General features: G+C 62.3%; 111 protein-coding genes, 1 tRNA gene and 5 pseudogenes (2 of these 117 only partly in view). 59 read left to right on the top strand and 58 right to left on the bottom strand.

Features of this window, described 5'->3' with window-relative positions; all coding sequences use genetic code 11:
* The 4 genes from gatB to JG739_RS18925 all read right to left on the bottom strand — a co-directional run.
* On the bottom strand, nt 1-868 hold the 5' portion of the coding sequence (gene gatB / locus JG739_RS18940; protein ID WP_202362910.1) for an Asp-tRNA(Asn)/Glu-tRNA(Gln) amidotransferase subunit GatB. 632 nt of this gene lie to the left of the window's left edge; the window shows 868 of its 1500 coding nt (coding positions 1-868); the start codon lies at nt 866-868; its stop codon lies off the left edge, out of view.
* A 205-nt stretch (nt 869-1073) separates the two neighbouring features.
* Nucleotides 1074-2288 (bottom strand): integrase core domain-containing protein, encoded by a 1215-nt coding sequence (locus JG739_RS18935; RefSeq protein WP_202362542.1) that lies wholly within the window; start codon nt 2286-2288, stop codon nt 1074-1076.
* 236 nt (nt 2289-2524) lie between these two features.
* On the bottom strand, nt 2525-2956 hold the full coding sequence (locus JG739_RS18930; RefSeq protein WP_202362909.1) for a CBS domain-containing protein: 432 nt from the start codon (nt 2954-2956) through the stop codon (nt 2525-2527).
* A gap of 101 nt (nt 2957-3057) precedes the next feature.
* Nucleotides 3058-3816, bottom strand: a complete 759-nt coding sequence (locus tag JG739_RS18925; RefSeq protein WP_202362908.1) for a rhomboid family intramembrane serine protease — start codon at nt 3814-3816, stop codon at nt 3058-3060.
* A 420-nt stretch (nt 3817-4236) separates the two neighbouring features.
* On the opposite strand from JG739_RS18925, the gene JG739_RS18920 reads away from it, so the two are divergent.
* From JG739_RS18920 to JG739_RS18895, 7 genes are all read left to right on the top strand, one after another.
* Nucleotides 4237-4875 (top strand): PAS domain-containing protein, encoded by a 639-nt coding sequence (locus tag JG739_RS18920; RefSeq protein WP_202362907.1) that lies wholly within the window; start codon nt 4237-4239, stop codon nt 4873-4875.
* A gap of 117 nt (nt 4876-4992) precedes the next feature.
* Nucleotides 4993-5610: a PilZ domain-containing protein gene (locus JG739_RS18915; RefSeq protein ID WP_202362906.1), complete on the top strand. Its 618-nt coding sequence runs from the start codon at nt 4993-4995 to the stop codon at nt 5608-5610.
* 264 nt (nt 5611-5874) lie between these two features.
* Complete coding sequence (locus JG739_RS18910) at nt 5875-6483, top strand: transglutaminase-like cysteine peptidase (RefSeq protein WP_202362905.1); 609 nt, start codon at nt 5875-5877, stop codon at nt 6481-6483.
* A gap of 433 nt (nt 6484-6916) precedes the next feature.
* Nucleotides 6917-8047 carry an adenylate/guanylate cyclase domain-containing protein gene (locus JG739_RS35400; RefSeq protein WP_244749480.1) on the top strand — a complete coding sequence of 377 codons (1131 nt, stop codon included), beginning with the start codon at nt 6917-6919 and terminating at the stop codon, nt 8045-8047.
* Nucleotides 8044-10323 carry a hypothetical protein gene (locus JG739_RS18905; protein WP_244749479.1) on the top strand — a complete coding sequence of 760 codons (2280 nt, stop codon included), beginning with the start codon at nt 8044-8046 and terminating at the stop codon, nt 10321-10323. Before JG739_RS35400 ends, JG739_RS18905 begins: the two co-directional genes overlap by 4 nt.
* Before the next feature lie 107 nt (nt 10324-10430).
* Nucleotides 10431-10907, top strand: a complete 477-nt coding sequence (locus JG739_RS18900) for a nuclear transport factor 2 family protein (RefSeq protein ID WP_202362904.1) — start codon at nt 10431-10433, stop codon at nt 10905-10907.
* A gap of 606 nt (nt 10908-11513) precedes the next feature.
* A complete protein-coding gene (locus JG739_RS18895; protein ID WP_202362903.1) occupies nt 11514-13397 on the top strand; it encodes an adenylate/guanylate cyclase domain-containing protein in 1884 nt (627 codons plus the stop codon).
* A 292-nt stretch (nt 13398-13689) separates the two neighbouring features.
* Here the strand turns inward: JG739_RS18895 and JG739_RS18890 are convergent, their stop codons facing one another.
* Nucleotides 13690-15300 (bottom strand): BTAD domain-containing putative transcriptional regulator, encoded by a 1611-nt coding sequence (locus tag JG739_RS18890; protein WP_342216462.1) that lies wholly within the window; start codon nt 15298-15300, stop codon nt 13690-13692.
* The gene (locus JG739_RS35395) at nt 15261-15707 is read right to left on the bottom strand and encodes an AfsR/SARP family transcriptional regulator (RefSeq protein WP_244749478.1); all 447 of its coding nucleotides are present in this window, start codon (nt 15705-15707) and stop codon (nt 15261-15263) included. Before JG739_RS35395 ends, JG739_RS18890 begins: the two co-directional genes overlap by 40 nt.
* A 173-nt stretch (nt 15708-15880) precedes the next feature.
* Between JG739_RS35395 and JG739_RS18885 the strand changes: the two genes are divergently transcribed.
* On the top strand, nt 15881-16120 hold the full coding sequence (locus JG739_RS18885) for a hypothetical protein (RefSeq protein WP_202362902.1): 240 nt from the start codon (nt 15881-15883) through the stop codon (nt 16118-16120).
* Between the two features lie 100 nt (nt 16121-16220).
* On the opposite strand, the gene JG739_RS18880 is transcribed toward JG739_RS18885, so the two are convergent.
* Nucleotides 16221-16748, bottom strand: a complete 528-nt coding sequence (locus tag JG739_RS18880; protein ID WP_202362901.1) for a gamma carbonic anhydrase family protein — start codon at nt 16746-16748, stop codon at nt 16221-16223.
* A gap of 269 nt (nt 16749-17017) precedes the next feature.
* Between JG739_RS18880 and JG739_RS18875 the strand changes: the two genes are divergently transcribed.
* Nucleotides 17018-17749: a hypothetical protein gene (locus tag JG739_RS18875; protein ID WP_202362900.1), complete on the top strand. Its 732-nt coding sequence runs from the start codon at nt 17018-17020 to the stop codon at nt 17747-17749.
* Between the two features lie 173 nt (nt 17750-17922).
* On the opposite strand, the gene JG739_RS18870 is transcribed toward JG739_RS18875, so the two are convergent.
* Nucleotides 17923-18126: a DUF3126 family protein gene (locus JG739_RS18870; RefSeq protein ID WP_013531334.1), complete on the bottom strand. Its 204-nt coding sequence runs from the start codon at nt 18124-18126 to the stop codon at nt 17923-17925.
* Nucleotides 18127-18320: 194 nt separating this feature from the next.
* Entirely contained in the window at nt 18321-19169 is an 849-nt protein-coding gene (cysE, locus tag JG739_RS18865; protein WP_202362899.1) for a serine O-acetyltransferase, read from the bottom strand.
* 155 nt (nt 19170-19324) lie between these two features.
* On the opposite strand from cysE, the gene JG739_RS18860 reads away from it, so the two are divergent.
* Complete coding sequence (locus JG739_RS18860; RefSeq protein WP_202362898.1) at nt 19325-19924, top strand: HD domain-containing protein; 600 nt, start codon at nt 19325-19327, stop codon at nt 19922-19924.
* 93 nt (nt 19925-20017) lie between these two features.
* Here the strand turns inward: JG739_RS18860 and JG739_RS18855 are convergent, their stop codons facing one another.
* The 3 genes from JG739_RS18855 to JG739_RS18845 are packed head-to-tail and all read right to left on the bottom strand — an operon-like array spanning nt 20018 to nt 21939.
* Entirely contained in the window at nt 20018-20785 is a 768-nt protein-coding gene (locus JG739_RS18855; RefSeq protein ID WP_202362897.1) for an alpha/beta fold hydrolase, read from the bottom strand.
* Nucleotides 20786-20805: 20 nt separating this feature from the next.
* On the bottom strand, nt 20806-21318 hold the full coding sequence (locus JG739_RS18850; protein ID WP_202362896.1) for a DUF192 domain-containing protein: 513 nt from the start codon (nt 21316-21318) through the stop codon (nt 20806-20808).
* A gap of 24 nt (nt 21319-21342) precedes the next feature.
* Nucleotides 21343-21939 (bottom strand): cold-shock protein, encoded by a 597-nt coding sequence (locus tag JG739_RS18845; protein WP_274609391.1) that lies wholly within the window; start codon nt 21937-21939, stop codon nt 21343-21345.
* A gap of 218 nt (nt 21940-22157) precedes the next feature.
* Between JG739_RS18845 and gloA the strand changes: the two genes are divergently transcribed.
* Nucleotides 22158-22598 carry a lactoylglutathione lyase gene (gene gloA, locus JG739_RS18840; RefSeq protein ID WP_202362894.1) on the top strand — a complete coding sequence of 147 codons (441 nt, stop codon included), beginning with the start codon at nt 22158-22160 and terminating at the stop codon, nt 22596-22598.
* A 28-nt stretch (nt 22599-22626) separates the two neighbouring features.
* On the top strand, nt 22627-22920 hold the full coding sequence (locus JG739_RS18835; protein ID WP_202362893.1) for a DUF2218 domain-containing protein: 294 nt from the start codon (nt 22627-22629) through the stop codon (nt 22918-22920).
* A gap of 4 nt (nt 22921-22924) precedes the next feature.
* On the opposite strand, the gene JG739_RS18830 is transcribed toward JG739_RS18835, so the two are convergent.
* Both JG739_RS18830 and ilvA read right to left on the bottom strand, forming a co-directional pair.
* Entirely contained in the window at nt 22925-23491 is a 567-nt protein-coding gene (locus JG739_RS18830; protein WP_202362892.1) for a DUF1697 domain-containing protein, read from the bottom strand.
* Nucleotides 23488-24744, bottom strand: a complete 1257-nt coding sequence (ilvA, locus tag JG739_RS18825) for a threonine ammonia-lyase IlvA (RefSeq protein ID WP_202362891.1) — start codon at nt 24742-24744, stop codon at nt 23488-23490. The genes JG739_RS18830 and ilvA overlap by 4 nt, the downstream gene beginning before the upstream one ends.
* 217 nt (nt 24745-24961) lie before the next feature.
* Here ilvA and JG739_RS18820 point away from each other — a divergent pair, with 217 nt between their 5' ends.
* Together JG739_RS18820 and JG739_RS18815 are read left to right on the top strand one after the other, a co-directional pair.
* Entirely contained in the window at nt 24962-26029 is a 1068-nt protein-coding gene (locus JG739_RS18820) for an alpha/beta hydrolase (protein ID WP_202362890.1), read from the top strand.
* Between the two features lies 1 nt (nt 26030).
* On the top strand, nt 26031-27191 hold the full coding sequence (locus JG739_RS18815) for an alpha/beta hydrolase (RefSeq protein WP_202362889.1): 1161 nt from the start codon (nt 26031-26033) through the stop codon (nt 27189-27191).
* A gap of 28 nt (nt 27192-27219) precedes the next feature.
* Here JG739_RS18815 and ade read toward each other — a convergent pair whose 3' ends face one another.
* Nucleotides 27220-29031 (bottom strand): adenine deaminase, encoded by a 1812-nt coding sequence (ade, locus tag JG739_RS18810; protein ID WP_202362888.1) that lies wholly within the window; start codon nt 29029-29031, stop codon nt 27220-27222.
* A 277-nt stretch (nt 29032-29308) separates the two neighbouring features.
* Here ade and JG739_RS18805 point away from each other — a divergent pair, with 277 nt between their 5' ends.
* Nucleotides 29309-30472 carry an IS4 family transposase gene (locus JG739_RS18805; RefSeq protein WP_199202850.1) on the top strand — a complete coding sequence of 388 codons (1164 nt, stop codon included), beginning with the start codon at nt 29309-29311 and terminating at the stop codon, nt 30470-30472.
* Between the two features lie 363 nt (nt 30473-30835).
* On the opposite strand, the gene JG739_RS18800 is transcribed toward JG739_RS18805, so the two are convergent.
* Nucleotides 30836-31015, bottom strand: a complete 180-nt coding sequence (locus JG739_RS18800; protein WP_202362887.1) for a hypothetical protein — start codon at nt 31013-31015, stop codon at nt 30836-30838.
* An 820-nt stretch (nt 31016-31835) separates the two neighbouring features.
* Here JG739_RS18800 and JG739_RS18795 point away from each other — a divergent pair.
* Nucleotides 31836-31921: transfer RNA gene (locus tag JG739_RS18795), tRNA-Leu, on the top strand.
* Nucleotides 31922-31966: 45 nt separating this feature from the next.
* Here the strand turns inward: JG739_RS18795 and JG739_RS18790 are convergent.
* Nucleotides 31967-32545 (bottom strand): NUDIX domain-containing protein, encoded by a 579-nt coding sequence (locus JG739_RS18790; RefSeq protein ID WP_202362886.1) that lies wholly within the window; start codon nt 32543-32545, stop codon nt 31967-31969.
* A 409-nt stretch (nt 32546-32954) separates the two neighbouring features.
* On the opposite strand from JG739_RS18790, the gene JG739_RS18785 reads away from it, so the two are divergent.
* The 12 genes from JG739_RS18785 (at nt 32955) to JG739_RS18730 (ending at nt 47315) form a co-directional block, all read left to right on the top strand.
* Complete coding sequence (locus JG739_RS18785; protein ID WP_202362885.1) at nt 32955-34058, top strand: NADH:flavin oxidoreductase/NADH oxidase; 1104 nt, start codon at nt 32955-32957, stop codon at nt 34056-34058.
* 102 nt (nt 34059-34160) lie between these two features.
* Nucleotides 34161-34454, top strand: a complete 294-nt coding sequence (locus tag JG739_RS18780; protein ID WP_202367523.1) for a DUF982 domain-containing protein — start codon at nt 34161-34163, stop codon at nt 34452-34454.
* A gap of 31 nt (nt 34455-34485) precedes the next feature.
* Complete coding sequence (locus JG739_RS18775) at nt 34486-34725, top strand: DUF2188 domain-containing protein (protein WP_077371423.1); 240 nt, start codon at nt 34486-34488, stop codon at nt 34723-34725.
* Between the two features lie 293 nt (nt 34726-35018).
* Entirely contained in the window at nt 35019-36107 is a 1089-nt protein-coding gene (locus JG739_RS18770) for an ABC transporter ATP-binding protein (protein ID WP_202362884.1), read from the top strand.
* Nucleotides 36108-36146: 39 nt separating this feature from the next.
* Complete coding sequence (locus JG739_RS18765) at nt 36147-37472, top strand: ABC transporter substrate-binding protein (protein ID WP_202362883.1); 1326 nt, start codon at nt 36147-36149, stop codon at nt 37470-37472.
* A 205-nt stretch (nt 37473-37677) separates the two neighbouring features.
* The gene (locus JG739_RS18760; RefSeq protein ID WP_370463494.1) at nt 37678-38529 is read left to right on the top strand and encodes a carbohydrate ABC transporter permease; all 852 of its coding nucleotides are present in this window, start codon (nt 37678-37680) and stop codon (nt 38527-38529) included.
* A gap of 81 nt (nt 38530-38610) precedes the next feature.
* Nucleotides 38611-39456, top strand: coding sequence for a carbohydrate ABC transporter permease (locus JG739_RS18755; protein ID WP_128182347.1), 846 nt, complete (start codon nt 38611-38613; stop codon nt 39454-39456).
* Nucleotides 39457-39781: 325 nt separating this feature from the next.
* A complete protein-coding gene (locus tag JG739_RS18750; RefSeq protein ID WP_202362881.1) occupies nt 39782-40525 on the top strand; it encodes a competence/damage-inducible protein A in 744 nt (247 codons plus the stop codon).
* A gap of 77 nt (nt 40526-40602) precedes the next feature.
* Nucleotides 40603-41436, top strand: coding sequence for a universal stress protein (locus JG739_RS18745; RefSeq protein WP_202362880.1), 834 nt, complete (start codon nt 40603-40605; stop codon nt 41434-41436).
* Between the two features lie 159 nt (nt 41437-41595).
* Nucleotides 41596-42096 (top strand): xanthine phosphoribosyltransferase, encoded by a 501-nt coding sequence (gene gpt, locus JG739_RS18740; RefSeq protein WP_023798205.1) that lies wholly within the window; start codon nt 41596-41598, stop codon nt 42094-42096.
* Between the two features lie 249 nt (nt 42097-42345).
* Nucleotides 42346-42834, top strand: a complete 489-nt coding sequence (locus JG739_RS18735) for an NUDIX hydrolase (protein ID WP_202362879.1) — start codon at nt 42346-42348, stop codon at nt 42832-42834.
* A gap of 698 nt (nt 42835-43532) precedes the next feature.
* A complete protein-coding gene (locus tag JG739_RS18730; RefSeq protein ID WP_202362878.1) occupies nt 43533-47315 on the top strand; it encodes a vitamin B12-dependent ribonucleotide reductase in 3783 nt (1260 codons plus the stop codon).
* Between the two features lie 86 nt (nt 47316-47401).
* Here JG739_RS18730 and JG739_RS18725 read toward each other — a convergent pair whose 3' ends face one another.
* Nucleotides 47402-47983 carry a hypothetical protein gene (locus JG739_RS18725; protein WP_202362877.1) on the bottom strand — a complete coding sequence of 194 codons (582 nt, stop codon included), beginning with the start codon at nt 47981-47983 and terminating at the stop codon, nt 47402-47404.
* 332 nt (nt 47984-48315) lie between these two features.
* Between JG739_RS18725 and JG739_RS18720 the strand changes: the two genes are divergently transcribed.
* Together JG739_RS18720 and pssA are read left to right on the top strand one after the other, a co-directional pair.
* Entirely contained in the window at nt 48316-50040 is a 1725-nt protein-coding gene (locus JG739_RS18720) for a sulfatase-like hydrolase/transferase (protein WP_202362876.1), read from the top strand.
* 32 nt (nt 50041-50072) lie between these two features.
* Nucleotides 50073-50894: a CDP-diacylglycerol--serine O-phosphatidyltransferase gene (gene pssA / locus JG739_RS18715; RefSeq protein ID WP_202362875.1), complete on the top strand. Its 822-nt coding sequence runs from the start codon at nt 50073-50075 to the stop codon at nt 50892-50894.
* Between the two features lie 334 nt (nt 50895-51228).
* Here the strand turns inward: pssA and JG739_RS18710 are convergent, their stop codons facing one another.
* The 7 genes and pseudogenes from JG739_RS18710 to JG739_RS18680 all read right to left on the bottom strand — a co-directional run bounded on the left by JG739_RS18710 (nt 51229) and on the right by JG739_RS18680 (nt 57816).
* Entirely contained in the window at nt 51229-53427 is a 2199-nt protein-coding gene (locus JG739_RS18710; protein ID WP_202362874.1) for an esterase-like activity of phytase family protein, read from the bottom strand.
* 151 nt (nt 53428-53578) lie between these two features.
* The gene (locus tag JG739_RS18705; RefSeq protein ID WP_202362873.1) at nt 53579-54595 is read right to left on the bottom strand and encodes a glycoside hydrolase family 25 protein; all 1017 of its coding nucleotides are present in this window, start codon (nt 54593-54595) and stop codon (nt 53579-53581) included.
* A gap of 219 nt (nt 54596-54814) precedes the next feature.
* Nucleotides 54815-55063: a hypothetical protein gene (locus tag JG739_RS18700; protein WP_202362872.1), complete on the bottom strand. Its 249-nt coding sequence runs from the start codon at nt 55061-55063 to the stop codon at nt 54815-54817.
* Between the two features lie 293 nt (nt 55064-55356).
* Nucleotides 55357-55755, bottom strand: coding sequence for a GFA family protein (locus JG739_RS18695; protein ID WP_202362871.1), 399 nt, complete (start codon nt 55753-55755; stop codon nt 55357-55359).
* A gap of 209 nt (nt 55756-55964) precedes the next feature.
* Nucleotides 55965-56917 (bottom strand): annotated as a pseudogene (locus JG739_RS18690) (alpha/beta fold hydrolase).
* Between the two features lie 26 nt (nt 56918-56943).
* Nucleotides 56944-57429 (bottom strand): SRPBCC family protein, encoded by a 486-nt coding sequence (locus JG739_RS18685; RefSeq protein WP_202362870.1) that lies wholly within the window; start codon nt 57427-57429, stop codon nt 56944-56946.
* 138 nt (nt 57430-57567) lie between these two features.
* Nucleotides 57568-57816, bottom strand: coding sequence for a ParB N-terminal domain-containing protein (locus JG739_RS18680; RefSeq protein WP_202362869.1), 249 nt, complete (start codon nt 57814-57816; stop codon nt 57568-57570).
* Nucleotides 57817-57972: 156 nt separating this feature from the next.
* Here JG739_RS18680 and JG739_RS18675 point away from each other — a divergent pair, with 156 nt between their 5' ends.
* The 5 genes and pseudogenes from JG739_RS18675 to JG739_RS18655 all read left to right on the top strand — a co-directional run bounded on the left by JG739_RS18675 (nt 57973) and on the right by JG739_RS18655 (nt 63668).
* Complete coding sequence (locus JG739_RS18675) at nt 57973-59613, top strand: N,N-dimethylformamidase beta subunit family domain-containing protein (protein ID WP_202367522.1); 1641 nt, start codon at nt 57973-57975, stop codon at nt 59611-59613.
* A 1-nt stretch (nt 59614) separates the two neighbouring features.
* Nucleotides 59615-60993: pseudogene (locus tag JG739_RS18670) on the top strand (aminotransferase family protein).
* A 3-nt stretch (nt 60994-60996) separates the two neighbouring features.
* Nucleotides 60997-61926, top strand: a pseudogene (locus tag JG739_RS18665) (3-keto-5-aminohexanoate cleavage protein).
* Between the two features lie 198 nt (nt 61927-62124).
* Nucleotides 62125-62628 carry a GNAT family N-acetyltransferase gene (locus tag JG739_RS18660; protein ID WP_202362868.1) on the top strand — a complete coding sequence of 168 codons (504 nt, stop codon included), beginning with the start codon at nt 62125-62127 and terminating at the stop codon, nt 62626-62628.
* Between the two features lie 8 nt (nt 62629-62636).
* Nucleotides 62637-63668 (top strand): histone deacetylase family protein, encoded by a 1032-nt coding sequence (locus tag JG739_RS18655; RefSeq protein WP_202362867.1) that lies wholly within the window; start codon nt 62637-62639, stop codon nt 63666-63668.
* A 66-nt stretch (nt 63669-63734) separates the two neighbouring features.
* On the opposite strand, the pseudogene JG739_RS18650 reads toward JG739_RS18655, so the two are convergent.
* A pseudogene (locus tag JG739_RS18650) lies at nt 63735-63870 on the bottom strand (cysteine desulfurase-like protein); the annotation flags it as partial.
* A gap of 60 nt (nt 63871-63930) precedes the next feature.
* On the bottom strand, nt 63931-64998 hold the full coding sequence (locus JG739_RS18645) for an aldo/keto reductase (RefSeq protein WP_202362866.1): 1068 nt from the start codon (nt 64996-64998) through the stop codon (nt 63931-63933).
* 245 nt (nt 64999-65243) lie between these two features.
* On the opposite strand from JG739_RS18645, the gene JG739_RS18640 reads away from it, so the two are divergent.
* A complete protein-coding gene (locus JG739_RS18640; RefSeq protein ID WP_023798224.1) occupies nt 65244-65408 on the top strand; it encodes a hypothetical protein in 165 nt (54 codons plus the stop codon).
* Nucleotides 65409-65452: 44 nt separating this feature from the next.
* On the opposite strand, the gene JG739_RS18635 is transcribed toward JG739_RS18640, so the two are convergent.
* Nucleotides 65453-65959: a DUF1993 domain-containing protein gene (locus JG739_RS18635; protein WP_202362865.1), complete on the bottom strand. Its 507-nt coding sequence runs from the start codon at nt 65957-65959 to the stop codon at nt 65453-65455.
* A gap of 121 nt (nt 65960-66080) precedes the next feature.
* Here JG739_RS18635 and JG739_RS18630 point away from each other — a divergent pair.
* Nucleotides 66081-67129: pseudogene (locus JG739_RS18630) on the top strand (DUF1176 domain-containing protein).
* Here JG739_RS18630 and JG739_RS18625 read toward each other — a convergent pair.
* From JG739_RS18625 to JG739_RS18595, 7 genes are read right to left on the bottom strand one after another with little or no spacing between them, the layout of a single operon-like run.
* A complete protein-coding gene (locus JG739_RS18625; protein WP_244749477.1) occupies nt 67126-68064 on the bottom strand; it encodes an alpha/beta hydrolase in 939 nt (312 codons plus the stop codon). The pseudogene JG739_RS18630 and the gene JG739_RS18625 overlap by 4 nt on opposite strands.
* Before the next feature lie 33 nt (nt 68065-68097).
* Nucleotides 68098-69720 (bottom strand): NTP transferase domain-containing protein, encoded by a 1623-nt coding sequence (locus JG739_RS18620; RefSeq protein ID WP_202362864.1) that lies wholly within the window; start codon nt 69718-69720, stop codon nt 68098-68100.
* A complete protein-coding gene (locus JG739_RS18615; protein ID WP_202362863.1) occupies nt 69717-70421 on the bottom strand; it encodes an XdhC family protein in 705 nt (234 codons plus the stop codon). Before JG739_RS18615 ends, JG739_RS18620 begins: the two co-directional genes overlap by 4 nt.
* A gap of 9 nt (nt 70422-70430) precedes the next feature.
* The gene (locus JG739_RS18610; RefSeq protein ID WP_202362862.1) at nt 70431-70769 is read right to left on the bottom strand and encodes an XdhC family protein; all 339 of its coding nucleotides are present in this window, start codon (nt 70767-70769) and stop codon (nt 70431-70433) included.
* A gap of 27 nt (nt 70770-70796) precedes the next feature.
* On the bottom strand, nt 70797-72047 hold the full coding sequence (locus tag JG739_RS18605) for a vWA domain-containing protein (protein WP_202362861.1): 1251 nt from the start codon (nt 72045-72047) through the stop codon (nt 70797-70799).
* Nucleotides 72048-72050: 3 nt separating this feature from the next.
* Nucleotides 72051-72980 (bottom strand): AAA family ATPase, encoded by a 930-nt coding sequence (locus JG739_RS18600; RefSeq protein ID WP_202362860.1) that lies wholly within the window; start codon nt 72978-72980, stop codon nt 72051-72053.
* Between the two features lie 33 nt (nt 72981-73013).
* On the bottom strand, nt 73014-73508 hold the full coding sequence (locus JG739_RS18595) for a flavin reductase (protein WP_202362859.1): 495 nt from the start codon (nt 73506-73508) through the stop codon (nt 73014-73016).
* A 190-nt stretch (nt 73509-73698) separates the two neighbouring features.
* Here JG739_RS18595 and JG739_RS18590 point away from each other — a divergent pair, with 190 nt between their 5' ends.
* Nucleotides 73699-74784, top strand: a complete 1086-nt coding sequence (locus JG739_RS18590; protein WP_202362858.1) for a branched-chain amino acid ABC transporter substrate-binding protein — start codon at nt 73699-73701, stop codon at nt 74782-74784.
* Complete coding sequence (locus tag JG739_RS18585; protein WP_202367520.1) at nt 74784-75785, top strand: P1 family peptidase; 1002 nt, start codon at nt 74784-74786, stop codon at nt 75783-75785. Before JG739_RS18590 ends, JG739_RS18585 begins: the two co-directional genes overlap by 1 nt.
* Before the next feature lie 23 nt (nt 75786-75808).
* Here the strand turns inward: JG739_RS18585 and JG739_RS18580 are convergent, their stop codons facing one another.
* Nucleotides 75809-76063 (bottom strand): DUF2171 domain-containing protein, encoded by a 255-nt coding sequence (locus JG739_RS18580; RefSeq protein ID WP_202362857.1) that lies wholly within the window; start codon nt 76061-76063, stop codon nt 75809-75811.
* A gap of 142 nt (nt 76064-76205) precedes the next feature.
* Here JG739_RS18580 and JG739_RS18575 point away from each other — a divergent pair, with 142 nt between their 5' ends.
* From JG739_RS18575 to purB, 3 genes are read left to right on the top strand one after another with little or no spacing between them, the layout of a single operon-like run.
* Nucleotides 76206-76931: a DUF2259 domain-containing protein gene (locus JG739_RS18575; protein ID WP_202362856.1), complete on the top strand. Its 726-nt coding sequence runs from the start codon at nt 76206-76208 to the stop codon at nt 76929-76931.
* Nucleotides 76928-77446, top strand: a complete 519-nt coding sequence (locus tag JG739_RS18570) for a hypothetical protein (protein ID WP_202362855.1) — start codon at nt 76928-76930, stop codon at nt 77444-77446. The genes JG739_RS18575 and JG739_RS18570 overlap by 4 nt, the downstream gene beginning before the upstream one ends.
* Before the next feature lie 59 nt (nt 77447-77505).
* Entirely contained in the window at nt 77506-78813 is a 1308-nt protein-coding gene (purB, locus tag JG739_RS18565; protein WP_202362854.1) for an adenylosuccinate lyase, read from the top strand.
* A gap of 133 nt (nt 78814-78946) precedes the next feature.
* Here the strand turns inward: purB and JG739_RS18560 are convergent, their stop codons facing one another.
* The gene (locus JG739_RS18560) at nt 78947-79759 is read right to left on the bottom strand and encodes a VOC family protein (protein WP_202362853.1); all 813 of its coding nucleotides are present in this window, start codon (nt 79757-79759) and stop codon (nt 78947-78949) included.
* Nucleotides 79760-80063: 304 nt separating this feature from the next.
* Between JG739_RS18560 and JG739_RS18555 the strand changes: the two genes are divergently transcribed.
* Nucleotides 80064-80612 carry an RBBP9/YdeN family alpha/beta hydrolase gene (locus JG739_RS18555; RefSeq protein WP_202362852.1) on the top strand — a complete coding sequence of 183 codons (549 nt, stop codon included), beginning with the start codon at nt 80064-80066 and terminating at the stop codon, nt 80610-80612.
* Here JG739_RS18555 and JG739_RS18550 read toward each other — a convergent pair.
* Both JG739_RS18550 and JG739_RS18545 read right to left on the bottom strand, forming a co-directional pair.
* Nucleotides 80609-81382 carry an HpcH/HpaI aldolase family protein gene (locus tag JG739_RS18550; RefSeq protein ID WP_202362851.1) on the bottom strand — a complete coding sequence of 258 codons (774 nt, stop codon included), beginning with the start codon at nt 81380-81382 and terminating at the stop codon, nt 80609-80611. The genes JG739_RS18555 and JG739_RS18550 overlap by 4 nt on opposite strands.
* A gap of 221 nt (nt 81383-81603) precedes the next feature.
* The gene (locus JG739_RS18545) at nt 81604-81924 is read right to left on the bottom strand and encodes a DUF1476 domain-containing protein (RefSeq protein WP_091591813.1); all 321 of its coding nucleotides are present in this window, start codon (nt 81922-81924) and stop codon (nt 81604-81606) included.
* A gap of 277 nt (nt 81925-82201) precedes the next feature.
* Here JG739_RS18545 and purC point away from each other — a divergent pair, with 277 nt between their 5' ends.
* Genes purC through JG739_RS18520 form a run of 5 tightly spaced genes read left to right on the top strand, consistent with a single transcriptional unit; the run spans nt 82202 to nt 84679 of the window.
* Complete coding sequence (gene purC, locus JG739_RS18540; RefSeq protein WP_023798245.1) at nt 82202-82996, top strand: phosphoribosylaminoimidazolesuccinocarboxamide synthase; 795 nt, start codon at nt 82202-82204, stop codon at nt 82994-82996.
* Nucleotides 82997-83037: 41 nt separating this feature from the next.
* Entirely contained in the window at nt 83038-83280 is a 243-nt protein-coding gene (gene purS / locus JG739_RS18535; RefSeq protein ID WP_202362850.1) for a phosphoribosylformylglycinamidine synthase subunit PurS, read from the top strand.
* A gap of 18 nt (nt 83281-83298) precedes the next feature.
* The gene (locus JG739_RS18530) at nt 83299-83553 is read left to right on the top strand and encodes a hypothetical protein (RefSeq protein ID WP_128182176.1); all 255 of its coding nucleotides are present in this window, start codon (nt 83299-83301) and stop codon (nt 83551-83553) included.
* Nucleotides 83550-84218, top strand: coding sequence for a phosphoribosylformylglycinamidine synthase subunit PurQ (gene purQ, locus JG739_RS18525; protein ID WP_023798248.1), 669 nt, complete (start codon nt 83550-83552; stop codon nt 84216-84218). Before JG739_RS18530 ends, purQ begins: the two co-directional genes overlap by 4 nt.
* A 44-nt stretch (nt 84219-84262) precedes the next feature.
* A complete protein-coding gene (locus JG739_RS18520) occupies nt 84263-84679 on the top strand; it encodes a hypothetical protein (protein ID WP_202362849.1) in 417 nt (138 codons plus the stop codon).
* Between the two features lie 35 nt (nt 84680-84714).
* On the opposite strand, the gene JG739_RS18515 is transcribed toward JG739_RS18520, so the two are convergent.
* Nucleotides 84715-84906, bottom strand: a complete 192-nt coding sequence (locus JG739_RS18515) for a DUF1127 domain-containing protein (RefSeq protein ID WP_370463492.1) — start codon at nt 84904-84906, stop codon at nt 84715-84717.
* Nucleotides 84907-85037: 131 nt separating this feature from the next.
* Here JG739_RS18515 and JG739_RS18510 point away from each other — a divergent pair, with 131 nt between their 5' ends.
* From JG739_RS18510 to JG739_RS18490, 5 genes are all read left to right on the top strand, one after another.
* Nucleotides 85038-86450, top strand: coding sequence for an aminotransferase-like domain-containing protein (locus tag JG739_RS18510; RefSeq protein ID WP_202362847.1), 1413 nt, complete (start codon nt 85038-85040; stop codon nt 86448-86450).
* A 142-nt stretch (nt 86451-86592) separates the two neighbouring features.
* Complete coding sequence (gene purL / locus JG739_RS18505) at nt 86593-88833, top strand: phosphoribosylformylglycinamidine synthase subunit PurL (protein ID WP_202362846.1); 2241 nt, start codon at nt 86593-86595, stop codon at nt 88831-88833.
* 86 nt (nt 88834-88919) lie between these two features.
* Nucleotides 88920-89153 carry a BolA/IbaG family iron-sulfur metabolism protein gene (locus JG739_RS18500; protein WP_077371549.1) on the top strand — a complete coding sequence of 78 codons (234 nt, stop codon included), beginning with the start codon at nt 88920-88922 and terminating at the stop codon, nt 89151-89153.
* 142 nt (nt 89154-89295) lie between these two features.
* Nucleotides 89296-89631 (top strand): Grx4 family monothiol glutaredoxin, encoded by a 336-nt coding sequence (grxD, locus tag JG739_RS18495; RefSeq protein ID WP_127852175.1) that lies wholly within the window; start codon nt 89296-89298, stop codon nt 89629-89631.
* Nucleotides 89632-89734: 103 nt separating this feature from the next.
* Nucleotides 89735-90979 (top strand): multidrug effflux MFS transporter, encoded by a 1245-nt coding sequence (locus JG739_RS18490; RefSeq protein WP_370463493.1) that lies wholly within the window; start codon nt 89735-89737, stop codon nt 90977-90979.
* Between the two features lie 20 nt (nt 90980-90999).
* Here the strand turns inward: JG739_RS18490 and JG739_RS18485 are convergent, their stop codons facing one another.
* From JG739_RS18485 to ttcA, 4 genes are all read right to left on the bottom strand, one after another.
* Complete coding sequence (locus JG739_RS18485; protein WP_202362845.1) at nt 91000-91395, bottom strand: hypothetical protein; 396 nt, start codon at nt 91393-91395, stop codon at nt 91000-91002.
* 87 nt (nt 91396-91482) lie between these two features.
* Nucleotides 91483-92661, bottom strand: coding sequence for a pyridoxamine--pyruvate transaminase (gene ppaT / locus JG739_RS18480; RefSeq protein WP_202362844.1), 1179 nt, complete (start codon nt 92659-92661; stop codon nt 91483-91485).
* A gap of 130 nt (nt 92662-92791) precedes the next feature.
* On the bottom strand, nt 92792-93619 hold the full coding sequence (locus tag JG739_RS18470; protein WP_202362843.1) for an inositol monophosphatase family protein: 828 nt from the start codon (nt 93617-93619) through the stop codon (nt 92792-92794).
* Complete coding sequence (ttcA, locus tag JG739_RS18465) at nt 93609-94496, bottom strand: tRNA 2-thiocytidine(32) synthetase TtcA (protein WP_202362842.1); 888 nt, start codon at nt 94494-94496, stop codon at nt 93609-93611. The genes JG739_RS18470 and ttcA overlap by 11 nt, the downstream gene beginning before the upstream one ends.
* Nucleotides 94497-94697: 201 nt before the next feature.
* On the opposite strand from ttcA, the gene JG739_RS18460 reads away from it, so the two are divergent.
* On the top strand, nt 94698-95000 hold the full coding sequence (locus JG739_RS18460) for a BrnT family toxin (protein ID WP_202362841.1): 303 nt from the start codon (nt 94698-94700) through the stop codon (nt 94998-95000).
* Entirely contained in the window at nt 94984-95256 is a 273-nt protein-coding gene (locus JG739_RS18455; protein ID WP_202362840.1) for a BrnA antitoxin family protein, read from the top strand. The genes JG739_RS18460 and JG739_RS18455 overlap by 17 nt, the downstream gene beginning before the upstream one ends.
* A gap of 154 nt (nt 95257-95410) precedes the next feature.
* Here the strand turns inward: JG739_RS18455 and rpsD are convergent, their stop codons facing one another.
* From rpsD to JG739_RS18435, 4 genes are all read right to left on the bottom strand, one after another.
* Nucleotides 95411-96028, bottom strand: a complete 618-nt coding sequence (rpsD, locus tag JG739_RS18450; RefSeq protein ID WP_127317332.1) for a 30S ribosomal protein S4 — start codon at nt 96026-96028, stop codon at nt 95411-95413.
* A gap of 349 nt (nt 96029-96377) precedes the next feature.
* On the bottom strand, nt 96378-96566 hold the full coding sequence (locus JG739_RS18445; protein ID WP_023717374.1) for a DUF3008 family protein: 189 nt from the start codon (nt 96564-96566) through the stop codon (nt 96378-96380).
* A 62-nt stretch (nt 96567-96628) separates the two neighbouring features.
* Entirely contained in the window at nt 96629-97441 is an 813-nt protein-coding gene (murI, locus tag JG739_RS18440; protein WP_202362839.1) for a glutamate racemase, read from the bottom strand.
* Between the two features lie 237 nt (nt 97442-97678).
* Entirely contained in the window at nt 97679-98530 is an 852-nt protein-coding gene (locus JG739_RS18435; RefSeq protein ID WP_202362838.1) for an RNA methyltransferase, read from the bottom strand.
* 217 nt (nt 98531-98747) lie between these two features.
* Here JG739_RS18435 and JG739_RS18430 point away from each other — a divergent pair, with 217 nt between their 5' ends.
* Nucleotides 98748-99959, top strand: coding sequence for an NADP-dependent isocitrate dehydrogenase (locus JG739_RS18430; protein WP_202362837.1), 1212 nt, complete (start codon nt 98748-98750; stop codon nt 99957-99959).
* Nucleotides 99960-99972: 13 nt separating this feature from the next.
* Complete coding sequence (locus JG739_RS18425) at nt 99973-100599, top strand: glutathione S-transferase family protein (protein ID WP_202362836.1); 627 nt, start codon at nt 99973-99975, stop codon at nt 100597-100599.
* 227 nt (nt 100600-100826) lie between these two features.
* Here JG739_RS18425 and alaS read toward each other — a convergent pair whose 3' ends face one another.
* Nucleotides 100827-103493: an alanine--tRNA ligase gene (alaS, locus tag JG739_RS18420; RefSeq protein ID WP_202362835.1), complete on the bottom strand. Its 2667-nt coding sequence runs from the start codon at nt 103491-103493 to the stop codon at nt 100827-100829.
* A 252-nt stretch (nt 103494-103745) separates the two neighbouring features.
* Nucleotides 103746-104843 (bottom strand): recombinase RecA, encoded by a 1098-nt coding sequence (recA, locus tag JG739_RS18415; protein ID WP_023798282.1) that lies wholly within the window; start codon nt 104841-104843, stop codon nt 103746-103748.
* A 274-nt stretch (nt 104844-105117) separates the two neighbouring features.
* Here recA and JG739_RS18410 point away from each other — a divergent pair, with 274 nt between their 5' ends.
* Nucleotides 105118-106056 carry a PfkB family carbohydrate kinase gene (locus tag JG739_RS18410; protein WP_202362834.1) on the top strand — a complete coding sequence of 313 codons (939 nt, stop codon included), beginning with the start codon at nt 105118-105120 and terminating at the stop codon, nt 106054-106056.
* Between the two features lie 19 nt (nt 106057-106075).
* On the opposite strand, the gene JG739_RS18405 is transcribed toward JG739_RS18410, so the two are convergent.
* Nucleotides 106076-106399 carry a TfoX/Sxy family protein gene (locus JG739_RS18405; protein ID WP_202362833.1) on the bottom strand — a complete coding sequence of 108 codons (324 nt, stop codon included), beginning with the start codon at nt 106397-106399 and terminating at the stop codon, nt 106076-106078.
* Between the two features lie 90 nt (nt 106400-106489).
* Here JG739_RS18405 and JG739_RS18400 point away from each other — a divergent pair, with 90 nt between their 5' ends.
* Entirely contained in the window at nt 106490-106987 is a 498-nt protein-coding gene (locus JG739_RS18400) for a GFA family protein (RefSeq protein ID WP_202362832.1), read from the top strand.
* Nucleotides 106988-107120: 133 nt separating this feature from the next.
* Here the strand turns inward: JG739_RS18400 and sufA are convergent, their stop codons facing one another.
* From sufA to sufB, 7 genes are all read right to left on the bottom strand, one after another.
* Nucleotides 107121-107501: a Fe-S cluster assembly scaffold SufA gene (gene sufA / locus JG739_RS18395; RefSeq protein WP_006206001.1), complete on the bottom strand. Its 381-nt coding sequence runs from the start codon at nt 107499-107501 to the stop codon at nt 107121-107123.
* Nucleotides 107502-107587: 86 nt separating this feature from the next.
* Complete coding sequence (locus tag JG739_RS18390) at nt 107588-108088, bottom strand: DMP19 family protein (RefSeq protein WP_202362831.1); 501 nt, start codon at nt 108086-108088, stop codon at nt 107588-107590.
* Nucleotides 108089-108106: 18 nt separating this feature from the next.
* Nucleotides 108107-108499 carry an SUF system Fe-S cluster assembly protein gene (locus JG739_RS18385; RefSeq protein ID WP_202362830.1) on the bottom strand — a complete coding sequence of 131 codons (393 nt, stop codon included), beginning with the start codon at nt 108497-108499 and terminating at the stop codon, nt 108107-108109.
* Between the two features lie 5 nt (nt 108500-108504).
* Complete coding sequence (locus tag JG739_RS18380; RefSeq protein WP_202362829.1) at nt 108505-109746, bottom strand: cysteine desulfurase; 1242 nt, start codon at nt 109744-109746, stop codon at nt 108505-108507.
* A gap of 181 nt (nt 109747-109927) precedes the next feature.
* Nucleotides 109928-111196, bottom strand: a complete 1269-nt coding sequence (sufD, locus tag JG739_RS18375; protein ID WP_202362828.1) for a Fe-S cluster assembly protein SufD — start codon at nt 111194-111196, stop codon at nt 109928-109930.
* 43 nt (nt 111197-111239) lie between these two features.
* Nucleotides 111240-111995 carry a Fe-S cluster assembly ATPase SufC gene (gene sufC, locus JG739_RS18370; protein ID WP_202362827.1) on the bottom strand — a complete coding sequence of 252 codons (756 nt, stop codon included), beginning with the start codon at nt 111993-111995 and terminating at the stop codon, nt 111240-111242.
* Nucleotides 111996-112026: 31 nt separating this feature from the next.
* A protein-coding gene (sufB, locus tag JG739_RS18365) for a Fe-S cluster assembly protein SufB (protein WP_202362826.1) crosses the window boundary here: on the bottom strand, nt 112027-112912 show its 3' portion. It continues 632 nt past the right edge of the window; the window shows 886 of its 1518 coding nt (coding positions 633-1518); its start codon lies off the right edge, out of view; the stop codon is at nt 112027-112029.

The following is a 112912-nucleotide window of genomic DNA, read 5'->3' as shown; positions in this document are numbered from 1 at the left end:
CTTCTTCCTTGGAACGCATCGAGCGCGTCTCGCCCTTGTTGGGATCGAACAGCCGCGTTTCCTGGTCGATCTTGCCGCCGTCCTCGATGATGGCGATCTGGCGGCGCGCCTCGTAGTCGATGGCCTGGCCGATGAAGCGGATCGAGTTGACGTTCTTGATCTCGCAACGCGTGCCGAATTCGCCGCCGGGCCGGCGCACCGAGACGTTGACGTCGGCGCGCAACGAGCCTTCGTCCATATTGCCGTCGCAAGTGCCGAGATAGCGCACGATGGTGCGCAGCTTGGTGACATAGGCCTTGGCCTCGTCGGCGGAGCGCATGTCGGGCTTGGAGACGATCTCCATCAGCGCCACACCGGAGCGGTTGAGGTCGACGTAAGACATGGTTGCATGCTGGTCGTGCATCGACTTGCCGGCATCCTGCTCCAGATGCAGGCGCTCGATGCCGACCTCGATGTCCTCGAACTCGCCCTGCCGGTCGGGGCCGACGGAGACGATCACCTTGCCCTCACCGACAATCGGCTGCTTGAACTGCGAGATCTGATAGCCCTGCGGCAGATCGGGATAAAAATAGTTTTTCCGGTCGAAGACCGATTTGTGGTTGATCTCGGCCTTCAGCCCGAGGCCGGTGCGGATCGCCTGCTTGACGCATTCCTCGTTGATGACCGGCAGCATGCCCGGCATCGCCGCATCGACAAGGCTGACATTGGCGTTTGGCGGCGCACCGAAAGCCGTCGAGGCGCCGGAGAACAGTTTTGCTTGCGAAGTCACCTGCGCATGAACCTCGAGGCCGATGATGATCTCCCAGTCGCCGGTGGCGCCCGATATCAGGCGTTTGGCGTCGGGCGTGCGGGTGTCGATGAGGGTCATGGTGGCCTGCGCGTTATCGGTGACGGAATTCACGTGAATTCGACGTTTAAAGTGAAGTCATCCGCTAATGCAAACCGCAAAAGGAGACAAGCGTGAAGCCGCCGACTGGTAGGGGCAACGGCTACCGGAAACGTTTGCGCTGCCCCTCACCTGCCTGCCGGTGTCCAGCCGATAGATAGGTAACAGTTTGAACCGGATACATAGGTTACAGTTTTCCCCCCTTCTCCTGCGCAGTGGTGTCCGCCGCAGCGCCGGCTGGTCGGGGTTGCAAGGCGCTGCGGCGGACCAGGCGCATTCGCTTGAGATCGATGTGGCCGAGCGGGTGGGCGTAGAAGCGTAAGGCCCATTCGCCGGTTTCGGTTTCTTCGACGGCGACCGGCTCGCCGGCAAGCGAGGCCGAGACATAGATCTCGCCGCCCTGCCACTTGATCGCGCCATTGTTGCGCACGCGCCTGACTGCGGCCTCGGCCGGATAGTCGGGCTCGGGCACGTTGGCCGGCATTTGCCGCTCGCTACCGCGGTAGTATTCGGCCGGCGTGTCCATGCCGAGCGCCTCATGCGGACGCTCCTCATTGTACTCGCGACGGAAGGCGTCGAAAGCCTGGCTCTGCGCCTGTCTGTCGATCTCAGGCGCCTTGGCCAGCGGCAACATGGTCAGGTGAAAGCGCTCGTGGCAGCCGTTCTGCTGAGGCTTGCCGGGCGCGATCCGCTCCAGCGCGATGCCGAGCTTGATGAAGCGCACCGCAAGCGGCGTCAGCCCGGTGACGCCGGCCGACGCGAAGGGTGAACCATTGTCGCTTCTGAACCGATCCGGCAGACCATGCTCCTCAAACAGCCGTTCGAACACCGGCCAGGCCTCCTCATCTGCCGTCGAACCCGTCGCTTCGAGCGCCAACAGGTAGCGGCTCCACGCATCCAGCACTGTCAACGGTTCGCAGCGCCACCCGTCACGGGTCCGGAACCAGCCCTTGTGGTCGCCCGTCCACACCGCATTCGGCCTTTGCGCATCTGGCCAGGGGCCGTTGCCCACAGCTCTCCAGCGCCCCCGCCGCCGGCCGACAAGGCCGTGGCGCTTCAGAATCTCGCCGGCCGTCGAGATCGCCGGCCACGGGTGCGACGGCGCCTCACGCTTGAGCCGCCCGATGATCTTCTTGGGCCCCCATGCCGGATGCGCCTCCTTCAGCGCAACGATCCGCTCAACCAGATCGGCAGCGGTCGCGCGGCCGTGATTGAGCGGCGCTCGCGGCAGATCATGCAAACCTTCCGGGCCGAACTCCCGGTAACGACCAAGCCACTTGTAGCCGATCTTGCGCGATATCCCGTACCGCTCGCAAACAGCCGTCATCGTCTCCTCTCCCGAAAGGCAATCCACTATAAACCTCAACCGCTCGTCCATGATGTCAGTCTCTCGCCAAACCATCGCCGGTACCTCCCGGCGGACAAGAAAACTGTCACCTATGCAATCGGTCTACTCTGTTACCTATCTATCCGGTTCGGACACCGGCATCCTCTCCCCGTATAGTGACGGGGAGAGGGGCGCTGTCATCGACGCCATCACCAACGTTGCAGACTGCACGCACAGATTGCGGCCGTGAGATAAGTGCCGGGCAGAGCGATGAGGGGCGGCGCCGACTTCGACAAAACTTGCTGGCGATCTCACGCCGTCGCGATATAGGCCCTGATCTCCGCGGCCTCGCGCTCGACATCCTCGATGCGCCGCTTGACCACGTCGCCGATCGACACGATGCCGTCGAGCAGGCCGTCCTTTTCCACGGGCAAATGGCGGAAACGGCCACTGGTCATGATCTCCATGACCTCGTTGACGGTGTGGTTCTCATTGCAGATCTTTACCTTGGGCGTCATCGCCGAACGCACTGCGATATCCAATGCGGCGGCCCCTGCCCTGGCGAGGACCCGCACGACGTCGCGCTCGGAAAGAATGCCGACGATCTTGTGATCGCCATTGGTGATGACCAGCGCACCGATCCTGTGCTCGGCCAGTATGCGAATGGCCTCGCTCAGTTTTTCGTTCGGCCCGAGCGTCAACACGTCGTGGCCCTTCTGCTCGAGAATTGCCTTAACAGTCATGGCGTCCTCCTCAGTTTTACTTGCCGGTTCCTGCCCTGACCGGCTTGCTTAGTACTAAACATCGTGCGCCGCGATCGATTGCTTTTCAAGTGCGGCGAGGCTCAAGCCCTGAACTCATCCGCCTGCTGCCGCCGATCGAAAGCCCGCAGGCCGAAGAAACCGGCGAAGAAACCGCCAATATGGGCCTCCCAGGCGATCTGGCTGTCGATGCCGGGCGCGAAGGCAACGAGGCCGGTGGCGAGATTGATCACCATCCAGATGGCAAGAAAAGTCACAACGCCGCGCGAGCGGAACACCGCCGCCATCGGCAGCGGCGGGCCGGCGAAGGCGGCTTTGCCGGTCGAGCGATCGGTGCGGAAGCCGAAGCGGGCGGCGGCCCCCATCATGCCGGAAATCGCGCCCGATGCGCCGACCAGCGGCGTCTGGCCGAGCGGATGCACGGCCCAGAACAGCACCACCGCCGCCAGCCCCGTCGCCGCGAAGAACAGGCTGAAACGAAGCGCGCCGAAGCGGTTCGCCAGCGGTGAGCCGAAAGCCGCCAGCCACACCATGTTGACGGCAAGATGAGCAAAGCCGCCGTGCAGGAAGGCATAGGTGAAGGGGCTCGAAAACGCGTAGAAATCGAGGTCGAAGCGACCGGAATAGCGGATCGGAATGAAGGCGGTCCGGATCAGCAGGGAAAAATCCTGGTCGTCGGTGAGCCAGTATAATCGGATCAGGTGAACGACGACGCAGATGCCGACCAGCGCCAGCACGACGGGCGGCATGTTGAATACCGGCTCGCGGCGCGGCTCCGGCTCGCGGCCGACAGGTCCGCCCTCGCCCTGTTCGATTTCCGAGGGGCTTGCTGGTTCGCTCATATGGCTCGCACTCAGTCGCGGGATTCGACTTCGCGAGCATGTAGATCACGGTCACCCGATTCACAAAGGGCGAATTGCCCCACGCAAATCAAAATGGCGCGAATCAAAATTGGCGCGAATCAAAAAGAAGCCGTCCAAGGCTGCCCTTGAACGGCTGGTCGAGCCCCCGTGCTCCCCCAAACTCTTGACTGAAATACTGCCGATCGCTGCGAAACGACCGCTTCTGGAGTGGTTTTATCGTGCCACCGGCTTGGGTGGAGCGCAACGTAAACCACTTGTTAACCTTAACGACCCCGACCCGTGAACAAGTGTTAACGATGCTGGCACGCATCCTGCTCCGCAACGCATGTAGGTCCTCGGAGGGCGCCCTTCTGTTCACCGATGGGACATCAGACGACAGATTGCGCGGAGCAGCATAGCATGAACCAGAACGGATCGATCACGCTGTTCCATTATTGGAACCGGCTGCGTGACGGGCGCCCTGCCCCGAAGCGTTCGGAAGTCGAGCCGGCCGATATCAAGTCGCTGCTGGCCGACACATTCATCCTGGAAAAGGATACGCGCGGCGAAGCGGTATTCCGGCTCGCCGGCACAAGGCTTTGCGCAGTCTATGGCCGTGAACTCAAGGGGTTTTCCTTTCGCTCGCTGTGGCGCGAGAAGGACCAGCGGCTTATCTCGAAACTGATCCAAGGCGTCTTCGATCAGAAATCCGTCGTGCTCATCACCTATGAAGGTTTCAGCCGCACCGACCGTTCCAGCAAGTTCGAGCTGCTCGCCCTGCCGCTCGACGGCGGTGTCGACAATCCGCGCTGCCTCGGCGTGATAAGCGCTGCTGAAAAACCGTTCTGGCTGGGCGCGGATCCGATCGACGACGCCCTGATCGATTCGATCCGTCTCGTCGATCCGGAGAACGAACCGATACTCCTCAAGAACCGGCCGGCCATCGACGTTCCCTCGCTTGTCCCGTCGGAACTCGATCCGTCGCAGACGATTTCGGCGCTCGGCCCGGCGCGCCGCATCCGTCATCTGGTCGTATTCGACGGCGGGCGCGGGGAATAATCCAAAATCCTAAAGTAGCGGTCTCAGGCTTTCCCCTTTGTTAACCCGCTTGGCTGTAGCTTTCCGACGAAGTTCTTCGCATCAACGCGCGGAATGCCAAACGGGGTGTAGGCAGTCATGAGGTCAGCGGCGGTCGACACCGCGCCGTCCCACGCTGAAAGGCGCAACTTTCAGCGCGTCCGCGTGAAGATCTATGGACGCTTCATGCTGGAGGATCGCACCGAACATCCTTGCCAGGTGGTCGACATGTCGCCGGGCAATGTAGCGCTTCGCACCGAACGCATCGGCATGCCGGGCGAGAAAGTCATCGCCTACATCGATCACATCGGCCGCATCGAAGGCGTCGTCACCCGCATCTTGCAGGACGGCTTCGCGATGACCGTCATCGCGTCCGAACGCAAGAAGGACAAGCTTGCAGCGCAATTGACCTGGCTTGCCAACAAGCACGAGCTCGATCTGCCGGAGGACCGCCGCCACGAACGCGTGGCGCCGCGCAATCCGACCAGCGTGCTTCAGCTCGGCGACGGGCGCCAGTACCAGTGCCGCATCATCGACCTGTCGCTTTCGGGCGCCGCGGTCGAGATCGACGTCAAGCCGGCAATCGGCATCCAGGTCATGCTGGGCACCATGCGCGGCCAGGTGGTGCGCCATTTCGAGGACGGCATCGCCATCGAGTTCGCGGTCATCCAGAGGCCAGAAACGCTCGATTCCGAATTCAACGCATCCGGCACCTGACAAACAACAAACATTCCCGCAATCGACCGGCCTATTTTGGCCGGTTTTTTTTGGTGCGCCGGTCAACGCGGCCTGCCAGCGATGCCGCGCCAAGGCGCCGCGCCGCGCCGATGTGATCCCGGCGCAAACGCCTCAACAATTTTATACTGAAGTGACTCAAATTTTAGGTTTATTCTATGGGCGTTTTACTTAATGTCTACTTTGAGCCTTTGCGTCGAATAAATCCAATCGTGTCATTGTCTCCTCAAACGGGGAGACTGGACGATGAAGAAGACGAGGGGCAAGCTGTTGCTCTTGGCAATGGCGACGCAGCTTACCGCCTGGGGAACAGCGTATGCAGCGGGACCTGCCTTCATGCACACCGGCAGCCGCACCACACAGCCGGTCGGCCATTACGAGTTCTGCCAGAAGATTCCGCAGGAATGCAGTCAGCGGACGCCGAAGCAGGCGCCAATCGAACTGACCCGCAAGCTGTGGGCCAAGATCGTGAGCATCAACAATTCGGTCAACAGCAGGATCGCGCCGCGCACCGATATGGAACTGTGGGGCAAGGAAGAGGTCTGGTCCTATTCCAACAGCGAATTCGGCGACTGCGAGGATTATGCGCTGGAAAAGCGCCGCGCGTTGATGAACATCGGCGTTCCGGCCGGCGACCTGCTGATGACGGTTGCGCGCCAGCCGAACGGGGACGGCCACGCGGTGCTGACCGTGCGCACCAGCCTCGGAGAGTTCATCCTCGACAATCTCGAAACCAGGGTGCTGTCCTGGACCAACACCGACTATACCTACCTGAAGCGCCAATCGAGCCAGAATTCGGGCGCCTGGGTGACGATCAACGACGGCCGCTCCGGCGCGGTTGCCAGCGTCCGCTAAGGACGCGACGCAAAAACCCGGTCGAGCCCCACCTCCCCGTCCCCAACGACCGGGTTTTAGGAGCCGGCCCCGTCCCCGGGCCGGCTCCACTTTTTTCAAGCGGTAGGTGGTGACAATCGCGTTGAGAATGGCGGGAGACGAGCCCCGAAGCTGAAGCTCGTTCGCGCTCGGCCGAATTCACGCCCATGACCCTTTCCGACCTTGGCGCGGGTGTGGTTTAAGGACAGCTGTGGGGATTTGCCGTTCGTTCCAGCGATCTGAAATTCGGCAGGGTTCAAAAGACCAGACGGTTGATCTCCTACCTCGCTAACACGCCAGCCGCCGGAAGCAGTCAGCCACAACTTCCATGACGTTGTAGAGGATCCCCGTTTGTGTGAGTCTGCCGGACTGTTAGCGAAGGAGCCCTCCGGCGTCTCCACCGCGGAAGTGGGACATGGACATTGAGGAGTGGCTGCGCAGCTTAGGGCTGCAGCAATACGGCACGGCCTTTCGTGAGAACAACGTCGAGGCCGAAGTGCTCCTGCGGCTGACGGCCGAGGATCTCAAGGACATCGGCGTCAGTTCGGTAGGGCACCGCCGGAAGCTTCTGGAGGCTATCGCCGAGCTGCGGGAAAGTTCCTCTGCAATCTTAGCTGAAGGTGGCAAAGCGTTGACTCAAGTCGCCGAACTTGCGTCGGCACCGGCGTCCCCAACTGGTGCCGAGCGGCGGCAGCTGACCGTGATGTTCGCCGATCTGGTCGGCTCCACCGCGATTTCGGCTCGGGTCGATCCCGAGGAGATGAGTGAGATCATCCGAGGGTACCAGAATTGTTGCGCGGGCGAGATTACCCGCTTCGAGGGACACATTGCGAAATTCATGGGCGATGGTGTGCTGGCATATTTCGGCTGGCCACGGGCGCATGAAGATGATGCCGAGCGCGCGGTGCGCGCAGGCTTGGCGGTTGCCAGTTCGGTGGCGCAACTGCGGGCGCCGGAAGGCAAGCCGCTTGCGTGCCGGGTGGGGATCGCGACGGGTCTCGTGGTGGTCGGTGAGCTTGTCGGCGACAAGGAGGCGCGCGAGCGGGCGGTGGTCGGCGAGACGCCGACCTTGGCCTCGCGACTGCAGGACTTGGCCAGGCCGGGCAGCGTAGTTGTCGCCGAGAGCACACGACATCTGCTGGGCGATCTGTTCGAGTTGGAGGATCTGGGACCACAGGTTCTGAAGGGCTTCGAGACGGCCTTGAAAGCCTTTTCTGTCAGAGGCGAGGGCCGGGCCGAAAGCCGCTTCGAGGCATTCCACACCGGCGCGCTGACGAAGCTCATTGGCCGCGAGCAGGAGCTGGCTCTGCTTCTGGAACGCTGGTCGCGGGCGGAGGACGGTGAAGGACAGGTGATCCTCCTCTCCGGGGAGCCGGGGATTGGCAAGTCGCGCATTGTGCGCGCCCTGCGCGAGCACTTGGCCAATGAATCGTACATCCCGCTCAGCAATTACTGCTCGCCGTACCACACCAACAGTGCGCTTTATCCGGTGGTCGGACTTTTGGAGCGGGCGGCGCAGTTCGACCGTGATGACACGCCGAGATGAAGCTCGACAAACTTGAAACTCTGCTCGCTCGGGGCGGCGAGCAGGACCGGGAGGCGGCGCAAGTATTGGCCGCTTTGCTTGCGATCCCAACTGAAACACGCTACCCGCCAATCGATCTGCCGCCACAGCGCATCAAGCAACGCACGCTGGAAATCTTGGTCGAGCAGCTCGCCGGCCTCGCCAAGCAGAAGCCTGTGCTGGCCGTATACGAGGATGTGCATTGGATCGATCCTTCGACACTAGAGCTGCTGGGCCTGGTAATTGAGCGGGTCCAGCGTCTGCCGGCACTGGTTCTGATCACCTTCCGGCCGGAATTCAGCCCACCCTGGACCAGCCATGCCCATGTGACCCAGCTCTCGCTTTCTCGTCTCACGCGACGGCACGGCGCAGCCGTGGCTCTCCGCGTCACCGGCGGCAAGGCGCTACCGCGTGAGGTTCTGGACCAGATCATGGCGCGAACTGACGGGGTTCCGCTATTCGTTGAGGAGCTGACCAAGACAGTCCTGGAGTCAGGCCTCTTGCGGGAGGTCGGCAATCATTTCGAGTTGACCGGAACTCTCCCGCCGCTGGCAATCCCGGCTACGCTGCACGACTCGCTCATGGCTCGCCTCGACCACCTGGCGCCGGTCAAGGAAGTGGCGCAGATCGGGGCTGTAATCGGCCGCGAATTCTCGCACGATCTGCTGGCCGCCGTGGCGCCGCACGACGAAGGCAAACTGCAGGACGCTTTGGCCCAGCTCTGCAGGTCCGAGCTGATCTATTGCCGAGGTGCGCCGCCGGAAGCGACCTACAGCTTCAAGCATGCGCTCGTGCAGGATGCGGCGTATTCCAGCCTTCTTAAAACTCGGCGGCAGCAGATGCACGCGCGCATCGCCGCGGCTCTCGAAGAGCGTGTGGCAGCGGGTTCCGAGGCTTTGCCGGAGATCATTGCCCATCACTGCACCGAGGCAGGCCTTATCGACCGGGCAGTCAGCTACTGGTGGCAAGCCGCGCAATCGGCGATCCAGCGCTCTGCAATTTTGGAGTCGATCGCGCACCTGGAAAATGGGCTAAGACTTGTCCGCACGCTACCTGACAGTCAGGAGCGCGTCCGCCTGGAGCTGGATATGCAGGTGGCGTTGGGCACCGCCTTTATGGCGGCCAAAGGTTGGTCGTCGCCGGCCACCGCAGCGGCGTTCGCGCGAGCCGAAGAGTTGTGCGAGCGAGTGGACGACATCACTCTGCGCAGCGTGGCCGATTACGGCCGGTATCTCGTCTATCTCCTGCGTGGCCAACTCGATGCTGCGCTGGCAACGACGACATCGATGCTGCGCAGGGCCGAATGCGACTGCGATCAGGCCACAATCATGATCGCACACCGGTGCGTCGGCATCACGTCGGTGCACCGGGGAGATTTTGAGGCCGGACGCAAGCATATGGAGGCGTCGTTGGCGCTGTACGATCCGAACGAGCACGCCGCGCTTGCCTATCGATTCGCTTATGATCCCCGTATCGCAAACCTTTGCTATATCGCCCACGCGCTGCTCCACCTCGGTTATCCCGATCAAGCATTCGAGAAATACACCGAGCTGTTACAGGCCATAAGACACCACCGGCACAGCCCATCCGCGGCGTTCGGCCTGTTTCAATCGGCCCTGTTTTGCACTTATTCGAGAGATCTCGGCGGGTATAAGCGCGACAGCAACTTTGGCGCGGATGAGGCCATTGTCGATGAACTGATCTCGATCAGTACGGAGCACGGTTTCTCACTTTGGCGTACGGCAGGGGTCATTCTCAAGGGTTGGGTTCTGACCCAGGCGGGTGAGTCGGATAGCGGTCTTGCTCAAATGCGCGACGGCATAGTCGAATGGCGTGGGCACGACGCGAAGCTTTTTGTGCCACGCTGGCTGCTCATGCTCGCCAGCGCCCTCAGCAGGCTTGGCAACCCACGCGCCGCACTCGACAGGATCGAGGAAGGGCTCGCATTGATCACCGAGACCAACGAGCGGTGGAACAAGACTGAGTTGCACCTCCGCAAGGGCGAACTGCTCCTGGACTTGAAGGCCGACGAGAAGGCCGAGGCTTCTTTCCTGCACGCGCTTACCGTGGCCCAAGATCAACGCGCCAAGCTTTGGGAGCTGCGAGCCGCCACATCTCTTGCCCGACTCTGGGTCCAGGGAAACCAGCGGCAAAGGGCCCACGACCTTCTCGCACCGGTTTGCGGCTGGTTCACAGAGGGCTTCGCGACGCCGGACATCAAGGAAGCGAGGACGTTCCTCGATCTTGTAGAATCCTGATCTGCCGTTTTGGACAATCTGGCGCAGTCAACAACCTCAGGGAGGAGATGATGACGTTCCATTCACTCAGGACACGGGAAAAATTGCACCTAGCTCGGATTTCGGCGGTGCTGATCGCAATCATCTTGTCTGCCTTCGCGGTCGGTGCGGCGGAAGCGGCAAATGCAGCGGAAGCGGCAAAGAAATTCTTCGACGCTTACCGTGATCGGAAAGTAGACGCCATGACCACTCTTTTTACCGAGAATGCCACGTTCGTCTACGTGCCTTTCGGTGACGCTGGTTCCGGCAATGTCCTCAAGGATGGCGTGCCGGTCTGGCGGACGCTGATCGATGCTTTCCCTAACCTGCGCAACGAGGTTAGCACAATCTGGGAGGACAAGAGCGGTGACGTTGCCTTCGTGGATGTTCACATCGGCGGAAAGCAGACTAAGGACGCGTTTGGTATCACGAACAAAGGCAAGGAGTATTGGTTGCGCCATCTGTTCATTCTGGAAACAAACGAGGAAGGCCGGATCATCAAGATCACGAGCTTTTGGGATAACGCTACTTGGTACACTCAGCTCGGCAAGACCAGCTTAGAGTGATCGCGAGTCGCGCTCTGTTGCGCTCGAATGAGCCATATAACGACCCCGGCCGAAAACGGCGCGGCTGCCAGCGTCCGCTAAGGACGCGACGCAAAAACCCGGTCGAGCCCCACCTCCCCGTCCCCAACGACCGGGTTTTAGGAGCCGGCCCCGTCCCCGGGCCGGCTCCACCTTTTCAAGCGGCACTGGGGGTTCTGGTGATGACAAATCCTACTTGCGCGTTGGGAATGGCGGGAGACGAGCCCCGAAGCGGAAGCTCGTTCGCGCTCGGCCGAATTCACGCCCATGACCCAAGTCGGCCATTCCGGGAGGCAAACTCGAATGTCTCGAAACTTGCGGAAATGGACTTAGGCTAAGGCTAGGCCATGCGCCGCTTTGCCACCCAAGGATCCGTGGGGCTGCGTTCGACGACGGTCCTCACACTGCAAACGACTTGCGGGAGGCAGACGAACAATCGGGCTACATGGGCATTCCACACCGAGGGACTGCTTGCGGCGTTCAGTAGAAGTGTTGGATGAAACGCGGGTTCCCCTGAAGCGCTGGTGAGGTCGGTCGTTTCATTTAAGTGCGACCAGTCCTATAATCCGGTGAGGTTAGGCCGAACCAATGGACCGCAAGCTTTCCGCCATTCTTGCTGCTGATGTCGTGGGCTATTCCGCGCTGATGGAACGCGACGAGGCTGGCACATTCGAGCGCCTTCGTGCGGGACGCAAGGAACTGTTTGAGCCGGAGATTGCCCGCCATCACAGCCAGATTTTCAAGCTTATGGGCGACGGGATGCTAGCCGAATTTGGCAGCGTGGTGGACGCCGTGGAATGCGCCGTCTCGCTGCAGCGCGGGCTGGCGGAACGGAACGCCGCCGTTCCCGAGGACCAGCGGATCCGGGTCAGGATCGGGATCAATCTCGGCGAGGTGATCGTCGAGGGCGAGGACCGATATGGCGAGGGCGTCAATGTCGCGGCCAGGCTTCAGCAGCTGGCAGACCCGGGAGGCATCTGTGTCTCGGCAAAGGTCGCCAGGGAGGTTGAGAAGAAGCTGGCTTTCGGCTTCGAGCCGCTGGGCGAGCAGAAGGTGAAGAATATCGCCGAACCGGTGCAGGCCTTCCGCGTCATCCTTGAGGGACGAGCCCCACGCCAACCGGCGCGGTCATCGCCTCCGCGCTGGGTTTGGGCAGCCGTGCCAGTCCTTATTCTGGTTTTAGCCGGGACGGTCTGGCAATTCTGGCCGACTACGACAGTAAGCGGCAAACCGTCGGTAGCGGTGCTGCCGTTCGACAACTATGGCGGCGACGAGGCGACCGGACGCCTCGCCGATGGCCTCACTGAGGACATAATCACCGATCTGGCGGGGTTCCCTGAATTCCAGGTGATCGCCCGTAACTCGACTGAACAGTACCGGGACAAACCAGCCGTGCCGATTGAGGTGGGTAAGGTGCTTGGCGCAGGATTTGTGGTCGAGGGTTCCATCCAGCGTCAGTCTGACCGCGTAAGAATTACGGCGCAGCTCATCGACGCCAAAACGGGCAAACATCTTTGGTCGCAGCGCTGGGACCGGCCGGACGAGGACTTGTTCGCAATCCAGACTGAGATTTCCGAGCAGATTTCGAACCGCCTCGGCGGCGGCGCAGGTTTGGTCCAGGAGGCCGGCCGCATCGCCGCCCACCGAAAGCCACCCGAGAATCTCAACGCCTACGAACTTTATCTGCTCGGCACCGAAAAACTCGAGCAAGTCAATCAGGCGGATGTCGAGGAGGCCGTCAGGCTGCTCACCCGCGCAGTCGAATTGGACCCTGGCCTTGCCCGCGCCTGGGTCGAACTTAGCCATTCACACGGGATCCTCTCCAACTTCGGCGTCGAACCCGAAAAGAACCGAGCCTCGTCCGTCGAGGCAGCCGAGCGCGCCGTTCGGCTCGATCCGAGCGATGCCGAGGCACATGCCGTCTACGCGAGCACTTTGGGTGACAAAGGAGAATTTGAACGCGCCAAGGCGGAGTTTGACACGGCCCTACGCCTTGCGCCCGGCCAGTTTGAGATACTGACTTTTTATGTCGGATGGGCGTCAACCTTCGGCGAGTCCGAGCGCGGCGCGCAATTGGTCGACAAAGCGGTTGGTCTCAACCCGAGCTACCCGATGTGGAGCGCTAGGATCTTCACATACGCCTACTTCATGGCCGGCCGGTATGAGAATGCCCTGCAGATGCTGGACCGCGTTACGCCCGAGAACTATGGAAAAGGGCACTGGGTGATGCGTTCTGGCGCGCTTGCGGCTCTTGGCCGAACTGAAGAGGCGAAGGTCTCAGTGAAGGACGCACTCAGGCGGTTTCCCAATTTGACCGTCGAGGGATTTGTCAATCAGCCCGGATTCAATGAAGCAGAGCGCCAGCGGTTGATCGAAACCATGCGGCTCGCCGGCCTTCCTGATTGCGCTAAGGCGGAAGAGCTCGCGAAGATAAAGAAGCCGCTGCGCCTGCCGGAGTGTGCTTCGCCGTAATCGCGTTAAATCGCGACCACGGATGACAAACGTCTCGAAGGGTCCGAGACGCGACCTTCGTTTCACTGACCGCGAAAGCCCAGATGTGGCGCTAGCTTCACATGCCGGTAGTCAGCTCAGACGGCAAGAATCCACCCGATTGAGACGTAGAGCGCGGCGTCGCGGTGTAGTCCAAGCCGATGCGCCAGCCGGCTCGGCCGCGCCATTCCCGACTGGCGTTAAGTGACACCGAACAACGCGATCTAGTGCCGAAGCCGACATACGCCTGCCTTCGCTTCACGCTGACACCGCGTTAGTCCGGCAGGCCCGCCTTGCGAAGGCCTTCGATATATCTGCTGCGATCGTCCGGTCGATAAAACGGCGGCAGCACCTCGGCGAGGTTCGAAAGCCGCAGCAATGGATCAAACGCGCATAACCGGGCCATCATTTGCTGCGCTTCCAAGAGCCGCCCCGCCAGCGCATGACCTGCGGCCGCAACACGCATGGCGCTTGCGTAGTTCGGCTGGGACCGCAACGAGCTTTCTGCCCATTCGACAGCGTCATCGTAGCGGCCAGCGCAGAAGTGAGCGAGCCCCGTACAGAACTGCCAGGCGAACAGACGCGGATCCAGCGGGCTCAGGCGCATGGCGCCCGCAGCGTGTTCGACGGCCCTGTCCGGCTCACCAAAGGAGGCTCTTACCCAGCTGCTTAGGCCCCAGGCAGCCGCTAAATTCCGGTTGAGAACGAGCGCGCGATCGATGCAGACCGCACTGTTCTTGAGTTCGCCTCCTACGTAACCAAGGACGTATCCACCATGGGAAAGCGCAATCGCGTCGTCCCTGCCGAGTTCGACCGCTCGCCTGGCCAAGCGGACGGCTTCTGCGACCTCTCCCGCGCGATCGATCATCCAGCCATTGCTCTTTCGAGTGGCGTAGCATCGCGCAGCCCGCGCGTAGGCTGCGGCAAACTCCGGGTCACGGGCGATCGCTGCCATGAACAGTCGCAAGGCTTCGTCGATAGCCGCCTGATCGTTGACCGTCCGGTCAAAAACGGCGAGCCCGCGGAGATAGTAGTCGTACGCGTCGAGGCTTTCCGTCGGCTTGCGCTTGGCACGCTCGATCTCAGCCTCCTCCACCTTCGGCGTGATTGCGCCGACGATGCTCGAGGCGACCTGATCCTGCAGATCGAACACTTCGGCGAGGGTTCCGTCAAAACGATCGGCCCACAGATACGCCCCCGTCGAGGTGTCGATGAGCTGCCCGGTGATGCGCAGGCGGTCTCCCGCCCGGCGCACACTTCCCTCGACCACATAGCGCACGCCCAGTTCACGCCCGACCTGCTTTATGTCTATCGAGCGTCCCTTGTAGGTAAAACTCGAATTCCGTGCGACTACGAACAGGTGACGAAAATGAGCCAGGGCGGTGACGATGTCTTCCACCATACCGTCGGCAAAATATTCCTGCTCGACATCACCGCCTAGATTCTGAAACGGCAGCACCGCAATTGACGGCTGGTCGTCGTGTCTCGTTGGGACCAGCACCTGCGCCGACGCCGCGACACCAGAGCTTGGCCCGGGCCCCCGATCTCCAGTTCGTTGGCGGGACTGCAGGGAAGCCGCCAGCGAGCTTGTCTGCGCCTCCGGCTCCGCATCCAACTGCTTTTTCAGGGCATTCCGACAGAGCTCGAATTGGCGCAAGGCGGCGTTTTCGTGACCGCGATGAGCGTGGATCCGGATCAGCGCCCGATGGGCGGCCTCCGCCGTAGGATCTGAGGCAAGCAGTCTCTCTGCCAGCCCTTCGCAAGCCGTCTCTTCCGTTGAACCGGGCATCGGCAGCGCGAGGCTCAGCCGATCGACCAACTGCAGCGCCTTGCGCTGATATTTGTTCAGATAGGGTCCAAACCACTCATCCAGTTCCTCAGGAATGGCTTCCCCTGCAAGTACGCCGCCGCGATAAAGGTCTGCGGCGACGGCGAGATCGGCCGCTCCGCCCTGCTCCAGTTTCCGGTCTTCCGGTCGAAGATCGAAATGTCCGCTTCATCCGGACCGGCAATCAGTGCGACGGCTTCCTGATCCCCATCGATATAGACGGTGGCATCCTTGCCGGCCGGGAACGAGCGTCTGATATCGACCAGCGCTTGCCGCAAGCTATTGCGCGCCTGGCCATTGCTTCGTCCCGGCCAAAAGGCTTCGGAAAGCAACTCGCGACGATGGCCGCGGCGGCCTGCCAGCACCAGGGCAGCAAAAAGCAGCGAAGTCTTGCGCGTGGCGAAGCGGATGGGCCGGCGCTCCGGGGAGGTAATCTCAAGGCCTCCCAGCAACCTGATGCGCACAGATCCGTCTCCAGGCTTTGACTGCCGCAGCAGAATAGCATTCCGGCAAATGGATTTAACACCGATTTAACGGCAGCTCGTCGGGCTTATCGGTTTTTTTCACGCACAGCCGAACAGCCCGAAAACAGCCGCATGGCACGCTCTCATCCGCAAATCTCGATGGGAGACTAAAAATGGCTGACACGCAAACTCGCGCCGCCCGCACCTCGAAAAGACATTTGTTTGGACCTAGCCTGAAGGGCCTGGAAATGATGATTGCCACCTTCAGGGGGTGGCGGCGCACCGTCGCAAGACGCGGGGCACTGGCCGATTTGACAGCCGATCAGCTGAACGACATCGGTCATCCGGAGGCTGATCGACCCGTGCTCAACATCAAGGCAGGTCTGATCACGAATTTGATGTCGATGCGGTAAATTCGGCGCGCCAGCTGGGCCATGTATCAGCTACCGAACTACGTCATCGGTTTTGCTCGGTGGGACCCCCTTCTGGTCTTCCAATCCTGGATTTTCACCACTACGCCTTCGTCAGCCCGGCCCTGAAGCGTTTGCCGTTGGCGACGTAGTGCGCGGCCGAAGCGCGCAGGCTTGCCACCGCGGCATCGTCCAGTTCCCGCACCAAACGGGCGGGCGAGCCGATGATCAGCGAATTGTCGGGAAATTCCTTGCCTTCGGTGACCAGGGCGCCGGCGCCGACCAGCGAGTTCCTGCCGATCTTCGCGCCGTTCAGCACGATGGCGCCCATGCCGATCAGGCTGTTGTCGCCGATCGTGCAGCCATGCAGCAGGGCGCGATGGCCGATCGTGCAGCCTTGCCCGATGGTCAGGGGAAAACCGACATCGGTATGCATGATCGTGTGTTCCTGCACATTGGTATCCGCACCGATGACGATCGGCTCTTCGTCGCCGCGGATGACGACGCCGAACCAGAAGCCCGCGTTGCGGCCGATCTGTATGTCGCCGATCAGGGTAGCGTCGGGCGCGATCCAGTTGCTGTCGGCGTCCTCGAAACCGGGGGCTTTTCCGTCGATCGCATAGAGCGGCATTTTTCTCCTCCGAATCGTCTCAGGCTGAAAGATCGGTCGACCCTAGGAGAGTGCCTGCCAGGGATGCAATGTCGATCAGCACGACGCGAAGATCGTCGCGGTGCAAGCCCAACCATAAAAGCAAGAAGTGCGTGCTCGACAGGACCCATCTTTACCCTCCATTTACCATGAAATCGCACAGTCGTGTTTCGACAGGCGTGCCGCAAGAGCCGTGCCGCGCTACATGCGCCGCCTGGGCTTGGAACAGGCGGCCGAAATTGGGGATCGCGATGAAGCAGGCAGCCACCGCCAACGGTCCGCAACTCACCGTCGTCGATTCCAGGCTGATGAAGCGGGTGTTCTACGTGTTCGCGGCGCTGGCAGTGCTTTCGATGACGATCAGCCTTGGCGGCAAATGGTTGGGCCGCTCGATCGCCATGGCCGGATATACCGACGACACGACAATCCACGAGGTGGTGATCGGCAACAACGTCATCGCCGTGCCGGCCAATGTCATCCGCTTCGACCAGGCGCGGCGCGACGGCATCGCCTCGCGCCTCGACCTCTATCTGCGTTATCCCGAAATGGACGGCTACAGCGAGGCCGCCCGCGACGATTTCAACCACACTGGACCCAGCAAAAGCATCATCTTTCTGTCGTTCGAACGACAGGTCATGTCGCGTGACATGAGCGGCCGCTTCGCGCCGATCTACAGCGCCCTGATCGTCGAGCCCGGCATGCCCGGCCCGGGCGGCACGACGCTTTACGGCTTCAGTGAAAAATCAGGCTATTTCAATGAAGTGCTGGCGGTCGGCAATCGCCGGGGCAAGGACCCGTTCGTGGCCCGCTGCCTGAGCGGCCCGAGTGCCGCTCAATCGCTGGCGCCCTGCGAACGCGACATTGTGGTGGGCGACAATCTCAGCCTCACCTACCGCTTTCCCATGGAATTTCTGAGCGGCTGGCAGGCGCTCGACGCAGCCATCACCGCCAAGGCTGCGCGTATGCAGAAGGCCGGACATTAGGATGGTGGTGAAGCGCCGCAGCAGCGCATAGGTGCGCAACGTCGGCGGGACAGCACCCCCCTCTGTCCTGCCGGGCATCTCCCCCTCAAGGGGGGAGATTGGCTATTCGTTCTTCTTTCGCCAATCGCCAACGTTGAAGAAGAGGGTGCGGCCGGCACCGATCGCCTCCCGGCTCAGGCCAGGTCGATGTCGAGGATCGCCATCGAGAAATTATAGTCGCCGTCGTCCTCGTCCTTGAAGACGATGCCGAGGAATTCGTCGCCGACATAGACCTCGGCCGAATCGTCCTTGCGCGGCCGCGCCTTCACTTCAAGCTTGGGGTTCTGGAAGACGCGCTTGAAATAGGCGTCCAGCTTTCTGATTTCGTCCGGCTTCAAAAGTCTTCTCCGATTGTCGGTCTTGCTCGTTTGAGCGCGCTTCTGGCACGTCGACAATGGCGATGTAAAGGCAAGCCGGCGAGAGAACCAAGGCAATCGCTTGAGGTTTGCGCTGCCCCTCTTTGCCCTGCCGGGCATTTCTTCCCGTTTAGTGACGGGGAGAAAGACGCCTTTGCAAAGCCCTGCCCGAGCGTTCAGATATCGAAGCTGACGACGTGGTCCATCGATTGCGACGGCAAAAGCTGGTCCATCTGCCGCGAGGGCCGGTCGCAGCCGGTTTCGCCGACGACGCGGGCCGGCACGCCGGCAACCGTCTTGTTGTGTGGCACCGGCGACAGCACCACCGAGCCTGCCGCGATCTTGGAGCAATGGCCGACTTCGATGTTGCCGAGGATCTTTGCACCGGCCCCAATCAGCACGCCGTAGCGGATTTTTGGATGGCGGTCGCCGCCGGCCTTGCCGGTGCCGCCCAGCGTCACGCCGTGCAGGATCGACACGTCGTCCTCGATCACCGCCGTCTGGCCGACGACGAGGCCGGTGGCATGGTCGAGGAAGATGCCCTTGCCGATGCGGGCGGCCGGGTTGATGTCGGTCTGGAACACCGAGGACGACCGACTCTGCAGATAGAGCGCGAAATCCTGGCGGCCCTGGTTCCACAGCCAATGCGCCAGCCGGTGCGTCTGGATGGCGTGAAAGCCCTTGAAATAGAGCACCGGCATGATGAAGCGATCGCAGGCCGGATCGCGGTCGTAATAGGCCTGAATGTCGACACGCACCGTCGACGCCCAGTCCTCGTCGTTGGCTGCCATCGCCTTGAATGTCTGGCGGATGAGATCGGAACCGATATCCTGATGGGCGAGCCGCTCGGCCAGCCGATGGATGACCGCCTCCTCCAGGCTTTCCTGGTTGAGGATGGTCGAATAGAGGAATGCCGCCAGCAGCGGGTCGCGGTTGACCGCCTCCATCGCTTCGTCGCGGATCGAGCGCCAGATCGGATCGATCGGCTTCACCATGGTCGGGCGGGTAATCGTAACGCTGTTCATCAATGGTCTCCGGCCATCTGGTGTCTCCGGCTTGGCACCAAAACCGCTGCGCATTTTTGCGCGACATGCTCTATAAGCCAGATCATAGCACGGTTGAACTCAATTTTCCTTAGTGCTTTGTCAAATGGATTGGGTTCACGGACATTCAAGCGGCGATGGAAAACCAAGCCTTGATCGACGGGCCGCTGAAGAATGAGCTTTCCACGCTCTATGCGGCCGAAGGCCGCCACTATCACAGCCTTGCCCACATCGAGGCGATGCTGGCGCTGGCCGGCCACTATCGGGCATCGTTGCACGACCCCGAGGCGGTCGAGGCGGCGATCTGGTTCCACGACGCCATTTATGACAGCCGGGCCAAGGACAACGAGGCCAGGAGTGCCGCCCTTGCCGAAAAAAAGCTAGCCGGCCGCACCGATGCGCAACGCCTTGGCCGCATCACGGCGATGATATCAGCCACCGCCACGCATGAGTTGCCGCAGTTTGGCGACGAGAATGCCGCCCGCGACGCAGCGCTGTTCCTCGACATGGACCTGGCGATCCTGGGGGCGCCGCCCGATGCGTTCGATGCCTATGAACAAGCGGTTCGCCGCGAATATGGCTGGGTGCAGGAACCGATGTGGCGTGCCGGCCGCAGTGCCGTTCTGAAAAATTTCCTCGCCCGCCCGCATATCTTCCACACCGAGGAGTTCCGGCAGCGGTTTGAAGCTCGGGCTCGGCAAAACATGGCGCGTTCGCTCGAAGCGCTTGAGGCATGAGGTGCAGAACCTTTGATGCCGGCGGGACAGCGCCCCCCTCTGTCCTGCCGGACAGAGGGGGGCGCGACGGATCGCTACAGATCGGCTCTACACTCACAGCGGATTTTCGGCATAGAACTCCAGCACCCGCTGCTTAAAGGTCTTGTCGCCGACGGCCAGCATGTGGTCGCGGCCCTCGATGTGGAAAGCCCTGGCGTTCGGCATCAAGGCGGCCAGTTCGTCGGGCGAACCGCCGATATCGTCCTTGGTGCCGACGGCGATCAATGTCGGCTGGGCAATGCGCGCGATGTCGGCCTCGGCCAGCAATTCCCGTGAAGTGGCAATGCAGGCGGCCAGCGCCCGACGGTCGCTGCGGGTCTGGTCGGCGAAGGCGCGAAACGAGCGGCCACGCGGATGGCTGGTGCTATCTGGATCGTCGGCCAGAAGGGCGGCGGCGATCGGATCCCAGTCGCCGACGCCGTCGACCATGCCGACGCCGAGACCGCCGAAGACCAGCGTCGCCACCTTGTCCGGGTCGGAAAGCGCCAGGAAGGCGGAAATCCGCGCGCCCATCGAATAGCCCATGACATGGGCGCGTTCGATGCCGAGATGGTTCAGCAGCGCTGCCCCGTCGGAGGCCATTCTGGCCGGCGTATAATCGGCCTCCCGATAGCTCTTCGACGAGGCGCCGTGGCCGCGATTATCGAAGGCGATGGCGCGGTAGCCGGCATCGTTCAGCGCCTTGAACCAGCCGGGCGACACCCAGTTGACGTAATGGGTCGAGGCAAAGCCATGGATCATGAGCACCGGATCGCCCTGCCCCGATGCCGGCTGGCGGTCGAGGAAGGCAAGGTCAAAACCGTGATGGGAGAAGAACTGCATCTGCGATGGATCCTGCGCGTTCAATCGTGCGCAGTGCCGATTGCCGGGTGACGCAACAGGTCGCCGTCCTCGATGCCGCTCCTGGCGGCCGTGCCCGCCTTGAGCTCGAGCACGAAGCGAACCGGCTCGCCGGGCGAGATCATCGCCTCGGATTGCGGCTCGCCTTGCTTGATCGCCCGGATCCTGCCGTCCTGACCGGCAAAGATCAGGTCGAGCGGCATCGGCGTGTTCTTCATCCAGAAGCTGACATCGCGAGGCTCCTCGAACACGAACAGCATGCCATGATCGTCGGCCATCTCCTGGCGAAACATCAGGCCGGCCTCGCGCTCGGCGGAGGTGTCGGCGATTTCGATCGAAAAGGAGCGTTCGCCGCCTTTCGTCACCGCAACCAGCGGCTGCGGGTCGACGGCAAGGATCATCGCCCGGCCGTCTGCCGAAGCCGGTCGCTGCGAATGGAAGAAAGCGCCTGTGGCGACGACAAAGGCGATCGCGGCGCAGACTACGCCGGTTGTCAGCCAGTTCCTGTGAGTCATTCAGAATCCTCGGCCGAAATCGTCCTAGTGCGAGACCGGCAAGGTACCCATATCAGGGTGAATTTCGGCAGCCATAAGGCCTTTGTCGCCGCGCCCGAAGCGGACCAGCACGACCTGCCCCGGCCTGAGCTCGGTAATACCGTAACGGCGCAGCGTCTCCATGTGGACGAAAATGTCCTCGGTGCCCTCGCCCCGGGTCAGGAAACCGAACCCCTTGGTACGGTTGAACCATTTCACCAACGCTCGTTCGAGGCCGCTTTCCGGCGTCACCGAGACGTGGGTGCGCTGCTCCTGCATCTCCGCCGGATGGGTCGCCGTGGTGAGATCCATGGAGAGGACACGGAACGCCTGCAATCCGCGCTCACCCTGCTTGACCAGGCAGACGACGCGCGCACCTTCCAAGGCGGTCTGGAAACCGTCTTTTCGAAGACATGTCACATGGAGAAGAATATCGCCGGAAGAGCCGTCATCGGGAAGAATGAAACCGTAACCCTTGGCCACGTCGAACCATTTGATAGCGCCCGCAACCTCGACGAGATCGGCCGTGTCGCCGCTCTCGTCCCTTCGCAAGGCGTCGTGACCGGTTCCGTCCCGCCCCATGAAAGAGGCTTTTTCCCCCATAAGAACGCCCCCCTTTTTCCAAGAATACCGCAACTGATTCTTGACGTTAGATTAACACTTCCGATTCCGGTGTGTGCAAGACCTGAGCTGCGTTTTTTCACGGTTCATTGCAGGAATACCGGATTTGTTGTTTGCCGGCAGGAGCGGCTATCGGGAATTGCCCTTTGGCCGGGTCGCCACTATGTTCCGCCGCAACGCAACATTTCGAGGAAAATCACATGCGCTACCTCCATACCATGGTCCGTGTCGCCGACATCGATGCCTCGCTCGATTTCTACTGCAACAAGCTTGGCCTCAAGGAAGTGCGCCGCCACGAAAACGAACAGGGGCGCTACACACTGATCTTCCTCGCCGCGAACGAAGACGAGCAAAGCGCCATCACCGACAAGGCGCCGCTGATCGAGCTCACCTACAATTGGGATCCGGAAGACTACAAGGGCGGCCGCAATTTTGGCCACCTCGCCTACGAGGTCGACGACATCTACGCCACCTGCCGGCAGCTGATGGACAAGGGCGTCACCATCAACCGGCCGCCGCGCGACGGCAACATGGCCTTTGTCAAATCGCCGGACGGCATCTCGATCGAGCTTTTGCAGAAAGGCCCGGCCCAGGCCAAGGCCGAGCCCTGGGCGTCGATGCCCAATACCGGAAGCTGGTAACCCAGCCACATTGGGGAAGAATCCATTCATGCCGATCAGCCATGCCGATGTCGTCACTGAACATGCGAGCCGCTATCTGCAACAGCTCTGCAAGCACTGGGCGCACAAGTTTCCCGTCGCGTTCGATTCTAACCACGGCACGATCGATCTCTCACTGGGCCGCACGGTTCTCGATGCCGACCCGGCAGCGCTGCATATCACGGTGACCGCTGACGAAGCCGGCTCGCTGGAGCGCCTGGAGACGGTCGTCGCCGACCACATCAAACGCTTCGCTTTCCGCGAAGAGCTGACCTTCGATTGGAAAAAGGCTTCGGCAGCGTAGGCGACTACGCTCCGCCATTCCGGCTGGCCATCTCGAGCAGCATCAGCACCGTGCGCCAGTTGCGCGCGGTGCCGGGCACTTTCAGCGTGCGCGGGATTAGGTTGGCAAATACCGATTTGCCGAGGCCTTCCGGTGCGTGCAGGTAAAGCACGTCGCCCCTGATCTCGAACCGTTCGGGACCGGTGCATTTTTCGGCCAGCCGCGCGACCTCGTCGGCGGTCGGCGGGCGCTCCAGCACATAGGCGTGGAGCTTGGTCGGCTCGCCGGCGACTTTCGGATAGGGATTTTCCGCCACCAGCCGCTCGAACCAGCCGAGATCGCGCACCATGATGCGCGAAAAAAATCCCCATTTCTTCTCGAATTCCGCTTCCAGCTGTTTGGCCAGCGTGGCCGCTTCGCCCTTTGCCGAACGGAACACGACGTTACCGCTCTGCACATAGCTGGCGACGTCGCCGAAGCCGAGCTCCTCGAAGAACGACCGCAAGTCCGCCATCTTGACGATGCGGTTGCCGCCGACATTGATGCCGGAAAACAACGCAACGAATTGCTTCGCCTGGGCTCGGGCGCTCATATGATGAACCCGGCCAGCGTCTCGTTGTCGGTGATGTCCTGGTATTGGACGCCCTCGGCCTCGAAATTGGCGTTGAGCAGCTCGAAATTGCGGCGGTCCTTGGTTTCGATGCCGATCAGCACCGAACCGAAATTGCGCGCCGATTTCTTCAGATATTCGAAGCGGGCAATGTCGTCGTCGGGACCGAGCAATTCGAGGAAGTCGCGCAGCGCGCCCGGCCGCTGTGGAAAGCGGATGATGAAGTACTTCTTCAGCCCCTCGAAACGCAGCGCCCTTTCCTTGACGTCCGGCAGCCGCTCGAAGTCGAAATTGCCGCCCGAAACCACCGCGACGATGGTCTTGCCCCTGATTTCCTTCTTCGAAAAATCCTTGAGCGCGTCGATCGCCAGCGCGCCGGCCGGCTCCAGCACCACGCCTTCGACATTCAGCATTTCGATCATCGTCGCGCAAAGCCGGTTTTCCGGGATCAGCCGCACCGCCTCGGTGGCAAACGCCCTGAGGTGCCGCAGCGGCTCGCGGCCGATCTCGGCCACCGCCGCGCCATCGACGAAATTGTCGACCCTGGCGAGCTTGATGCGCTTGCCGCTGGCAAGGCTCTCGCTCAGGCTTGGCGCGCCGGCCGGCTCGCAGAAGACGAAGCGCGTGTCGCGGCGCTGGTCGGCGAAATAATGCGTCACACCCGCCGCCAGACCGCCGCCGCCGACCGGCAGCATGATGATGTCGGGCATGCGCGCGCCTGGCATCTGGCCTGATATCTCGTAAGCGACGGTCGCCTGCCCCTCGATGATGTCCTTGTGGTCGAACGGCGGCACCATGTGCGCGCCGGCGCTTTCGGTGAATTCGGAGGCGGCGCGGTAGCAGTCGTCGAAAAAGTCGCCGACCAGCCTGATCTCGACGAATTCGCCGCCGAACAGCCGCGTCTTGTCGATCTTTTGCTGCGGTGTCGTCACCGGCATGAACACCACGCCTGCCTTGCCGAAATGACGGCAGACGAAGGCAAATCCCTGCGCATGGTTGCCGGCGGAAGCGCAGACGAACAGCTCGGCGTCGTTGCCGGCGTCGAGTGCCTTGCGGAAAAAATTGAAGGCGCCCCTGATCTTGTAGGAGCGCACCGGCGACAGGTCCTCGCGCTTCAGCAGCACGCGCGCTCCGGTTTTTTTCGACAGATAGTCGTTTTCCTGCAGCGGCGTTTCCGGGAAGATCTGGCGGATCGCGGCAGCGGCGACAGCGACGCGGGAAGAGAAACTGGTCATCGGAAAAATTACCCCGGATCGTCTGTGATGTTCGCGAAGCTAGCACACGCCGTATGTGATTGATCAGGGCAATCGTTTTGGCTTTCGCGCAACAGTGCGATGACTGTCGCAAGCCGATGAGCGCATTTCGGCAGGAAACGACTTACTTCTGCCGCACTTCGGCTGTCCGGGAGGGTTCGCGGAGGTTGGGCCTTTCGGCCGGAGTGGAATTCTAGAATTGAAGAAGATTTGTATCCTTGCCCTTGCCTTGCTCGTTGCCGGCTGTGGCGGCCGGCAGACCGAGGAACTGCTCGGCAGCGCCATGGTGTCGGCGCCGGTGACCGAAATCGCCGGCAACCACAGCATCTTCATCGCCACGACGCGCAAGCGCTCCGACGATCCCAGCAAGGTTTTCGACCGTGAGCGCTCGGCCACGCTGAACTATGCCCGCGTCAACGTCACCGTGCCGGGAACCCACGAAGCCGGTCGGATCGAGCGGCGCTCGCGCGGCCGGTCGAACGACCCGACCAAATATTTCATGGCCTCCGACGTCGTCGGCTACGACACCGCGCCGAAATTCTCCAGCGCGCTCAGCGCCGACATCGCCGCGCGCGGCGGCCGCGTCATGGTCTTCGTCCATGGCTACAACACCGGCTTCGACGCCGCCGTCTACCGCGTCACCCAGATCGCCCATGATTCCGGCTACCCGGGCACGCCGGTGCTGTTTTCCTGGGCGTCGGGCGCCAAGACCAGGGACTATGTCTACGACAGGGAAAGCGCCAGCGCCGCCCGCGACCAGCTGGAAGTGACGCTGAGAATGCTCGCGCAGACCGGCGCGCGACGCATCGACATCGTCGCTCACTCGCTGGGAACCTGGGTCACCATGGAAGCGCTGCGCCAGCTCGCCATCAACGGCGACCGCGATCTCGGCGGCAAGCTCGGCGACGTCGTGCTGGCCTCGCCCGACATCGATGTCGACGTGTTCAAGAGCCAGATGCGCCGCTACGGCAAGCCGAACAAGCCCTTCATCCTGCTTTTGTCCGACGACGACCGGGCGCTGCGGCTCTCCGGCCTGATCGCCGGCTCGCGGCCGCGCGTCGGCGACTACAAGGACGCCGCCGACCTCGCCGACTATGGCGTGAGCGTCGTCGATCTCTCCAGCGTCAAGGGATCCGATCGCTTCAACCACACCAAATTTGCCGACAACCCCGAGCTGGTGAAGATGATCGGCCAGCGGCTGCGCGAGGATGACGGATTTGCCAGCGACCGCGAGGTGACCGACCGCATCAGCCTGCTCGGGCAGTGAGGTGCGTTCGAAGATTTTTCTCGTCGTAGCGTTTGGGCTCGCCGTGACCGGCTGCGCCGGCCGCAAGACACACGACCTTCTCAACACGACGACCGTGACGGTGCCTGCCTCCGACGTCGCTGCCACGCATGAGATCTTCGTCGCCACCACCCGAAAAAAGGCGACGAAGGACCCGCGGCAGGTGTTCGACGGCGACCGTTCACCGACCACCAGTTTTGCCAGTGTCGAGGTCACCGTCCCGAAAATCCATCAGGTCGGCGCCATCGAGCGGGTCAGGGGCTCCGCCAACAGCAATCCGGCGAAGGATTTCACCGCAATTGAGGTCGAATTCTACGAAGGCGCCCCGCAATTCGCCAAGGCGGTCGGCGCCGACATCGCCATGCGCGGCGACCGCGCGCTGGTTTTCGTGCACGGCTTCAACAACGGTTTCGACGACGGCATCTACCGACTGACGCAGATCGCGCACGACACCAAATACTCCGGCACGCCGGTGCTGTTCTCATGGGCGTCGAGCGGCAAGACCACCGGCTATATCTACGACAAGGAAAGCGCCAACGCGGCGCGCGACGATCTCGAAGAGACGTTGCGCATGCTGGCCAAGACCAGGGCCAAGAGCATCGACATCATCGCCCATTCGATGGGCACCTGGGTGACGATGGAGGCGCTGCGCCAGCTTGCCATCACCGGCGACCGTGATCTCAGCGGCAAGCTCGGCTATGTCATCCTGGCCTCGCCCGACATCGATGTCGACGTGTTCAAGAAGCAGATGATCCGTTACGGCAAGCCCGACAAGCCTTTCGCCATCCTGCTTTCGGGCGACGATCGCGCCCTCAGGCTGTCCTCGCTGATCTCGGGCGACAAGCCGCGCGTCGGCGACTATGGCGATGCGGCTGACCTCGCCAGCTATGGCGTGTCGGTGGTCGACCTGAGCAAGACCAAAGGCGGCGACCGCCTGAACCACGCCAAATTCGCCGACAACCCGTTCCTGGTGCAACTGCTCGGCGACCGGCTGCGCGCTCCGGCCGGCCTGGCATCAGACGAGCTCGATCCGGCGCAGCCGATCGACAATCTCGGCCAGGGCATCGGCAAGGCGGTCGGCTCCGTCGCCGAGATCGTCATCACCACACCGTTCAAGGTGCTGACCATCGCCACTGGCGGATGAGCGACTTGGGCTCGCGCCTTGGTCGACGTCAGACGAACAAATCAACCTTCTGGAACGTCGTCACGTCGATCAGGCCGACATCGGAAATCCTCAGTTCCGGGATGACGACCAGCGCCAGCAGCGAGTGCTGCATGTAGGCGTTGTTGAGCGAACAGCCCATCTGGCGCATCGCCTCGGTCAGCTTGTCGGCCTTGGCCGCGACGATTTCGGCGCGCTCGTCCGACATCAGACCGGCGATCGGCATTTCGACCAGCGCCAGTTCCTTGCCCCTGGAGAACAGCACGACGCCACCGCCGACCTCGCCCAGTCGGTTCACCGCCAAGGCCATGTCCTGCTTGCTGGTACCGACAACGATGATGTGGTGCGCATCATGCGCCACGCTGGAGGCCATCGCGCAGTCGGCCATATAGCCGAAGCCGGTGACGAAGGCGTTGGTGACGCCGCCCGTGCCGCGGTGGCGCTCGACCAGCGCGATCTGGCAGACGTCATTGCGACGGTCCATGGCGACCAGCCCGTCCTCCACTGGAAGGTCGGCCTCGAGCGCCCGCGTCGGCGCCTGGTTCTCAATCACGCCGATGACCCGCACCCGCACTTCGTTGGCGCCGACAGGCGCCACGATGTCGAAATCCCCCGCTTTTAGCTTCTTGCCGAGCTTCACGGTGTTCTTCGCCGACTTCGGATAGTCATAGGCCGCAATGTCGATGTCGAGCTTGCCGCCCCTGGCCAGCCTGACGCCGCGGCCATAGACCTCGTCGATGGTCATTTCGGCCAGATCGGAGACGATCAGCAGGTCGGCGAGCCGCCCCGGCGCGATCGACCCCAGTTCGCGCTCCAGCCTGAAATGCTGGGCGGTGTTGAGCGTCGCCATCTGGATCGCGGTCACCGGCTTCAACCCCTGGCTGATGGCGTGGCGGACCACCCGGTCCATATGGCCTTCATGGACGAGCGTGCCGGAATGGCTGTCGTCGGTGCACAGGATGAAGTTGCGCGGATCGAGCCCGCTCTCCGTCACCGCCTTGATCTGCGAGGCAACGTCGTACCAGGCCGAGCCCAGCCTGAGCATCGCTTTCATGCCTTGGCGGACGCGGGCGATGGCATCCTCGGCGCGGGTGCCTTCGTGGTCGTCCTCGGGGCCGCCGGCGACGTAGCCGTGGAACGGCAGGCCGATATCGCGCGAGGCATAATGGCCGCCGACGGTCTTGCCCGCCCTCACCGTCGCGGCGATCTCGCCGGCCATCACCGGATCGTTGGCAGCCACACCCGGAAAATTCATCACCTCGCCAAGTCCAACGATGTTTTCCCAGGTCATCGCTTCGGTGACATCGGCGACGTTCAGCTCGGCGCCGGCATGTTCCAACCCCGGTGCCGAAGGCACGCAGGACGGCATCTGCACAAGCACGTTGATCGGCATGGCGACGGCCTCGTCATGCATCAGTCGCACACCCGGCAGGCCGAGCACATTGGCGATCTCGTGCGGATCGATGAACATCGAGGTGGTGCCATGCGGGATGACCGCGCGACAAAACTCCGTCACCGTCACCATGCCGCTCTCGACATGCATGTGCGCGTCGCAAAGGCCCGGCACCAGATAGCGGCCGCCGGCGTCGACCACCTTGGTGCCCTGGCCGATGGCGTGACCGGCATTCGGTCCGCAATAGGCGAAACGGCCGCCGGCAATGGCAATGTCGGTGCCGGCGATGATCTCGCCGGAATGAACGTTGACCCAGCGCCCGTTGCGGATGACGAGATCGGCGGGCCTCCTGCCCATGGCGACGTCGACCAGATGCGTCGCCGCCTCGGCCCAGGATTTTGGTTTCGTCGCACGCGCGGTCTTCGCCATGAGGAGGACTCCTGTTTTCCCGACTGTGCCAAGCCGCGCGGATTTTGACCAGCGGGGAACTTGTGGGTCGTGTGCGGCTACGTCGTGTGCGGCTACTCGCCTCTTGTTTGCCGGACTTTCGGGAGTAGGCCCGTCGGCGGAGCTGCGATCTCCCCCCTTGCGGCAGGGCTGTCCGGGGAAAGTTTTGAGTGAATCGAAATGCCACATGTGCATGCCCCGTAAAACGGGGTTTGTCCGTCTTTTCTCTGGTTGTCGAGACTCAGAAAAGGAACGGGGCATGCGCTTTGCACCTAGCATCTTCGGGCAGCTTCTTGAACCCATCGATCGGCGTCAATTCCAAGCAATTGTGGATCGCCACGACGGGGATGCGTACGACAAATCGTTCAGAAGCTGGGATCATCTGGTGGCGCTGATCTATGCCCAGTTCTGCGGCAGCAGCAGCTTGCGTGGCCTGGAAGCCGGCTGGAACGCCAACAGCCAGCATCATTATCACCTGGGCAGCGGTCCGTTGATGCGTTCGACCTTGTCGGATGCCAACAGACGGCGTCCGGTCGCCATCTTTGCCGAGGCGTTCGGTCTGGTGGCGAACCTGCTCGACAGGCAAATGCGGCGCGAGGGCGAAGCAATGCTGCGGCTGATCGACTCGACCCCCATTCCGCTCGGCAAACTGTGCGATTGGGCCAAGTCGAACGGGCGCATTCGCGGCATGAAGGTGCATGTCGTCTATGACCCGAAGACCGACTGTCCGCGCGTCCTCGACATCACCGACGCCAACGTCAACGACGCCCAGGTCGGTCGCCAGATCACGATCGAAGCTGGAGCGACCTACGTGTTCGACAAGGGCTACTGCCATTATGGCTGGTGGACGGCGATCGCCGAAGCCGGATCGATCTTCGTGACGCGGCCCAAATCCAACATGAGGCTGGCGCTGCTGCGTGATCGCCCTATAGCCGAGCCGCAGGGCGACGGCTTCCTGGTTGTGGAAGACAGTGAGGTAAGCTTGGTCAGCAAGGCTGCTTGCAAGCTGCCGATGCGGCTGCGTCGCCTGCGCGTTCAGCGCGAAACGGGCGACACCATCACGCTTTTGACCAACGATCTGGAGCGCTCTGCCGTCGAGATTGGACGGCTTTACAAAGGCCGCTGGCACATCGAGCTTCTGTTCCGATGGATCAAGCAGCACCTCAAGATCCGCAAGTTCCTCGGCAACAACGGCAATGCAATCCGCCTGCAACTCTTTGCCGCAATGATCGCCTTTGCGCTGCTGCGCATTGTCGCGCGCACCCGCCGCGTCACTATTCCTATCTTGAGGTTCACAGAACTGGTCGCTCAATACTTGTTCGGGCGGCGGAAACTGCACACCATCGATAAGCCGCCACCGGTCAATCCAAGCCGACCAAGGGACCGAGCCTCTCCCAATCAGATGGCCTTCATTTATGAATAACTTTCCCCGGACAGCCCTGCCCTTGCGGGGGAGATGCCCGGCAAGGCAGAGGGGGTGCTGTCGTGGGTGCTGTCCCTCCGACCTGTCAACCAAATTACAGCCACGCCTTAGGCTGTTTCCGGTTGAATGGCTGAAGTCGAAGTTGGCGATCCTTCCCACCCCCTCTGTCCTGCCCCTCTTTGCCAAAACTTGGCATCTCCCCCGCAAGGGTCCCGCAAGGGGGGAGATCGGACGTCGCTTTGGCTTTCGCCAACTATCAGTGCTGGAACGCAGACGATAAGGCGCGGGCCTAAACCAGCTCACCACTCGTTAGCGAATCTTCTTTGAATTGACGTTCGGGAGTTTCGATCGGGGAAGTTGCGGTCAAGTATCATCCCGCTGTTCCCTGTCGCGGCAGTTGAGAAGCTCGACCAGATCGTCGGCCTCCTCGATTGGCATGTCGATCAACGGGACGCCGACCTCGACAACCGGCAGCCCCGTGAACACATCGATGATATCCCACGTGCCTTCAGGTGTCTTCTCAATGTCGTAGCGTTGAGTCATGGGGAAGGAGAGATTAGCGAGTGCAGGAGAAGATTAGCGCGTTTTCTCGGTTATCGCTGGTTTGGGCTCCGGGAATGCGGAAACGGTTCCCGCCCGGCCTGATCAAGCGCCTCAAGTAGTGGGACAAGGGTGCCGGGCAGTCGTGGGTCGACGGCAAGATTCAGCACGTCGTGCAGGTGCCGGCGATAATCTTCGGAACGGATCAATTGCCGTATGGCTTTGGCAACAGACTTCCCTTGTCCTGTGTCACACTCTGTCATGTCCGGGGTTCCAGTAGCTTCCGTCCGAAACTCAGCCGTTGCGAAATGGTTCCGACGATCCTGGTTGAATCTCAGCGGATGACCGGCCCGCGGTGGCGAGGGGATTCATTCCGTTACCTCAGCCGAAGAATGCAGCGGCTCAGAATAAAAGCGCTCCATAGCGATCCTTCGCGCCCCCCTCTGTCCTGCCGGACATCTCCCCCACTCGGGGGGAGATTGGCCTTCATCACTGATTTCGCCAACCACCAACCTGGCAAAAAATGACGATGTCCGCGAAGCTGCCGATCTCCCCCCCTCGTGGGGGAGATGCCGATTCTTGGCAAAGAGGCAGGACAGAGGGGGGCGCTGTCCCTCGGCGATCAAAGGTTCTGCACCGCAGCAGCGGTAACAGCATGGGTCCTAAGGTCTGCGCCCCGTCGCTTCGCTCCTTGCTCCGCGCTGGGATGACGAAGTGGAGGGGTGTTTGCAGCAGCGACAAGGGCGTGCTTGCAGTGTCAGATTTTTCGATTGACAGAACGTGGCTTGACGGCCTTTGGCTGGCGGCTGAAAAGGGCTGGCCTGCGGACGTGGCGGAATTGGTAGACGCAAGGGACTTAAAATCCCTCGATCTCTGATCGTACGGGTTCGATTCCCGTCGTCCGCACCAGCAACACCGGCGCCACCCCAGCGGGGCGTCCAGCCTCCGGTACGGTCACTTTCCGATCGGGTTCAGCTTCAGATGCTGGATCAGGATGATGGTCTTGGCGTCGATGATGCGGCCGTCGTAGATGCCGGCCAGCGCCTCGTCGAGCGGCATCTCCAGGACCTCTATGTCTTCGCCTTCGTCCGCCGCGCCGCCGCCGTCGGAGATGCGGTCGGTCGGTGAATAGCGGGCGACGAAGAACCAAAGCCGCTCGGTCACGCTGCCGGGGCTCATATAGGGCGAAAACAGCCGTTCGACGTCCTTCAGCCTATAGCCGAGTTCCTCTTCGGCCTCCTTGCGGATGCAGGTTTCGGGATCGTGTTCGTCGAGCAGGCCGGCGCAGGCCTCGATGAGCGGCTCGCGGTGGCCGGTGACGTAGGCCGGGTAGCGGAACTGCCGCACCAGCAGAACCGTCGAGCGCTCCGGATCGTAAGGCAGGATAACCGCGCCGTCGCCGCGATCATAGGTCTGGCGGACCTGCGTCTCCCACTGCCCGTCGCGCCGGCGATAATCGAGGACGGTCTTTTTCAGGACGGCCCAGTCGTCGGAAAGGACTTCCTCCGATCGGATGCGAATGCGGTCTTCCATGGTGAACTCCGTGTTGCCGGCGAGGCGTAGCGGTGATCCAGCCTTTGCGCAATCCCGACAGCAATTCAGGCGATCGCTTCAGGGAAGGATCCCGTGTTATCTCAGCTTGGGTTCCTCGCCGCCACGAGAGTGGGGGAGAGGTGGCTCGGCGAAGCCGAGACGGAGAGGGGGACTGCGCAGGGGACTGCGCCCTACGAAAGCCCCCTCTCCGGCCGCGGAGCCTGTCCTCGGGCTTGCCAAAGGCAAGACCCGTGGGCGGCCACCTCTCCCCCGCTTCGCGGTGGGCGAAGAACCCAGGTCTTGATAGGTCGCTCTGCCCAGCAGGCAGAGGCAGCGCTTCACCGCCTCGTGTATGGCGCAGGCGCAAACGATTGCCTAAATAGCGACAGCCCCTCCCCGGAATTTTTTGATGACCCCTTCCCTCTTCCAGCCGATCACGCTTGACGGCCTCACCTTTCCCAACCGCATCGCGGTGGCGCCGATGTGCCAATATTCCGCTGAAGACGGCTCGGCCAGCGACTGGCACCTGTATCACTGGATGAACCTTGCGATGTCCGGCGCCGGCATGGTCACCGTCGAGATGACCGACGTCGAGCGGCGCGGCCGCATCTCGCATGGCTGCCTCGGCCTCTATTCCGACGACAACGAGGCGGCCGCCCGGCGCGCGCTGGATGCGGCCAAGCGCGTCGCCGCTCCCGGCACCAAATTCGGCACGCAGCTTGCCCATGCCGGCCGCAAGGCCTCCAACCAGAAGCCTTGGGAAGGCGGCGGCCCGCTGAAGGCCGATCAGGACCCGTGGCCGATCGTGTCGGCCTCGGCAATCGCTTACGACACGGGCTGGCAGGTGCCGAGGGCGCTGGAGGAGGAGGAGATCCTGCAGATCATCGAGCGCTTCGCCGTGGCGGCAAGGCGAGCCGAACGTGCCGGCTTCGACTTCATCGAATTGCACGCCGCGCACGGCTATCTGATCTTCCAGTTCCTGTCGCCGCTTTCCAACCAGCGCACCGACCGCTGGGGCGGCTCGCTGGAAAACCGCATGCGTTTTGTCGTCGAGATCGCCAAGGCGGTGAGAAAGGCAGTGCCCAGGCTGATGCTTGGGGCGCGTCTGTCGGTGAAGGAATGGGTCGATGGCGGCTTCGACATCGAGGACGCCATCGAAGTAGCCAGGGCGCTGAAGGCAACTGATGTCGCCTATCTCTGCTGCTCGAGCGGCGGCAATTCGCCCCTGCAGAAGCTGCCGACAGGCCGCGGCTACCAGGTGCATCTGGCGCAAGCTGTTCGCAACGGCGCCGGCATCCCGACGCGGGCCGTCGGCCTGATCGACGATCCGAAGCAGGCCGAGGCGATCGTCGCCGAGGGCCGTGCCGACATGGTGGCTTTGGCCCGCGCCTTCCTCGCCGATCCGCGCTGGGCGTGGCGCGCCGCGGCCACCTTCGGCGAAAAAATCCGGCCGGCGCCGCAGCTTGCCCGCTCGGTGACGACGATGCAGCACTGGATGAAGGCGGCGGGCTGACCGGCCCGATTGCATGCTTGCCGCCGCAACGACCGCTACCCCCGAGACATTTACGCACGCCGAGGGCCGTGCAACCAAATCGGCGGCTCCGCGTTGGCGGCGATGATGGACAGCAAGCCTTTTGAAAAGCCGGTCGTGGTCGAACTTGGCCATGTCGGCAAATACCGTGAGATCCGCAGCGCCCAGGAAGCGGCGGAGTGCCTGATGACGGTCTGGCCGCTCAATCGTGGCCCTCGGCATCGCGATGCTCTCGACACTTGCCTAAAAGTGCTGGAAGGTTATCGTTCGACAGCGGATGCGCGCCGGGCATTGGTCGAGGCCGCGAAAGAATCGGACGTGCTGGTTCCCGACGAGAGATTGCCCGAAGGCAAATTGCCCCAAGGCAAACCGCATTGAGCAAACCGAGCTTTTTCCACTGGAGGATTTCATGGCCAAGCTGACCTACAAGATCGTCGAGCATGACGGGGGTTGGGCCTACAAGGTCGGCGAGACATTTTCGGAGACGTTCCCTACTCACGAGGATGCGCTGCGCGCCGCCGAGATCGCTTCGGCCGAACAGCAGGTCGCCGGCACCACGGACGGCATCCAGTACGAGGACGCCGACGGCAAATGGCACGACGAGCTCGCCGACGGCCGCGACCGGCCGCAAACCGAAGTTTCCGATTAGGGCTGGTGTCGTTTGCGGATGGCTTTTCGCGTCTCTGGTTTCAAGAGCTGGGGCTTGACAAATCAGGCTCTTGCCATGATCCCGGACATGGCGAATTCAGCCCCTGCCGGGAACGCCCACAATCACGAGCGACGAAGAAGGGCGCTTGCCACGCAGCCGCTTTACAGGGCAGTCTGGTAGCGCTACCGTTTCATCATCGCGCGTGACCAGGGAGGAGCTTTGGGAACTGCCGCGGCCAGTCAGGAAAGCGGTTTCCTTCGAAGATGTCGCAGGAAGCATTCGGGAGGAAATCGATGGCGTCTGTCGCGATTGGCGATGTTTACAAATCATTCGGAACCGTCGAGATTCTCCACGGTGTCAGCGTCGATATAGAGGATGGCGAGTTCGTCACGCTGGTCGGCCCGTCGGGCTGCGGAAAATCGACCCTTCTCAGGATGATCGCCGGCCTGGAAAAGATTTCACGCGGCCAGATCGCGATTGGCGAGCGCGTCGTCAACAACGTTGCGCCAAAAGAGCGCGACGTCGCCATGGTGTTCCAGAACTACGCGCTCTACCCGCACATGACCGTCGCCGAGAACATGGCGTTCTCGCTGATGCTCAAGGGTGTTGCCAAAGCCGAAAGCGCTGCCAGCGTCAAGCGCGCCGCCGAAATCCTGGGGCTGGTGCCCCTGCTGGAGCGCTATCCCAGGCAGCTTTCCGGCGGCCAGCGCCAGCGCGTCGCCATGGGCCGGGCGATCGTGCGCGATCCGGCGGTCTTCCTGTTCGACGAGCCGCTGTCCAATCTCGACGCCAAGCTCAGGGTGCAGATGCGCGCCGAGATCAAGGAACTGCACCAGCGGCTGAAGACCACCACGGTCTATGTCACCCACGACCAGATCGAGGCGATGACCATGGCCGACAAGATCGTGGTCATGCATGACGGCATCGTCGAGCAGATCGGGCCGCCATTGGAACTCTACGACCGGCCCAACAACCTTTTTGTCGCCAGCTTTATCGGCTCGCCCGCCATGAACATGCTGAGGGGCGAAATCGCTGTCGATGGCGGCTCACCGTCTTTCCGCGGCTCCGGCGGGATTTCCCTGCCGCTGGCCGCAGTACCGTCGACCGGCAGCGGCGAGCAGGTGGTGCTGGGGATACGCCCCGAGCATCTGCGGCTATCCCAGGACGACGGCATTCCAGTCACTGTCGTGGTGGTCGAGCCGACCGGGTCGGAAGTGCAGCTCATCGGCCGGACGGCCGGCGGTGACGAGATCGTCGCCAATTTCCGCGAGCGCCATTCCTTCACGCCGGGCGAGACCGTACGGCTCACGGCCGAGCCGGGCCTCATCCATCTCTTTCATGGCGAAACCGGGCAGCGCTTCGACATGCGCGCCCGGCAGTAAGATCCATAAGGCAAGGACAATAAACAGGAGGAGACGAGCATGAAGTTCACCAGACGTGACGTGATCCGCACGACTGCCGGCGTGGCGGCGGGAGCCTTGGGAAGCCGCTTCGTCGGCTCTTCCGCCTTTGCCCAGGAGGGGTTGACATACAAGCCCGAAGACGGCGCAAAGCTGCGCATGCTGCGCTGGTCGCCGTTCGTTCAGGGCGATGAAGACCAATGGCTGGCCAACACCAAGCGGTTCACCGAGGCGACAGGCGTCGAGGTCCGTGTCGACAAGGAAAGCTGGGAGGACATTCGCCCCAAGGCAGCGGTTGCCGCCAATGTCGGCTCCGGCCCAGATCTGATGCTGGTCTGGTTCGACGACCCGCACCAGTACCCCGACAAGCTGCACGACGTGACGGAACTGGGCGAATATCTCGGTACGAAATATGGCGGCTGGCACGACGGACCAAAGCAGTATGCGACGCGCGAGGGAAAGTTCCTCGGCCTGCCCCTGGCCACCATCGGCAATGCCATCGTCTATCGGGAAAGCTGGGTGAAGGAGGCTGGCTTCTCGGAATTTCCGAAGGACACGGCGAGCTTCCTCGAGCTTTGCAAGGCCTTGCAGGCGAAGGGGCATCCGGCCGGTTTCACACACGGCCATGGCGTCGGCGACGGCAACAATTATGCTCACTGGCTGCTTTGGAGCCATGGCGGCCAGATGGTCGACGAGAGCGGCAAGGTGACGATCAACAGCCCCGAGACGCTCAAGGCGATCGAATACGCGCAGGAGCTCTACAAGACCTTCATCCCCGGCACCGAAAGCTGGCTCGACGTGAACAACAACCGCGCCTTCCTGGCCGGCGAACTCAGCGTCATCGCTAACGGCATTTCCGTGTATAACACGGCTAAAACCAACAAGGACAATGATCCGAAACTGACTGAAATCGCCAAGGACATGCGCACGACCAGTCTGCCGATCGGCCCTATCGGGAAATCGGTCGAGCTGTTCCAGGTGACCACGGCGGTGATCTTCGACTACACGCCCTACCCCAATGCGGCCAAGGCCTATCTGCAGTTCATGTTCGAGGAACAGCAAATGGCAGAGTGGATCACCTCCTCGGCCGGCTATTGCTGCCAGACGCTCAAAGCCTTCGACAACAATCCGGTGTGGACGGCCGACCCGAACAATGCCGCTTACGCCAAGGCCTCGGCGACGCTGCGTCCCAACGGCTATGCCGGGCCGCTCGGCTATGCCTCGGCGGCGACCATGGCCGACTACGTCCTGGTCGACATGTTCGCCAAGGCGGTGACCGGCCAGGCGACGCCGCAGGAGGCGATGGAAGAGGCGGAGAAACGCGCCAACCGCTACTATCGCGTTTGATCGCAGCCGAGCCGGGCAGCCGCGACCGCGCTGCCCGGTCTGATTCCCAGAATCGCGTGGCGGCCTCTAGGCCACCATGCCAGCAGACCTTGTGAGGAGCCGCCCCATGGCCGTGTCGTCCGCCGCCGTTCAGCCGCGCCCGTCGATCCTGTCGCGGAGCCTGTCGCTCCTGGCCGACAGCCGCAACGCGCTTGGCTTCGGCTTCATGCTGCCGGCGGCTGCGCTGCTGCTGGTCTTCCTCACCTATCCGCTCGGGCTCGGTATCTGGCTCGGCTTCACCGATGCCCGCATCGGCCGCCCCGGTATCTTCATAGGCATCGAAAACTACCAATATCTGTCGGATGACGCCGTCTTCTGGCTCTCCGTCTTCAACACCTTGCTTTACACGATAAGCGCGTCGATCCTGAAATTCGCGCTCGGCCTCTGGCTGGCGCTTATCCTCAATCAGAACCTTCCCTTCAAATCGTTCTTCCGCGCGATCGTGCTGCTGCCGTGGGTGGTGCCGACGGTGCTGTCGGCCATCGCCTTCTGGTGGATCTATGATTCGCAGTTCTCCATCCTGTCCTGGGCGCTTATGGAAATGGGGCTGATCGACCATCGCATCAATTTCCTCGGCGATCCGGAGAACGCGCGCGCTTCGGTCATCGCCGCCAATGTGTGGCGCGGCATTCCGTTCGTCGCCATCACTCTGCTGGCCGGCTTGCAGACCATACCGCAGTCGCTTTACGAGGCCGCCACGCTCGACGGCGCCAGTCGCTGGCAATTGTTCCGTTTTGTGACGCTGCCGCTGCTGACGCCGATCATCGCCATCACCATGACGTTTTCGGTGCTGTTCACCTTCACCGATTTCCAGCTGATCTATGTGCTGACCCGCGGCGGACCGGTCAATGCCACCCATCTGATGGCGACATTGTCGTTTCAGCGCGGCATTTCGGGAGGCCAGCTTGGCGAGGGCGCCGCCATCGCGGTCGCCATGATCCCGTTCCTGCTTGCGGCGATCCTGTTCAGCTATTTCGGCCTGCAACGCCGCAAATGGCAACAGGGCGGAGGAGACTGACACATGGCTGAGGTCAAGACGGCTGAGATCAAGAGCGCCGCGATCAAAAAAGCGAAGCGGCAGGAACTCGACGAAGGCGGCATGGGCTACCTTCAGAGCCTGCCGCGGCGCGTGGTGACGGTCTATCTGCCGTTGCTGGTGTTCGTCATCGTGCTGTTGTTCCCATTCTACTGGATGACGATCACGGCGATCAAGCCCAATCACGAGATGACCGACTACGCCAATTTCAATCCGTTCTGGGTCGTGCAGCCGACATTCCAGCACATCCGCTATCTCTTGTTCGACACGTCCTATCCGGGCTGGCTGCTCAACACGATCATCATCTCCACCGCCGCCACGTTCCTGTCGCTGCTGGCTGCGGTGTTCGCGGCCTATGCGATCGAACGGCTGCGGTTTTCGGGGGCGCGGCAGGTCGGGCTGGCGATCTTCCTCGCCTATCTCGTGCCGCCCTCGATCCTGTTCATCCCGCTGTCGGTGATGGTGTTCAACCTTGGGCTTTACGACACCCCGTTCGCGCTCATCCTCACCTACCCGACCTTCCTGGTGCCTTTCTGCACCTGGCTGCTGATGGGTTACTTCCGTTCGATCCCGTTCGAACTGGAAGAATGCGCGCTCATCGACGGGGCGAGCCGCTGGCAGATCCTCATCAAGATCGTGCTGCCGCTGTCGGTGCCCGGCCTGATTTCGGCCGGCATCTTCGCATTCACCTTGTCATGGAACGAATTCATCTATGCGCTGACGTTCATCCAGTCGTCGGAAAACAAGACGGTGCCGGTCGGGGTGCTCACCGAGCTTGTCCGCTCCGACGTCTATGAGTGGGGAGCGCTGATGGCCGGAGCCCTGATCGGCTCGCTGCCGGTGGTGGTGCTGTATTCGTTCTTCGTCGAGCACTACGTTTCCTCGATGACCGGAGCGGTGAAGGAATAGCGCCATGCCGCCGTCGGTGCTCGACCGGCCATTTGTCGAAGTCGGCGCCGCCCCTCATTGCCCTGCCGGGCATTTCTCCCCGTATAGTGACGGGGAGAAAGACGCCTTCGCAGAGGATTTCGCCAATCTCCAGCGTTGCAGAACGGATGCCGAGGCCGCGGCCAGCCGCTTCTCCCCGTCACTATACGGGGAGAAGGTGCCGGCAGGCGGATGAGGGGCGGCGCCGACCCGGTGCGATTGCTGTGCTGCAGCAGCGTTATCAATACGGGCATTGCCGCCAACCATCCGCCGCGCTATCTCAACTGACCTTTTGCCGGAGCCTCTCATGCCCGAAATCGTCACCGCTGCCATGCTTGTCATCGGCGACGAGATTCTGTCCGGCCGCACCAAGGACAAGAATATCGGCCACCTCGCCGACATCATGACGGCGATCGGCATCGACCTGAAGGAGGTGCGCATCGTTGCCGACGAGGAAGACGAGATCGTCGCCGCAGTGAATGCCCTGCGTGCCCGCTACACCTATGTCTTCACCACCGGCGGCATCGGTCCGACGCATGACGACATCACCGCGGATGCCATTGCCAGGGCCTTCGGCGTGCCCTGCGAATACGACGCCAAAGCCTATGCGATGCTGGAAGCGAGCTACGCCGCGCGCGGCATCGAATACACCGAGGCGCGCAAGCGCATGGCGCGGATGCCGCGCGGTGCCGACCATATCGACAATCCGGTGTCGATCGCGCCGGGCTTTCGCATCGGCAACGTCCATGTCATGGCCGGCGTGCCGGCGATTTTCCAGGCGATGCTCGACAATGTGGTGCCGACGCTGAAGGCCGGCACCAAAATGCTGTCGGCCACGGTGCACTGTCCGTTCGGCGAAGGCTTGGTCGGCGGACCGCTGGGCGACATCCAGAAGGCGCATCCGGACACGATCATCGGCTCCTATCCAAAGTATGGCGACGGCAAGTTCTGGACCGAGCTGGTCGTCCGTGCCCGCAGCCAGCAAGCGCTGGACGCCGCCCGCGCCGATGTCGAAGCGATGGTTGCAAGGCTCGCCAGCCCGGCCAGTTGATCCAGGCCGGAACAAAGCGTCGTACTGCAACGTTTCATGCGGGCGAGTCTCGCTCGCCCGCAAATTGAGGGGTTGCCATGCGATTCAAGACCATCGTCGCCATTCTGCAGAACGAACAGGACGCGGAGCGCGTGCTCGAATGCGCCATTCCGCTTGCCGACAAGTTCGAGAGCCATCTCATCGGCATTCATGCCGAAGCGCTTCCCGTCCCCTACACCTCGGCCACTGGCTTTCCCGACACCGAGTTCCTGCAGGTTTCGGCCGACATGAACAAGGAACGCGCTGAGAAATTGCGGGCGATTTTCCTCCGGCACGTCGAAGAGTCCGGCCTGTCATTCGAGTGGCGCAGCCTTGAGAGCTTTTCCGGAGACAGCGCACTGACCGGCATCCCGACCGTTCGAACCGCGGACTTGATCATCGCCGCGCAGCGCGAGTCGGGCGGCGATCCGAGCGCCGACGTCGACACGCTGGTCTATGACGCCGGCCGGCCGGTGCTGGTCGTGCCGCACTCAGGCCCGCTCATCACCAGCTTCAAGCATGTGCTGCTCGCCTGGAACGGCAGCAAGGAAGCCGCGCGCGCCGCCTTCGACGCCCTGCCCTTCATCATCGAGGCCGAAAAAACCGATATTGTCGTCATCGACCCGCCGGATACGCTCGACGAGGCCACGGAGGCGGCCGGCGCCGACATCGCCGCCGCCCTGTCCCGGCATGGCGCCACGGTCAGCGTCTCGGTGCTGCAATCGGCCGGCCACTCGGTCGATGAGGTGCTCCAGACAAGGGTTGCGGAAACCGGCGCCGACCTGCTCGTGCTCGGCGCCTACAGCCATTCCTGGCTGCGCCAGCTGCTGTTCGGCGGCGTCACCCGCACGGTGCTGCGCACCCTGCCGGTGGCAGCTTTCCTGTCGCGGTAAATCGACAAGCGGCAAGCCCAAAGGCGGCAAGGCCACAGGATCGCTTGCCGCCGCCCCATCTTGCATCGCCCCTTGCCAGGGCCGAGGCTTTCCAGTTAATTCCGCGCGTTCCTTCAAGTGTCTGCGCGCTTTTTTCGCGCGCTGCGGAGTGCGCGAAAAATGTCCCTTCCCGAAAAGGCCTTTCCTGTCTCGTGGGATCAGTTCCACCGCGACGCGCGCGCGCTCGCCTGGCGGCTTGCGGGCGCCAACAAAGGCCAATGGAAGGCGATCGTCTGCATCACGCGCGGCGGCCTGGTTCCGGCCGCAATCATCTCGCGTGAACTCGGCATCCGGGTCATCGAGACGGTCTGCGTCGCCTCCTATCACGACTATGCCAGCCAGGGGCAGTTGCAGGTGCTGAAGGAGGTCACGCCGGCACTGCTCGCCGATGACGGCGCCGGCGTATTGATCATCGACGACCTGACAGACACCGGCAAGACCGCGGGCATCGTCCGCGCCATGATGCCCAAGGCGCATTTCGCCACCGTCTATGCCAAGCCGAAAGGCAGGCCGCTGGTCGACACCTTCGTCACCGAGGTCAGCCAGGACACCTGGATCTATTTTCCGTGGGATATGGGCTTCACCTACCAGAAGCCGATCGCCGACGACCACGCCGGCTGATTCGCGGCAGCTGCTTTCTCTTCCGGAACATGCCGGCGGGCACTGCTTTGCCGGCGACACTTCTGCCGGCGACCACGACGTGCCGGCGAGCACTTCTTGAAAGAGTGCCGCGGCGCCCGATATTCCTCTATCGACGCCTGTTGGTGTGGTTAACCAGTTCGTATGAAGTTTTTTACTTTCATTGCTTATGATTGACCCTAAGATTCACCAGGCGACAAGTGATTCTAGAGGCTGGGGCAAGCTTCTACGATGTTGACGAGGCAAGTAACGCATAACCATTTGGCCGAAAGGGTCCAGCGGCTCTTCGGCGCAGCGCCGTGCCGCCTGCAGGTTGCAGCATTGCCCTGGCGCGATACCGGGCATGGCATCGAGATCATGCTGATCACCAGCCGCGATACCGGTCGCTGGGTGGTTCCCAAGGGCTGGCCTGAGGCCAAGGAACTGCTTTGCGAAGCGGCGGCGCGCGAGGCCGGCGAGGAAGCCGGACTGCGCGGCACGGTCTCCCACCACGAAGCCGGCCGCTACTTCTATGCCAAGGCATTGGCTTCCGGCGAGGAGGTGCCTTGCGAGGTCCTGGTGTTTCCGCTGCGGGTCGACAAGGTCGCCGACCGGTGGAAGGAAAAGCGGTCGCGCACCCGCAAATGGGTCAGCCCCTCCGAGGCCGTGCGCATGGTCAACGAGCCGGATCTTGGCCAGATCATCGCCTATTTTTGTGCCGACCCGCACAAGTTCTCCTGAGCAAGCATAGGCTCACCGGCCAAAGCCGCGCATTTGCCGTCGATGTTCGTGAAGTCGGGAATCGGCTTGGTGCTCCGGCTTGGCATGCGTTGTCGCGCTTGATGCCTGCGCGGTGAGTAGAAATCGAACCCTCCGCGCACTTTCTATCCCCGTTATCCACATATGTGACACACAAGATGTTGGGGTCACAAAAGCTACGCAAACGAATCCTTGACGGCGCAAAACGAGTCGCCTTTTATAGGCCATGCGCTCCTGTTGAGAGTGCGACCGGAAAGTTTCGAGCCCGGTCTTTTTTCCCGGATTATGTGCGTTTGGCCGCATTTCCGCCTGGCTACGAGGCCGGCGGAGGCGTTGGGATTGTGGGGTCTTTTGGGGGACGAAAGGGAAAAATGTCGGACTGGAATAAATTGTCTGTTAATACTATATTTAGTGTTTGCAGGTAGGTTCGACGCTAGATAGTGTGAAGTTCCCTCGATTGAGGGAGTCGAAAAAAAGTTTCAGTTTTGAGGGACCCGCAGGGTCCGTCGGCGCGTTGGACGGCTACTTCGCAAGGAGTTCGACCAGCAGGGCGGGCGGAGCCTCGTGAAAAGGAGCCGGCCGTTTTCGAACGCCGGCAGACGGCGGACATGCGCGTTTCGCAATGGGGGCAGAAATCCCTTGGGAAAGGCGCTATATCAGACAAGCAAGGGATAGGACCAATGCGCATCGAGCGTCGTTTCACCAAGCAGGGACTGGCAAGTCAAGAAGGGGCCGCTTATGCGGAGATCGAATTCCGCAAGGCGCTTTCGGAGATCAAGAATCCGGATGGCTCGGTGGTGTTCCGCTTGGACAATATCGATGTGCCGGCGCAGTTCAGCCAGGTTGCCGCCGACATCCTGGCGCAGAAATATTTCCGCAAGGCCGGCGTGCCGGCACGGCTGAAGAAGGTCGAGGAGAACAACGTCCCCTCCTTCCTGTGGCGCTCCGTCGCCGACGAGGCCGAGCTGGCAAAGCTGCCGGAGGCTGAGCGCTACGGCTCCGAGACCGACGCCCGCCAGGTCTTCGACCGTCTTGCCGGCACCTGGACCTATTGGGGCTGGAAGGGCGGCTACTTCAATTCGGAGGAAGACGCGCGCGCCTTCCGCGACGAGCTCGCCTATATGCTGGCCACGCAGCGCGTGGCGCCGAATTCGCCGCAATGGTTCAACACCGGCCTGCACTGGGCCTACGGCATCGACGGCCCGAGCCAGGGCCATTTCTATGTCGACCCGTTCACCGGCAAGCTGACCAAGTCGAAGTCTTCCTACGAGCATCCGCAGCCGCATGCCTGCTTCATCCAGGGCGTGCAGGACGATCTCGTCAACCAAGGCGGCATCATGGATTTGTGGGTGCGTGAAGCGCGCCTGTTCAAATACGGCTCCGGCACCGGCTCCAACTTCTCGTTCCTGCGCGGCGAAGGCGAGAAACTGTCCGGCGGCGGTCGCTCGTCCGGCCTGATGAGCTTCCTCAAGATCGGCGACCGCGCGGCGGGCGCCATCAAGTCGGGCGGCACGACGCGGCGCGCTGCAAAGATGGTCATCGTCGACGCCGACCATCCCGATATCGAGGAATTCATCGACTGGAAGGTCAATGAGGAGCAGAAGGTCGCCTCGCTGGTCACCGGCTCGAAGATCGTCAAGAAGCACCTCGAAGCGATCATGAAGGCCTGCATCAACTGCGAAGGCCAGGACGACGATTGCTTCGACCCGGCGATCAACACCGCCCTGAAGCGTGAGATCAAGCTGGCCAAGAAGGACGGGGTGCCGGAGAACTACATCTACCGCGTCATCCAGTTCGCCAGGCAGGGCTACACCTCGATGTCGTTCAAGACCTACGACACCGACTGGGATTCGGACGCCTACCTCACGGTTTCGGGCCAGAACTCCAACAATTCGGTGTCGCTGAAGGACGATTTTCTGCGCGCCGTAGAGCAGGACGGCGACTGGCACCTCACCGCCCGCAAGGACGGCAAGGTGCTGAAGACGCTGAAGGCCAGGGATCTGTGGGAGAAGATCGGCTATGCCGCCTGGGCGTCGGCCGATCCGGGCCTGCACTTCAATACGACGATGAACGACTGGCACACCTGCGCCGCGGCCGGTGCGATCCGGGCGTCCAACCCGTGCTCGGAATACATGTTCCTCGACGACACCGCCTGCAACCTGGCCTCGATCAACCTGCTGCCCTATCGCAACGCCGACGGCACCATCGACATCGCTGCCTACGAGCACACGGTTCGGCTGTGGACCATGGTGCTGGAAATTTCCGTCATGATGGCGCAGTTCCCGTCGAAGGAAATCGCCAAGCTCTCCTACGAATACCGCACGCTCGGCCTCGGCTACGCCAATATTGGCGGCCTGCTGATGACCTCGGGCATTCCCTATGATTCCGACGAGGGCCGCGCCATCTGCGCAGCACTCACCGCAATCATGACCGGCACGGCCTACGCCACCTCGGCCGAAATGGCCGCCGAGCTCGGCGCCTTCCCCGATTACGACCGCAATGCCCAGAACATGCTGCGCGTCATGCGCAACCATCGCCGTGCCGCCTATGGCGACAGGGAGGGCTACGAGAAACTCGCCGTCAACCCGGTGCCGCTGGTCGCCTCCGACCTGAAGCAGCCGGAGCTTGCCGCCCATGCCAAGGCTGCCTGGGACCGCGCCATCGAGCTCGGAGAGGAGCATGGCTACCGCAATGCGCAGGCGACCGTGATCGCGCCGACCGGCACGATCGGCCTGGTCATGGATTGCGATACCACCGGTATCGAACCCGACTTCGCACTGGTGAAATTCAAGAAGCTGGCCGGTGGCGGCTACTTCAAGATCATCAACCGCGCTGTGCCGGAAGCGCTGCGCACGCTCGGCTATTCGGAAAGCCAGATCGCCGAGATCGAGGCCTATGCGGTCGGCCACGGCAACCTCAACCAGGCGCCTGCCATCAACCCCGGCTCGCTTAAGGCAAAGGGTTTTACCGACGACAAGATCGCGGCGCTCAATGCAGCGTTGAAGTCGGCCTTCGACATCAAGTTCGTCTTCAACCAGTGGACGCTGGGTGCCGACTGGGTGAAGGAGACGTTTGGCTTCACCGACGAGCAGCTCAACGATTTCTCGTTCGAGATGCTGCCGGCGCTCGGCTTCTCGAAGAAGGACATCGAGGCCGCCAACATCCATGTCTGCGGGGCGATGACCCTCGAGGGAGCACCATTTCTGAAGGACCAACATCTGCCGGTGTTCGACTGCGCCAGCCCGTGCGGCAAGATCGGCAAGCGGTCACTGTCGATCAACAGCCACATCCAGATGATGGCGGCAGCCCAGCCCTTCATCTCCGGCGCCATTTCCAAGACCATCAACATGCCGAACGACGCGACGGTGGAAGACGCCAAGGGCGCCTACATGCTGTCGTGGAAGCTGGCGCTGAAGGCCAATGCGCTCTATCGCGACGGCTCGAAACTCTCGCAGCCGCTCAACGCCTCGCTGCTTGCCGACGTCGAAGACGACGAGGACGATGCCGTCGAGCAGCTGATCGCCGCACCGGCTTCACAGCGCGCCGTGCAGGTGACCGAAAAGATCGTCGAACGCGTCGTCGAACGCCTCTACCGCGACCGCGAAAAGCTGCCGAACCGCCGCAAGGGCTATACCCAGAAAGCGGTCGTCGGCGGCCACAAGGTCTACCTGCGCACCGGCGAATTCGATGACGGTCGTCTCGGCGAGATCTTCATCGACATGCACAAGGAAGGTGCCGCCTTCCGGGCGATGATGAACAATTTTGCCATCGCCATCTCGCTCGGCCTGCAATATGGCGTGCCGCTCGAGGAATATGTCGAAGCCTTCACCTTCACCAAATTCGAGCCGGCCGGCATGGTGCAGGGCAACGACGCGATCAAGAACGCCACGTCGATCCTCGACTACGTGTTCCGCGAGCTTGCCGTGTCCTATCTTGCCCGCCACGACCTCGCCCATGTCGACCAATCGGATTTCGACAAGACCGCGCTCGGCCGCGGCATCAACGAAGGCAAGGCGACGCCGTTTTCGAAGGGGCTGACGCGCGGCGTCTCGCCAGTCAAGCTGGTGTCGGGAATGGGTGCCGACCCCAAGGGGTTTGGCGGCTCAAGTGCCTCTCCCGCTCCCGGCCGCTCGGCGCCGACGGCGTTCTCAGGCTCCAACGTGCTGGCGCTGAAGCCGGCCAGCGACGAAGCCATCGCCTATAAGCGAGACTATGAGGAGCGGGCCAGAGAACTGGTCGAGGACATTGCCTACGAAGAAGCAACCGACCCGACTGGGCTGTTCACCGACGATGCCGCGAAAGAAGCGGCCGAGGCCAAGGCGCTTGCCGCGACAAGGCGTCAGCAATCCCTGATGCAGGGCTACACCGGCAACGAATGCTCGGAATGTCATAATTTCACCATGGTGCGGAACGGCACGTGTGAGAAGTGCGATACCTGCGGGGCTACGAGCGGGTGCAGTTGAGGAGAATTTGCAGCTCCAAAACGTAACATCATCCGGCCCGGTCGCAAGATCGGGCCGAAATGCTTCAAGCGTGATCAGGCGCAGCTCTACTCCCGCAGCACGTCGTCGTTCCGATTGGCCAAAGCGCCGAATGGCGGCGCGCTCTCCCTTCTCCCCTTGTGGGAGAAGGTGGCCTCGCGAAGCGAGGTCGGATGAGGGTGCTCCAGCTGGCACTGCCGGCACTCCGTCCAACACCCCTCTTCCGTCTCGGCGCTACGCGCCGATCCACCTTCTCCCACAAGGGGAGAAGGCAAGACCGCGCCATCGCCAGCGTTGCAAACTTGGGGTTCAGTGAAGTGAGAGCGTGAACCCGTTCGAGGACCGATATTTGTTGCCGCCGAGAGGCTCGACGGTAAAGCAGCCCTCCTCCCCTCCCCGGATAGTGTCCCAGGTGGTGCAGATGCTCGACCCTTTGACACGCCACTGCCTTTGCTGGGTTTGCCTTTGAACACAATGGAGGCCGAGCCATCAGCGTTGTAGACGCTGGTGCCGTTGCCGCTCTTCCCGGTGAAGGTCATGCTCGTGCCGGTGAACGCCTTCTTCAGTTGAGCCCCTGTCATGTCCCCCGCCTGTGCGATAGCTGTCAAGATCAACCCGATCCCAATTGCCAATGCCACGACTTTCTTCATGAAAGTGCCTCCCTTCATTCCTTGTCCGGGCTCGGCAGCCGTCACCATCTCCTGCAGGCCGAGGACCTTATGGCTATCGCCGCCGGGGCTAAGGCGCAACTCGGTCGTTGCGCAGGAATCCTGTTCCCCATCGGACTGATGCTAGGCCTGCTTCTACTCCCTTTGCTTAGTGCATGGCCTATGAGGCACCGCCTTTCTGCTGCCTAACAACGTCATCTAGCTGTCATATTGTGAACTTCCCGAAAACTTAGCCGACGGTAGACTCCCTGCCTGAACACCCCAATGCGCGGCCAATGCCGGGCGACAGGGAAGCGGGAGGCAAGGAGGCGTCAATGCGAGCAGGGAGGTCACTTCTTGCCCTGAAATGCGCGTTGCTGCTCGCAGTGATCCTCCTCACCAATCATGGCTTTATCGACCGCATCCGGTTGCTCATTGACGATCAGCGCCAGCTGACCTTGATGATCTTCAGCATCATCTGGGTCATCTCTGTGTTGGCAGTGTTGGCCGCTGCCTTTCATCCCAACTGGATCATTCGGCTCTTGTGGGCTGTCCCCCTCGCGATATCAAGCGCCGCAGCCTATGGCTATTACCTTGTCCAGGGGTCCGAGTTCTTCATCTTCGACGTACTCACTTTCTGGACGGTCCGCCACGAGGCTCACAGGGCGTCCGAATTTTATTCCGATGCGATTTGGTGGTCGGTCGCTGTCGCGATATTGGGTGTTATCGCAATCGCCATGCCCCCCTCCCTTCCGCAACTGGCGACACGCAAGAACAGATACTGGTCACCGCTAGTGCCCATGTTGCCGATCGTCCTCATTGCGGGCGTGGTTATTTATCGAGAGGGCAAAGGTTCAGACGCGTTGCCGAAGCAGTTCTCGCCGCTGTCCCTGGCAGCGATCGCAGCTTACAAGGTGAACAGCGGAACGTTCCCGGAGCGGGAAATCGTATCCATGACGCCGGAACGAAAACAGGCGCGGGCTATCGTGCTGCTGGTCGACGAAAGCATTCGGTCCGACTTCGTAAGCCTTGAGCCTCGTAACCCCGTCACTCCGCAACTGGCCGAACGCAGAAGCCGATTGATTGATTTTGGCCCCGCTGTGTCCGGCTCGAATTGCTCTCTCCAATCGAACGCATTGCTTCGCTTCATGGCCTATCCTCGAGATCTAGTTCAATCAGTCAAGGCGAGCCCGACAGTCTGGCAGTATGCAAAGAGGGCAGGTTATCGCACCGTGTTCATAGACGCCCAGGCAGGTTTCGTCACCGTCTATGGCAAACTGCAAAACTACATGACGCCGGCCGAAGCGATTTTGATCGACCGATTCTACAAGATGGACAATGCAATTCGAACGCATGATCTCGACGATGAGCTCGTCAATATCGTGCTCAAGGAAATGAGCGTCGGCGATCCTGTCTTTATATACGCGAACAAGAATGGCGCGCATTTTCCCTACAGTGACGGGTCGCCTGCGGAGTTCGCATCCGACGCCGGCACCTCAGAGACGCTTCAATCCTATGCAAAGGCTGTGCGCTGGTCGACAGACCGCACTTTGTCTCGTTTGATCGATGGGGCCGACTGGGGGGACGCAACGATGATTTACACGTCGGACCATGGACAAAATTTCAGCGTCGGCCGTCTCACGCACTGCAGTTCATATACGAATGTAGACCAGAACGAAGCCATAGTTCCAATGCTGGTTTCAACCGGAGATGAGGCGCTTCGGGCCCGCTTTGAGAAAGTCGCCAAGCAATATCCGAACATGGCCAGTCATTTTGCGATAGCGCCAACGCTGTTGGAGTTGATGGGGTACCGACCATCCGAAATATCGGCTCGATACGAAAGCTCCCTCCTTCACGGCCTTACGTCGCAGCCTCAGTTCGTAACAGACGATATCCTCGGATTGTTCTCCAACCGTCCCGCTTGGCACTCCGTCGATCCGACGATTCAAGAAGGTCGCAAGCGGCCTGACCGCCTGATTACGCTGACGAACTCGCTTCCGAACATTTGCGAGGGCGGCATTGGCTGCGTCGCAGGTCCGGAAACAATCTCGAGCCAATAGCGAGGGATGGCAGAGAACAAGGAAGAGCGACAATGGCGAATGAACGCAAGTCGGCTGACGCGGCATTGAACGACATCAAGAGCACGATAGATGGCCACAAGCCACATTGTCGACTTGTCCAGCAGATACCCAATGCCATAACAGCGCTGGCGCTTTGCTCGGGCTTGGCTTCCGTTCGCTTCTCGATCGAAAACGAGTTCGAATTCGCACTGTTGGCAATCGTCGTGGCAGCAGTGCTCGACGGTCTTGATGGCCGTCTGGCGAGACGGTTGCATGCGTCGTCACAGTTCGGAGCCGAATTTGACAGTCTTGCGGATTTTCTTAGCTTCGGCGTAGCGCCGATCGTCCTGCTTTTCTTTTGGGGCGAGGCATCGATGACCGGCCCGTTCAGCCTGTGCCTGATGGCATTCGCTCTTGCTTCGGCCGCGCGCCTGGCGCGCTTCAATGCGCAGTCAAATTCGGCAGCAGCGGCATGGCAGAAAGCGTATTTCACTGGGATGCCGACACCGGCCGCTGCCCTAACGGTCTTGTTGCCAATATCGCTGGCTCCGCCGACACCTGTAACTGTTCAGATTGCGGGGCTGCATACAGCTCTGATCGCTTTCTTGATGGTTTCGACGATCCCGACTTTTTCCGGGAAGACGTGGGCTTGCCAAGTCCCCAAGAGGATGATGATTGCGTTGTTCTTGGCAGTCGCAGGGCTCGTTGCGGCCGTCGTGCTCTACCCCAGCGAGATCCTGGTTGTTCTGACTGTCCTTTATCTCGCCTCCATTCCGATGAGCTGGATGAGTTTCCGTCATGATGAGAAAATTCACGACGAAATCGATGTCGAAACCGCACAGATAGTAGAATGACATCTGGAAGCCTTGATGGCTGTCTAGGTCCCGGCTCGCGCAGGCAGCAACTACCTCGCGGCACGGCCGCCTCCCACCTATGGCGACCTTCCGAACGTCAGCAACGAGCAGCCGCGCCGCACTTCCCCGATCCGTGAGGGCGGTCTCGGGCGGGGTGCCAAGCCTCCGCTTCAATCTACTCTAGCCGGGTTTATGCACAGCTCTGAAGGGGAGTGGAGCTCGCCAGCGTTGATGCTGGGCTCCCCGGCGGGAAGAAGGTGGCCGCCCACGGGTCTTGCCTCCGGCAAGCCCGAGGACAGGCTCCGCGGGGCGGATGAGGGGGCATATAACACCCTCAGTTCACGGCGCTGATGTTGCCCAGGCGTAAAAACAGCGTTTCGCCGGAAGAATCGTCGACGCCGTCATTGTCGTTGGCGACGAAGATATCGCCGTTCTTGTCGATGGTGAACCCTTCGACCTTGTCGATGACATAGCCGTTGGTGGCTGATTTCAGGTCGCCGACGATGTCGCGCGCCAGCGTCTTTTCGACCAACGGCAGGTCGCCGCCGAGCTTGGCCGGTTTGAATGCATCGAGCGCCACCGAATAGACGCGCTTCACCTTGGCCAGGTCGCCGATCTGGTTGTCGCGTTCGACGATGTAGAGCTTGCCGTCATGCGCGGTGACCTCCGACAGGCCCATCCAGCCAGCTTCGGTCGCTTCGAGCGGGTAGCGCACCGCCGACCATTCCTTGGCCTTGGGGTTGTAGGCCAAAAGCTTGACCTGGTTTTTCGGATCGTCCGCCCATTCGCGCTGCACAGCCATCACCAGCGTCAGGTCGTCGCCCTCGCCGATGGTGGTGATGCCTTCGAGACCGAAGCGGCTCTGGTGGGCGAGCAGTTCCATCGGGAAGCCGATTTCCTGTTTGATCTCGCCCTTATCGTCGACGCGCAGGATGGCGTGCGGGACGAGCTTTGCCGGATCACCTTCATTGGCCAGCCAGAAGCCGCCTTCACCGTCGGCGACAAGACCCTCGATGTCGAGCTTCTGTGCAGGGTGGCCATCACGCGTGACGATGGTCTTGCCGGTGATCAGCGCCGGCGTCTGCGTGGCATCGATCTCGAAGATCGAGGGCGCGTTGGCGTAGAACGAGTCCGAGGCAGCGAACAGCTTGCCGGCAGCATCGCCGGCCGCGAGCGCCGAAAGCGCGCCCCAGCCGAGTGGCGTGCCGTCTGCCGTGGGCTTTGCCGTGATCATCGGATAAGTGGCGGGCCCCTCGGAGCGCTCGTAGATCATCACGTGCGAGCCGGCGAGCCCGTCCTCGACCAGGTCGGCCTCGTTGGCGGTGACCAGGAGATTGCGCGACGGGATCGCGACCAGGCCCTCCGGACCGATGCCGGACGGCAGGATCTGGACGAACTGAGGCTCGGCACCGGCGTCCTTGTAGACGCCGACGACGGAGCCACGCTCCGAAGCGACGAACAGCAGCCTGTCCTCGCCGAACGTGCCGGTCTCGAGACCTTCCGGCTCGATGCCCTTCTTGTTGCGATCGTCGGGATAATGGCCGGCATTGGCGACCTGGTGCTCGAAGGACGAACCGGAATCGTAGAGGACCTCGCCCTTCTTGCTGAAGATCGTGAAACCGCGCGTGCCGCCCTTGTAGTCGCCTTCGTTGGCGACGACGAGACGGTCATTGTCGAGCCATTTCACGGCGTCGGGTTCGCGCGCGACGTTTTCCATCTTGCCATCGAACGACAAGGCGCCGTTTTTCTTGGTGTCGATCTTGTCCAGCGTGGCCGAGCCCGCGGAGAAGTGGGTGACGATCGCGCCGGTTTCGGCGTTGACGATGGCGACGTGGTTGTTTTCCTGCAGCGTGACCGCTATCTCGCCGGCCCCATTGAAAGCGACGAATTCGGGCTCCGGATCTTGGCCCGCGACTTCGGCAATGCCCGCCAGGTCGACGGTCTTCATCGTCGCGCAATCCGGCTGGCCTTCGGCAAGCGTGAAAATTTTGAGGTCGCCGGCCGGCATCTGCGGAATTTCTCCGTCGTTCAGATCCTCGTCGCGCTCGTTCTCGATGGCGATGGCCAGAAACTTGCCGTCCTTGCTTAACGCCAGCGAGTCCGGCTGGCCGCCGAGGTCGCAGGTGCTTTCGATCGCCTTGGAGGCGAGGTCGATGATTGTGAGGTTGCCGGAAGGCTTGGCCTTGCTCTCAGACGTGTTGACGCCAGCCAGCACCTTGCCGCCGATGACCACGACCGAGGTCGGCTCGCCTGATATCTTGACGATGCCGCCGGCCTTGGGCGCCTTGGGATCGGCGATGTCGATGAAGCCGACCGCACCGAGCGGGCTATCGGAATAAACCAGCGTCATGCCGTCTTCGCTCGCCGTGATGATCTCGGACGAAGTCGGCGTGGTCTTCTCGACGTCCGCCGGCAGGTTACCGGCGACTGCGAAGCTCGCGACCCGGTTGAACATCATGTCGGCATGGGCCGGCAGCGAAACCGAGGCGGCAAGCGCTGCCGTCAGGACGAAAAGCGCGGAATGGCGGGGCACGGGTGGCGTCTCCTGTTCGAATGGAAGCCACCTGATTTGAGGGAACCACATTTCAAAGCGATGACGGATCGATGACACTTCCGCGACTGGCGGTCAGGTCCGTCGATATTCACCTCATGCTGGCCTGCAAATGGCGGCTTTCTTCGGCCGCCTACTCCGCCTCGGCCACCATCTGCCGTCCGCCAACCCAATTCCGCCAGGCTCTCTCGTCGCCGTGGAAGACGTTGAGGTCGATGCGGCCCCTCACCCCGTGCGACAGGCCGGAGCCGGAATACTGCCAGAACACCCATTTGCGGCCGGGATAGACCTTTGAAGGGTGCTGTGCCACCGCGCGCAGCCAGAAAGGATAGTCCAGAAATGCGCCTCTGAGATTGTCGCGGTAGAAATCAGGCGCGGTGTAGATGATGGGCCGCTGGCCGTAATGGCGCTCGAGCTTGTCCATGAAGACCTGCATCTTCTCCAGCACCTTTTGCCGCGACGGGCGCCGCTTGCAGCTGGATTCGCCGTTCCACTCGACATCGATCACCGGCGGCAAGGCGCCCTCGACCCTCGGCACGTTGCGGATGAACCAGTCGGCCTGCTCACCGGCGGTGCGGCACCAGTAGAAGAAGTGATAGGCGCCGCGCTTGAGGCCGGCGGAGTCGGCATTGCGCCAGTTCTTCCTGAACATCGGGTCGAGGTGATCGCCGCCGTCGGTCGCCTTGATGTAGGCGAAGTTCGCGCCCTGCGCGCGTAGCTTGCCCCAGTTCACGTTGCCCTGCCAGCGCGAGACGTCAACGCCGTGAACGGCGAGGTGTCTGGGCGATGCCCTGCCGAAATTGATCGGCTTGGCGTCACGGAAACGATAACGCTGGACCGGCTCGGCAAGCATCGGCGCTGCCCGTGCCAGCCGCTTCGGCGCCACCAGAGCAATCGGCTCGACCGGTGGCTCGATGCTTTCGGCAGGCTCCAGAGTGGCCATCGCCACAGTCTGCTCGGTCGCCTCCTCCTGCGCGAAGTCGGGTTCGGCATCGACAGCGCCGACCGACGCCACCGGCGCCGGCGGCCGCACAACCGAGCTGGTCGTCTCACTGGACGGCACTTGCAGCGCGTCGACGCCGGACGTGGATGTGCAGCCGGCAAGGCAAAGTGACGCGATCGAGAAGATGACGACGCCTGATAACCGCATCTGGACCTGTACGCAGAACACAACAGACCGAGGGCAAGACAACGCCGCCGGACAAACCAGTCCGGATTACTAACGAGAAATTACCAACAAAGTTTGAATCAAATTGTTAGGGCAGATGGGCTGGGCAAGACACTCGCTCTATCACCGCAGCGGTGAGAGCCTGGAAACGCCGCAGGACCGAGAGGGCGCGAAGGATCGCCGACGCCTGCAGCCCGCTGCCTAGCCGCACAACCACAGCTTGTGGCAGCTCTCGGCTACCATATGAGCGGGCGGGACCGAGCGGTCGGTGCCAAGGCGATCGGAGTTTGGGCGATCGGTGACAGGATTGACCGGCGCATCATCATCCCGGCGAACCTTTTCTTCAAGCAGCGAGCGAAGCTCGGCCGGCTGCACGCGGTCACGCTCCATCACCAGCTTGACCATCGGATCGCTCAAAAGCTCATCCAGGGTGTTAATTCTGTCGTCCATCCGTCGCCTCCTTCGACTGCCGACCCGCAGCTAATAGATAGGCGGCAATGATGGCTCGCCAATGACGCTTTGCCGACTATCTCGTGTCCCGGACGAAAAAAATTTGAGCACGCCTTTGCCTTCTCCCTTCTGGGAGAAGGTGGCCGCGAAGCGGCCGGATGATGGGTGCTCCAGCTTGGCGCCAACCGCGCTCCGGCCAGCACACCTCAACCGTCTTGGCGCTGCGCGCTAATCCACCGCCCGGGGCGAGTCAGGGGCCTTGCCCGCCCTTCGAGCCACACAAGGGGAGAAGGTTAAGCGGGCGGCGGGGCGCCTTCATATTGCGGCAGTCCGTCGTCGAGCTGTACCCAGGGCTGCTTCGAGGCGGTCCAGATATGCATCTGCGGCTTGAACATGGAAGGATCGTCGAGCGAGCCGGAGGTGATGCCGATGATACCGGCGGAGTCGCGCCGGGAAAACAGCGTCGTGCCGCAGCCCGGGCAAAAGCCCCGCTTGAGATCGGGCGAGGAATTCACCGTTGCCACCGGCCCGTCGATGGTCACGTCGTCGATGCGGAACAGCACGCGGGCGTTGAAGGCCGCGCCAAGCGCCTTCTGGCAGAGCCGGCAATGGCAGACGCGTTCGTTGATCGGCGCGGCATCGGTACGGTAACGTACCGCGCCGCACAGGCAGCCACCCCCATATTTCGCCATTACCTGCGCCCTCTTTGTGAAGATTGTCGGCAAGGTAGCTGCCGGCAGAGCAGCGTCAATTGAAAAGCCTTGATAGGGCCATCTATGGCTGTGATGCGGGAGATGCCATTGGCCTACGAAGTGTGCCGCGATTGCCAAGGCTTATAGCCGGCTTCAGAGCCTTTCCGGCCGTCTCGCTGGATATGGCCGGACAGGCAGTTGTCCGGTGGTTATTCCGTTTCGCTGATGACCTCGTCCCAAGTCTTGACTTTGGTCTCGCCATTGAGGAAGGGCAGCGTGACTGCCGTCAGTTCCGGCGCGAAAAACACGTCGTAGTGGGTGCGGTTCGGCAGGATGGCCAGGCGGTTCTGCGACAGGTTCTCGCGCATCCAGCCGGCGTCCTTCAGTCCGCCGCCGAGCATCTGGTAGAACTTGACCTCGTGCTCGGGCCGGTACATGTCGCTGTCGCCGAACACCAGCATGACCGGCATCTTCAGCTTCGCCACATCGGCGGAGTAGTCATAGTCCTTGCGCATATGGGCGCCGAGCTGGTCGAGCAGTTTTGGAAAATCCTGCGGGCGCGGCGCGACCGCCACATAGGATTTGTACATCGGCGTGTCCTTCATCATGTCGGTCATCGCCGCGCCGACCTGCGCCTGCTGAGTACGCATGTCGGCATAGAAGCCGTCCGAGGCATAGCCGGTCGAGACCAGGGCCAGCCGGCGCACAGTCTCGGGATGCTGGACTGCCATGCGGCAACACCGCCGCCCAGCGAATAACCCATGACGTCGACCTGCTCGTAGCCAAGCGCCTTGACGATCGCCGCCATGTCGTCGCCCATCGCCTCAAGGCTCAACGGCTGGTCGCCTAGCGCGGTGCGGCCGTGACCATGCAGGTCGACGCCGATGACGGTGCGGCTTTCGGCAAGTTTTGGCAGGATCGGCGCAAACATGTCGGTGGTGCCGAGCCCCCCATGCAGCAGAAGCAGCGGCTCGCCCTGGCCATAGACGGCGTAATAGTAATTCAGGCCATTGATCGGCAGCAGGCCGGATTTCGCCGGCTTCGGCATGGCTTTCGTTTCGCTGGTCATGGACGGCTTTGCGTCCTCGGCTTTGGTGGCCCCCGGCGCGGCGAAGAGCGCCGCGGCCGAGGCGAAAATGGCAAAAAACATCGATCTGGACATCTCGGTCTCCTTGCGTCCCGCCGATATCAAAGCCGCCTGGCGACTTCCTCGAGCTGGTCGGCGCACTGGCCCCAGCCCTCGTGAAAGCCCATCTTCTCGTGCTCTTCGCGGTCAGTGACGGACCAATGCCCAACCCGGGCGATGTAGCGGGTCTTGCCCTCGCCCTCATCCTCGAAGGTCAGCACGACCGTCATGAACGGCTTTTCGGACGGCTCCCAGGCCTTTGTGTAGGCGTCGGTGAGAACGATCTTCCTGCCCGGCACGACTTCGAGGAAGACGCCTGGGTTCGGGAATTCGTTGCCGTCGGGTCCGGCCATGACGACCAGGCTGGAGCCGCCGGTGCGCACGTCCATTTCGGCGCGCGGCGTCGTCCACGGCTTTGGCGCGAACCATTGCGTCACGAGCTTCGGCTCGGTCCAGCAGCGATAGACGTTCTCGCGCGGCGCATCGATGATGCGGGCAAGAACCAGTTCACGGTCGGAGCTGGGGGCGATGTCGAGCTTGGTCGTCATGATGGTCTCCTCACTTGCTTGCTCAAGAGTTGGCTTGAATGCCGGGTTTCCGTCTCAAGGACGAGCGGGCAACGCGCAGCCCGACACGGTCTCGCGAAAAATCTCGCTAAACCGATCCAGGCGGGCGGCCGCGAAAACCTAGTGGCGCTTGGCTTGCACCAGATAGGCATCGATCTCGGTCTCGCCGAGCCACTTCGCCGCTTCCAGTCGGTGCAGGCCTTCAACCAGGATATGGCGCTTGCCGTCGTGGCGCACCTGGATCGGCGTCTTCATGCCGTTTTCCAGAATGTCCTCGGCCAGATACCGGACGGTCTCGGGATGCAGCGTCTTCCTGCGCGCGGTCGGCACGTAGATGTCGTCCACCCTGACCTTTTGCACTCTCAGCATGTCGGCTCCCGTGGCGGAAAAGGCCGCCCTTTGAGAGATAATCGGTTTGGCAGGCAAGGCCAAGGCCGGCTGTCAGCTATCGCTGGCCCGATCGTTTCCGATTGACGCTTGCCGGGCAGATGGCCGAAATGGCGATCTTCGATCATGCCGGTATCCATGACTGAGTTGCCGACCGAATTCCCCGATTTCGGACTGACGCCCCACCAGCGCCGGCAAGCGGTGCGCGGCCACTACTGGGAATGGCCGGGCATGGATGGCGAACGCGGCGAGATCTGGTGCTACAGCGACCGTTTCTCATACCGTCGCGGTGAGACGGTGACGCTGCATGTCAGCTCTACAGCCTCCAGCTTCAGCATGGCGATCGTCCGCGACGGCGGCGCCGAGACGAAAATGTTCGAGAAGGCCGGGATCGCGGCGCGCTGGCAGGATACACCCGATCAATGTTCGGTCCTAGGCTGCGGCTGGGACGCTTCGTTTGAATTCCGCGTCGGCAACGAGTGGCCGTCCGGCGCCTACCGCGTCGCGCTGACGGCGGATGGCCGCGACGGCAAGCCGGTCCGCTGCCATCATCTTTTCATCGTCAGCCCGCAGCCCGGCAAGAAACGCGGTCGTGTGCTGCAGGTTGCAGCCACCGGCACCTGGCTTGCCTACAACAGCTGGGGCGGCTCCAATCATTACGAAGGCATCACCGGCCCGAACCGCGACCAGTATGCCCCAATGGTGTCGACACAGCGGCCATGGTGCCGCGGCTTTGTCGTCCTGCCGAAGGCGCCGCCGCGCGTGCCGCTCGAGGTCGCCGTGCCGCCCAAAACCGTGCCGCGCTATCCGCATATGGAATGGGCTTTTGCCACCGGCCATTCGAAGAAATATGCCTCGTCCGGCTGGGCAAGCTATGACAGCCACTTCTTTCGTTTTGCCGAACGCGCCGGCTATGGGGTCGATCTTGCCAGCCAGCACGAATTGCATTTCTCGCCCGAAATCCTCGACGGCTATGACTGCGTCGTCTTCGTCGGCCATGACGAATACTGGACCTGGGAGATGCGCGACGCTGTCGACGCCTATGTCGAGCGCGGCGGCCATGCGGCACGCTTCGCCGGCAATTTCATGTGGCAGACCAGACTGGAGGACGTGGGCCGCCGCCAGGTCTGCTACAAATACCGCGCCCGTGCCGAGGATCCGGTCTATCGCGGCGGCGACAAGACCCGCGCCACCAATTCCTGGGAAGCACCGGAAATCGGCCGGCCGGGTGCCATGACCTTCGGGCTCAATGCGACCAGGGGCATCTACGCCGGCTGGGGCGGTTGCGCGCCGCGCGGCGTGCGCGGCTTTCCGGTCTACCGGCCCGAGCATTGGGCGTTTGCCGGCACCGGCATCTATTACGGCGACCTGCTCGGCGCCGAGAGCCATGTCTATGGCTATGAGGTCGACGGGCTCGACCACGAGATCCGTGGCGGCCTGCCCTACCCTACGCCCGACAGCGGCGCGCCGGGTGGGCTGGAAATTCTTGCGGTCGGCATGGCTTCGCAAGTCGAGGAGAGCGCCGACATCGCGTTCGAAGACCAGTTCCTCGGCGACGAGGACGGACGCTTCACCGCCGAAACGCTGTTCGGCGAGGCGAGCGACGCCAATCTCGACAAGGTCAAGCGCGGCAACGGCATGATCGTCAATTTCCCGCGCGGCAAGGGCGAGGTGTTCCATGCCGGAAGCTGCGAATGGGTCGCCGGCCTGCTAAGGCAGGACGCGATGGTCGAGCGCGTCACCAGGAATGTACTCGACCGCTATCTCGGAAAGTCCTGACATGCTGAAGTCGCAGACCCCTGCCCCGGACACCGAGACGCGCCTGCCGTCGCATCTGTTCTATCTGTCCAGCCTGCGCCGGCCGCTGGTCGACCGCGCCGAAGGCATCTACATCTGGACGCAGGACGGCCGCCGCTTCATCGACGGGTCGAGCGGACCGATGGTCGCCAATATCGGTCATTCCAACCGCAATGTGCTCGATGCGATGAAGCGGCAGATGGATCGCGCCACCTTCGCCTACCGGCTGCATTTCGAGAACGAGCCGGCCGAGGACCTGGCAAGGGAACTGGCCGGAAAGCTGCCCGAAGGCCTGGACCGGATCTTCTTTGTCTCGGGCGGTTCGGAAGCGACGGAATCCTGCGTCAAGCTGGCGCGGCAATGGGCTGTCGCCACCGGAAAGGCCAGCCGCTGGAAGGTGATCACGCGCTTTCCCTCCTACCATGGCGGTACGCTCGGGGCGCTCGCCGTCACCGGCGACGATGCGCTGGCCGAAGCCTTTACGCCGATGATGCAGGTCATGCCGACCGTGCCGGCGCCGGCCGCCTGGCGCGACCGCGACAATCTCTCGATGGAACAGCGCGGCGTCCGCTACGCCGACATGCTGGAGGAGAAGATCCTCGCCGAGGGGCCGCAAAGCGTGCTCGCCTTCATCATGGAGCCGGTCGGCGGCGCTGCCACCGCAGCGCTGGTGGCGCCGGACAGCTACTATCCGCGCATCCGCGAAATATGCGACCGCTACGGCATCCTGCTCATCCACGACGAAGTGATGAGCGGCGCGGGTCGCACCGGAAAATTCCTCGGCGGCGACCATTTTGACTGCAAGCCCGACATCGTCGCGCTGTCGAAGGGGCTGGGCTCGGGCTATGCGCCGCTCGGCGCGCTGGCGGCATCCATGCGGCTGGTGCAGCCGCTGCTCGCCTCCGGCGGCTTCCAGCATGGCCATACCATGCCGGCAATCCGCTCGCCTGCGCCGCCGGGCTCGCCGTGCTTGGCGAAATGGATCGTCTCGACCTGATCGCCAATGCGGCTGACATGGGCGATCTTTTGATGGCCGAGTTGAAGAGCTTGGCCAAGCGGTTTCCGTTTATCTCCGACGTGCGCGGCAAGGGCCTGCTGCTAGGTGCCGAGATGGTCGCCGACCCCGATACGCTGCGGCCGATCGCGCAGGCGAAGAAAGCCACCCAGCGCCTGCTCGACCTCGCCTATGAGCGCGGCCTGATCATCTATGGGCGAAAGGTCAAGGGCGGCGTCGACGGCGACAATTTCATGGTGGCGCCGCCGATGATCGTCACCAGGGAACAGGTCGGCGAGATCGTCGCTATCATCGGTGACTCGCTGCAGGCGCTGGCCGGCGAACTCGACCTGCCGGTCGAAGGCTGAGCCATGGCGCCGCGAAAAGTCATCATCACCTGCGCCGTCACCGGGTCGGTGCACACGCCGTCGATGTCGCCGCATCTGCTGGTGACGCCGGACCAGATCGCCGCGGGGGCGATCGCGGCCGCCGAAGCCGGCGCCTCGATCCTGCATCTTCACGCCCGCGATCCCAAAGATGGGCGCCCGACCGCCGATCCCGATGTGTTCATGCAGTTCCTGCCGCGCATCAAGCAGGCGACATCAGCGGTGATCAACATCACCACCGGTGGCTCGTCGCTGATGACGCTCGACCAGCGGCTGGCCGCACCGCTCAGGGTCGAGCCCGAAATGTGATCGCTCAACATGGGCTCGATGAATTTCGCCCTGTTCCCGATGCTCGACCGGCCAAGAGAGTGGCAGCACGAGTGGGAGTCGAAGCTGCTGGAAGCGACACGCGACACGATCTTCAAGAACACCTTTGCCGATATGGAGACCGTGCTCGAAAGACTCGGAAAGGGCTGCGGCACACGCTTCGAATTCGAATGCTACGATGTCGGCCACCTCTACTCACTGGCGCATTTTCGCGATCGCGGTCTGGTGTCGGGACCTCTGTTCATCCAGTTCGTGTTCGGCATTCTCGGCGGTATCGGCGCCGATCCCGACAATCTGGTCCACATGAAGCGCATCGCCGACAAACTGTTCGGCGACAGCTACCAGTTTTCGGTGCTGGCCGCCGGGCGCCACCAGATGCCGATGATCTCGATTGCGGCGGCGATGGGCGGCAATGTCCGCGTCGGGCTGGAGGACAGCCTTTACGACGGCCGCCATCTGGCAAAGTCCAATGCCGACCAGGTGCGCCGCATCCGCAGCGTGCTCGACGGGCTGTCGCTGGACGTCGCCACGCCCGATGAGGCGCGCGAGATGCTGGCGCTCAAGGGCGGCGATCGGGTGGCGTTCTGAGATGGTTATTGTCCTGATGCGCCGCACCCCCCTCTGTCCTGCCGGACATCTCCCCCTCAAGGGGGGAGATTGGCAGCTTGGCCGTCCTGTCCCTTTTTCAGCGTTGGAGATTGGCGAAAGCGGAGGTGATCCGATCTCCCCCCTTGAGGGGGAGATGTCCGGCAGGACAGAGGGGGGTGCCTTGGCACCGAACCTCCAGTGACTGCCGTCTTACCCAAAATCATCATCCGCCCCGGCCGAACCGACGACGTCGAGACCATCCACGCCGCACTCCTGAGACTCGGCGCGCATACCGGCACACACCAGGAAATCACCTCAACGCCCGAAGACCTCCGCAGCTACGGCTTTGGCGAAAACCCTGCCTTCTCGACGCTGATCGCCGAAGTCGGCGGCGAATTCGCCGGCCTGTGCCTGCATTTTCCGATCTTCTCGACCTGGATGGGGCGGCCTGGCGTCTATGTGCAGGACCTCTATGTCGAAGATCGGTTTCGCGGCCGCAGGATCGGCAAACGCCTGCTGCGGCGTGCCGCGCGAGAATGCCGGAAGGACGGCGGCGTCTACCTCAGACTGTCCGTCGACAGCGACAATGAAACCGCCAAGGCCTTTTACGAAAGGCTGGGCATTGCCTGGTCGAGCACCGAGCAGGTGCAGAAGATCGTCGGCGACGCGTTCTTTGCCTTCGCCGATGCACCCGAGGAATGAGGGAAATCATGAAAGCCTTTTATGCCGAAGAGCAGAAGCGCCACGATCCCAAGGCGTTCCTCTCCAGCGGCGCCCAAAAGCCCAATCCGGAAAAGCCGGAACGCGTCGAACGGCTGCTCGCCGGCGCCAAGGCCGCCGGCTGCACGATCGAACGGCCGAGGAATCATGGGCTTGGTCCCATTGCCGCTGTGCATACGCGCGAATATCTAGATTTTCTCGAGCACATCTTCGTGCGCTGGCAGCGCATCGAAGGTGCTTCGGCCGAAGTGATCCCCAACATCCATCCGATCGCGCGGGGCGGCTCCTATCCGGCCTCGGCGGTCGGCCAGGCCGGCTATCACATGGCCGACACCGCTTGCCCGATCTCCGGCGAAACCTGGCGGAGCGCGCTGTGGAGCGCCTGGAGCGCGGTCGAGGCCGCCAACGCGGTGATGGCGGGCGCACCGGCTGCCTATGCGCTCTGCCGTCCGCCCGGCCATCACGCATTTGCCGATGTCGCCGGCGGCTTCTGCTTCATCAACAACTCGGCGATCGCGGCGCAGGTGCTGCGCAAGCAAGCTGCGCGGGTGGCGATCCTCGACGTCGACCTGCATCACGGCAACGGCACGCAAGGCATTTTCTACGCACGGCCGGACGTGCTCACCGTCTCGCTGCATGCCGATCCGAAGCGCTTCTATCCGTTCTTCTGGGGTCATGCCGACGAGCGCGGCGAAGGGCCTGGCCTCGGCTACAATCTTAATCTGCCGCTGGGGCGCAGATCCGGCGATGCCGCGTTCCTGGAAGCACTTGACGTGGCGTTCCAGCGCATCCGCGCCTTTACGCCGGAAGCGCTTGTCGTGGCGCTCGGCCTCGACGCCTTCGAGGGCGATCCGTTCGGTGGGCTGACGGTAACGACGCCAGGCTTCTCGCGCATCGGCGAAGCCATCGCTGGCCTCGGTCTGCCGACGGTCATCGTCCAGGAAGGCGGCTATCTCTGCGACGAGCTCGGCGACAATCTTACTGCGTTCCTCACCGGGTTCGACGGCGGCAAGAAACGCTAATCTGCAGGATGCCGCGTCAGGATCGCTCCTGTCGCAGCATCGCGATAACGCGGTGCACGCTCTCCAGCGTCTCATCGGGTCGGCGACCGCTTGCGGCACCTGCGTGCCGGCAGGGTTGTCGAGATAGATGCGGCGACGGCCCCTTGTCGGTCAGCGACAGTGCCGGAAACTTCTCGCGCACGACCTCAATCGGAAAATTCACTTTTTTCCCCTCCCTACTGTAATCGCTCAGCAATCACACCTTGCAGCGCCCGGAATCAGCTCACGGGCACGGGTTGCCGACACGCTGGTGGATTGCATCGACCGCCTTCTGCATGTCTTCGGTCCAGACGACATCGGCGGAAGACAGCGCCATTTCGAGCTGCGGAAGGGTCGTCGCGCCGATGATGCTTGAAGTGACGAAGGGACGGCTCGTGACATAGGCGTTGGCAAACAGTGCCGGCTCCATGCCGAAAGAGCGCGCCAGTTCGTTATACTCGAGCTGCGCCTCCGCGGCATTGGGCGTCTCGTAGCGCTGGCCGCGGTTGAAAAGCTGGGAACGCGAGCCTTGCGGCCGCGCGCCATGATCGTATTTGCCGGTCAGGTAGCCTTGCGCCAGCGGCGAATAGGCGAGCAGGGAAACCTGTTCGCGCTCGCAGACCTCGGCAAGGTTCACCTCGAAGCCGCGGTTGACGAAATTATAGGCGTTCTGCAGCGACGCCAGGCGCGGGCCAACGCCTTTGTCGGCTTCGCCGATGAACCGCATGACGCCCCACGAACTCTCGTTCGACAGGCCGAAATGGCGGATTTTCCCAGCCTTCACCAATTCGTCGAAGACGGCGAGCGTCTCGGGAATCGGCGTCTCGCCGTCCGGTGCGCCGGCGGAATCGGCCCGCAGCGGCACGGCACCAACGCGGTTCGGATTGGCGCCCCACGGCACGTCCCGTTCCGGCCAGTGGATCTGATAGAGATCGAGATAATCGGTGTTGAGCCGGGTCAGCGATTTTTCGACGGCATCGAAGATATCGGCGCGCACCAGCTTCGACGGGCGATCGCCGCGAAACCATGTGTTGGCGGTGCGGCCAACCACCTTCGAGGCGAGGATCACCTGGTCGCGGTTGCCCTTTGCCCTCATCCAGCTGCCGATGATCTTTTCGGTCCAGCCTTGCGTCTCCGCCTTGGGCGGGATCGGGTAGAGCTCGGCGGTGTCGATGAAGTTGACGCCGCGCGAAAATGCCAGATCCATCTGGGCGTGGCCATCCGCTTGGGTGTTCTGCTGGCCCCAGGTCATCGAGCCCAGGCAAATCTGGGAAACAAGAAGATCGGTCCGACCAAGGCGGCGTTTTTGCATGGAAATTTCTCCTGCGGGAACTTGTTTGCGCGACTGCGCGGGAAGGAAGCCGCAGCATACAGGAATGCGCCGGCTGTCTCCAACCCTGCCGCCAGTGGCCAGCGACTTTTCCGAGACGCCGAAGCGGGGCGCTCGGCGAAGTCAAAAAATCAGCGCGGCATGGCTGCCATGCAAATGCTGCACTGCACAATTGTTAACGATTCGCCTACATTGAAGCTTGGGAGGACCAACCAGGGGCTTGAATCATGGGTTTTCTCACTGAAATGTTCGCCCGTCCGCGTCCACAGGAACATCTGCGCTACCGCGCGGCTCTGGCGCTGCTTCATTCGATGAGCAATGCCGACCGTGCCGACATCGGCATCAAACCAGCCGATTTTCCGCGCGTCGCCCGCGAAATGTCCTCACGTTAGTCACGGATATCCCGGCTCGACCGGGATATCTTCCTCGCCATTCTTCAACGCGATCCCATGAAAATCGCCTTGCTCAGCGGCACACCATTGTGGCGCAGGATGTCGTAGGCGGTGGTCACGTGGAAATAGAAATTGGGCATGGCGAGATGCAACAGATACTGCATGCCGGCCATCGAGAATTCGCGCTGGCCAAGCTTCAGCTCGATCATTCTGTCATCGGAGCCGTCCATATCGGCAGCCGAGAATGTCGCCAGAAGGTCGACGGTCTTGGCAATGCGCGCTTGGAGATCGGCAAAGCTCGCCTCGTTGTCTTCGTATTTCGGCACCTCGCGACCGGCAAGCCGCGACGGCGCGCCTTTGGCGTGATCGGTGGCGATCTGCACCTGTCTGGTCAACGCATACATGTCCGGCGCCAGCCTCGACGTCAAAAACACCTGCGGATCGATCTTCCGGTCGTGCGCATTCTGCTCGGCGATGTTCAGCACGTTGGATAGCGCCTTCAACCTGGCCGAAAACACCGGCACGGACGCTTCGTACATCGATATGGTCACTGAAATCTCCTATCCGGCGGGAAGGCCGACTGGGGACCTAAGCCTCCACAGACGATTCTTCAAGCGTCACCACGTCGCCGCAATCGGTATGATAGGATTCCCCATCCGGTGGAGATTGCCGATGAGAAGCGCACTTTTTGCAGCAACCGCTTTTTTCTCCCTAACCGTGACAGGCCAACCGGCGATCGCCGCCGAAGCGCCTTATGTCGACGACAGGTCGGACGCCGAAGCGGTCATCCGCTCGTTCTACAGCGCCATCAACCGGCAAGAATTCGCGCGCGCCTGGGACTATTTCGGCGACACCAGGCCGGCCAGGGATTTCGACGCCTTCGTCAAGGGCTATGACGGCACCGAAAGGGTCGAGGTCAAAACCGGTGGCGTGTCCGAAGACGGTGCGGCCGGCAGCATCTATTACAATGTTCCGGTCGCCATCCGGGCGACAGCCAAGGACGGCAGCGAAAATGTCTTTGCCGGCTGCTACACGCTGCGCCAGGTCAACGCCTCGATCCAGGAACCGCCATTCCGCCCGATCTTCATCGACAAGGGCGCGCTGAAACCGTCCAAGGCCGAATTCGAGGACGCCGTGCCGGCAAGCTGCGGCGACGCACCGCCGCCGCCGAACAAGGATGCGGCGCTGGAGCAGGCCAAGAAGGCGTTTGCAGTCACTTATGGCGACCAGTGCGACAAGGAAATGCCTGGCGGCGAGCCTTTGGCAGAGCCGGACGCTTACTCCCTGCGCTACAAGGATGCCGACGCCGACGCCGATCAACCCGAACGCGAGATGCGGCTGTTTCGCTTCTTCTGCTCGATGGCTGCCTACAATGAGAGTGCCGTCTACTATGTCTACGACGATGTGTCAGGTGTCCGGCAGCTGCAGTTCGCCTCGCCGGAACTCGATATCCACTATGAGAACAACGATAGCGAAGGCAAGGTCGAGGCGATCAACGTCACCGGCTTCCAGACCGACGACCAGCTGGTCAATTCCGCGTATGACGACGCGACCAAGACGATCTCGTCGCTCAACAAGTGGCGCGGTGTCGGCGATGCCTCGTCGGCCGGACCTATCTGTTTCGCAACGGCAATTTCTCGCTGGTGCAGTACGATGTCGACGCCTCCTATGACGGCGAGATCAACCCGCAAACAGTGGTGGACTACAACACACCGCCTTAAGGGGCCTTCGACAGCATCCAGTTGAGTGTGCCGCGCCAGTCGGTCATGCGGATCGGCGTGCCGTGCGTGCCGGTCTCGAAGCGGACAAAGCGGGTCGGATAGGTTTTCGATTTGGCCTGGATCGAACGGAAGAATGCTTCCTGGTTCTCGACTGGAAACACCGGGTCCTTGCTGCCTTGGCCAAAGAAGACCGGAACACGGCGCTTGAAGGCCGGGCTCGAGAAGAAACTTTCATCCCACAGCGAACCGAGCAGCAGCAGCCCGTCGATGCGGCCACCCGCATTCTTGCGGGCGGCAAGCTTCCAGCACAGTGCGCCGCCCATCGAGCCGCAGGCGACGAAGATCTTTGCGTCCGGCGACCGTTCGGCATAGTGGTCGATCAGCGCGGCGATCTGGGCAGCACCTGTGTCGCCGAAATCGGAAAAATCCGGCGACAGATAGAGGCCGCCATTGCCGGCCATCAGGTTCTTGATGCGGTTGAAATTGCCGCCGAAAGTGAAATCGTCGACACCCTGCTTACGGCTGCCGCCTTGCCCGTGCAAATAGAGGACGATGATGCCGGCGCCTTGCGTGCGACCGACGGCGACGTGGCGGATAGTGCCGGCGCCGGTCTTCAACAGCAAATCCTGCTGCACCTTGCGCACGCTGGTGTCGACATACTGCGCCTGCGCGCGACGCTCCGGCACCTTGTCGCGAGCGTTGATATCGCGCAACTCGCGATAGTCGACGACCGTATAGGCGCCCTCGGACGAGAGGATGGCCGGATAGGCGAACAGATCGTCCTTGAAGGGCTTTAGTTCGAGAGCATTGGCATGGGCGGCGGCACAAAAAACCAACGTTGCAGTCAAAAGGCCGTAGAGATTTACGAATACCCCCCTCTGGCCTGCCGGCCTGGCCGGCAGGCCAGCGGGGGGTGCGACGGTACGATTAGCCATTCCCTCAGGCATGCGTTTTTCGGCTTCGGTTTGTCAATCCTGCAGCACGCCGCCGGCGCCTTCCAGCGCCTCGGGGGTGTCGACATCGATGGACGCTGCCTTGCCGATCTCGACATCGATGACATCAAGCCCCTCGGCCTCGACCAGATGGCGCGCGCCGGTATCGCCTTCGAGATGAGCGATCGCCGCAAACAGCGAACGCGGCAACAGCACCGGGTTGCCTCGCTTTCCCTCATGCGAGGCGCGCACCACCGATCGGCCCTCGGATTTGCGGAATGCACCGATCAGCCTGTCGAGGTCGCCAGACGCGATGCCAGGCATGTCGCCAAGCACGATCATGGCGCCGGCAGCATCGCTAGCAACCCGCGCGATGCCGGCCTTCAGCGATGAAGACAGGCCCTCGGCGAAATCCGGATTATCGGCGAAAGTCACGTCCAGTCCCGACAACGCGGCGCGTACACGCTCACGCTGATGGCCGGTGACGACGATGGTACCAGACGCTTTAGAGACGAGCGCGCGTTCGGCGCTGCGGCGCACCAGCGGTTTGCCGTCGAACAGCGCCAGCAGCTTGTTCGGACCGCCCATGCGGCTGGAGCGGCCGGCAGCCAACAGCACGATATCGACCTTCAACTCGGCACTCTCAGACTTTGGCGCCGGCAGCGGCTCGCGCGGCTGTGGCCGCGTCGGGATTTCCATCAACAGACCGCCGACTCCCATGCCGGCAATGTCCTTGGCCGTTACGTCGAGACCGGCGATCAACCGGTCGAGAACCCAGTCGAAGCCATTCTCCTTGGGGCTGCGGGCGCAGCCCGGCGCGCCGATAACGCGCTTGCCGGCAAGCTCGCCGAGCACCAGGAGATTGCCGGGATCGACCGGCATGCCGGCGCGGATGACGGTGCCGCCGGCCTTCTCGATCGCTGCCGGGACGACGTCGCCAAAATCGCTCATCGCCGAGGCGCCGAAGATCACCACAATATCGTTGTCACGCGTCAGCGAGGCCGCAGCCTCCGCAACGGCGCCAATTTCGTGCGGCGGGCGGCGCTCGGCCGTCAGCCGGCCACCTGAGCGCGCCAGACGGGCTTCGGTGACCCGCAACGTCTTGTCGAGCACACTCGGCTTGACGCCGGGCAGAACCGTCTGGATGACGCCGACACGCACCGGCTGATAGGCATTGACGGCAAAGATCTCGCCGCTGGCGCAGATCCTTGTCACCGCATCGACCAGGGCGGAAGCAACGGCGAAGGGAATGATCTTCACGGTTGCGACCATCTGGCCATTTTCGACCGGCGCGTGCTGCGCCAGCGTGGCGATGGTGATGGTCGGGTCCACGGCGTTGATGGCGTTGATCATCGCGGCATCGACCGTGAAGATACCGGCCGCCCGGGCGTGTAGATTAACCCGGCCGGTCGCGGCGGGCTTCGCCTCGACATTGCGATGGATCATGCTTTCAGCGATCTTTTCGGCGGCAGCGTCTTCGCTCAAATCGCCGGGAGCAAGAACGGCGGCGACAACCTGCGAAATCCCTGCTGACTTGAGCAAAGACACATCCTCGGCGCTCAGCCTGTGCGCCTTGCGCAAGCGCCGTTCTCCGGCCGTGGTGGCATGCGCCAGCACCGCACCTTCGGCCGTGTCGATCGGGATCGAGCCGAACTTCACGCCGCCGCGTCCTTGGAGTCGAGGCCACGCAAACGAAACGCCTGGATTGCCTGCGCTAGAATAGCGACCGCGATCTCGGCCGGGCTCGCCGCACCGATGTCGAGACCGATCGGCGCGTGGATGCGGGCGATCTGGTCGGCGGTCGCGCCCAATGCCAGCAGGCGCTCGATCCGCTTCGCATGGGTCTTGCGGCTGCCGAGCGCGCCGACATAGAAGCAGTTGGCGTCGAGCGCCGCCTTCAGCGCGAAATCGTCGATCTTCGGATCATGGGTGACGGCTGCCAGCGCCGTATAGCTGTCGAGCGGCTGGCGCGAAAGCACGTCCTGCGGCCATTCGGCATGCAGTGCGACATCGGGAAAGCGGTCTGATGTGGCAAAGGCCGTGCGCGGATCGACGATTTCAACGGGATAACCGGCGATCCTGGCCATCGGCGCCAGTGCCTGGCTGATATGGACTGCGCCGATCACCATCAGGCGCGGCTGCGGCAGATAAGCGTTGAGGAAAAAGGTTCGCCCTTCAGCCTCGACCGACCCGGAATTGCCTGATCGAAACGCCTTGGCGACCGCAGCGCCCAATTCGCCGGCGACCTGATCGCCCTCGCACACGATACGATCGCGGCCATCGCCGAGATCGGTGACCAGGATCGCCGCGCGACGGGCGCGGCGTTCGGCGTTCAGCATTTTCAGCGCGTAGGGATCCATCGTGCCGACCTAGCCTAAGCGCTCGACATAGACCTTGATGCGGCCACCGCAGGACAGACCGACCTGCCAGGCGGTCTCGTCGGCGACGCCGAATTCCAGCATCTTTGCCTTGCCACTGTCGATGACGTCGATCGCCTCGGTAACCACCGCGCCTTCGACGCAGCCACCCGAGACGGAGCCGTGGAAATTGCCTTCCGCGTCGATGACAAGGTGGCTGCCGACCGGGCGCGGCGCCGAGCCCCAGGTCTCGACCACGGTGGCAATGGCGACATCCTTGCCGTCTTTCATCCAGCCCTCGGCGATGATCAGCGGATCGCGCGCCTCATCGAGATCAATGCCTTTTTCCATCACCATTCTCCCGGAAAAAACATATGGCTATGCGGCACTTCTCGCGCCACCCTCAATCCACCTGCGTGGATCGACCGAGCGCGCCGAAGTCTTGTCCAGCGACGCGCAGAGATCGGCGAGCGCATCGAGATTGTGCACCGAGCGGAACTCGTCGACATGCGGCAGCATCGCCTTGACCCCACGCGCGCGCGCTTCGAAGCCGTCGAAGCGCAGCAGCGGGTTCAGCCAGATCAGCCGCCGACAGGATTTGCGCAGGCGCTCCATTTCCTCCGACAGGCCGGCAACGTCGTCGCGCTCCAGCCCGTCGGTGATCAGCAGAACCACCGCACCCTGCCCCAGCACACGCCGCGACCACAGCCGGTTGAATTCGCCCATCGTATCGCCGATGCGGGTGCCGCCCGACCAGTCCATCACCGCAGCCGAACAGTCGGCGAGCGCTGCGTCTGGATCGCGATGACGCATCTGCCGCGTCAGATTTGTCAGTCTGGTGCCGAAAACGAAGGCGTGCACGCGCCGGCGCTTTTCGGTCAGCGCATGCAGGAAATGCAGGAAAATGCGCGTGTACTGGCTCATCGATCCGGAAATGTCGGCAAGCACGACCAGCGGCGGGTGAACCTCGCGGGCTGAACGGAATTTCGGCAGGATCAATTCGCCGCCGGTGCGCGCAGCGGAACGCATCATGGCGCGCGGATCGATACGTCGGCCATGCGCATTAGACTTGAAGCGGCGTGTCCTGACCATGTCGAAGGGCAGCCGCAGCTCGGCGATCGCCTTTTTGGCGTCGATTATCTCGGCGGCGTTCATCTGGGCAAAATCCTTGCCCCTCAGCACCTCGTTGCCGGAAAATGTGAAGCGGGCGTCGACCTCGATCTCGGGGACTTCCTGCACCGGCTGGTTCTTCTGGTGGCCCTCGAACATCGCCTGGTTGACGCGGTTTTCCGCAGCCCGCAGCTTTTGCTTCTCTCTGAAATCAGGCGCCACCGGCGAAAACATCGCCAGCATCTTTTCGATCAGCTCGTGCGATTTCCAGAACAGCCGGAAGGTTTCGTCGAAGGTCGGGTGGTCCTCGTGCCGTGACACCAGCACGGCGTGAAGCGTCCAGTAGAAATCGTCGCGGGAACCGATGCCGGCGGCCAGCACCGCCTCGATCGCATCCTTGACCGAGGCCGGGCCGACCCGCATGCCGGCCTTGCGCAAGGTGCGGGCGAAATAGACGATGTTGTCGGCAATCCGCCCATCGGGCGTGGCCTCTTTCGGTTCGGGACGCGGCGCTGCCATCGCCTACTCCGCCGCCGAAAGCTCGGCCTTCACCTCGTTGAGGATGCGCCGGCCTTCGCCCTGTTCGATACGGGCAATGTCGTCCTGGTATTTCAACAGCACGCCGATCGTGTCGGAAACGGTTTCCGGATCGAGCGCCACCTTGTCGAGTTCGGTCAGCGCGCCGGCCCAGTCGATGGTCTCGGCAACACCCGGCACCTTGAAGAGGTCGATCTGGCGCAGCTTCTGGATGAACGAAACCACCTCGGCCGACAGCCGGCTGTTGGCCTGCGGCACTTTCCGACGCACGATTTCCAGCTCGTGCTCGGCATTCGGATAGTCGACCCAGTGGTACAGGCAGCGCCGCTTCAGCGCATCGTGGATCTCGCGCGTCCGGTTGGTGGTGATGATGACGATCGGCGGCTCCTGCGCCTTGATCGTGCCGAGCTCGGGCACGGTCACCTGGAAGTCGGAGAGGATTTCGAGCAGGAACGCTTCGAAGGCCTCATCGGTACGGTCGAGCTCGTCGATCAGGAAGACCGGGGCGGCGCCCGCCTTGCCGGTCAGCGCGTCGAGCACCGGGCGGCGGATCAGGTATTTTTCGGAAAAGACGTTGCGCTCCATGTCGGAGCGGTCGACCTTGCCGGCCGCCTCCTCCATGCGGATCTCGATCATCTGCGCGGCGTAATTCCACTCGTAGACGGCCGAGGAGACATCGAGGCCTTCATAGCATTGCAGGCGGATCAGCCGGCGGCCGAGCGCTTGCGCCAGCACCTTGGCGATCTCCGTTTTGCCGACGCCGGCCTCGCCTTCGAGGAACAGCGGCCGTCTCATGCGCAGCGATAAAAACAGCACCGTCGCCAGCGACCGGTCCGCCACGTAGTCCGCACCGGTCAGGAGGTCGAGCGTCTCGTCAATCGTCCGCGGCGCGGGGCGCGGTTTCAACTCGGTCATTCTCTCTCCGTGGGCGCGGCCCATCCAGAGCCTCTACAGAGCGTGATAGCCGCGGTCGTGATAGATCAGCGGCCGCAAATTATCGCCGATGCGCAGGCCTGTCACCTTGCCAAAAAGCACACGGTGAGTGGCCAGATCCTTGGTGTCGATCAGTTCGCAGTCGAACACGGCGAGCGCGCCCTTCAGCGTCGGCGCGCCGGTCGAGATCATATCCCAGTCGCCGAGCGCGAAGCGTTCCTCGACCGGCAGGCCGGTGAGGCCGGAAAAGCCGACCGACAGCGCCTCCTGGTCCGAAGCCAGCGTGTTCAAGGCGAACCTGCCATTCTTCACGAACGGCTCGTTCTTGGGATTCTCGCGATTGAGACAAACCAGGAGGGTCGGCGGCGTGTCCGACACCGAACAGGCTGCAATGACAGTCGCACCGCGCCTGCCGGCGGAACCATCGGTGGTGACCACATGGACGTGGCCGGCAAAATGGGCCATCGCGTCGCGATAGGCCTGCGGCCCTATGTCGTTCTTCTGCAGCACCGGCGATTTCCATTGGTTTGAAGCGTGATGAACCCAACCGCTATATATGGCGGGATATTGCATGCCACAAGCGAAGTGGTTGACATGCATCCTGAATTTCGCGTGTTGCGTGAAAGCTGACCAGCCTTTAGGTCTTGGCAGGAAGTGGCGCCGGCAACACGCGACCGGCGCGGAGGAATTCTTCGCTCGCATGCGACCCCGGACAACAGCCACGACAACGACAATAGCGGTACTGGCCTGGCTGTCTCTCGCCGGTGATGTGAACGCTGAAACGCTGCTGGTCGGCGTCGCAGCACCACTGTCCGGGCCGTCGGCGATCCTTGGCAAACAGATCGAGGCGGGCGCCGGCCTGGCGGCAGCGGCAAACGGTCCTCAACTTAAGATTGTAGACGATGCCTGCACGGCCGATGGCGGGTCTGCCGCGGCGAGGGTATTCGTTGCGGCGAAGGTCAGCGTAGTCGTCGGCTTCCTCTGCACCGAGGCGATCGAGGCGGCGCTGCCCATCCTGAAGGACGCCAGCATCCCGGTCATCACTGTCGGCGTGCGCACCGAAAGCCTGACCGACCGGCGCGCCAAGACCGGCTGGCCGATCTTTCGACTTGGGCCGCGCGGCGATGACGAGCGCAACGCCGTCGCCTCCAACCTCACCCGCCAATGGCAGAACGAGCTGTTCGCCATCATCGACGATGGCACGATTTACGGCCGCGAAATCGCCGAGACGCTTCGCGCGGCAGCCGAGCAGGCGGCGCTGAAACCGGTGTTCGTCGACACATTCAGGCCGCAGCTCGACAACCAGATTGGGCTGATCGGGCGGCTGAGGAAAGCCGGTGCAACGCATGTCTTCGCCGGCGGCGACGGCGAAGACATCGCCATCATGGGCCGCGACGCCGGCAATCTTGATGCCGGCATCATTTTTGCCGGCGGCGAAGCGCTGCGCACAGCGCCCGGCGACGTGCCTTATGCCTCAGGCACGCTGATGATCGCGCCGCCCGAATGGGCCGATGTGGCCGACTCCACGGTGCTCGACAGCTTTGCCGCACAAAAGATCGTGCCGGAAGGCTACACGCTGCCGGCCTATGCGGCGGTCGAAATCGCCAAGGCGGCGACGGTCCTGGCGGAAACCTCCGGCAGGCCACTGGCCGATGCGCTCACCGCGCATGACTTCAGCACCGCGATCGGACCGATCCGCTTTGACGGCAAGGGCGACTTGACCGAAAACCTTTATCGGGTCTTCCGTTTCAACGGCGCAAATTTCGTGCCGGCGGAGGCCAAATGATGTTTCGCACCGGGCCGCGCAATCTCATCACCGATGTCGCCGGCCTGCGCGTCGGCAACGCTTCCGACGTGAGGCTGAAATCCGGGGTGACCACCATCGTCTGCGACGAGCCGGCGGTGGCCGGTGTGCAGATCCTGGGCGGCGCGCCGGGCACCCGCGAGACCGACCTGCTCGAGCCGCACAATTCGATCGAGGCGATCCATGCCGTGGTGCTTTCAGGTGGCTCGGCCTTCGGTCTCGACGCCGCCTCCGGCGTGCAGGCGGCACTACTCGAAAGCGGCATCGGCGTGGAGGTCGGCGGCTTTCGCGTGCCGATCGTGCCGGCGGCGATCCTGTTCGACCTGCGCAATGGCGGCGACAAGGACTGGGGCCGCTATCCGCCCTACCGCGATCTCGGCTATGAGGCGGCACAGGCAGTCGGCATCGATTTTCCGCTCGGCACGGTCGGCGCGGGCACCGGTGCCCTGAGTTCCGGCCTCAAGGGCGGCCTCGGATCGGCCTCGACGGTGCTCGACAGCGGCGTCACCATCGGCGCACTCGCCGCCGTCAACCCGATCGGCTCGGTGACGATCGCCCAGACCCGCCACTTCTGGGCAGCGCCCTTCGAGATCGGCGACGAGTTCGGCGGGCTTGGTTATCCCTCGCCGATGCCGGAGGACGCGAAAAAAATCCTGCTGAAGTTTCGCGATAAGCCAATGGGAGGCAACACGACCATCGCCGTCATTGCCACGGACGCCGTTCTCACCAACGCCGCCGCCAAACGCCTGGCGATATCAGCGCATGACGGCTTCGTGCGCGCCATTTGGCCAACGCATACGCCGGCCGACGGCGATCTTGTTTTCGCGCTGGCGACCGGCAAGAGCGGCATTGAGCTCGCGCCCAACGATGCAATCGACCTCTACGCCGCGGCCGGCGCCACCATGGCGCGCGCCATCAGCCGCGGCGTCTTTGCCGCGACGCCCGCCGAAGGCGACCTGTTTCCGGTCTGGTCGTCGCGCTGAATGCGGGCTGCCGTGGCCCGTGATCAGGTGGGGTCGGATTTTTCTTCCTCGAACGTGACCGCAACATCCGCATTTGCCGACAGCCGCACTTTCTGGCCCTCGACTTCGGCTACGAGGCTGAGCGGAATGAAGTGATGATGCCCCCTGTGGGCGCCCTCGCCGCTGTCGCGCTTGGTCAGCTTGATTCGTTGCCCCTCAACTTTGTCGACAGTGCCGACATGGACGCCGTCGGCGCCGATCACTTCCATATGTTCGCGAATGCTGGCTGCATCTGTCATTGTGGGCTCTCCATTTCAAGCTGCCGACATAAACATATGAGAACGCGATTGGATGCATCGGGCTTGCGTCTCAGAGGGCACGAAGTTTTGACGATGTCGTGATAGTGATCGAAACAACGCTGGCTGCTCAAACGGAAATCCGATGCGAATTCTTGCCCTGTTTGCCGTTTCCCTCCTTGCCCAGTTTACGACTTCGCTCGCCGCGCATGCCGGCGATGTCGCCGGGCTTGAGATCCTTGGCTTCACTGGGGATGGCGGCGCGTTCGCCTTCGAGGAGTATGGTGTCCAGGACGGGTCGGGATTTCCCTATGCCAATCGCTATTACATCAACACCGCCGACGACAGTTTTCTCAAGGGCACACCGATCAGGGTGCGGCTTGACGACGAGAACGCAACGCTCGACGCGGCGCGCCTTGCAGCCCGGCAGAAAGGTGAAGCTATCATCAAACAGGCGGAATTGACGGCGAATCGCGGCATCACCGCCGGCTCCAACCCGGTGACCGAGCTTTCGGCCGATCCGTTCCGCATGGTGGTCAACCCGCGGCCGATCTTTTCGCCGATCGATGATCCGCTCGAGTTCCGGCTCGACGAGATCGGCATGAACGATACCGAAACCTGCCAGAGCCTTGGCGAGATCAACGGCTTTCGCCTGTTGCGCATCGAGGCGAAAGCCGGCGGCAAGACTGAGCTCCTGCACGAAGACAAGTCGATCCCCAAAAGCAGAGGCTGCCCGAACGGCTACCGGATCGGCGCGGTGCAGACATTTTCCATGCAGGGCCTCAGCGCCTATGCCGTGCTGATCGCGGTGCGCCAGCACGGTTTCGAAGGGCCGGATTTTCGCTGGATCGCGGTAACTGGCCGGCTGTGACGCCGCTTCCCGCCATACGCAGCCGAGTCCTGGATCGCATCCGCAAGGCCTTGCCGTCGCCGCGCGCCGCGGTTTGCGGCGCCCTGCCGTGGGCCGCAGCGATGGGCGCCAGCGCGCTTGTCAATCTGCTGCTGGACGACTGGATGACCCCGGCAAATATCCGCTTCGTCGCGTTGCTCTATGCGGCGGGCGGTGCGCTCGCCTTTCCGGTTGGCCTTTTCCTGGCGCGGCTCGTCTCGCTCGGGCGGCATTGGCAAGTTGCCTTGGCGGCCGCGTTTGTCTGCCTTCTTGCCACCACGACCGGCTTCACCGGTGGGCTCTTTGCGCTGCAATACCGTTCCTACTATGCCCAGTGGCATGAACCTGCACTGACCATTGGCTGGTCCATCCAGTTCGCGCACACCATGGCAACGGCGTTCTATCAATTCATCGTGCTGGGCATCCGGCTTTATTTTCCGCTCGGTTTCATCGCGCTTGCTCTCGCCAGCATCTGGTTTGCGCGGCAGCAGCGTTGAGCATTTTGTCTGCCTCTGTTACGACGCGGGCGAACACCCTCGCAAGTCAGGACTGACCGATGATCCCTCGCTACTCCCGGCCGGAAATGGTGGCCATCTGGTCGCCCGAAACCCGGTTCCGCATCTGGTTCGAGATTGAGGCCTACGCTTGTGACGCGCTGGCCGAGCTCGGCGTGATCCCGAAGGAGGCCGCCAAAACCATTTGGGAAAAAGGCGGGGCCGCGAAGTTCGACGTCAATGCGATCGACGAGATCGAGCGCGTCACCAAGCACGACGTCATCGCCTTCCTCACCCACCTTAGCGAATTCGTCGGGCTGGACGCCCGCTTCATTCATCAGGGGATGACGTCCTCGGACGTTCTCGACACCTGCTTCGCCGTGCAGCTCACCCGCGCCAGCGACATCCTTCTGGCCGACATCGACGGCTTGCTTGCGGCGCTCAAGCGCCGCGCCTACGAACACAAGGACACCGTCACCATCGGCCGCAGCCACGGCATCCATGCCGAGCCGACCACCTTCGGCGTCAAGCTGGCGCAGGCCTATGCCGAATTCTCGCGCTGCCGCGAGCGGCTGGTGCACGCGCGTGAGGATATTGCGACATGCGCCATATCAGGTGCTGTCGGCACCTTCGCCAATATCGATCCCTATGTCGAAGAGCATGTGGCGAAGAAACTCGGATTGAAGCCGGAGCCGGTGTCGACGCAGGTGATCCCGCGCGACCGCCATGCGATGTTCTTTGCGACGCTCGCTGTCATCGCGTCGTCGATCGAACGGCTGGCGACAGAAATCCGCCATCTGCAGCGCACCGAGGTGCTGGAGGCGGAAGAGTATTTTTCGCCCGGACAGAAAGGCTCGTCGGCGATGCCGCACAAGCGTAACCCGGTGCTTACCGAAAACCTCACCGGGCTTGCCCGCATGGTGCGTTCCTTCGCGCTGCCGGCGATGGAGAACGTGGCGCTCTGGCACGAGCGCGACATCTCGCATTCGTCGGTCGAGCGCATGATCGGCCCGGATGCGACCGTGACGCTCGATTTCGCGTTGTCGCGGCTGACCAGTGTCATCAACAGATTGCTCGTCTATCCCGACAACATGCTGAAGAACATGAACAAGTTCCGCGGCCTTGTGCATTCGCAGCGTGTGCTGCTGGCGCTGACCCAGGCCGGCGTCAGCCGTGAGGATGCCTACCGGCTGGTGCAGCGAAACGCCATGAAAGTATGGGAGCAAGGCGCTGATTTCCTTGAGGAACTTTTGGCCGACAAGGAGGTCACCGCAGCCTTGCCCGAGGCCGAAATTCGTGAAAAATTCGACCTTGGCTATCATACCAAGCATGTCGACACGATCTTCAAGCGCGTCTTCGGGGAAGCGTGAGGCCACGCGGATTTGACCGGTTCCCAGCCGGCGGTTCCAAGCTGGAGCCGACCTCGCTTTGCGAGGCCACCTTCTCCCACAAGTGGATAAGGTAAGACGGCATCGACCTCACCGCACCGTCAGGTTCGAAGAATCAAGCCTTGCCGGAAACGGTCCTGATCACCGTTCCCCATGGATCCTCGCGCGTCGTTGCATCAACCACGTTGTTCGAACGCATTTCGACCCAGGCGAGGCCGGAGCGGGAAGGATCACGACGGCCGGCGCCGGCGCTCTGCCACGAATTGGCGCCGATGTGGTGGTGGTAGCCGCCTGATGACAGGAACACCGCCGCGCCACCATATTTCGCCATGGTATCGAAGCCGAATTCCTGATGCCACCAGGCCTCGGCGTCTTCGGGCCGACCGACGCGCAGATGGACATGGCCGATGATGCTGTTGTCCGGCATCCCCTGCCAGCCGGCATCGCCGGCCGGCTCTTCGGCGACGACCGACGAAATATTCAGCCGTTCGGTCGCCATCGCTATCTTGTCACCATTCCACTTCCAGTCCTCACGGCGGCGGTCGGCATAGATCTCAATGCCGTTGCCTTCAGGATCGGTCAGGTAAAGCGCCTCGCTGACCAGATGGTCGGAAGCGCCGTCGATGCCGATATTGTTGGCGATGGCGTGGTTGATCCAGCGCCCGAGGTCGGCCCGGCTGGGTAGCAGGAAGGCGGTGTGAAACAGGCCGGCGCTGCGCGGATCGTCGGGCTTTGCCGCTGCATCCGCCTCGATGTCGAGCAAGGGACGATTGGCGGCGCCCAGCGTGATCGTGCCGCCGGTGCGGCTCAGTTCCCGCAGCCCGACGACGTCGCGATAATAGGCAGCGAGATTTTCGGCATCTCGCGCCCGCAACCCGACGCGGGCAACGCTGACCGGGGTCGTGGCGGCAAAAGGCAATTCACTCATCAAAGTCTCCGTTCGGGCGGCCTTCGACGAGATCCCCAAAGCCAGGAGCCCGGCGCCACCTACCATCGTACGCCGTGTCAGTTCCAAATCCTGGTTCTCATTACACGGCTGTTCTTTTCCCGATAACAGATCGTCTTTCGCGATCGTTCACACAAGACGCCAAGAAGCGAACATGGTGTTCACTATTGTGAGCGATCGCAAAATGATCAGACCCAGTTGCGCGTGATCTTATCCAAAAACCACTTCACACTTTTTGGGATCATGCGCGGTTGCACGAAACCGTGTCCCTCGCTACATGCGCGCCATGAAAGTCAAGGATGCAGACATTCTTATCGTGCCGGGCTACACCAATTCCGGCCCCGACCATTGGCAGAGCCGCTGGCAGTCGAAATTGTCGACGGCGCGGCGCGTCGAGCAGGCGGAATGGTCGAAGCCAGTGCGTGAAGACTGGACGGCGAGCGTAGCGAAGGCGGTCAACGAGGCCGAACGACCGGTCGTTGTCGTCGCGCACTCACTCGGCGTCGCCGCCGTGATCCAGGCAATGCCGCAGTTCCAGCGTCGGGTCGCCGGAGCCTTCTTCGTGGCGCCGCCCGACGTCGCCAATCCAGAGATAAAACCCAGGCACCTGATGACCTTCGGCCCTTATCCGCGCGAGCCGCTGGCATTTCCCTCGGTGGTGATCGCCAGCCGCAACGATCCGTTCTGCACGTTCGAGGTGGCCGAGGACATTGCCGGCGCCTGGGGCTCACTGTTCATCGATGCCGGCGAGGCCGGACATCTCAACGCCGATGCCGGCTTCGGCCCATGGCCGGAAGGCTCGATGACTTTTGCGAAATTCCTGACGGACCTTTAGGACCCGATCGAGTCCCTCACGCTCTTCAGCAGGGTCTTTGCCCCCAGCCCGATCAACGCGTGCTCGGAGCCCATCGCCAGCAGCCGGTAGCCCATCGATACCACACGGCCGGCGATGGCCGGCTCGATGACATAGATCGCGGCATGCTTGCCGGCCTTGCGCGTCCGCTCGGCGATCGAGGCGACGGTTTCCATCATGCTTTCGAGCGTCGAGTTGACAGCGGCGCCGTTCGACCAGGCGATCGAAAAATCCGATGGGCCGAGGAAGATGCCGTCGATTCCCGGCGTGTCGAGGATGCCGTCGAGCGCATCGAGCGCGGCGCGCGTTTCGACCATGGCGAAGGCCATGGTACGAGCGTTGCTATCGCGCAGCCAGTCGGCATAGTCGCCCTTGCCATGACGCGGAAAGGCATAGGTCGGGCCCCATGAGCGCTCGCCGAGCGGCGGATACTTCATGGCGGCAGCGAACAGCCTGGCGTCCGCCACCGAATTCACCATCGGCGCAATCACCGCCTCGGCGCCGAAATCGAGCGCGCGGCTGGCCATGTCGAAGCGGCCGACCGGAACGCGCACCAGCGCCGGCTTGTTGGCGGCCAGCACCGGCGCAAGGCCGCGCAGCACACTGTCCTCGTGATGTCCGCCATGCTGCATGTCGAGGGTGACGGCATCGAAACCCTGTCTGGCAAGTATCTCGACCGTCAGGGCGTCAGGCACGCCGGACCATGCGGTGCACAAGGTTTCATCGGCCGCAAGGCGTGATTTCAGGGACATAAGCGCCTTCCTTATTAGACCTCGCATCGGCCCAAAATCGACCCGATGCGACAAAATCGGCCCGATGCGAGGAGTCAAAATTGAGCGTACTTCGTGCGTCCGAATGGATGCATGTCGCTCTAATGCAGTTCAGCCGGAAACAGCTGCAAAGGCAAAGAAAAACCGCCCGGAGGGGCGAGGCGGTCGATTGGTCCAGCGTATCGATTGGCTCAGAGCAAGGGTCAGGTGTTCTTGATCTGCTCGATTGCCTGCGCCATCAGATCGTCCATGGTGCGGCGAATCTGGTGGTCCGACTGGACGACCCCGGCTTCGTCGAAATCCTTGCGGATTTTTCGGAAAACGTCGTGGTCGCCGGCTTCCTCGATATCGGCGAGGACGACCTGGCTGGCATAGGCTTCGGCGTCGGCCCCGGCCTTGCCGAGCTTTTCGGCAGCCCACAGGCCGAGCGCCTTGTTGCGACGGGCCGCAGCCTTGAACCGGAGTTCCTCGTCGATGACGAACTTGCGCTCGAAGCCCTCCTCGCGATCTTTCATGCTGCTCATGGCATCCCTCCGGTCAAATCAGATTTAGTTGGCAGTCGAAATATGTGTATTGCCCAGCACAAACCAAAAGGCCGCGGGCCGGTCAATATGCTACGTCACTTGCTGCGCTGCGGCATTTCATTCCGGAAAGCGGTGATCGAAAGGATTTGCCGATTGAGCAAACACTGCGATTGGGATAGACACCGGCATTGAACCCCTACCGTTGCCGCACTAATTTAGGCGGACGGACAGGAACTGGTCGCTTGCCGCCTGCCCGGAAATCCAGAGAAAAGATCAGATGAAAAATCGCCGCCGCATTTATGAAGGCAAGGCCAAGATCCTCTATGAGGGCCCTGAGCCGGGAACACTGATCCAGTTCTTCAAGGACGACGCGACCGCTTTCAACAAAAAGAAGCACGAAATCGTCGATGGCAAGGGCGTGCTCAACAACCGCATTTCCGAGCACATCTTCAACCATCTCAACCGGATGGGCATTCCGACCCATTTCATCCGCCGGCTCAACATGCGCGAGCAGCTGATCAAGGAAGTCGAGATCATCCCACTCGAGGTGGTCGTGCGCAATGTCGCCGCCGGCTCGCTGGCCAAGCGTCTCGGCATCGAGGAAGGCACCGTGCTGCCGCGCTCGATCATCGAATTCTATTACAAGGCCGATGCGCTCGACGACCCGATGGTGTCTGAAGAGCACATCACCGCTTTCGGCTGGGCAAGCCCGCAGGAGATCGACGACGTCATGGCCCTGGCCATCCGCGTCAACGACTTCCTCTCCGGCTTGTTCATGGGCGTCGGCATCCAGCTTGTCGACTTCAAGATCGAATGCGGCCGGCTGTTCGAAGGCGACATGATGCGCATCGTCGTGGCCGACGAGATCTCGCCGGACTCGTGCCGTCTGTGGGACGTGGCGACCCAGGACAAGCTCGACAAGGATCGTTTCCGCCGCGACATGGGCGGCTTGGTCGAAGCCTATCAGGAAGTCGCCCGCCGCCTCGGCATCATGAACGAGAACGAGCCGCCGCGTCCCGCCGGACCAGTGCTCGTCGCCTCGACCGATGGCCTCAAAGGCAAGCCGCACTGAGATTCTTGCCGCTCAACACTTCGAACAGGAGCATGTCCAGCGTGATCAAGGCCCGCATTACCGTCACCCTCAAGAACGGCGTGCTCGACCCGCAAGGCAAGGCGATCGAACACGCATTGTCCGGGATGGGCTTTGACGGCGTCGGCCAGGTGCGGCAGGGCAAGGTTTTCGACGTCGAGCTTGCGGAGAGCGACAAGACCAAGGCCGAAGCCGATCTCAAAGCCATGTGCGACAAGCTTCTGGCGAATACGGTGATTGAGAACTATAGTGTGGCCATTACCTGAGGTTGTGCCGGAGGGTATATGACTGAAGCCACAAACGAGTTGATGTACGAGCTCCTTAAGCGTGTGCACCACGAAGTTGCTGAACTTCGACAGGATGTTTCCGAAGTTAAGCGGGAGTTGAACGTCGTTCGGGGTCACATGGTCGCAACGCAAAGCGACATCCATAACATTTACGGCATTCTTGGCCGTCAAGACGATCGTCTCGAACGCATAGAGCGCCGTCTCGAATTGCGCGAACTTGCCGAAGCCCAGGGGCCATACGAACCGAAATGAAATCAGCCGTCGTTCTTCTCCCGGGCCTCAACCGTGACCGCGACATGATCGCGGCTCTGACCAAGATTTCTGGAACACCACCGGTCACCGTCTGGCAGACCGACACCGAAATCCCCGATGTCGACCTGATCGCCATTCCCGGCGGCTTCTCGTTCGGCGATTATCTGCGCTGCGGCGCCATCGCCGCGCGCATGCCGGTGATGCGGGCGGTCGCCGAAAAGGCGGCCAAAGGGGTCATGGTCATCGGCGTCTGCAACGGCTTCCAGATCCTGGTCGAGGCCGGCCTGCTGCCGGGCGCCTTGATGCGCAACACGTCGCTGAAATTCGTCTGCCGGCAAGTCAAGCTGCAGATAGCCAACGCCAACACGATGTTCACCCGCCGCTATCAGCCGGGCCAGATCATCCGCTCGCCGGTGGCGCATCACGACGGCAATTATTTTGCCGACGCCGAGACGCTGCGCAGGCTCGAAGGCGAAGGCCAGGTCGTGTTCCGCTACGCCGAAGGCACCAATCCCAACGGCTCGATCAACGACATTGCCGGCATCATCAACGGCCAGGGCAATGTGCTCGGCCTGATGCCGCATCCCGAGAACCTGATCGAAGCGGCGCATGGCGGCAGCGACGGCCGGGCGCTGTTCGAAAGCGCCCTCGGCATCGCCGCTTGATTCTTCAGCGTTCATCCTTTTCCCGAATTCGAAATAGGCGCCGCATGAGCCCGAGACAGACGATCGCCCGCCTCGCTCTCGTCGCCGCCGCCGGCCTTGTGCTCGCCTCCTGCCAGTCGAAGCCGAAAAGCGCACCGGCGCCTTCTGGCAAGAGTGCGGCGCTGCTTGCCATGGAGCAGGTGGCAATCGCCGCCCACAAATGCTGGATCGCCAGCAAGGATCCCGCCTTCAAGCCCTATCAGATGGCCAACGAGCTGAATTCGTTCACCGGCACGCCGCGCTTCCTGCTGGTCCCGGCCAAGCATTATGGCGGAAAGCCGTTGCTGGTCGTGCAGGCACAAGGCAATTCACGCAGGGTGGACGTGTACGGTCCGCTGATGAACGATCCGCTCGGTGCACGCATCGGCTCCGACATCGCCCGCTGGCAGGCGGGCAACCCGGCCTGCGGTGCAGCTGCATAGGGCGCCGCATCCTGCAGGTCGAAGCCGGCGTATTCTCAGTCCCAGAACGGCCTCAAACCCTCACGGTGGGCATCGCAGCGCGAGATGCCGATATCCCTAAGCTGATCGTCGGTCATCTCCAGCAGTGCCAGCCGGCTGCGCCGGCGATCCAGCAGGCCGTCGATCCGGTTTGCGAGTGACCTGACCATACGCACCAGGCGACGGACATAGCCTTGGGCTCCGGGCAATTCAGCTCTCGTGTGACGGATTGAATCGATTGCAGCCATTGTCTTGCTACCAAAATTCGAGATTGTACCCCTTGACGCGCAGCCACATATGTATTGACTCTCAAAACGGTGCAATATAGAAAATTGTCACCATGACAAATTGGCTTCCCGACCTTTCCGCCGGCTCCGGGCCGCTCTATCAGCGGCTTGCAGATTCCATTGAAACGGACATCGACCGCGGCGCGATCGCTGCCGGGGCAAAACTTCCGCCTCAGCGCGATCTGGCATACGACATCGGCACGACCGTGGGCACGGTCGGCAGGGCCTACCAATTGTTGCGCGAGCGGGGGCTGGTGAGCGGCGAAGTCGGACGCGGAACCTATGTGCTTGGCCGGCATGATGCCAAGACCGATCTGCTGGCGCCCGACCCGCACGTGGAAGGCACGCGCTCCATCGATGCACCTCGCGGCAAGCTGCGCTTCGACAGCACGGCTGCGCCTGATACCGGACAGGGCGCCGTTGTCGCCGATGTGCTGTCGCGCACGGCGCAGGAGCATCAGTACGAGATTTCAAGCTATACGCGGGATTTTCCCGACCGCTGGTTCGAAGCCGGCTGCAGCTGGCTATCGCGGAATTCGTTTCGCCCTCGCCCCGATGGCATCGTTCCGACGCTCGGCACCCATGCCGCGGTCATGGCGGCGATTGCCGCGCTGACCACGCCCGGCGACTATATCGTCTTCGAGCACCTCACCTATTCGCAGATTTCACGCAGCGCCGGCCTGATCGGCCGCCGCACCGCGTTGGTGACGTCGGACGCGGAAGGCATCGATCCAGAGGATTTCGAGCGCGTCTGCGCACAAAAACACCCGAGAATGATGTTTTTGATGCCGACGGCCAAGAACCCTACATTGGTGACGCTGTCGGCAACGCGCCGCGAGGCCATCGCCCGCATCGCGCGCGAATACAATGTCATCCTGATCGAGGACGATCTCTATGGCGATCTGACCGACGACCCAACGCCGCTTTTGGCCGAATATGCCCCCGAAAGGACCATCGTCGCCGGCGGCCTGTCGAAATCGGTTGCGGCGGGCGTTCGCGGCGGCTGGCTCGCCTGTCCGCCGGCCTATCGTCACCGCATCCGGGTCGCTCACAAGATGCTGACGGGCGGCCTCCCCTTCCTGCTGGCGGAACTGTGTAGCCGGCTGGTGCTGTCCGGCCAGGCCAGCGAGATGCGCAAGCGCAGCATCGTCGAGATCAACGCGCGCGTGGCGATCGTGCGCGAGACACTGGCGGGATTCGACTTCAACGCACTGGACAATGTGCCCTTCGTCTGGCTCACCCTGCCCGATCCTTGGCTTTCCGGCACTTTCAAGAATGCCTGTCTCGAACATGGCGTGCTCATCGACGATGAGGACGAGTTCAAGGCCGGCCGTTCCGAGCAGGTTTTTCACGGCGTGCGGTTTGGCGTTTCACAGCCGGAGCGACGAGAGGACATCGCGGGCGGCGTCGGCGTGATCCGGCGGCTGCTGGACGAGGGCCGCGCTGGCTATGACAGTTTCTCCTGAACCGGCTTGAAACCGGCGGGCCGAGTAGTGATCTTTCGCTACTTGCTGCACCCTTTCCATCGTTTTTGTCGCTTGATGGGTGTATCGGCTGCAAAGCTTGCGATAAGACGGGTTTCGATCCCAAGGACATGAATTGCCGCCCATGACCATTTCCAATTCCGTGCCGATCACTCCGGAACTCATTGCCGCGCACGGGCTGAAGCCCGACGAGTATCAGCGCATCCTCGACCTGGTCGGGCGCGAGCCGAGCTTTACCGAGCTCGGCATCTTTTCGGCGATGTGGAACGAGCACTGCTCGTACAAATCCTCGAAAAAGTGGCTGCGCACGCTGCCGACCACCGGACCGCAGGTCATCCAGGGGCCGGGCGAGAATGCCGGCGTGGTCGATATCGGCGACGGCGACTGCGTCGTCTTCAAGATGGAGAGCCACAACCACCCCTCCTTCATCGAGCCCTATCAGGGTGCGGCGACCGGCGTCGGCGGCATCCTGCGCGATGTCTTCACCATGGGCGCGCGGCCGATCGCGGCAATGAACGCGCTGCGCTTCGGCGCGCCGGACCATCCCAAGACCAAACACCTGGTTGCCGGCGTCGTTGCCGGCGTTGGCGGCTACGGCAATTCCTTCGGCGTGCCGACGGTCGGCGGCGAAGTCAATTTCGACGCGCGCTACAACGGCAACATCCTGGTCAACGCCTTTGCGGCGGGGCTGGCCAAGACCGATGCGATCTTCCTGTCGGAAGCCAAGGGCGTCGGCCTGCCGGTCGTCTATCTCGGCGCCAAGACCGGCCGCGACGGTGTCGGCGGCGCCACCATGGCCTCGGCCGAATTCGACGACAGGATCGACGAGAAGCGGCCCACCGTTCAGGTCGGCGACCCATTCACCGAAAAGTGCCTGCTCGAAGCCTGCCTCGAACTGATGGCGTCCGGCGCCGTCATCGCCATCCAGGACATGGGTGCTGCCGGCCTCACCTGCTCGGCGGTCGAGATGGGCGCCAAGGGCGACCTCGGCATCGAGCTCGACCTCGACAAGGTGCCGGTGCGCGAGGAGCGCATGAGCGCCTATGAGATGATGCTGTCGGAGAGCCAGGAGCGCATGCTGATGGTGCTGCGCCCCGAAAAGGAAAAGCAGGCCGAGGCGATCTTCCACAAATGGGGCCTCGACTTCGCCATCGTCGGCAAGACCACCGACGATCTGCGTTTTCGCGTGCTGCACCAGGGCGACGAGGTCGCCAATCTGCCGATCAAGGACCTTGGCGACCAGGCGCCGGAATATGACCGTCCCTGGACCGAGCCGAAGAAGCCGGCGCCCCTGGCGGCCGGCGATGCACCGCAAGCGGATGTCGCCGAGGCACTGCTGAAACTGCTCGGCGGGCCCGACCTGTCCTCGCGCCGCTGGGTATGGGAACAATACGACACGCTGATCCAGGGCAATTCGCTGCAGCTTCCGGGCGGCGATGCCGGCGTGGTGCGCGTCGAGGGTCATCCGATCAAGGCGCTCGCCTTCTCCTCCGACGTCACGCCGCGCTATTGCGAGGCCGACCCTTACGAGGGCGGCAAGCAGGCGGTGGCCGAATGCTGGCGCAATCTTACCGCCACCGGCGCCCTGCCGCTCGCGGCCACCGACAACCTCAATTTCGGTAATCCGGAACGACCCGAGATCATGGGCCAGTTGGTCGGCGCCGTGAAAGGTATCGGCGACGCCTGCCGCGCGCTCGGCTTTCCGATCGTCTCCGGCAATGTCTCGCTCTACAACGAAACCAACGGGCAAGGCATCTTGCCGACACCGACCATCGGCGGCGTCGGACTGATCGCCGACTGGTCCAGGATGGCGCGGATCGGCTTTGCCGCCGAGGGCCAGATGATCCTGCTGGTCGGCGCGCCATCGATGTGGGGAACGCATCTCGCCCAGTCGGCCTATATGCGCGACATTCATGGCCGCGCCGACGGCCCGCCGCCGCCCGTCGACCTCGACCATGAAAAGCGCGTCGGCGACCATGTGCGCGCGCTGATCGCCTCCGGCGTCGTCACATCAGCGCATGACGTATCCGACGGCGGCATTGCCGTCGCGCTGGCCGAGATGGCGATGGCGTCCGGCATCGGCGCGACCGTCCCCGGCCTGGTCGGGACCGATCCGATCCCGGTCTGGTTCGGCGAGGATCAGGGCCGCTATCTCTTAACGCTGTCGATCGATCCGCAAAGCAAGGAATGGGACGCCATTCGCGAAGAGCAGAGCAAGCTCGGCATCTTCGCGCCGTGGATCGGCTCGACCGGCGGCAATGACCTGAAACTCGGTGAGGCGCGGGCGATCCCTGTCAGCGAATTGACCGCTGCCCACGAATCCTGGTTTCCTCGCTTCATGGCAAATGAGGTCGTGGACCCGTGATATGATCGAGTGGGGTCGTTTGGGTGTGGTTCATCGGCCATTTCGATCATATCTATGAGATCACGACCTGAACAAGGAATCCTCGCATGGCAATGGACGCGCACGACATCGAACGGTTGATCAAGGAAGGCATTCCGGACGCCAAGGTGACGATTCGCGACCTGGCCGGCGACGGCAATCATTATGCGGCCGAAGTGGTGGCCGAAAGCTTTCGCGGCAAAAGTCGCGTCCAGCAGCATCAGATGGTCTACGACGCGCTGAAGGGCAATATGGGCGGCGTGCTGCACGCGCTCGCTTTGCAGACCAGCGTGCCGGAATGAGCTTTGAGGCTGAAGCGGCCTGGGCCGTGGATTTGCGACATTTGCGTGACGAGGCGGCAAACGTCTTGTTTCAGGCAACCTATGGGTTTATTTGAAAGGGTATGTTTCGAGCCCGACTCCCGCGGGCATGAAAGGATTCTCTATGAGTGGTATCAACGACTACATCGACAGCGAAGTGAAGGGCAACGACGTCGTTCTCTTCATGAAGGGTACGCCTGGTTTCCCGCAATGCGGATTTTCCGGTCAGGTCGTGCAGATCCTTGACTACATCGGGGCCGATTACAAGGGCGTCGACGTGCTGACCTCGGCCGAGCTGCGGCAAGGCATCAAGGAATACTCCAACTGGCCGACCATCCCTCAGCTCTACGTCAAGGGTGAGTTCGTCGGCGGCTGTGACATCGTCCGCGAGATGTTCCAGGCTGGCGAACTGCAGACGTTCCTCGTCGAAAAGGGCGTCAGCGTCAAAGGCGCCGCCTGACGAAGGGCACTTCGTCAAGCTGATATCTCCCCGGTATCGGGACACAAGACGAATGAATGCGCCGGTGCGCCGGCGCTTTTTCGTTTGAAGATCGGACTTTGCCGTGGATCAGCATGCACAAGCGCCGCAACAGGCGGATACCTTGCCTATTCCGCGCTGGGAATTCATCGCGCTATGCGCGGCGTTGATGGCGCTCAACTCGCTGGCCATCGACATCATGCTGCCGGCGCTGCAGCAGATCGGCGCCTCGCTGGGCGTGGAAAACGAAAACCATCGCCAATATGTGATTGCTGCCTATATTCTCGGCTTTGGCGGCGGACAGCTCTTCTTCGGGCCGATCTCGGACCGCTTCGGACGCCGCGCGCCGCTCGTCGTCGGACTGGTCATCTACGTCGCAGCGGCGAGTGCGGCGGCGATCGCCCCGACATTCGCCACGCTTATCCTGTGCCGGGTGGTGCAAGGCATCGGCGCGGCGGCCACACGCGTCATCGCCGTCTCGATCGTGCGCGACACGTTCGAGGGCCGGCGCATGGCCGAAGTCATGTCGCTGATCTTCATGGTGTTCATGGCCATTCCGGTGGTGGCGCCAGGCATCGGCCAGTTCATCATGCTGTTTGCCTCCTGGCACTGGATCTTCATCACCATGGCGGCGGGCGCGCTGATCGTCTCGACCTGGTCGCTGCTGCGCCTGCCCGAAACGCTGCGTCCCGAACTTCGCCGGCCGCTGACGGTATCATCCGTCCTTGGCGGTTTCCGCATCGTGCTGACCAATCGCGTGGCGCTCTGCTACGCCTTTGCCAGCACTTTTGCCTTCGGCGCGATGTTCGGCTTCATCAACTCGGCGCAGCAGATCTACGTCGATGTGTTCAAAGTCGGCGAGATGTTCCCGGTGATTTTCGCGGGGATCGCCGGCGTGCTCTCCTTTTCGAGCTACCTGAATTCGCGCCTTGTCGGACGCATCGGCATGCGCCGCCTGTCGCAAAGCGCGCTGCTCTTGTTTCTGGCCATCAGCCTCGCCTGGCTGGTCGTTTCCATCCAAATGAAGATGCCGCTCTGGCTTTTCATCAGCTTCTTTGCCTGCACGATGGTCCCGTTCGGCGCACTCGGCGCGAATTTCAACGCACTCGCCATGGAGCCGCTCGGCCAGTTGGCCGGGACAGCGTCGTCCATTCTGGGTTTCATGCAGACCTTCCTCGGCGGCGTGCTCGGCACGCTGATCGGCCAGGCCTTCAACGGCACCGTGACGCCGTTGGCCGCTGGATTCTGCAGCGTTTCGCTTGGCGCACTGGTGATGGTGCTGATCGCCGAGCGCGGCAAATTCTTCCAGCCGCAGAACCCGCCGGTTTAATGCCGGACGCGTTTCAGGATTCACCCCTCACTTGCTGCGGAGAAGCGAGGGAACAGCATACGGCCTGCGATCGCTCCACCCATGCTGTCCGAAACGGGCAGTGGCAGAGCCTTGTCGAGAGCCTCGAGGACGGAAGCGACGAAGGCCCGGTTGAGGCTGCCATCATCGCCCAGACGGGAGTAGGTGGCGCGAGGCTTGCCGATAAGCGTGCCGTTTCGGCGAATTGAGAACTGCAGCGTCAAGGTCATGCCCGCGGTTCCGGGCGGCGGCTCCCAGCAGGCGACGATCGCAGCGAACATCTCGTTTATGGTGTCGATGGGTTCGGGACTGCGACAGGCGCGTTCCTGCGATGTTGCCGCGTTAGGCCCGGCAATCAGGGCAAGGGTAAGGGCGACAATTGCGGACCGAGGTTTCATCCCGAGTTTCCGGTTTCGCGCGGACAAATGTAATCGAATTTTTCGACGGAAGCTTCCATCGAGTATCAGCGCGTCGCGTGAATCCTTTCAGACGTCGGCGTCGATAACGGCGAGCGCCGCGTCGATGCCTTTGCCGACCGCGAGCTTTTCGCCCAAGGAATTCATCGCGCCGCCAAGTGCCGTCAGCGCCGCGACCGCATAGATCGGCTGGGCGGTCGGGCCCATATGGCCGATGCGCGTCAGCTTGCCCAATGTTTCGCCGCGGCCGGACGAGAACACCACGCCGTAGCGGGCGCGCGCGGCCTGGCGAAGCGCCTCCTCGTCGATGCCTTCGGGTGTCCTAACGGCGGTCGTGGTGGGCGAAGCGATGATGTCGCTGGCCGCCCAGATCGACAGACCCATCGCGGCGACGCCGGCGCGCATGGCCCTGGCGGTGAGCGCGTGGCGCGCCCACACCGCCGCCGGGCCCTCGTTGAGGTAGAGGTCGAGCGCGACGTCGAGCCCGTTCATCTGCGCGACGGACGGCGTGAACGGAAACGGCTGGTCCTTCGACCACGCATGCTCCCAATCGAGGATGCTCAGCATAGACGCGCGCGGCGCCAGTGGATTGGCCTTCATCTTCGCCCAGGCCCGCTCGCTGACGCCCATCATCGTCAGCCCGGGAGGCGCGCCGAGGCATTTGTTCGGGCCGGTGACATAGATGTCGGCCTTGCAGTCCTCCGGATGCGTTTTCATGCCGCCGAAGGACGAAACGGCGTCGACGATCAGATAGGCGCCATGCACGGACACCAGCGCGCCGATGGCGTCGATCGGGTTGATGGTGCCCGACGGCGTGTCGTGATGGCAGACGGAAACGATGCTGATTTCCGGATGCGCTTCCAGCATTGCCGCAACCGCCTGCGGGTCGATCGCCTGGTTATAAGGCACCTCAATTTCGAGCAGATGCGGCGAATAGCGCTTCGCCCAATAGCCAAACCCCTTGCCGTAGACGCCCGAGGCAAGGTTGAGCACGACGTCGTCGGGCGTGATCAGGGAGGCAACCGCCGCCTCCAGGCCAAGCACCGGCTCGCGATGCAGAATGACCGGCTTGTTCGACAGCCGCATCGCCTTCTGCGCCTTGTCGACCACAGCCTCGTAAAAGAGCTGGAACGCCGGATCGTGATCGTAGAGCACGGTGCGGCCGAGGCCACGCAGCACGTCGGGATAGGCGTTCACCGGCCCGGCAGTAAGCGTGATAACCGGTTCGGCGTGTTCGAGATAACGCATGGTCTTTGTCTCATCGTTGGCGGTCAGCCGTAGAACTGCGTGTAAGACTTGAAGTTCTCCATGTCGTGCGAATACATCAGCTTGGCGCCATGATCCTCGGCCAGCTTCATCCGGGCCGATGCCAAACGGCCTATTCCGCCCAGAGTTCCCGGCGCAGTTCGCGCCAGCTTGCTTCGTTCGGTGCGACAAGAAGGCCACCGCCGACATGCGAAGGCCGATAGGCGCTGCCGTCGAAACGCGCCGCGTAACCACCTGCCTCGGCATGGATCAGCACACCGGCCAGATGATCCCACGGCATCAGCTTGTTGTAGACGACGAAGTGGGCGTGGCCGCTCGCCAGCAGGCGGTATTCGTGTGCCGCGCAGCGATAGCCGAATTGCGACAAGGATTTCGTCTGGTTGCGCGCCAGCCGTGACCGTTCCGGCTCGGGCATGTATTGCCAGGAAACCGCGCCGGTCATTTGCGAGATCGGCGCAGGCTCGGCGACATGCACTTTCTCCAAAGTGCCATGCGCATGCCGTATGTGGCTGCCGGCGCCCCTGGCGCCGATCAGCCAGTCCTTGCCGATGGGATCGTGAATGATGCCGACGACGGTCTCGCCCTTCACCACGACGCCCAGCATGACGCCGAACAGCGGCACGCCTGAGGCGAAATTGAAAGTGCCGTCGACGGGATCGATGACGAAAGCGAGATCGGCTTCGCCGAGGCCCTCGAGCAGCGCCGGGTCGTCGGAGCAGGCTTCCTCGCCAACGATCATCGCCTGGGGGTAGCGCTCACGCAGCCTGACGGTGATGAGCCGCTCGGCACTCACATCGGCCTCCGTCACCAGATCGGCTGCCGAGGTCTTCCGGCGGATGTCGCCCTCGTCCAGCCGGCGAAAGCGCGGCATGATCTCGGCAATGGCAGCGTCGGACAGAAGCTTGGCGAGCCAGTCGATCGCGGTATCGTCAAATGTCATCGGGAACGTCTTGCCTTGCGGTCAGGGTTTCGTTGAGGGCGGCGAAATCGAACAGCTTTCTGTCGAGCAGATGCGAGGGCCGCACATTGGTCATGGCGTGGATCATCGTATCCTTGCGGCCGGGCATGCGCTTTTCCAAATCATCGAGCATCGCCTTCATCGCATTGCGCTGCAAGCCGTCCTGGCTGCCACACAGATCGCACGGGATGATCGGGAACTTCATGGCGCCGGCGAATTTTTCGAGATCGGCCTCGGCGCAATAGGCAAGCGGCCGCAGCACCATGACGTCGCCGTCGTCGTTGAGCAGTTTTGGCGGCATGGCGGCGAGGCGTCCGCCATGCAACAGGTTCATGAAAAAGGTTTCGAGAATGTCTTCGCGGTGGTGGCCGAGCACCAAAGCCGAGCAGCCCTCCTCGCGCGCGATGCGGTAGAGATGGCCGCGCCTCAGCCGCGAGCACAGCGAACAATAGGTGCTGCCCTGGGGAAGCTTGTCGGTCACCACCGAATAGGTGTCCTGATATTCGATGCGGTGCGGAATCCCGTATGTCTTGAGATAATCGGGCAGAATGTGTTTCGGAAAGTTCGGCTGGCCTTGGTCGAGATTGCAAGCCAACAGGTCGACCGGCAGCAGCCCGCGCCATTTGAGGTCGAGCAGCAACGCGAGCAGGCCGTAGGAATCCTTGCCGCCAGACAAGGCGACCAGCCAGCGATCGCCGGGCCTGACCATGGAAAAATCGTCGATCGCCTGACGGGCGAGACGCAGCAGCCGCTTGCGCAGCTTGTTGAATTCGACGGAGGACGGCACGTCGGCAAACAGCGGATGAAAGCCACCTGCGGCGTCAGTGATCGGTTCGATTGTTTCTGGCAGCATGTTCATGGCGCGGCGGCCCCAAAAAATCCTTGTTGCCGCCCGGAGTAGCGCATCGGCCCGAAAATCGAAATCGATTTTCGGAACCCCCAATCGGGATAAGGGGGAACCTTGCGGTTCCGCCCCTCCCACACCAACCTGCTTACGTTCCGTACAGGGCTCCCGCCCGACGACGCTTGAAATCCGTGTATATTATGGCAATATACACCGATGATCGAATGGGAACGAATTGCCGGCTTCGACTGGGACGCGGGCAATGCCCGCAAGAGCATCGATAAGCATGACGTCAGCCAGGCCGAGGCGGAACAGGTCTTCTTCAACGAGCCGTTGCTGACGGTTCCCGACGCAAAGCACAGCGCCATCGAGCATAGAATTCATGCTCTGGGACGCACCGATGACGGAAGGCTGCTGCACATCACCTTCACGCTTCGGGACAAGGACACCAAGATCCGGGTGATCTCCGCCCGAGATATGAGCCGCAAGGAGCGAGGCTACTATGATCAAGACAGCTAAGCCGGTTCCGAGTTTTGCATCGGAGGCCGAGGAGCGCGCCTTCTGGGAGGCAAATGACTCCAGTGAGCATGTCGATTGGAGCAAGGCGGAACGGGTCCGCCTGCCTAACCTCAAGCCGTCGTCGACGTCAATCTCGTTGCGGCTGCCCAATGCGCTGCTTGAACGGATCAAGGTAGCGGCGAACAAGCGCGACGTGCCCTATCAGTCCCTTATCAAGACCTGGCTGGCCGAAAAGATTGACGCCTCCCGAAGCTAGGGGCCTCACGACGACGCCTTGGCGCTTTGCTAACCCTTCGCCGCCATCAGGCTGGGTAAACGACTTACACCTCCAAGCTGTCGATCATGCTCGGCACACAAGAAAAGGCCGCCTCGAGGGCGGCCTTGGATGATGTGCAGATGAAGAAAATCGATCAGCGCGAATAGAATTCGACGACCAGGTTCGGTTCCATCTGCACGGCGAAGGGAACATCCGACAGCCCGGGGATGCGCCCGAAGGTCGCCGTCATCTTGTTGTGATCGACCTCTATGTAATCAGGCACGTCGCGCTCGGCCAGGCCTACCGATTCCAGGACGATCACCAGCTGCTTCGACTTTTCGCGCACTTCGATGACATCGCCCGGCTTGCAGCGGTACGAGCCGATGTTGACGCGCTTGCCGTTGACATTGATGTGACCGTGATTGACGAACTGTCGAGCGGCAAAAATGGTCGGCACGAACTTGGCGCGGTAGACGACCGCGTCGAGACGCGACTCGAGCAGGCCGATCAGGTTCTCCGAGGTGTCGCCCTTGCGGCGGTTCGCCTCTTCATAGACCTTGCGGAACTGCTTTTCCGACACGTCGCCGTAGTGACCCTTCAGCTTCTGCTTGGCACGCAGCTGCAGGCCGAAATCGGAAAGCTTGCCCTTTCGGCGCTGGCCGTGCTGGCCGGGACCGTATTCGCGCTTGTTGACCGGGGACTTCGGGCGACCCCAGATGTTTTCGCCAAGACGGCGGTCGATCTTGTATTTCGCGGATTCGCGCTTGCTCATCGCATTCCCTTTCAAAAAGACACACCCGCAACCTCATGGTCCGGGTGAAGGAAACGCGCCCTCCTCTGGCCCCCGTTTTCGAGACCTGACAGGGTTCTCCCACGCAACGCGGCGGAAAACCCACGGGACACGTCATTCTAGACAAGACTCCGGGAAGAATTCTTCCCAAACGTCTTACGCACATAAAGAAACCACCGGACGTTGCCGCCCGGTGTTGGCGGGCTGATTAAACGGAGATTTAGCCGGTGTCAAGGTCGCGGCTGGCGTCCGTCGCGGTACCCCGCGCGATGTGTGCTGGACCGCGGCTATCCAACCATACGAGCGGACCTCGGGTGCGGACGAGCGGCGGCTAGTGTTTCGACTTCTTCTCGGGCAGGCCCTTGCGCTTGGTCTCGGCGAACTCCTCGAGTTGCTTTTCGCTCATTGACTTGTACATTCCCTTCGAAGCGCCTTTGAGTTCGCTCTTCTTGGTCTCGCCACGCTTGGCGGACAATGCCGCGCCGGCGGCTTTCTGCTGGGCTTTTGAAGTGGCTGGCATGGTCGTTTCTCCCGTTTTGCGATGAGGGAAAAACGCACCGGTCGTGGTGATGTTCCCAGATATCAGGAAATCGCCAGCCCAAACCCCTGCATCAGGCGGCGAGTCGGGAAATCGACCCGCTTCGAGGTGAAGACAGCAAGGTCGGCGCCTTCCGGCAACGCCTCGCCACGGTGGCTGGCCTCGGTGCCCGCGAGCAGCGAGAGCGCCCGTCGCGCGATCGCCTCGGCGGGATCGAGCCAATCGACCGGCCAGGGTGCCGTCTTGCGCATGCGGTTGGCCAGAAAGGGATAGTGGGTGCAGGCAAGCACGACGATGTCGGTCCGCAGTTCGTCATGTTCGACGAAGCACGGCGCGATCTCGGCACGCACCGCCTCTTCATCGACAAAGCCATCGCGCATATAGACCTCGGCCAGTCCTGCCAGACGGTCGCTGCCAACCAGGCGGACATGGCATTTCTGCGCCCATTTGCCGATCAGGTCGCGCGTATACTGGCGCTTGACGGTGCCGGGCGTCGCCAGCACCGAAACCATTCCGGAGCGCGTGCGTTCCGCCGCCGGCTTAATCGCCGGCACCGTGCCGACGAAAGGATGACCGGGAAATCTTTCGCGCAACGCATCGATGACCAGCGTCGAGGCGGTATTGCAGGCGATGACCGAAATGGCCGGCGAAAAACGGTCGAGCAGCTTGCCGAACAGCTCCAGCACATGTGCCCTCAGTGCCGCTTCCTCCCAGGCCCCGTAAGGGAAAGCCGCGTCGTCGGCGACATAGACGAAACGGCGGTCGGGCATCAGCACCCGTGCCTCGCGCAGCACCGTCAGACCGCCGATGCCGGAATCGAACATCAGGATCGGGCGGGCGCTTGAAGGATCGGTCATTGTCATCGTCTACAGGAGAAGAGCGGAGAAGGCTGCGGGCCCGCGGCGGGAAGATGGTCACAAATCCCTGATCCATCATTTTTGGGATGATGGACCACACCAAATAACATTCGGTTACGGCTAAAGCGCGTCGCGTCCGACCGGATTCATGCGAGGCGCTTAAGTACTTGTTTCTATGCATGTCGTTATCGCAAAACCACTGCGCACTTTTGCGCGACATGCATTAGAGCCTGTCTCTTAGACCTGGTCCTTGTCCGTCGCCTTGGCGGCGCGAGCCGCCGCTGCTGGAAGCCGCCTTGGATCATCGCCCGGTGATCCGTCGCCGCGCGGCATGGCCGGCGAAAACCTGTCCAGCGACGATATTATGCCGCGCAGTACCTTGAGCTCCGGCTCGGCGAAGCCGGCGCGCGTCAGCACCGCGCGCAGATTGTCGACCATTTTCGGCTTCTTCGCCGCCGGGCGGAAATAGCCGCGCGCTTCGAGCGCGCCTTCCAGATAGGCGAACAGGCCGTGCAATTGTTCCTTGGTCGCCGGCATCATGTCGGGACTGGAAAAATTGGTTTTGGTCTCATCTTCCAGGCCCGACTTCATCCACTCATAGGACATCAGCAGGGCGGCCTGGGCGATGTTGAGCGAGGAGAAGGCGGGATCGACCGGGAAGGTGACGATCTCGTCGGCGAGGCCGACCTCGTCATTATAGAGCCCGAACCGCTCGCGGCCGAACAGGATGCCGGTGCGCTGTCCGGATCGCTGCCGCGCTCTCAGCGCCCTGCCCGCCTCGACCGGTCCGCGCACCGGTTTGAAATTATCGCGCGCGCGCGCCGTGGTGGCGAAGACGAAGTTCAGGTCGGCGACCGCCGAGGCCAGCTCGTCATATACTCTAGCGGCATCGATGACGTGATCGGCGCGGCTCGCGGCAGCGCGCGCCTTTTCGCTCGGCCAGCCGTCGCGCGGATTGACGAGGCGCAGCTCGGACAGACCGAAATTCGCCATGGCGCGCGCGACCATGCCGATATTCTCGCCGAGTTGCGGCTCGACCAGGATGATCGCCGGGCCGGTGGCAGGAAGGATGTCGTTGCTGGCTTGCATTGTTTCAATGAACTGCTGTTTGCGGCATTTCAGCGTCCCCTGCCATATCCGGCCGCGAAAATGAAGCTTTGGCAAGCAACGCCCGATGCCAGGGCCGAGCCCGCTGGCGCGGATCGCCGTTTGCGCGGCCAAAAATGCTTTGATATACGGGCCGCATCCCCGGCCAAAGCCATGCGGGCAAGGCCGTTCCGATCCCCAACAATGAGGCATTCTTTCCATGGCGAAGATCAAGGTGGCGAACCCGGTCGTCGAACTCGACGGCGACGAGATGACCCGCATCATCTGGCAGTTCATCAAGGACAAGCTGATCCACCCCTATCTCGACCTCAAGCTTGAATATTACGACCTCAGCGTTGAGCACCGCGACGCCACCAACGACCAGGTGACCATCGATTCGGCCAACGCCATCAAGAAACATGGCGTCGGCGTGAAATGCGCGACGATCACGCCCGACGAGCAGCGTGTCGAGGAATTCGGGCTGAAGAAGATGTGGAAGTCGCCGAACGGCACCATTCGCAACATTCTCGGCGGCACCATCTTTCGCGAGCCGATCATCATGAAGAACGTGCCGCGGCTGGTGCCCGGCTGGACCAAGCCGATCATCGTCGGCCGTCACGCCTTCGGCGACCAGTACCGCGCCACCGACTTCCGCTTCCCCGGCAAGGGCAAGCTGACGATCAAGTTCGTCGGCGAGGACGGCAAGGTGATCGAGCATGACGTGTTCGATGCGCCGGCCGCCGGCGTCGCCATGGCCATGTACAATCTCGACGAGTCGATCCGCGAATTCGCCCGCGCCTCGCTCAATTACGGCCTGCTGCGCAACTACCCGGTCTACCTCTCGACCAAGAACACCATCCTCAAGGCCTATGACGGCCGCTTCAAGGACATTTTCCAGGAAGTCTACGAGGCGGAGTTCGAAGCCGAGTTCAAATCCAAGAAGCTCTGGTACGAGCACCGGCTGATCGACGACATGGTCGCCTCCAGCCTGAAATGGTCGGGCGGCTATATTTGGGCCTGCAAGAACTATGATGGCGACGTGCAGTCGGACACGGTGGCGCAAGGTTTTGGCTCCCTCGGCCTGATGACCTCGGTGCTGATGACGCCGGACGGCAGGACGGTGGAAGCGGAGGCCGCGCACGGCACCGTCACCCGTCACTATCGGCAGCACCAGAAGGGCGAGGAAACCTCGACCAATTCGATCGCCTCGATCTTCGCCTGGACGCGTGGCCTGGCGCACCGCGCAAAACTCGATGACAATGCCGAGCTGATGCGTTTTGCCGAGACGCTAGAAAAAGTCTGCATCCAGACCGTCGAGGCCGGCTTCATGACCAAGGATCTGTCGCTGCTGATCGGTCCCGACCAGCCATGGCTTTCGACCACCGGCTTCCTCGACAAGATCGACGAGAATCTGCAGAAGGCGATGGCCTGACCAGACCAGCGTCATGAGCAAACCCATCGTCTACGGGGCGGACTACAGCGTCTATGTGCGCATCGTCCGCCTCACACTCGAGGAAAAAGGCATCGGCTACGAACTTGTGCCGGTCGATGTTTTTGCGGCCGGCGGTATCCCGGGCTGGTATTTCGGCCATCAGCCGTTCGGCCGCATCCCGGCCTTCGAACATGACGGGTTCCGCCTCCACGAGACCAGCGCGATCACCCGCTATGTCGACGAAGCGTTCGACGGCCCGGCGTTGCAACCGGCTGGTGCTCGGCCCCGCGCAACCATGAACCAGATCATCGGCATGCTCGACGCCTATGCCTATCGAGCCATGGTCTGGGATGTCGCAGTCGAGCGACTGGAAAAGGCGCCGCCTGACGAGGCATTGATCGCCAATGGGCTTCTGCAGGCGGCGACGGTGCTTCGCGCACTCACCTCACTGAAAGCCGCCGGGCCGTGGCTGCTGGGCGAGCAACTGACGCTGGCCGACCTGCATGCAGCACCCATCATCGGCTATTTCGTCAAGGTGGCCGACGGACAAAAGTTGCTGGCCGAGTTCGCCGATATCCAGGCCTGGTGGGATCGTATCGCCGGTCGGGAGAGTTTTTCCCGCACTGAAAGGGCTGGGTGACAAATGTCCGAAAGGCCGGCGGGACAGCACCCCCCTCTGTCCTGCCGGACATCTCCCCCTCAAGGGGGAGACCGGATGTCACGATTGTTTTCGCCAATTTTCGACGTTTGAGAAAAAGGCAGGGCAATGAAGCTGCCAATCTCCCCCCTTGAGGGGGAGATGTCCGGCAGGACAGAGGGGGGTGCTGTGTCCCTCGGAGCCTTGCAATAAATCCTCCCGGCAACCGATCAAGCCGCCTCCAGGGCCGCCTTCACCGCAGCGATCGCGTCTTCGGCCCTCGAGGCGTCCGGGCCGCCGGCCTGGGCCATGTCAGGCCGACCGCCGCCGCCCTGCCCGCCCAATGCTGCCGACGCCACACGCACCAGGTCGACAGCGCTGAAGCGGCCGGTCAGGTCGTCGGTGACGCCGACCACGACGCTGGCCTTGTTGTCCTCGCTGGCGCCGACGAAGACGACGACGCCGGAGCCAAGCGACTTCTTGCCGGCATCGGCCAACGGTTTTAGATCCTTCGGCGCCACACCCGATACCGCCTTGCCGAGGAAGCCGACGCCGGCAATGGTCTCGTTCTCGGCAGGCACGCCGGCTGGCGAGCGGTCGCCCAGCGCCAGCTTCTTGCGCGCTTCGGTCAGTTCCTTCTCGAGCTTCTTGCGCTCGTCGAGCAGTGCCTCGACGCGCGCCGGCACGTCGGCCGGCGAGATCTTCAGCGCGGCAGCTGCCGCCTTCAGCCGCTTGTCCTGCTCGTCGAGATGCTTTCTGGCCGCCTCGCCGGTCAGCGCCTCGATGCGGCGCACGCCGGCGGCGACGGCGCTGTCCGATACGATGTGCACCAGACCGATATCGCCGGTCGCCCTGACATGCGTGCCGCCGCATAGCTCGACCGAATAGGGCCGGTTGGCCTTGCCGCCATGCAAGCCCGTGCCCATCGAAACGACGCGCACCTCATCGCCATACTTTTCGCCGAACAGCGCCATGGCGCCTTCGGCAATGGCATCGTCAACCGACATCAGCCGCGTGGTGACCGGGCTGTTCTGGACGACGATCTCGTTCGCCATCCGCTCGACCTCTTCGAGCTCGTCAGGCGAGATCGGCTTGTTGTGCGAAATGTCGAAGCGCAGACGCTCGGGCGCGACCAGCGAACCCTTCTGCGCGACATGGGTGCCTAGCACCTCGCGCAGCGCTTCGTGGATCAGATGCGTCGCGGAATGGTTGGCGCGCAGCCTGGAGCGGCGCGCATGGTCGACCTTCAGCTCGACGGTCGCGCCGGTGTTGACCGTGCCGTCGGCCACCTTGCCGAGATGCACGAAAAGCCCATCGGCCTTCTTCTGCGTATCGGAGATCTCGATCGAGAAGCCTTCGCCTGAAATGACACCGGTATCGCCCACCTGGCCGCCGGATTCGCCATAGAACGGCGTCTGGTTGACGACCACGGCGACCGCCTCGCCCTTGGCGGCGCTGTCGACGAGCTTGCCGTCCCTGACCAGCGCCTGGATGAGGCCTTCCGCCTGCTCGGTCTCGTAGCCGAGAAATTCGGTGGCGCCATACTCCTCGCGCACCGGGAACCACACAGTTTCGGTCGCGGCCTCGCCGGAACCAGCCCAGCTCCTGCGCGCCTCGGCCTTCTGCTGTTCCATCGCATTGGTGAAGCCGGCGAGGTCGACCGAGATGTTGCGCCGACGCAGCGCGTCCTGCGTCAGATCGAGCGGAAAGCCATAGGTGTCGTAGAGCTTGAAGGCTGTCTCGCCATCCAGCATGTCGCCGGCACCCAGCGTTTCCGTCGCCTCCGAAAGCAGGCCCAAGCCGCGCACCAGCGTCTTGCGGAAACGGGTTTCTTCAAGCTTCAGCGTTTCGGTGATCATCTGTTCGCCGCGCACCAGTTCCGGATAGGCCTGGCCCATCTCGCGCACCAGCGCCGGCACCAGCCGCCACATCAGCGGATCATGGGCGCCCAAAAGCTGCGCATGGCGCATGGCGCGGCGCATGATGCGACGCAGCACGTAGCCGCGGCCTTCATTGGACGGCAACACGCCGTCGGCCACCAGAAAGCAGGACGAACGCAAATGGTCGGCGATGACGCGGAACGATGCCACGGTGTCGGCATCCGGACCGCGGCCGAGCGCGGATGACGCAGCGTCGATCAGATGACGGAACAGGTCGGTCTCGAAGACGCTCTCGACCCCTTGCAAAATGGAGGCCATGCGCTCCAGGCCCATGCCAGTGTCGATCGACGGGCGCGGCAGATCGATGCGCTCGTCCTTCGTCACCTGTTCGTACTGCATGAACACCAGGTTCCAGAATTCGAGGAAACGGTCGCCATCTTCCTCGGGGCTGCCGGGAGGGCCGCCCCAGACGTGCTCGCCGCGGTCGATGAATATCTCCGAGCACGGACCGCAAGGTCCGGTGTCGCCCATTGCCCAAAAATTGTCCGAGGTCGGAATGCGGATGATGCGATCGTCGGAAAAGCCGGCGATCTTCTTCCAGTAGCCGGCAGCCTCGTCGTCGGTGTGATAGACCGTGACCAGCAGCTTGTCCTTCTTCAGCCCGAACTCCCTGGTGATCAGGTTCCAGGCAAGCTCGATGGCGCGCTCCTTGAAATAGTCGCCGAACGAGAAATTGCCGAGCATCTCGAAGAAGGTCAGGTGGCGCGCGGTGTAGCCGACATTGTCGAGGTCGTTATGCTTGCCGCCGGCGCGAACACTCTTCTGAGCCGTCGTGGCACGCGAATAGGGTCGCTTTTCCAGGCCGGTGAAAACGTTCTTGAACTGCACCATGCCGGCATTGGTGAACATCAGCGTTGGGTCGTTGCGTGGCACCAGCGGGCTCGACGCGACGACCTCGTGACCCTCCTTGCGGAAATAGTCGAGGAATGTCGACCGGATCTCGTTCACGCCACTCATGAATGACACTGCCTTTTAGCTTTAGAGAGAGCCGTCGGCCCGGCCGACGGCAAATGGACATGGCCTTTTAGCCGCCGCGTTGCACCCTGTCCAGAAACACGGAATTGGGCCAATTTGCGGGGCTTGCCGGTCATCTCAAACGCAAACCGCCGGCGCTAGGCCGGCGGTTCGAACGCAACATTACAGAACTCGATTACACAGGCTGGAGGTGATGAACGGGAATCATGGCCAAACTCCGGCCACTGCCGAAGCCTACATGGCGCCAGCTTCGTCCTCGAAACCGTCGTCTCCGCCTTCGGAACCACCATTCTCGAGGAATTTTTCCGCAATCAGCCCGGCATTCTGCCGTAGTGCCAATTCGATCTCGCGCGCCGTGTCGGGATTGTCGCGCAGGAACAGTTTTGCGTTCTCGCGGCCCTGGCCGAGACGCTGCGAATTGTAGGAGAACCAGGCGCCCGACTTCTCGACCACGCCGGCCTTGACGCCGAGATCGACCAGCTCGCCGGTCTTGGACACGCCCTCGCCATACATGATATCGAACTCGACCACCTTGAAGGGCGGCGCCAGCTTGTTCTTGACCACCTTGACGCGGGTCTGGTTGCCGACGACCTCGTCGCGGTCCTTGACCGAGCCGATGCGGCGAATGTCGAGGCGCACCGAAGCATAGAATTTCAGCGCGTTGCCGCCGGTCGTGGTCTCGGGCGAACCGAACATGACGCCGATCTTCATGCGGATCTGGTTGATGAAGATGACCATGGTATTGGAGCGCGAGATCGAGGCGGTCAGCTTGCGCAGCGCCTGGCTCATCAGGCGAGCCTGCAGGCCGGGCAGCGAATCGCCCATCTCGCCCTCGATTTCGGCGCGCGGCGTCAGCGCCGCGACCGAATCGACCACCAGCACGTCGATGGCGCCGGAACGCACCAGCGTGTCGCAGATCTCCAGCGCCTGCTCGCCGGTATCGGGCTGCGAAATCAGCAGGTTTTCAAGGTCGACGCCGAGCTTGCGGGCATAGACCGGGTCGAGCGCGTGCTCGGCATCGACGAAGGCGCAGATGCCGCCCTTCTTCTGGGCCTCCGCCACAGTGTGCAGCGCCAGCGTCGTCTTGCCCGAGCTTTCCGGCCCGTAGATCTCGATGATGCGGCCGCGCGGCAGGCCGCCGACGCCGAGCGCGATGTCGAGGCCAAGCGAACCGGTCGGCACCGTTTCGATCTCGACGACCTGCTCGTTTGCGCCGAGCCGCATGATCGAGCCCTTGCCGAAGGCACGCTCGATTTGCGACAGCGCCGCATCCAGAGCCTTTGATTTGTCCACCGTTTTGTCCTCTACAAGCCGCAAAGAATTCTGAGCCATGATACATCACCCCTTGATCGTCAATGAAGGCCGGACAATCCGTAATCCCTATCAATTTGTACCTTTTTTGTTCTCGATTGGCAAGGGGAGACAACCGATTGAAAAACCAACAATATCCGAATTTGTTCTTTTTTTGTTTCGACTTTCAGCTAAGAATATATCCTGCTTACCCCTGCGGGATCGTGCTGCCGTCCTCCGAATCGCGGCTTCGGTTGCCGGGTTTAGCCGGACAACCTAGTGTCCACCGGACAACAGCAAAGGTCATCTCGCTGGCATGATGAAGTCGCCGACAGTCCTGGCCGTAGGCGGCGCCTATATCGAGCGACGCGGCCATGTTTTGGGGGCGTTCGTGCCGGCGGCGTCGAGTCCCGGCACGATGCGCGAGGAAGTCGGCGGCGCCGTCTTCAATGCGCTGCGCTGCGCGGTGCGCCGCGGCGTCTCCGGCTCGCTGCTTTCGGTGCGCGGCGGCGATGTTCTGGCCGACGTGGTGGCGCGCGCCGTCGCTGCGGCCGGCATTGCCGATCTGTCCGTGGTGTTCCTCGATCGCACGACGCCGAGCAATACGACGATCTTCGACGGCGACGGCGCGCTGATCGCCGGCCTTGCCGACATGGCGCTCTACGATCTGGCGCTTGCCAAGCAGATCCGTCGTGCCAAGGTACGCGAGGCAATCAGCACCGCCGATGCGGTCCTGTGCGACGCCAACCTGCCGTCGGCGGCGCTGGAGCGGCTGGTGACGCTTGCCGCTGGCAAGCCGGTCTTCGGCCTCGCAGTCTCGCCCGACAAGGCGGCGCGGCTCGTGCCGGTGCTGGGCAGCCTGGCGCTGGCCTTCATGGACCGGCGCGAGGCCATCGCAATCGCCGCTGTCGGTATCGACGCTGCGGAGCAAGATATCGCCGACGGCCTGAGGCGAGCCTGCCTGAAAAGCGGCGTGGTGACGGCGGATGACGGTCCGGTGCTGGGTTTCGACGAAGCCGGCGCCTTCTCGATCCTGCCGCCGAAAAAAGTCGCGGACGGCGCCGCCGATGCGCTGGCGGGCGCAACGGTCGCCGCCCTGCTGCGCGGCCTGACGCTGCGCGCGGCGATGCGCGAAGGCGTTGCCGCGGCAATGCTTGCGATCGAAAGTGCCGAACTTGTGCCGGCTTTTACGGCGGCGACCCTTGCCGAGGCGCTGGCGCTTGTGCCCGAGACGCAGGAAATTGGCATGAGATGATGACCAGCGGAGAGGCAACCTATTTGCCGGCACGCAGCCCCGCCTCATAGGCCCGCCTCGCCCAGACCGCCATCTCATCCGGATCGTCGAAGGCGCTGTCGGGAACGCTCCAATACGGCATCGACACCAGCTTGCCGTGCCGCGAGCCGGTGTAAGTCCATTGCCGGCAGCCGGCCGCTTCGAATTCGGGCGCGCTTTCCGCGTCGGCTTTCAGCATCAATTCGCCACGAATGACGATGGCGACGATGACGCCGTCGAAATAGATGCCCTTGCCGCCGAACATCTTGCGAATGCTGACCGGGCCGAGGCCTTCGAAAAGTTCGGCAATGCGTTCATTGTCCATGCCGCGATCATGTCACCCGAATTTAGGCTTGTCATCGCCGCAACCGACGCCATCCTGACAAGTTGAAACCAATTTTGTCGGAGCTTTTTCATGCCGCTTCTGCTCAAAGGGTCCTGCCGGTGCAATGCCATCCGCTTTGAGGTGGAAAGCCACACGCCGGTGCCGTTCATGCTGTGCTACTGCTCGATCTGCCGCAAGCAGCAGGGCGGCGGTGGCTTTGCCATCAATCTCGGCGCCGATTTCGAGACGCTGAGGATCAAGGGCAAGCGCAGTCTTGGCGTCTACCAGGCCGAGATCGAGGACGACGAGCATCCGCAATGCGAGATCTCGTCAGGCGAGCGGAATTTCTGCAAGAAATGTGGTTCGGCGCTGTGGCTCTATGACCGGACCTGGCCGGAACTGGTCCACCCCTTCGCCTCGGCGATCGACACAGACCTGCCAAAACCACCTGAAAAGGTGCACCTCATGCTGAAATACAAGGCGAACTGGGTCGAGCCCGAGATCGGCAAGGATGACAAGATCTTCGACCTCTATCCCGAGGAATCGATCGCAGACTGGCACAAGCGGACGGGAATGTGGGTGAAGTAGGTCCTTCTCCCCGTCTACGGGGAGAAGATGCCGGCAGGCAGATGAGGGGCGGCGCTAACGTTGCAGAGGCCGGCTCTGCCCCTCATCCGGCCCTTCGGGCCACCTTCTCCCCGTAAACGGGGAGAAGGGAAGATCAGGCCGACGCGCGCGCCTCGGCCAGTGCCTTCAGATCGGCCGGCTTGAGCTCAACCGATTCGCCGCAGCCGCAGGCCGAGCTCTGGTTCGGGTTGCGGAAGGTGAAGCCGGTGCGTAGCGTCGTCTGCTCGAAATCCATCTCGGTGCCGAACAGGAAAAGCGCTGCCTCAGGCGCGACATAGACATGGGCGCCGTCGCGCTCGATATGATCGTCCTTGGTATTCGGCTCGGTCACCAGATCGACCGTATATTCCATGCCGGCGCAGCCGCCCTTCTTGATGCCAAGGCGAATGCCATGCGCATTCTCACGGGTCGCGACGATCTCGCGTACCCGGTCGGCAGCCTTTTCGGTCATCGTGATGACGGCGAAGCGTCCCATGTCATTCTCCATGTTCGCGCGGGTTCAAGGCCTGCGGATCATTTCATAGCTCAAAATGGTTATATCAGTGTCGTACTGCAAGGTCTTTATTGCCAGTGTCCGTCCAACGCTGCCGTCGCATATGCATTGAGCGCAGCTTCGGCCGAATCGCGCTTATTTTCTTCCAAGGCATAGAACGCGTCATCCAAGGCATTGAAATCTATACCGCTCCCGCCAACCTCGCCCACGATTTCCATTCTTGCCAAACGCTCTTCAGGAAAACTTTCGCCCAGCAAGGCGCAGGCCTGTCGCGTCAATTCTGCATGCGTTTCAAGACCCATCGCGCGGAAACCTTGAATGGCCCCCTGCGCCGTTATCCCATAGGAATTCCAAAAATATTGCCTGAAGCCGCCGTTGAGGACCTGCCAACTTAGCAACTCGACGCAGATGACGTTCCTGATCGCGGAAGGCATTGCGCCAACAACCCTGTGATACTCAGATGGTTCATCGAGAACGTCGAGAACCGGAGCGCCCCAAACCTCGACTACCCTCGCCGAAGGTGGAATGTCGTCTTCGCTCAGTTCACCCGGTCGAGATATGTCGGACATCCAACTCGCCTGACCGCCTCAATACCAGCCAACCGCGACCTGCGCCTCTTCCGACATGCGATCGGGGGACCAGGGTGGGTCGAAGGTCATGTTGACCTCGACGCCGGAAACACCTTCGACAGCGCCGACGGCGTTCTCCACCCAGCCGGGCATTTCGCCAGCCACCGGGCAGCCGGGCGCGGTCAGCGTCATGTCGATCCTGACCGAGCGGTCGTCCTCGATGTCGATCTTGTAGATCAGGCCGAGCTCATAAATGTCTGCCGGGATTTCCGGGTCGTAGACCGTCTTCAGCGCCGAGACGATGTCATCGGTCAGCCGCGCCAGTTCGTCGGCGGGAATGGCCGAGGCGGAAACCAACTCATTGGTTGCCGTTTCCGAAATGGTCTCAGCGGTGCGGCCTGCATCATCCATGATCGTCATCCGAAGAACTTTCGCGCTTTTTCGAGCGCATCGGCCAAAGCGTCGACTTCGGCCCGGGTGTTATACATGCCGAACGATGCCCTGCATGTGGAGGTTACGCCAAAACGTTTCAACAGCGGCTGAGCGCAATGGGTGCCGGCGCGGACGGCGACGCCCTGCCTGTCGATCACCATCGACACGTCATGGGCATGAATGCCCTGCAGCTCGAAGGAGATGATGGCGCCCTTATCCGGCGCATCGCCGAAGATGCGCAGCGAATTGATGGCGCGCAGCCGCTGATGGGCATAGTTCTTCAGATCGGCTTCGTGGGCGGCGATGCGCTCGCGGCCGATCTTTTCCATGTATTCCAGCGCCGCACCCAGCCCGATCGCCTGGACGATCGGCGGCGTGCCGGCCTCGAAACGGTGCGGCGGATCGTTGTAGGTGACGAAATCCTGCGTCACCTCCTCGATCATCTCGCCGCCGCCCATGAACGGGCGCATGCGCTCCAGCATGTCCTTCTTGCCGTAGAGCACGCCGATGCCCGAGGGCCCATAGACCTTGTGGCCGGTGAAGACGAAGAAATCGCAGTCGAGATCCTGCACGTCGATCGGCATATGCACGGCGCTCTGGCTGCCGTCGACCAGCACCGGAATGCCGCGTGCATGCGCGATGCGGACGATCTCCTTGATCGGCGTCACCGTGCCGAGCGCATTCGACATGTGGGTGATGGCGACCAGTTTTGTGCGATCGGTCAGCCGCTTCTCGAACTCCTCGATATGGAAGACGCCGAGATCGTCGACCGGCACCCAGACCAGCTTCGCGCCCTGGCGCTCGCGGATGAAATGCCACGGCACAATGTTGGAATGGTGCTCCATGATCGACAGGAGTATTTCATCGCCCTCGCCGATATTGGGCATGCCATAACCATAAGCAACGGTGTTGATCGCCGCGGTCGTGTTCGAGGTGAAGACGATGTTGTCGGTATCAGGCGCGTTGAGAAATCTTTGCACTATCTTGCGCGCGTTCTCAAAGGCGTCGGTTGCCGCGTTCGACAGGAAATGCAGCCCGCGATGGACGTTGGCATATTCCTGGGCGTAGGCGTGCTGGATGGCGTCGAGCACGGCCTGCGGCTTCTGCGCCGAGGCGCCATTGTCGAGATAGACCAGCGGCTTGCCGTAGACTTCCCGTGTCAGGATCGGAAAGTCGCGGCGGATCGCCTCGACGTCGTAGGGGATGTTTTCGACTTTCTGGTCCATCACAAGCTCTCTTGAGGCATCGCCTCATTCCGTCCAACACCCCTCATCCGACCGAGCTTCGCTCGGCCACCTTCTCCCACAAGGGGAGAAGGTCTAGCGCTTTACCTTCTCCCCTTGTGGGAGAAGGTGGATTGGCGCGAAGCGCCAAGACGGATGAGGGGTGCTGACATGAGCCAGGCCGCTATCCGTGCGCCGCGAACCAGCCGTCGAGCCTCGTTTCCAGCGCCTCGACGATCGCCTCGTCGTCCAGTTCCTCGATCACCTCGGCGACGAACGCCTTGACCAGCAGGCCACGCGCCGACTTCTCGTCGATGCCGCGCGCCATCAGGTAGAACAAATGGCTGTGATCGATCTCGGTGACGGTGGCGCCATGGCCGCAGACGACGTCGTCGGCGAAGATTTCGAGCTCTGGCTTGGTCGAGAACTCGCCGTCATCCGACAGAAGCAGCGTGTTGCAGGCCATTTTGGCGTTGGTCTTCTGCGCATATTGGTGGACATTGATTCGCCCCTGGAAGACGCCGCGCGCTCTTCCCGTCACCACGTTGCGGATCACTTCCGTCGAGGCCGTATGCGGCACCGCATGGTCGAGCACCATGGTCACGTCGGTATGCGTGTCGCCGGCCAGCAGGTTGATGCCGCGCAGCGTGAAATCGGCGCCTTCGCCGGTCGTTCTGACCACGACCTCCTGGCGCACCAGCTTGCCGCCGGCATTCATCACGAACAGCGTCAGCTTCGCATTCTTGCCGAGATGCGCCTTGAACTGGGCAAGATGCGTCGCCGTGTCCGGCTGCTCCTGCACGATCAGCCACGTCACCTCGGCGCCTTCGTCAAGCAGAAGCTGGCTGACCGAGCTGACCAGTGCGGCGCCCTCGCCCGCCTGGCGCTCGACGATAACGGCCTTGGCGCCGGCGCCGGCGCGGACGCTGAGACGGACATGCGTCTGGCCTCCGGCCTGCAGGTTCTGCAATTCGATCGGCTGGTCCAGTTCGGTGCCGTCGGCGATGTCGACAAAATAGCCGTCAGCCACGAAAGCCGTGTTCAGCGCGCCGATGGCATCATCGGCGCCATAGGCATCGAGCCCAGGTGCGATGCTGCCGTCCGCCAGTTTCTCCGACAGGCACTGCACGGCGATGCCCTCAATTTCAGGCAGTTTCGTGCTCGACACGCCGTTCAGCACCGGCAGGACAGCGGACCCTTCGACGACAGGCGCAATGGCTTTCGGGGCGGCTGCGGGATCGAACTCCGGAACCGAACTCAGCAGGCGGCGCAGGTCGGTGTAGTGCCAGGATTCGATGCGCCGCGTCGGCAGCCCGCTCTTGATCGCCTCGATGGCGTCGTCGCGCTTCAGCATCACCGTGCCGTCGCCGGGCAGCAGCGACAGCCGGTCGCTGAAGGCGTCGATCAGCGCCGTTTCGGCCGGCGTCCGCTGGGGTGTCATGTGAATGTTCATCAGTTTCGCCTTGTCTGGCTTGCCTTCTGGGCCTTCTGGCATCTCACGCGGCTTGGCCGATCACGCCGGCATAGCCATTGGCCTCGAGGTCGAGCGCCAGCGACTTGTCGCCCGACTTGACCACCTGGCCCCTGTACAGCACGTGCACACTATCCGGGACGATGTACTGAAGCAGGCGCTGGTAGTGGGTGATGATGACGATGGCGCGATCCGGCGCGCGCAACGCATTGACGCCTTCCGAAACGATCTTCAGCGCATCGATGTCGAGGCCGGAATCAGTCTCGTCGAGCACGCAGAGTTTTGGCTCCAGAAGCTTCATCTGCAGGATCTCGGCGCGCTTCTTCTCGCCGCCGGAGAAGCCGACATTGAGCGGCCGTTTCAGCATCGCCATGTCCATGTCGAGCAAGGCGGCGGCGTCCTTAACGCGCTTCAGGAACTCCGGGATCTTCAGCGGCTCCTCGCCGCGCGCCTTGCGCTGCTCGTTAATCGCCACCTTCAGGAATTCCATGGTCGCCACGCCCGGTATCTCCATCGGATACTGGAAGGCGAGAAAAATGCCCGATGTGGCGCGCTCGGCCGGATCCATTTCGAGGATCGACTGGCCGTTGTAGAGGATATCGCCATCAGTCACCTCATAATCCTCGCGCCCGGCGAGGATGTAGGACAGCGTCGATTTTCCCGAGCCGTTCGGACCCATGATGGCGGCGACCTCGCCGGCTTTCACCGTCAGGTTCAGGCCGCGGATGATCTCGGTGCCGTCGTCGACGATGCGAGCATGCAAATTTCTGATTTCAAGCATTTTTTTCTTTTCCTGAAATTTTTCTGTCCGGTCAGCCGACCGAGCCCTCGAGGCTGATGCCGATAAGCTTCTGCGCCTCGACCGCGAATTCCATCGGCAGTTGCTGGATGACGTCCTTGACGAAGCCGTTGACGATCAGCGCGATCGCCTCTTCTTCCGGAATGCCGCGCTGCATGACGTAGAATTTCTGGTCCTCGGAAATCTTCGACGTCGTCGCCTCATGCTCGAACTGCGCCGTTGCGTTCTTGGCTTCCATGTAAGGCACGGTGTGCGCGCCGCACTGGTCGCCGATCAGCAGCGAGTCGCAATTGGTGAAGTTGCGGGCGTTGGTCGCCTTGCGGTGCGCCGAGACCTGGCCGCGATAGGTGTTCTGCGAGTAGCCGGCGGCGATGCCCTTGGAGATGATGCGGCTCGACGTGTTCTTGCCGAGATGGATCATCTTGGTGCCGCTGTCGACCTGCTGGTAGCCGTTCGACACGGCGATCGAATAGAACTCGCCGCTGGAATCGTCGCCGCGCAGGATGCAGCTCGGATATTTCCAGGTGATCGCCGAGCCGGTCTCGACCTGCGTCCACGAAATCTTCGAGCGGTGGCCGCGGCAGTCGCCGCGCTTGGTGACGAAATTGTAGATGCCGCCCTTGCCCTCGGCGTCGCCGGGGTACCAGTTCTGCACCGTCGAGTATTTGATCTCGGCATCGTCGAGCGCGATCAGCTCGACCACCGCTGCGTGAAGCTGGTTTTCGTCGCGCTGCGGCGCCGTGCAGCCTTCGAGATAGGAGACGTAAGCCCCTTCCTCGGCGATGATCAGCGTGCGCTCGAACTGGCCGGTGTTCCTCTCGTTCATGCGGAAATAGGTCGACAGTTCCATCGGGCAGCGCACGCCCTTGGGCACGAAGACGAAGGAGCCGTCGGTGAAC

Origin of the sequence: Mesorhizobium sp. L-2-11, from assembly GCF_016756595.1 — a bacterium.
Taxonomy (GTDB): Bacteria; Pseudomonadota; Alphaproteobacteria; order Rhizobiales; family Rhizobiaceae; genus Mesorhizobium.
The sequence above is the reverse complement of the archived record's forward strand: the minus strand, read 5'-3'. Positions and strand labels throughout refer to the sequence as shown.

Bases quoted from the DNA above. Each gene is read 5' to 3' on its own strand.
- JG739_RS18935 (WP_202362542.1), bottom strand. From the start codon at position 2,288: ATGGTTTGGCGAGAGACTGACATCATGGACGAGCGGTTGAGGTTTATA.
- JG739_RS18930 (WP_202362909.1), bottom strand. From the start codon at position 2,956: ATGACTGTTAAGGCAATTCTCGAGCAGAAGGGCCACGACGTGTTGACG.
- JG739_RS18925 (WP_202362908.1), bottom strand. From the start codon at position 3,816: ATGAGCGAACCAGCAAGCCCCTCGGAAATCGAACAGGGCGAGGGCGGA.
- JG739_RS18920 (WP_202362907.1), top strand. From the start codon at position 4,237: ATGAACCAGAACGGATCGATCACGCTGTTCCATTATTGGAACCGGCTG.
- JG739_RS18915 (WP_202362906.1), top strand. From the start codon at position 4,993: ATGAGGTCAGCGGCGGTCGACACCGCGCCGTCCCACGCTGAAAGGCGC.
- JG739_RS18910 (WP_202362905.1), top strand. From the start codon at position 5,875: ATGAAGAAGACGAGGGGCAAGCTGTTGCTCTTGGCAATGGCGACGCAG.
- JG739_RS35400 (WP_244749480.1), top strand. From the start codon at position 6,917: ATGGACATTGAGGAGTGGCTGCGCAGCTTAGGGCTGCAGCAATACGGC.
- JG739_RS18905 (WP_244749479.1), top strand. From the start codon at position 8,044: ATGAAGCTCGACAAACTTGAAACTCTGCTCGCTCGGGGCGGCGAGCAG.
- JG739_RS18895 (WP_202362903.1), top strand. From the start codon at position 11,514: ATGGACCGCAAGCTTTCCGCCATTCTTGCTGCTGATGTCGTGGGCTAT.
- JG739_RS18885 (WP_202362902.1), top strand. From the start codon at position 15,881: ATGGCTGACACGCAAACTCGCGCCGCCCGCACCTCGAAAAGACATTTG.
- JG739_RS18880 (WP_202362901.1), bottom strand. From the start codon at position 16,748: ATGCCGCTCTATGCGATCGACGGAAAAGCCCCCGGTTTCGAGGACGCC.
- JG739_RS18875 (WP_202362900.1), top strand. From the start codon at position 17,018: ATGAAGCAGGCAGCCACCGCCAACGGTCCGCAACTCACCGTCGTCGAT.
- cysE (WP_202362899.1), bottom strand. From the start codon at position 19,169: ATGAACAGCGTTACGATTACCCGCCCGACCATGGTGAAGCCGATCGAT.
- JG739_RS18860 (WP_202362898.1), top strand. From the start codon at position 19,325: ATGGAAAACCAAGCCTTGATCGACGGGCCGCTGAAGAATGAGCTTTCC.
- JG739_RS18855 (WP_202362897.1), bottom strand. From the start codon at position 20,785: ATGCAGTTCTTCTCCCATCACGGTTTTGACCTTGCCTTCCTCGACCGC.
- JG739_RS18850 (WP_202362896.1), bottom strand. From the start codon at position 21,318: ATGACTCACAGGAACTGGCTGACAACCGGCGTAGTCTGCGCCGCGATC.
- JG739_RS18845 (WP_274609391.1), bottom strand. From the start codon at position 21,939: ATGGGGGAAAAAGCCTCTTTCATGGGGCGGGACGGAACCGGTCACGAC.
- gloA (WP_202362894.1), top strand. From the start codon at position 22,158: ATGCGCTACCTCCATACCATGGTCCGTGTCGCCGACATCGATGCCTCG.
- JG739_RS18835 (WP_202362893.1), top strand. From the start codon at position 22,627: ATGCCGATCAGCCATGCCGATGTCGTCACTGAACATGCGAGCCGCTAT.
- JG739_RS18830 (WP_202362892.1), bottom strand. From the start codon at position 23,491: ATGAGCGCCCGAGCCCAGGCGAAGCAATTCGTTGCGTTGTTTTCCGGC.
- ilvA (WP_202362891.1), bottom strand. From the start codon at position 24,744: ATGACCAGTTTCTCTTCCCGCGTCGCTGTCGCCGCTGCCGCGATCCGC.
- ade (WP_202362888.1), bottom strand. From the start codon at position 29,031: ATGGCGAAGACCGCGCGTGCGACGAAACCAAAATCCTGGGCCGAGGCG.
- JG739_RS18805 (WP_199202850.1), top strand. From the start codon at position 29,309: ATGCGCTTTGCACCTAGCATCTTCGGGCAGCTTCTTGAACCCATCGAT.
- JG739_RS18800 (WP_202362887.1), bottom strand. From the start codon at position 31,015: ATGACTCAACGCTACGACATTGAGAAGACACCTGAAGGCACGTGGGAT.
- JG739_RS18790 (WP_202362886.1), bottom strand. From the start codon at position 32,545: ATGGAAGACCGCATTCGCATCCGATCGGAGGAAGTCCTTTCCGACGAC.
- JG739_RS18785 (WP_202362885.1), top strand. From the start codon at position 32,955: ATGACCCCTTCCCTCTTCCAGCCGATCACGCTTGACGGCCTCACCTTT.
- JG739_RS18780 (WP_202367523.1), top strand. From the start codon at position 34,161: ATGATGGACAGCAAGCCTTTTGAAAAGCCGGTCGTGGTCGAACTTGGC.
- JG739_RS18775 (WP_077371423.1), top strand. From the start codon at position 34,486: ATGGCCAAGCTGACCTACAAGATCGTCGAGCATGACGGGGGTTGGGCC.
- JG739_RS18770 (WP_202362884.1), top strand. From the start codon at position 35,019: ATGGCGTCTGTCGCGATTGGCGATGTTTACAAATCATTCGGAACCGTC.
- JG739_RS18765 (WP_202362883.1), top strand. From the start codon at position 36,147: ATGAAGTTCACCAGACGTGACGTGATCCGCACGACTGCCGGCGTGGCG.
- JG739_RS18760 (WP_370463494.1), top strand. From the start codon at position 37,678: ATGCTGCCGGCGGCTGCGCTGCTGCTGGTCTTCCTCACCTATCCGCTC.
- JG739_RS18755 (WP_128182347.1), top strand. From the start codon at position 38,611: ATGGGCTACCTTCAGAGCCTGCCGCGGCGCGTGGTGACGGTCTATCTG.
- JG739_RS18750 (WP_202362881.1), top strand. From the start codon at position 39,782: ATGCCCGAAATCGTCACCGCTGCCATGCTTGTCATCGGCGACGAGATT.
- JG739_RS18745 (WP_202362880.1), top strand. From the start codon at position 40,603: ATGCGATTCAAGACCATCGTCGCCATTCTGCAGAACGAACAGGACGCG.
- gpt (WP_023798205.1), top strand. From the start codon at position 41,596: ATGTCCCTTCCCGAAAAGGCCTTTCCTGTCTCGTGGGATCAGTTCCAC.
- JG739_RS18735 (WP_202362879.1), top strand. From the start codon at position 42,346: ATGTTGACGAGGCAAGTAACGCATAACCATTTGGCCGAAAGGGTCCAG.
- JG739_RS18730 (WP_202362878.1), top strand. From the start codon at position 43,533: ATGCGCATCGAGCGTCGTTTCACCAAGCAGGGACTGGCAAGTCAAGAA.
- JG739_RS18725 (WP_202362877.1), bottom strand. From the start codon at position 47,983: ATGAAGAAAGTCGTGGCATTGGCAATTGGGATCGGGTTGATCTTGACA.
- JG739_RS18720 (WP_202362876.1), top strand. From the start codon at position 48,316: ATGCGAGCAGGGAGGTCACTTCTTGCCCTGAAATGCGCGTTGCTGCTC.
- pssA (WP_202362875.1), top strand. From the start codon at position 50,073: ATGGCGAATGAACGCAAGTCGGCTGACGCGGCATTGAACGACATCAAG.
- JG739_RS18705 (WP_202362873.1), bottom strand. From the start codon at position 54,595: ATGCGGTTATCAGGCGTCGTCATCTTCTCGATCGCGTCACTTTGCCTT.
- JG739_RS18700 (WP_202362872.1), bottom strand. From the start codon at position 55,063: ATGGACGACAGAATTAACACCCTGGATGAGCTTTTGAGCGATCCGATG.
- JG739_RS18695 (WP_202362871.1), bottom strand. From the start codon at position 55,755: ATGGCGAAATATGGGGGTGGCTGCCTGTGCGGCGCGGTACGTTACCGT.
- JG739_RS18685 (WP_202362870.1), bottom strand. From the start codon at position 57,429: ATGACGACCAAGCTCGACATCGCCCCCAGCTCCGACCGTGAACTGGTT.
- JG739_RS18680 (WP_202362869.1), bottom strand. From the start codon at position 57,816: ATGCTGAGAGTGCAAAAGGTCAGGGTGGACGACATCTACGTGCCGACC.
- JG739_RS18675 (WP_202367522.1), top strand. From the start codon at position 57,973: ATGACTGAGTTGCCGACCGAATTCCCCGATTTCGGACTGACGCCCCAC.
- JG739_RS18655 (WP_202362867.1), top strand. From the start codon at position 62,637: ATGAAAGCCTTTTATGCCGAAGAGCAGAAGCGCCACGATCCCAAGGCG.
- JG739_RS18645 (WP_202362866.1), bottom strand. From the start codon at position 64,998: ATGCAAAAACGCCGCCTTGGTCGGACCGATCTTCTTGTTTCCCAGATT.
- JG739_RS18640 (WP_023798224.1), top strand. From the start codon at position 65,244: ATGGGTTTTCTCACTGAAATGTTCGCCCGTCCGCGTCCACAGGAACAT.
- JG739_RS18625 (WP_244749477.1), bottom strand. From the start codon at position 68,064: ATGGCTAATCGTACCGTCGCACCCCCCGCTGGCCTGCCGGCCAGGCCG.
- JG739_RS18615 (WP_202362863.1), bottom strand. From the start codon at position 70,421: ATGGATCCCTACGCGCTGAAAATGCTGAACGCCGAACGCCGCGCCCGT.
- JG739_RS18610 (WP_202362862.1), bottom strand. From the start codon at position 70,769: ATGGAAAAAGGCATTGATCTCGATGAGGCGCGCGATCCGCTGATCATC.
- JG739_RS18605 (WP_202362861.1), bottom strand. From the start codon at position 72,047: ATGGCAGCGCCGCGTCCCGAACCGAAAGAGGCCACGCCCGATGGGCGG.
- JG739_RS18600 (WP_202362860.1), bottom strand. From the start codon at position 72,980: ATGACCGAGTTGAAACCGCGCCCCGCGCCGCGGACGATTGACGAGACG.
- JG739_RS18590 (WP_202362858.1), top strand. From the start codon at position 73,699: ATGCGACCCCGGACAACAGCCACGACAACGACAATAGCGGTACTGGCC.
- JG739_RS18585 (WP_202367520.1), top strand. From the start codon at position 74,784: ATGTTTCGCACCGGGCCGCGCAATCTCATCACCGATGTCGCCGGCCTG.
- JG739_RS18580 (WP_202362857.1), bottom strand. From the start codon at position 76,063: ATGACAGATGCAGCCAGCATTCGCGAACATATGGAAGTGATCGGCGCC.
- JG739_RS18575 (WP_202362856.1), top strand. From the start codon at position 76,206: ATGCGAATTCTTGCCCTGTTTGCCGTTTCCCTCCTTGCCCAGTTTACG.
- purB (WP_202362854.1), top strand. From the start codon at position 77,506: ATGATCCCTCGCTACTCCCGGCCGGAAATGGTGGCCATCTGGTCGCCC.
- JG739_RS18560 (WP_202362853.1), bottom strand. From the start codon at position 79,759: ATGAGTGAATTGCCTTTTGCCGCCACGACCCCGGTCAGCGTTGCCCGC.
- JG739_RS18555 (WP_202362852.1), top strand. From the start codon at position 80,064: ATGAAAGTCAAGGATGCAGACATTCTTATCGTGCCGGGCTACACCAAT.
- JG739_RS18550 (WP_202362851.1), bottom strand. From the start codon at position 81,382: ATGTCCCTGAAATCACGCCTTGCGGCCGATGAAACCTTGTGCACCGCA.
- JG739_RS18545 (WP_091591813.1), bottom strand. From the start codon at position 81,924: ATGAGCAGCATGAAAGATCGCGAGGAGGGCTTCGAGCGCAAGTTCGTC.
- purC (WP_023798245.1), top strand. From the start codon at position 82,202: ATGAAAAATCGCCGCCGCATTTATGAAGGCAAGGCCAAGATCCTCTAT.
- JG739_RS18530 (WP_128182176.1), top strand. From the start codon at position 83,299: ATGACTGAAGCCACAAACGAGTTGATGTACGAGCTCCTTAAGCGTGTG.
- purQ (WP_023798248.1), top strand. From the start codon at position 83,550: ATGAAATCAGCCGTCGTTCTTCTCCCGGGCCTCAACCGTGACCGCGAC.
- JG739_RS18520 (WP_202362849.1), top strand. From the start codon at position 84,263: ATGAGCCCGAGACAGACGATCGCCCGCCTCGCTCTCGTCGCCGCCGCC.
- JG739_RS18510 (WP_202362847.1), top strand. From the start codon at position 85,038: ATGACAAATTGGCTTCCCGACCTTTCCGCCGGCTCCGGGCCGCTCTAT.
- purL (WP_202362846.1), top strand. From the start codon at position 86,593: ATGACCATTTCCAATTCCGTGCCGATCACTCCGGAACTCATTGCCGCG.
- JG739_RS18500 (WP_077371549.1), top strand. From the start codon at position 88,920: ATGGCAATGGACGCGCACGACATCGAACGGTTGATCAAGGAAGGCATT.
- grxD (WP_127852175.1), top strand. From the start codon at position 89,296: ATGAGTGGTATCAACGACTACATCGACAGCGAAGTGAAGGGCAACGAC.
- JG739_RS18485 (WP_202362845.1), bottom strand. From the start codon at position 91,395: ATGAAACCTCGGTCCGCAATTGTCGCCCTTACCCTTGCCCTGATTGCC.
- ppaT (WP_202362844.1), bottom strand. From the start codon at position 92,661: ATGCGTTATCTCGAACACGCCGAACCGGTTATCACGCTTACTGCCGGG.
- JG739_RS18470 (WP_202362843.1), bottom strand. From the start codon at position 93,619: ATGACATTTGACGATACCGCGATCGACTGGCTCGCCAAGCTTCTGTCC.
- ttcA (WP_202362842.1), bottom strand. From the start codon at position 94,496: ATGAACATGCTGCCAGAAACAATCGAACCGATCACTGACGCCGCAGGT.
- JG739_RS18460 (WP_202362841.1), top strand. From the start codon at position 94,698: ATGATCGAATGGGAACGAATTGCCGGCTTCGACTGGGACGCGGGCAAT.
- JG739_RS18455 (WP_202362840.1), top strand. From the start codon at position 94,984: ATGATCAAGACAGCTAAGCCGGTTCCGAGTTTTGCATCGGAGGCCGAG.
- rpsD (WP_127317332.1), bottom strand. From the start codon at position 96,028: ATGAGCAAGCGCGAATCCGCGAAATACAAGATCGACCGCCGTCTTGGC.
- JG739_RS18445 (WP_023717374.1), bottom strand. From the start codon at position 96,566: ATGCCAGCCACTTCAAAAGCCCAGCAGAAAGCCGCCGGCGCGGCATTG.
- murI (WP_202362839.1), bottom strand. From the start codon at position 97,441: ATGACCGATCCTTCAAGCGCCCGCCCGATCCTGATGTTCGATTCCGGC.
- JG739_RS18435 (WP_202362838.1), bottom strand. From the start codon at position 98,530: ATGCAAGCCAGCAACGACATCCTTCCTGCCACCGGCCCGGCGATCATC.
- JG739_RS18430 (WP_202362837.1), top strand. From the start codon at position 98,748: ATGGCGAAGATCAAGGTGGCGAACCCGGTCGTCGAACTCGACGGCGAC.
- JG739_RS18425 (WP_202362836.1), top strand. From the start codon at position 99,973: ATGAGCAAACCCATCGTCTACGGGGCGGACTACAGCGTCTATGTGCGC.
- alaS (WP_202362835.1), bottom strand. From the start codon at position 103,493: ATGAGTGGCGTGAACGAGATCCGGTCGACATTCCTCGACTATTTCCGC.
- recA (WP_023798282.1), bottom strand. From the start codon at position 104,843: ATGGCTCAGAATTCTTTGCGGCTTGTAGAGGACAAAACGGTGGACAAA.
- JG739_RS18410 (WP_202362834.1), top strand. From the start codon at position 105,118: ATGATGAAGTCGCCGACAGTCCTGGCCGTAGGCGGCGCCTATATCGAG.
- JG739_RS18405 (WP_202362833.1), bottom strand. From the start codon at position 106,399: ATGGACAATGAACGCATTGCCGAACTTTTCGAAGGCCTCGGCCCGGTC.
- JG739_RS18400 (WP_202362832.1), top strand. From the start codon at position 106,490: ATGCCGCTTCTGCTCAAAGGGTCCTGCCGGTGCAATGCCATCCGCTTT.
- sufA (WP_006206001.1), bottom strand. From the start codon at position 107,501: ATGGGACGCTTCGCCGTCATCACGATGACCGAAAAGGCTGCCGACCGG.
- JG739_RS18390 (WP_202362831.1), bottom strand. From the start codon at position 108,088: ATGTCCGACATATCTCGACCGGGTGAACTGAGCGAAGACGACATTCCA.
- JG739_RS18385 (WP_202362830.1), bottom strand. From the start codon at position 108,499: ATGGATGATGCAGGCCGCACCGCTGAGACCATTTCGGAAACGGCAACC.
- JG739_RS18380 (WP_202362829.1), bottom strand. From the start codon at position 109,746: ATGGACCAGAAAGTCGAAAACATCCCCTACGACGTCGAGGCGATCCGC.
- sufD (WP_202362828.1), bottom strand. From the start codon at position 111,196: ATGAACATTCACATGACACCCCAGCGGACGCCGGCCGAAACGGCGCTG.
- sufC (WP_202362827.1), bottom strand. From the start codon at position 111,995: ATGCTTGAAATCAGAAATTTGCATGCTCGCATCGTCGACGACGGCACC.